Source organism: Actinomycetota bacterium, assembly GCA_014360645.1.
GTDB lineage: Bacteria > Actinomycetota > Geothermincolia > Geothermincolales > RBG-13-55-18 > Solincola_B.
In genome coordinates this window covers 57,672-172,085 of the sequence record JACIXD010000005.1, presented here as the reverse complement: position 1 = coordinate 172,085, position 114,414 = coordinate 57,672, and the positions used below count along the sequence as shown (strand labels likewise).

Sequence of the window (114,414 nt, the reverse complement as noted above, 5' to 3'; positions counted from 1 at the left end):
CGAGGTGTCCTGGTAGATCACGGTATAGTTGAGTCCGGCGTCGCCGAGGATGCGCTTGGCGTCCGCCTCCTTCTCTCCCCGCACGTCGGGAACGCTGACCGTGGAAGGCCCGGTGCTCACCACGATGGTCACCGTGCTCCCCTCCAGCACCTTCTGGTTCGCCAGGGGGCTCTGCCTGATCACCCGGCCCTCGTCCACCTCGGAGCTGGATTCCTCGCTCACCGATACTAGGAAACCGGCCTTCTTGAGGGTCTCCTCGGCGTCCGCCTGCTTCATGCCCACCACGTCGGGGACGGCCACCTTCTTCTGCTCCACCCCGATCTCCAGCCTCACCGTGGTGCCGGGGGAGACGAGCTTTCCGGCGGCCGGGCTCTGGGAGAGCACCCTGTTGACCTCCTCCTCGTCCTCCACGGGGGTGCTCTTTATCTCGATCACCAGGATGCCCATCTTCTTCAGGATGTCCTCCGCCGCATCGCGGGACATACCCTCGAGTTCGGGCATACGCAGCTCGCGCGTCACGGTGAGGCTGACCTTCTCGCCCTTTGCCAGCAGGGTGCCCCACTCCGGGTCCTGCGAGACCACCAGGCCGGCCTCCTCCGACTCGTCCTCGATGTACTTGTCCTTGACCTCTCCCACCTTCAGTCCCAGGCTCTCCAGGGTGCCGGTGGCCTTCTCCAACGACATCCCCTGCAAGTTGGGGACCTCCACCTTGCCGCCTCCCCCTCCCAGCACCAGCGCCAGGACGATCCCCGTGACCGCCAGCGCCGCCACCACCGCCGCCGCCACCGCCCATGGCCACCTGCTCCCGCCGCCTCCCGAGGCCGGCACAAGGGCGGCCGTGGCCGTGCGTCCCGGGAGCACAGGGGTGGCGGATACTGGCATGCCCTCGAGGAAACGCAGCAGGTCGGCCTTCATCTCCTGCGCGGTCTGGTAGCGATTGGCGGGGTTCTTGGCCATGGCCTTCATCACCACGGCCTCGAGGGTGGCGGGGATCTCGGGGTCGATCACCGAGGGTGGTATGGGGTCCTCGCGCACCTGCCGGTAGGTGACGGTCACGGGGTTGGGGTCGTCGAAGGGCACCCTGCCCGTCAGCATCTCGTAGAGCACCACGCCCAGGGAGTAGATGTCCGACCTCCCGTCCACCGCCAGCCCCTGTGCCTGCTCGGGAGAGATGTACTGCGGGGTGCCCATGACCATGCCCGTCTGGGTCATGCCTCCCCCGTCGCCCTCGCGGGCGATCCCGAAATCCATCACCTTGACCTGGCCGAGGTTGGTGATGAAGACGTTGTGCGGCTTGATGTCGCGGTGCACGAGGTTGTGGCGGTGGGCGAACTGCAGGGCGGCGCTTATCTCCGCCGCCACCTCCGCCGCGCGCTCGGGGAGCAGCCGGCCCTCGGTGCGCAGTATCTCCTTGAGGTCGCGACCCTCCACGTATTCCATGACGATGTAGTAGAGCTCGCCTTCGCCGCCCCAATCGTAGATGTTCACGATGTTGGGGTGGTTGAGGTTGGCCGCCGCCTGGGCCTCGTGGCGGAACCTCTGGATAAAGGAGGGGTCGGCCGCGTACTGCGGGTGCAGGACCTTCACCGCCACCTCCCTGCCCAGCAGCAGGTCGTCGGCGAGGAAGACGTCGGCCATGCCTCCGCTGCCAATCTTTTCCTTGATACGATAGCGCTGGTTGAAGACCTTTCCCAGCATCCTCTGCTCTTACCTCCGAGAGACCTCTATGACCTCCGGGCTCGGGCACTCCCGCTCGCGCCCTTCCCGGGTTCTTTTTCCCATACCTTCAAGATCATTTTTCCATGCGCCGGGCCGCTTGTCCTTCAGCCCCTGCCCCGCCCGCGACGCCTTACCGTACGCGACCGTTGTCCCGCGCCTTCCTCCCGCGCCGCGGCCCCGCGCCCGCCGCCACTACTTTCCCCCGGGGACGGATCCCCGTGGACATCCTCCGAACATTATTTGAGGGCGGCGCCTGGAGGCCGGTTCCCCGGCAAGCGCGCCTCAGACGCCGGAAGCCTTCCTGTTCACCACCAGGTTGACCGCCGCCCCGCTGGACAGCCTGGACCCGTAGGGGGGATCCGTCTCCACCACGCGGTTTTCGCTGTATCCCTGTACCTCGCGGTAGATCACCTCGCCCACGCGGAAACCGCGGCTCTCCAGCACCAGCCGCGCGTCCTCCAGGGTGAGCCCGACGAGGTTGGGCACGGTGAGGGGGCCTAGGCTCTCCAGCACCTTGACCACCGTCTTCCTCTTCACCATGACCCCGCCCTTGGGGTCCTGGGATATCACATACCCAGCCCTGACGCCGGCGTCGTACTCCCTTGCCACCACCAGCAAGCCCAGGTCGCGCTCCGCCGCCAGCTTCCGGGCTTCCTCCACGCTCACGTTCACCAGGTTGGGCACCTCGACCTTGCTCCCGGTGATGGCGATGGAGAGTATCCACACCAGGAAGAAGATGGCCGCCACGGCCAGCATGGCGGCCCCCAGCCATACCTGCCAGCGCTTCAGGCGGGGCAGGGATATGGCGGGGGCGGGCCTCGCCACCTCCTCGCCCCTTCCGGCCACCCCCGCTTCCGGGCGCGGCTCCGGCATCATGGGCACCTCCTCCCGCAGGGTGGAGACCGCTTCCATGACCAGCTCATCGGAGGAAGGGAAGCCCGCGCCCGCGACGCTGTCCAGGCAGAGCTGCACCAGGCGGCGCAGGCGGGGCGGGACCTCGTCGCCCCACTTCAGCCTGCCCTCCCTGATGTCCGCCACCGCCTCCGCCGCGCCCCTGCCGGTGAGGCTGCGGTAGAGGAGGTAGCCGAGGTCGCTCAGGTCGCGCCTGGGGTCCCGATAGAACGGATGGGGGCTGGCAGCGCCTCCCAGCACCACGGGAAAGCCGGGGTCGGACACCCTCGCCCTGCGCCCCGGGTAGATGAACACATGCCTCTCGTCCAGGGAACCGTGGACAATGCCCTGCCCGTGGAGGTAGGCCAGTATCCTGCCCATCTCCACCGCGAAATAGAGGGCTCCCACCGGCTTCATCCTCTTCCCCGCCGCCAGCAGTTCGTGTAGGGTCTTCTCCTCCACCATCTCCGTCACTGCATAGGGGCGGCTATCCTCGATGCCGTAATCCAGCACCGGGATGACGCCGGGGTGGCTGAGGCGGGTGGCGCGGTGGGCCGCGGAGCGGAAGGAGTCGCAGAAATCCCGGTCGGAGAGCAGGTGGGGGAGGGGCAACTTCACCGCCACCTCCCTTTCCTCCAGGATGTCGAAGGCCCTGAAGACCTCCACCGTCCGGCCCACGGCCACCCTCTCGTCCAGGCGGTAACGTCTCCTCAGGACCCGACCCTTCCAGTCCATCAAGCGATCCATGCCTCCTCCGTCAGGAAAAGCCCGCAAACCCCAGGGCCATTATAATGCAGGGGCCGAGCGGGGCGCCAAGAAGACGCGCCCCCGGCGCGGCCGCCGCGCCGCCGCTCCCCCCGCCGTTTTCCAGAAGAGGAGCGCGGGACGGGAGGACGATGTCCCGCGAGGCAGGACCGGGGATGATCTCATTCTCGTCGAGAGCGCCTCGGGAGTCCGGCGCCCGCCCTACTTCAAGGCAGCGGCCATGACCTCGCGCGCCACCGGCGCGGCCACCGCGCCCCCGCTCCCCCCGCTGTTCTCCAGCAGCACCGCCACCACCACCGTGGGGTTCTCCGCCGGGGCGATACCCAGGAACCAGGTATGAGGCGGCTTGCCCTCCACCTCCGCCGTGCCCGTCTTACCGGCCACCGTCACCCCTTCGATGGCGGCCTCTGCACCCGTACCCGACCTCACCACGCTCACCATCATCTCCAGTACCTCGGAGGCCGTCTGGGAAGAGATGGGCGACCGCCACTCGCGCACCTCGTAACGCTCCAGGATCTCGTCGGAGCGCCGCACTTCCTTCATGAGGTGCGGGCGCATGATCCTCCCCCGGTTGGCCACGGCACATCCCACCAGACACAGCTGCAGCGGGGTGAGGAGGATCTCCCCCTGGCCGGCGCCGCTCCAGGCCAGTTCCACCTGGTCCATGTCGCCGGCCCGGGGGATGGAGGAGGGGACGACCCCCGGGTAGTCGAGGGGGATCTCCCCGTTGATCCCGAAGCGCTCCGCGTATTCCACCAGCCTGCCCGCGCCCATGCCCAGCGCCAGCTGAGCGAAATAGGTGTTGATGGAACGGGCCATGGCTGTTTCCATATCCTGGGTACCGAAAGAGGTAGGGGGGTCGCCGTAGTTGGTGACCCGCGATCCCCCCACCGGCAGCACCCCAGGACAGTCGTAGGTGGTGCCGGGGGGGAAACCGCTCTCGATCCCCGCGCAGGCTGTGACCACCTTGAAGCTGGAGCCCGGCACGAAGAGACCCATGGTGGCGCGGTTGAGCAGGGGGCTGTTGGGGTCCTGGTTGTACGAGCGCATGGCCCCGTCCGCCACGGATTCGCCTCCGGCGTCACGCTCCCGGCTCACCAGCGCGTTGGGGTCGAAGTCGGGCCACGAGCACATGGCCAGCACCGCCCCCGTCTTGGGGTCCACGGCCACCACCGCTCCCTTGCGCCGCCCCAGGGCCTGCGCCGCCGCGGCCTGTACCTCGGAATCCACCGTTATCACGAGGTCGTTTCCCCGCTCGAGGTCGGAGGTCATCTCCTCCGTCCACCCCCGTGACGGCCGGTAGCCCAGGAGATAGTCGTTGTACCAGGCCTCCAGCCCGGTCCTGCCGAACTGGGGGCTGTCATAGCCCAGAAGATGGCAGAAGAGGCTTCCCCCGGGATAGGAGCGCCTGTATTCCAGCGGCCCGTCGGTCTTCACGCTCTCCGCCACCACCAACCCGTCGGAGGTCACCACCCTGCCGCGGGCGATGCCGTATTCCCGCATGATGCGCCGCGTGTTGGCGGGATTTTCCTCCAGACGCCCCTGCCCGAACACCTGCAGCCAGCTCAGGTTGACCACCAGCGCCGCCGCCAAGGCCATGAAGAGCACGGCCAGCCTCCTGATGCTATCCCGCGACGCCCTCACCCCCAACATCCACAGTGCCCGTGCCTGCGCCAGAGGGACCTGCTCCGGCCCCCCTCTCCCGCCTCGCGCTCCGCCCCTCTCCGCCGGTTCGCTTTCCCGCCTCCCGCGGCGCTCCCGATATGCACAGCAGCAGCCCGAGGATCAGGAAGTTGCTCACCAGGGAGCTCCCTCCGTAGCTGACGAAGGGCAGGGTGATGCCCGTGAGGGGCACCAGCCTCGTATCCCCGCCCATGATGATGAAGGCCTGCAGGAAGACGATGGTGGTCAGCCCCACCGCCAGCAGCTTCCCGAAATCGTCCTCGCACCTGAGCGCAAGGCTCAACCCCCTCCCGGCGAAAAGCAGGAAGAGGATCACCACCGCCGCCGCTCCCAGCAGGCCGAGCTCCTCGCCCACGGCGGCGAAGGCGAAGTCCGTCTCCACGAAGGGGATGATGTCGGGGCGCCCGCGCGCCAGGCCGGTCCCCGAGAGGCCCCCCTCCGCGAAGGCGAACAGGGACTGTGCGATCTGGTAGCTCTCGTCGTTCACCGTCTCCGGGTTCAAGGGATCCAGCCACGAGTCCACCCTCGCCCGCACGTGGGAGAAGGCGAAGGAGGTGGCCACCGCGCCGGCCAGGAAGAGCAGCAGCCCCACCACCACGAAGGAAGCGCGGGAGGTGGCCGCGTAGAGCACCGCCAGAAAGATGCCGAAAAAGAGGAGGGAGGAACCCAGGTCCCTCTGGAAGATGAGGAGCAGCAGCGAAAGGGCCCACATGGTGAGCAGGGGCCCCAGGTCGCGCGGTCGCGGCAGGTTGACGCCGAGAAACCTCCGCCCTGCGCCCACGATGAGTTCCCTGCGCTCCGCCAGGTAGGCCGCGAAGAACACCGCCAGCAGGACCTTGGCCAGCTCAGAGGGCTGGAAGCGCAGGGGGCCGAAGACCAGCCAGAGCCTCGCCCCGTTCACCTCGCGCCCTATGAACACGGTGGAGAGGAGCAGCGCCAGGCCGATGACCGCCAGGGTATAGCGGTAGCGTTCCAGGACGCGGTGATCCTTCAGGGCCGCCGCCAGGACCGCCATGCCCGCGAGCCCGATCCCCAGCCAGATCACCTGCAGCCGCGCCATGTGGGGGTTCAGCCGCAGCAAGATGACCACGCCCAGCGAGGAGAGCGCCGCGGCCAGGGGAAAGAGCACGGGGTCGGCCGCCGGCCGGAAGAAACGCAGAGCCAGGTGGGCGAGGAGGAACATCCCCGCCAGCAGCAGCGGGTAGAGGGCACCCGATGCCACCACCCGCCCCTCCCGGGCGAGATCCATGGACACCCAACCCAGGAAGGGAACGGCCGCGGCCACCGCGAGAAGGGAGGCTTCCTTCCAGCGCGGGCTCATGCCCTGGCCCTCCAGCGCCCGAAGATGCCCCGGCGGCCCTCCTCCGCTCCCCCCACCTCGTCACCGAGTTCGGCGAGCACCACGGTGATGTTGTCCGGCCCCCCCCGCCGGTTGGCCGCGTCGACCAGGGCACGGCAGCAGAGGGACAGGTCCTCCTCTCCGGACAGCAGGACCTCGATCTCGCCGTCCTCCAGGCAGGCGGTAAGACCGTCGCTGCACAGGAGCAGGCGGTCGCCGGGACGGGCCTCCACCTCGTCCAAGTCCGCCTCGGTTCCCCCTCTGATGCCCAGCGCACGCAGGATGATGTTCCTCTGGGGATGCGTGCGCGCCTCGCGCCGCGAGATGCGGCCCTCGCGCACCATGCGCTCCACCAGGGAGTGGTCCCTGGTCATGAGGCGCAGCTCGCCATCCCTCCAGATATAGGCGCGGCTGTCCCCCACGTGACCCAGGAAAACCCCGCCCTCCACCAGCACGGCGGTGAAGGTCGTCCCCATGCCCGCGAGCTCAGGGTTCCCTCCCGCCATCTCCAGCACGGCCCGGTCGGCCGCGGCGATACCTTCGCGCAGCCGCCTCAGAGGCGGCAGGCGCCGGTTCGCCTCCTCGAAGGCGAGGAAGCTCCGTATGGCCACCGCGCTGGCCACCTCGCCGCCCTGGTGTCCCCCCATACCGTCCGCGACGATGAACAGCCGCCCGTCGGCATGGTAGCTGTCCTCGTTGTTCTCCCTCACCCTGCCGGTGTCCGTGAGGGCGGCGTATCGCAACTCCTACCTCCTGAACTCGAGCACCGTGCGCCCCACCCTTATACGGTCGCCGTACCGCAACCCGATGGGATAGTTGATGCGCCGTCCGTTGACGTAGGTTCCATTGGTGCTGCCGAGGTCCTCGACGAAATACCCCTCCCCGGTACGATAGACCCGGGCGTGCTGGTTGGACGCGAACTCGTCCTCCACGCAGACGGCGCATTCAGGCGCGCGCCCGATGACCGTCTCCTCCCGCACCTCCCAGTTGCCCTGCCTGCGGAAAGGCGTTTCTCCCACCAGCACCAGTCTGGCCCGGCGCCCCGTCTTCCTGGGCCTTGCGGCCGCCCGCACCGCGTCCTTCGCCGGTGCCGGCTTGAGCTCGCGGTAGATCAGCCTGGCCACCAGGGCGAGGAAGGCATAGAGCAGCCCCAGGAAGACGTATCTCAAGGTCACATAGACGATCTCCGGCACGCCCGCTCCTTCCCTTCACCTCGCGCCCGGCAAGCGCCCCACCGGCGGCGAGGCGGCGTGGCGCGGTTCTCTCCCGTCATCCTCCCTATCCGTCGGCGACGAGGTCGAAGCGCATCTCCGTCCCTCCCACCGTCAACACGTCCCCTTCCTCCAGCAGCCTCTCCGCCACGCGGCGCCCTCCCACCAGGGTACCGTTGGTGCTCCCCAGGTCCCGCACGACGTATCCTTCCGGGATGCGCTCTATCTCGGCGTGGAAACGGGAAGCGCGCGGATCGGGCAGCCGGAGGTCGTTGCCCTCCGCCCGCCCCACGCGTATCTTTTCCGCCTTCAGGAAAAAGCGCAGTCCGGCCTGCTCCCCGCTCAGCACCGTGAGGACCCCCAGCCGTCCTTCTTCGTATTCCGGGGGCCGGTAAGCCGCGGGGCTCGCGGCCCGCCGCTCCCCCCTCCCTTCCTCCAGCCGGGAGGATACGGTGAACTCCCCCTCGCGCAGCGAGGCGTCGGCGACGAGGTCCACGCGCGGGCGGGTGACGAGATGGTAGGCGCGCTCGTTGGCATAGGAGATGAGAAGGGTCTCCAACTCCCCCCTCACCTCCTCCAGGGCTCCCGCCAGGCGTTCGTGGTCCGCCGGGCTCAGGCTCACCTGGAAGCGGTTGGGAGCAAGGGTCTCGCTGACCCCGATCGCCCTGCCGTCATCCATCTCCCGCGCCAGGCGTCGGGCTATCTCCAGGGGGTGCACCCCGCCCTTGAAGGCCCGCGTGAAGGGGCCCTCGAACGCTTTCTCCAGACGTTTCTCGAAACGGCGCAGGACTCCCACCGTCATCAACCCCCATCGCTGTGAGGACGAGGCCAGACGCCCGCGACGGCCTTTATTTCCCCGCTATCGCATCCTCGACATCGGCGATGCGGGTCGGGAACCTCGCCGCCTCCAGTCCCGCCAGGGCGTATGAAAGCACGAAAAGGATGGCGGCGCGCCCGAGATCACCGCTGAAGAGATAGTAGAACAGCCCCAGCACGGAGGACATGCTGGTCCCCACCCCGGTGAGCCCGAAGACGCCCTCCGCGTAGGACCACCCCTTCTCCCTCTCGCCGATATAAGGAAATAGTTTCCATAAGCGCCCGTACAGGTAAAGGGAGAAGAAAGCCCAGGCCGACAGCCCTCCCGCCGCCAGGCATCCCGCCGCCAGGTTGAGGGTCGCCGCGGCCGCACCCGTCCTCTCCACCGCCCAGGGCGTGAGGTGCAGCACGGCGCAGAAGGCGAAGAGCACGGCGGGTATCCCCAGGGCGATGAGACAGAAACGCCCGAAGACCTTTTTCCCTTCCGCGCTCAGGACCATCGCAGCGGGCTCCTTCCACTGGCGGGGCGGTTCCCCTCCCATGCCTGCGATTATATCAGCCGCGTGCGGGCCGGCGAAGCCGCCTTAAAAAGGCCTCTCCAGCTGCCGATAACCTTACTGGCCTCCTACGGGAGGCGCGACGGGATCGGTGCCGCCGCCCGTGTGCGTGCGCCGGCGGGATGGATATATACTGGAAGCAGAGGGGAAGCGGCGCCGAAGGGATTGCGGTCCTGTCCTAGAAGTAATATTGGAAGCGACCTTGAACAGATGGCTGGGAGGTGGCCATAATGGAGTGTCCGTTCCACGCGGGTAACAATGCCATCACCACCTGCGTACAATGTGAGACGCCCATCTGCCCGCTCTGCGCGTCGGAGACCAACCAGATACACCTTTGCCTGAACTGCTACCGTAGCAAGGTGGAGGAGCTCTCCGCAGGGTTGGGAAGCGCCTCCCTGCGCCTGGCCAAGGAGCGGCAGAAAGCGGAGGCCAGGGTGTCCCTGAGAAAGAAGAGACGGGGAAAGGAGGAGCCGCCGCCGGCACCGGTGGCGAGGCCGGCCTTCGAAATGGGGGCGGCGGAGTCGCTGTGGGAGAAAGAGGAGGCGGCAACCTTCGGTCCCGGCGAGGGGGTCACGACCGCGGCTACGGAAGCCCGGCCGTCCCCCGCGGCAGCCCCCGCTCCTCATCCGGAATTCGCCCCGCCTCCTGTACCGCCGGCCCCTCCGGGCGAGGCGCCACCGGAGGCCTTCATCCCCGCGGCACCGGTGGAAGCCCCCCTGAGCAAGAAGGAGCTGGCGCGCCTGCAGAAGGAGGAGGCCAAGCGCAGGCGCGAGGAGGAGAAGGCGGCCCGGAAAGCGGCCAAGGCGGCACCGGCGGAGGAGGCGGCTCCCCTGGCGGAGGCCCCCCTGAGCAAGAAGGAGCTGGCGCGCCTGCAGAAGGAGGAGGCCAAGCGCAGGCGCGAGGAGGAGAAGGCGGCCCGGAAAGCGGCCAAGGCGGCACCGGCGGAGGAGGCGGCTCCCCTGGCGGAGGCCCCCCTGAGCAAGAAGGAGCTGGCGCGCCTGCAGAAGGAGGAGGCCAAGCGCAGGCGCGAGGAGGAGAAGGCGGCCCGGAAAGCGGCCAAGGCGGCACCGGCGGAGGCGGTCCCTCCCTCCATGCCCGAGCCGGCCCCGTTCTTCGAGGAGCGCCCCGAGCCCGGGGTCAAGGCCGCACCGCAGGCGGGGGCACCGGCGGAGGCGGTCCCTCCCTCCATGCCCGAGCCGGCCCCGTTCTTCGAGGAGCGCCCCGAGCCCGGGGTCCAGGCCGCACCGCAGGCGGCGGCACCGGCACAGCCCTTCGCCCAGGAAGGACCGGCTTTCCGCCCAGAGCCCGTCAAGCCCGTTCCCCCCCTGGAGATACCTCCCCTGGACCTGCCCACCGAATCGCCCCCGGGCGGCGTAAAGATACCCAGGCTGGAGGACCGCCTGGAGCCGTTGCCCCCCCTGGAGCCCGGAGAGCCCGGGATGCCCCCGGACCTCGAGCCCCCGGAGGGATTCTTCGACTAGCGGCGCGGCGCCGGGCGGAGTGCCGCCACGCGGTAGGCGTTCTGCCCGGGATGAATCGCCCTTCACCGGGGCCGCCCCCGTGCGCATGCAACGTTGACAGAAAAGAAAAGGGGACGGCAAACCGGTCAGCCTCCCGGGGACAAGATCCTGCGCGTGCTCGGACGGTTACGCCTCCCGCACCCCTCAGGGCAATCTCCGCCGCGTCCTGGCTCGCCAGCGCTCCAGCTGCGAGGACCACGGGCTGTATCGCCCGCCTCCGGGCTCGGCCTCCCGCAGGGAGGCCAGGAAACCCTCCGGAGTGGTAAATTCCTCCATCTCGGTGTACACCGCGCCCACATGGGCGGCTATATGGGCGTCGCTCCCTCCCGTGACCGGGAAGCAGTGCTCCGCGGCGAAGCGGCGTGCGGCGGAGTTGGCGAGCCACCAGCGCGGCTTGCCGTTCATGCCCTCAAGGGCGTCTATCTCGCCCCGCATCTCCAGGAGGCGGCGGGCGGTCATCCGCTTCAGCTTCACCAGGTCGAAGGGATGGGGGATGACCACCACCCCTCCCTGACGGTGTATCCTGTGCATGGTCTCCTCGGCGGAGAGCCCGGACGGGACGTCCTCGCGCAGGAAGAGGCCGATTATCTCCCCCTCCGCGCTCCGGATCTCCGACCCCGGGATGATCAGCAGGTCGGGCAGCGCGGCGGCGAACTCCAGGCCCCCACGCAGCGAATCGTGGTCGGTCACCGCCGCCCCCGCCAGCCCCCGCTCGCGGCACGCCGCCCGCAAGCCATCCGGGTCGATGGTGCCGTCGAAGGAATAAACGGTGTGCACGTGGAGGTCAAGCTTTATCCTCATCTCGCACCTCAGCGGTACTGCGGCGGGATGGAGCACGCGCTCTCCAGGGAGTAGACCAGCTCGCGCGTGGCCTCCCGGTCCACGAAGTACACGCTCGCGCCCCCCGCGGCGCCGTTGCGGCCGGGCAGCAGGCCTCCCTGCACGTCCACCACGGGGAAGGCCGCGAACTCCCGTGCCAGGCGTATGACCTCGTCGCGGGTGAGGTCGGTCTCCAGGCGCTCCAGGGCCACGGAGAGGAACCACGCCGCCCCCGGGCTGCCGGCAAGATCCTTGCCCTTGTAAAGGGCCTGGGTTATCAGCCGTTGCTGCTGGCGCGCGCGCTCCAGATCCCCCTCCGGATAATCCCTTGACCTGGCCATGATCAGGGCGTGCTCGCCGTCCAGCAGCTGGCTCCCGGCGGGTATGATGCCCAGCTTGGGGTCCATTATCGGCTTCTCCAGGGTGACGCGGACCCCCCCGAAGAGGTCCACAAGCCAGGCGAACTCGTCGAAGTCCATGACCACGTAGTTGCGGATCTCCAAGCCCGTGAGCAGCTCAACCGTCTCCACCGCCAGTTCGGGGCCGCCAAGGGGATAGGCCTCGTTTATCTTCCTGGTGCCGTGCCCCGGCACGGGGACGTAGCTGTCGCGGGGGATGGAGAGGAGGCACGCCCTGCCCTTGGACTCGTCCACGTGCGCCACCATCATCACGTCGCTGCGCTCGTTGCCCTGCTGCGGCCGTCCTGCGCCGTGGTCCAGGCCCAGGATGAGGACGTTGAAGGGGGAGGGGGAGACGGGCTCGGCGGGCGGAAGCAGGGGTGGAGCCTCGACCCCGGGAAAGGACCCGGCCTCGACCGCCGCCTCCGGCGAGGCGTTGAACCAGCCCCAGGGATCGATGAGCAGCACGGCACATACCGCCGCGGCCGCCAAGGCGGTCCCCAGCATCGCCGCGCCCAGCCATCTTCCGAAACGCCTGTCCCTGCTCACCGCCTCCCGCCCTGCCGTCATCACTTTCCGTCCCGCCTATACTTCTTCTCAAGCCGGCGCCGTTTTCCTCCCGCCGGAGCCCGCGGGGCTGAGACCTACCGCAGGGCTGCCGGCGTCCGCGCGGCACGTGTTCTCAAGCCCGCGGCTTCCGTGCCCTCCCGGAGCCCCGGCCCGCCCCGAGCGCCGCCCGCAGCGAGGCGCGGGAGGTCTACGCCGCCCCCGCAGCGTGTATAATGACTCCAGCCCCGCGGGAGGGGCGGTGACGCCGGGAGGTACGCTTGCACTGGCTCCTCGACCTGGATTATACCGTCTTCACCTGGATAAACGGGCTGGCGGGAAGGAACAGCCTGCTGGACTCGTCCATGCAGGCCTTCTGCAACGACCACCTGGTGCCCTTCACCCTGGGCTTCCTGGTGCTGGTCATGGCCCTGCACGGGCGCGGGCGGCGCCATGACCGCGATAACCTCGCCGCGGTGGTGCGCGTGTTCGTGGCCATCGCCGTCTCCTCGGCCCTCCTCCAGCTCGCCATCACCCTGGTTCACCGACCGCGTCCCTTCGTCGACCATCCGGTGAACCTCCTCTTCTACCGTCCCACGGACTGGTCTTTTCCCAGCAACCCCGCCACCGCTTGCTTCACCTTCTTCTTCTCCGCCTGGTTCTCGGACCACCGCTTCGGGTGGTGGTTCCTGCCCCCCGCGCTGCTCATGTCCTTCGCGCGCGTCTTCTGCGGCGTGCACTACCCCGGGGACGTGCTCGCGGGCATCCTCCTCGCCGCCGCCAGCGCCTGGACAGTCCACCGCCTGGATTTTCTAAGCCGCCCCTTCGTGGCCCTGGTGAACGGGGCGGAGAGCATCTTCCGCTCCGCCGCGAGCATGAGGAGATGAGGCAGGGCATGCCGTTCCCGTTCCGCCGCAGCCAGCCCCCCCGCGCCTCCCGGGAGGCGCCGCCGCGCGGCCGACCCGGCGACCGCCGCTCATGCAAACACGCCGGCACGCATAGAGGCAAGCGTCCTCGCTTCGTGATGCGGCGTGGGGACAGGGTCAAATCCCCCTGAGGAAGAGGTGGAACATGCAGGAGGTGTTTTACGAGGACATCCTGGAGACCTTCCTCTTCTGTTTCCTCGTCTCCCTGGGCATCATCCAGATCGCGGCGGCGCGCAGGGGTTGGCACGGCCTCAGCCTCTACGGAGGCCGGGTGCGCGCCAACCTCAACCATGCCCTGGGTGCGGCGCTGATCATCTTCGGCTACGCATGGTATTTCAGCGATCCGCTCCACCGGAACGTGCGCAACATAGAAGCGCTGATGAGCCTGGTCTGCCTGGCGCTGGGCGTCGTCGCGGCGGCGGCGGCCACCGCACTTATCGCCTCCCTGGCCGAAGCGCTACGCCGCCTCGCGAGGAGAGGCCGCCGAGAGGGGAAGGGCCTGTCAACGGAGGTGTTTGAGTTCCCCGAGGGAAAGGCGGTGCTCACGGGGAGCTGGGGGGATAATGGGAAGAATCTGGTAGTAATGGTTGAACCTGGCATGGAAGGAGAAAAGCTGCTGCGGGCGCTCCGCGCCTCCCTCCCCGCGCGGGGAGGCATCCTCTCCCTCCACCCCCGCTCCGGGCTGGGGGAAGGGACCGCGGAGAAATGGGCGGGCGAGGAGGAGATGATGGCCATGCTGTCCCGCCTCGAGACGGAACGGGGCCTGGAGGTGAGGGGCGAGAGCTTCCTCGCGCTGGGCTGGTGCGCCAACGCCGCCCTGCGCCTGCGCCGCCGCCTGGAGGAGGCCCGGGAGCCGCGCGCCCTCCTCGCCGTGGCCCCGGTGGCCCCCTACGGGGAGAGCGACCTCGGCGGCGACGCCCTGCTCTCCAACACCCCCCTGGACATCCTCTCCTTCCTGTACCGCAACCGCCCCTGGGATCCCCGTGCCGTGCGCAGGGCGTTGACCGCCTGGGCGCCCGTCTTCCTCGCCAGTGCGGCCCTGGCCACCGCGGTCACCGTGGCCTTCGACGTGCGCTGGAAGTTCATCTCCGGCCCCGTGGCCGGCTTCCTCCTCTCCCTGTGGGTGACCTATTTCCTGCTCGCGCGCGGGCGAGGCGGGCGTACCTCCTCCGAGGCGCTGCTGGCCTACCGCGCGCGCGTGCCCGAATGCGATGAGGGACCGCCCCCCACCAGGGTCATCCTGACCCAGGAGGAGGTCGCCGGAGCCCTGGGTAGCCGTCTCTTCGGCGGCGTCCGGGAACTGGAGCCGTGGCGGGAGGTGCTGCGCGGCAAGTTCCTGCTGAATGCGGGAACCGCGTCACGGCTCGCGGCTCTAATATGGGGTGAGGCGGAGGGGGATGCGGGAGGGCCGTGCCCGCAGGGTCTGCCTGCCCCCTGGAGGGGAGGGAAGGGCTCTCCGGAGGCCGAAGGATAGGGAAAGCCGGGGCCGCCGGTCCGCGCGGCCGGAGGGAGGCATGGAAGCCATGGAAGACAGAGCCAGCCATATGCCGGTGCTGGTCCTCAAGCTCGCGGTTTTCCTCGCCCTCGCTTTCGTGGGGGCGTTCTTCCTCGTACAGGTCTCCCTGGGCGCGCGCGGCTCTGAGGAACGCGGCGTCCCTGAAGCGGGGCCGGAATACGCCCTAGGCTCGAAGGCCTGCCGCGTCCTCAAGGATGCCCTGGAAGGCCTGGCGGCGCTGAGGCCCTACCGGCTCCTCCCCGCCTGGGAGCTGCCCGTGGAGGGGATGACCTTCATGGCCGAGGAGGGGGGCCGCCTCTACCTCGCGTCCGCCCGAGGCCGGGTCATGGGGGTGGAGGCCGCCACGGGAGCCACCGCCTGGAGCCTGGACCTGGGTGTCCCGGTGTCGGCCCCTCCCAACGCGCAGTCCGGGGTGTTGTACGTGGGAGCCTCCAACCATGTCCTCTACGCCTTGGACTCCAGGAGCGGTGCCCTGCTTTGGTATTTCGCCGCCCAGGGGGAGATACTCGCCCGTCCGGTGGTGAGCGACGGCATGGTCCTGGTCACCGCCGACAACGACTCCGTCTACGACCTCCAGCACCGCGTATATGCCCTTGACGCGCGCAACGGCTCCCTTCTCTGGGTGCACGACTCCGAGAGCTGGACTCCCTCTGCCCCCGCCGTGGGGGCGCAGGCCATCTACCTGGGGGGCTACGGACGGGAGGTCTATGCCCTGGACCGGACGACGGGCAGGGAGCTGTGGTCGTTCAAGGCCTCCAACATCGTCTTCTCCTCCCCGTTCCTCGCCGCCGGCGAGGTGATCTTCGCCAGCATCGACGGGCGCGTCTACGCCCTCCGCGAGGGAAACGGGGAGCTGGCCTGGTCGCTGAAGCTCCCGGGGTTCGTCTGGTTGGCGCCGGCGGGCGACGGCGTCTTCTTCGCCTGCTCGCGGGGCGACACCCTCACGGCCGTCTCCGCTGAGGAGGGGAAAGAGCTCTGGAGCTTCCGCGGCCGCGAGCTCCTGCCGGGGTCGGTCTTTAACCTGGAAGGCCTGGTCTGTGCCTTCAGTCGGCGGGGCCTGGGATACCTCGTGGAGGGAGGGGAGCTGCGCGGAGTGCTGGTCCTCCCCGCGGGCCTCGCCTCCACGCCCCTCCTCGCGCACGGTCGCGTCTACGCCTCCTCCCCCGACGGCCTGGTGCGAGCTCTTCCCCTGCCCGACCTGGGAGGAGAGCGGGCCGTACGCCGCGCTGAGAAAGGGGGGTGAGCCTTGCCCGCCCCGCCGACACGTGCGCTGCTGCGGGAGAGGTGGGCGGACTCCCTCACTTCGGAAGTGGGATACCTGGGCATGGTCTTCTCGACGGTGGCCCTCTACGCCGCCGTGGCCCTGGTCTCCCTGGCCCCCGACGGCACCATCGGGAAACTCTCCCCCATCCAGGAAGCGGTGCAGCGAAACCACTACCTGCGCGAGCTGCTGGACCTGTTGGGTATCAGCCGGGCCACCCACTTCCAGCTTGCGGTGACGGGCATGCTCCTGCTCTGCATGCTCCTGGCGACCTACGCCTGGGCGGTGCTCATCTTCCGGCGTCGCGGCGGCAAAGGCCTCTTCTCCATCCTGGCCCTCACCGTCTTCCTCTGCCTCCTCCTCACCTTCATCCCGCCGCTGGTGAGCAAAGACGTCTTTTCCAATATCTTCTACGGCAAGATCGCCGCCCACTATCACGACAACCCCTACGTCATCACCCCCCAGCGCTTCAGCGGCGACCAGCTCATGGCCTACGTCAGTCTGAACTGGAAGAACACCGCCATCGTCTACGGCCCGCTGCACACCATCTTCAGCACCCTTCTCAGCCGGGTGGCGGGCACGGGTATCACCGCCGGCATCTTCGCCTTCAAGGGGGCTATGGCCGTCTTCCACCTCGCCAACGTGGTCATCCTCTGGTTTATTCTGGGAAGGCTGGCGCCGCGTCGGCAGCGTTTCGGGACCATGCTCTACGCCTGGAACCCCATCGCCCTGGCCATCGGGGTGGGAGGAGGCCACAACGACGTGATGATGATGACCTTGGTGTTGCTGGGGGTGCTCTTCCTGCTCGGTGGAAGGCACTGGGCGGGGTTCGTCTTCATCTGCCTCTCGGTGCTGGTCAAGTACATCACCGTGCTGCTGGTGATCGCCCTCCTCATTCACCTGGCCACGAGATGGCGGGGGTGGGCGGAGAAAATCCGGGGGCTGGCCCTCCATCTGGCGGTCTTCTTCCTCTTGTGCGCGCTCTTCTTCCTGCCCTACTGGGTCGGTTTCCGCACCTTCAGCTCCACCCTGCGCAACCTGCAGCTGAACAATTTTTCCAGCGTGGGAGGACTGCTCGCCCAAGCATTCTCCTCTCTGTCCCACCACCTTTTGCGCATCCCCACGGGCGCCGCGGATACCCTGGGGAGCGTGGCGAGCAAGCTGCTGCTCCTGCCTCTCTTCCTCGCCGCGCTGTGGTACGCGCCGCGCCGCGCCGGCGCCCGGGAGGACCTTCCGGAATGCTTCTTCCTGGTGATCCTGGCCTACCTCGTAACCACCAGCTACTACATGCCCTGGTACTTCATCTGGTTGCTGCCCTTCATCGCCATGCGCCCCTGGGACCGCCTCTCGCGCTGGAGCCTGGCGCTGGGCACCGCCACCATCCCCCTGGGCACGGACATCCGCCCTTACTGAGAGGCGGCGATCACCCGCGGCCCGAGACCATGACCCCTTCGACGGCCACGGTTGGCGCTCCCAGGCTGCCCTCGAAGGGCAGGAAGCGCAAGTCCTCGCCCACCGCCACCGTGTGGGCCAGGAACTCCAGCGCCTTCCCGGCCAAGGTGATCTCGCGCAGGGGCTGCTGCGGGCTGCCTCTTTTTACCAGCAGACCCACCGCTCCCAAGGATATCTCTCCCGAGACGGGGTTGGCGCCCGCGTGCGCTCCCACCACCTGCAGTACCAGCACCCCCTCTCCGACCTCGCGCATGATCTCCTCCCTGCCCCCCCTGCCGGGTTGGAGGAAGAGGTTGCTTGCCCCCACCCTCGGCCGGTCGCGGAAGCTCCCCCGGCTGGCGTTGCCGGTGCTCTCGGTCCCGGCGCGCGAGGCGGTGTAGGTGTTGTGGAGGTATCCTTTGAGCACACCTCCCGAGATGAGCTCCTTGCGCCGCGAGGGCACTCCCTCGTCGTCGAAGGGAGCGGTGGAGGGGGCGCCCGGGAGCAGGCCGTCGTCGATCACCGTGACCCCGGCATCGGCCACCGCCTCCCCCAGCTTTCCGGCGAGGAAGGAGCGCCCCTTGAGCACCGCCTCGGCGGAGAGGGCGGCGGCCAGCATACCCAGGAACTCCGCCGCCACGAAGCTGTCGAGGATGACCGTGGTGCGCCGCGAGGGCATGCTGCTCGACCCCAGCAGGCAAACCGCGCGCTCCGCCGCCTCCTCCGCCACCCGGGAAAGGTCGAGGTCGGAGGGCTTCACCCCCACGTCGAAGGAGAAGCCGGTCTGGTATTCGTCTCCCTCCCTGGCCATGGAGTAGACGTAACAGTAGCAGTCCGAGGAGCGGTAACGACCCTCTACGCCCGCCGTGCTGGCCACCGCCACCTCCGCCACCCCGTCCGCGTACACCGCCGTCTCCACCTGGGCGACGCGGCGGTCGGCGGCCAAGGTGAGCCTCTCCAGCTCCAGGGCCATCTCCACCTTGCGCGCGGAGTCCGTCTCCTCCACCTCGGGGTGATGGATGCCCAGGTCCTCCCGCGTGTAGGCCGCCGGGCCCGGAAGCAGGTTATGCTCGTCGGGGGTGCCGTAGAGAGAGTTGGCCACCGCCTCCTCGACTGCCCTTTTCACCTCCTCCCATCCCAGGCCGGTGCAGTAGGAATAGCCGAGGCGCCCTCCGCGCAGCGCGCGCACCCCCACTCCCCGGCTGTGAGAATAGCGCAGGCCTTCCACCTCTCCGCCGAAGGCCTTGACGGTGAGGCCGCGGTGTTCCTGCGCGAATACCTCCAGCTCCACCCCCGCGCCCGCCAGAGCACGTCCGCGCTCCACCCACTCCCGCGCCAGGTCCAGCAGTCCTTCCCCGCGCTCCACCTACATCACCTCCGTGGTCCCGCCCACCACCATCTCCCGCACCCGCAGGGTGGGCTGGCCGGTACATACCGGCACCGCCTGGCCCTCCTTGCCACACATGCCGGTGTCAAAATCCAGGTCGTCGGCGACGGCATCGATGTCCAGGAGCACCCGAGGCCCGTTGCCGATGAGGGTGGCGCCCTTGACCGGCTCGGCCACCTCACCGCCGCGTATCATATACCCTTCGGTGACGGCGAAGATGAAGTCCCCCGTGACCGGGTTCACCTCGCCGCCTCCCAGTTTGAGGGCGTACAGCCCCAGCGGGGTGTCGGCGATGATCTCCTCCCGCTTCGCCGTCCCCCTCTCGATATAGGTGTTGGTCATGCGGGGGATGGGTATGAAGCGGTAGGACTGGCGCCTCCCGTTGCCCGTGGGAGGGAGGCCGTCGCGCAGGGAGCGCCTGCGGTCGTTGATGAAGTTGCGCAGCACCCCCTCCTCGATGAGAGGGGTGCGCTCCGCCCTGGAGCCCTCGTCGTCGTAGCAAAAGGACCCCCAGCGGTTGACAAGGGTGGCGTCGTCATAGGCGCTGACCAGGGGGGAGGCCACCCTTTCCCCCAGCTTCCCCGCGAAGACCGATGCCTGTTTGAAGACGGCATCCGCCTCCAGGCTATGCCCGCATGCCTCGTGGAAGAGCACCCCCCCGGTGCCGTTGGCGATGACCACCGCCATGGGGCCGGAGGGAGCGGGGCGCGCCTCCAGCATGGTCAGGGCCTGCAGGGCGGCGGCCCGGCCCGCCTCCTCGGGCGGGAAGGTTCGGAAGAGCTCGTAGCCGCCCAGCATGCCCGGCGTCTCGTGCCCCGTCTGGATCTCGCCGTCCCTGGCCGCCACCACCTGCACCACCAGACGCACGCGCACCCGGAGGTCGCTCGCCATCTCGCCCAGGGAATTGGCCACGAACACCTCCTGCCTGCTGTCTGCGAGCATCACCACCACCTGGGCCACATAGGGTCCGGCCTCGCGCGCTGCCTGGTCCGCCCGGCGCAGCAGCTCTATCTTCTCCGCGCGCGGGAACTCGTCTATGTCCAGCTCCACGGGGTGCTCCATGAGCACGGGCAGGCGTGCGAGGGGTTTTTCCAGGCTCACCGCCGAATCGCCGCCTCCCCGCGAGGCGGCGGCCGCTACCCCCGCCGTCTCCAGCAGCGAGGCCTCGCCGATATCGTTGGTGTAGGCGTAGGCCACCGACTCCCCGCGCATGACGCGCACGCCGGCCCCGGCCTCACTCCCGGAGGAGCTGTCCTCCACCTTCTCCTCCTCCATGCGCAGGGCGCAGCCGTGCCTCCTCTCCACGAAGAGCTCGGCGAAATCCCCTCCCAGGGACAGGGCTTTACCGAGAACCCGGCGCGCCGTATCCTCGTCGATCATTCCCTTTCACCTCCGTCGCCACTGCGGCCATGGGACCGGACGGGCCCACGCCAGGTGCTCTTTTCCAGCCTCAAACACTTTAAACAAATATAAGCTTCGCGGGGGCGGGAGACCATGGCCCGGCCGGGAAAGGCCGGGCGCGTCGCCCCGCGGGCCACAGGGCGGTTCAGCCCTCCGGCGCCGAGCCCAGGGGGATCTCGAAGGTGAAGGCGGCTCCGCCCTCCGGCCTGTTCTCCGCCCAGATCCTCCCGCCGTGGGCTTCCACCAGTTGGCGGCATATGAAGAGTCCCAGCCCCACCCCCGCGTAGGGCCTGCTGGTGCCGGCGTCCGCCTGGAAGAAGCGGTCGAAGATGCGCTTCAGGTGCGCCGGGTCGATGCCCTCGCCCTCGTCCTCCACCCTCACGCGGACCCTGTCCCCGAGGGCCGCGCCCGTGACCTTGATGCGACCCCGCCCCCCCGTGAACTTCACCGCGTTGGAGAGGAGGTTGGCGAACACCTGCTGCATCCTCCTCGCGTCGGCCCTCACGGAGGGAAAGCCCTCCCCGAAGCTCACCTCCGCCGGCTGGCCGCTGACCGCGGCGACGCTCTCCTCAACCGCCTTGCGGGCCAGAGACTCCAGGTCCACCTCCTCGAGCTGCAGGGCGAACCTCCCCGTCTCCAGCAGGGAGATGTCCAGTAGGTCCTCGACCAGCGAGGACAGGAAGCGCGTGCGCTCCATGATCACCCGCAGGCACTGCATCTCCTCCTCGTAGGTCAGGCTCTCGTAGTAACGGTAGATGGTCTGGGCATATCCCCCTATGAGGGCCAGCGGCTGCTTGAGCTCGTGGGTGACGGTGGAGATGAAGTTGGACTTCATCTCATCCAGGCTCCTCAGCTCGAGGTTGGCCTTCTCCAGCTCCGCCACGTACGCCTGCAGCTCCAGGTAGAGGAGGGCGTTCTCCAGGGCGATCCCCACCTCGTCCGCCATGGCCCGCACCGTGTCCCGCGCCTCCTCGGGCAGGGGCGAGCGCCGCAAGCTAACCAGGCATACCAGGCCCAGAACGCGCGTGGGTGAACACAGGGGCACCACGGCCACGGAGCCGCCGGGGGCGAGGCGTACCAGCTCCTCGTCCCCGGCTTCCCCGGCCGTGTCCCAGAACACCGCCTCCCGGCGCACGGCGATCTTCCCCATCAAGCCCTCACCAGGGACGATGCTCTCGGGCAGGAGATCCGCGTTTCCCGAGGGGCAGCGGTGGTAGAGAAGCCTCCATCCCTCCTCTCCCGCCAGGTAGCACCAGCCCTGGTCGTAAGAGGTGAATTCGAGCAGCGTATGCAGGGCCTTCTGCAGGATCTCGTCGGGGTTGGAGGTCCGCCGCAGGGAGCTGATCACCTCGCTGAGGGCGCGCAGCTCCCCGGTGCTCTCGCGCACCTTCCGCTCCATCAACTCGTGAGAGCTGCGTACCGCCTCGGCCATGCGGTTGAAGCTGTCGGCCAGGGCCCTCAGCTCCTCCGCCCCCTCGGGCTCGATGCGCTGCTCCAGGTCGCCCAGGGCCAGCCTCTCCGCCCCACGTTTCAGCGCCACCAGGGGTTCCGTCACCCGGCGCGAGAGGAACAGGGAGGCCGCGAGGGCCACGGCCGCCATCCCGATCACGATGAGCGCGACGCTCGCGCGCAGCTCACCCAGGCGCGAATAGGCCTGCGCCGCGTCCTCCTCCACCACCAGGCCCCACCCCAGGTCGTCTATCCACGTGTAATGCCCCACCACCTTTCGCCCCTCGTAGTTGAGGTACTCGGCCACGCCGCTCTCCCCCGACGCCGCCCTGCGCACCCCCTCGGTGTCCAGGGCCTCCCCGAGTATCTCCAGGCCCGCTTCCTCCTCCGCCAGGGGAGGAAGGGTGATGAGCTGACCGCTGGAGTTCACGAAATAGGCCTCGCCCGACACCCCCACGCGAAGTGAGCCCATTATGCCGCTCACCCCCTCGGGGGTTATGTCCCCGGCAAGGATCGCCGCCACCCTGCCCTCCAGGACGATGGGCGCTGCCACGGTCATCACCCTCTCCTGCGCCGGCGGCTCGCCGACCAGGCGGAAGGGGATGACCAGCGTCTCCCCCGCCTCCAGGCCCTGCAGTTCCTCCACCCTTCCCGGCCGGTACTGGGGATCGGAGCTGGCGACGAGGTAGCCGTTGGGCAGGAAGACGTTCAGCCTCCTGATGCCGGGCAGCTTGATACCCGCTTCCGCCAGGTCCCTTTCCGCTTCCTGGAAAGTGGGGTTGGAGCGGTACAGGATCTCGACCGCGTTTGCGATCATGGCCATCTGCCGCTCTAGGGTAGGAACCCATACCTCCTCGGCCACCAGCTCTATGTCGTGGGAGATGTTGGCGATGTTCTCGTACACCTGCTCCTTGAGGGAATTGCGCGCGATGCGGTAGGAGGCGGCGCCGACCAGCACTCCCGCCGCCGTGCCGGCAAGGAGGATGACCAGAAACAGGCGGCCGCGCATGCCGGCGAAGAAATCACGCAGCGCTCTCATCCTCTCTCCCCGCGATCGCGCGCCGAACCGATCAAGCCTGTCTTCAAGCCTATTATAGGGGTCTTTCGCCTTAAAGGAACGCCCGGGACAGCCGGGCAAGGTCCGCGAAGGATCCACCGCAAGGCCCGCTGCACCCGGAGCCGATCTTCCCGTTCCAAAAGACGTCCGGATAGAAGAAAAGCGGCTTTCGTTCACGGTTATCTCCGCGATACCCGGAGCCTGCCTCCCCGCCCAAGATACCCCGCCGCGAGGTCTGTAAGGCTATGCCGGGGATGGGCAGACCTGCCGGATCTCCTATAATGGTCGTATGTGGATGCAGTCGGGCTCGGGCCCCGCGGGGCCGGTCTCGTCTTTCCAGGAGGTGAGCGGTGGCCGAGCTCAGGGTGGGGACCTCGGGGTGGCACTACCCACACTGGAAAGGCGTTTTCTACCCGGAAGGGCTGCGCGGCGGGGAATGGCTGCCCTTCTACGCCTCACGCTTCGACACCGTGGAGATCAACAACTCCTTCTACCGCCTTCCCGGGCGCGAGGTCTTTTCCTCCTGGGCGCGTGTCGCTCCGCCCGGCTTCCTCTTCGCCGTCAAGGCCAGCCGCTACATCACGCATATGAAGAAGCTCAGGGAGGCCGAGGACGCCCTCGCCGTCTTCCTGGAAAACTCTTCCGCTCTGGGAGATAAGCTGGGTCCCATACTCTTCCAGCTCCCGCCGCGCTGGAAAAGGGACGCCGCGCGCCTCGCCGGCTTCACCGCCATGCTGCCCCCAGAGCACCGCTACGCCTTCGAGTTCCGCGAGGCCTCATGGCTGCACGAGGAGACCTACCGGGTGCTGGAGGAGAGGGGCATCGCCCTCTGTATCGCGGACTCGCCCTCCTTCCCCCGCTCGCGGCGCGTCACCGCTCCCTTCGCCTTCCTGCGCTTCCACGGAGGAACGGTGCTCTACGGCTCCAGGTACTCGCGTCAGGAGCTGCGGGGGTGGGCGTCCTTCGCGCGTTCGCTCCTCGAGCGCGGCATCGACGTCTATGCCTACTTCAACAACGACGCCCACGGATACGCGCTCGAGGATGCCGCCCTCTTCCGCGAGCTGGCGGGCGGCGAGCCGCCGAGGCCATGAGCTGAATGTGAGCCGGAATGCGACGGGCCGGCCGGGGAACCGAGATCGAGATCGAGAAAGGCCGGGGCATGTTTTCACGGTGCAGGTGGAAGGTTCCCGGTATCTGAAGCCCGGCCCCGCCCTTATCCGACGCCCCGCCGACACGCCGACGCCGCCCCAGGCGGCGGCCCGGCCGCGCCCCGCAGATCCGCCCGCAACCTCAGGCCTTCTTCGCGAGCCTGCGGCCCAGATCCTCCAGGCGCCGGATGTCTTCCTCCTTGATGTCCGGCCCTTTCCAGAGGCTCAGAGGAGCCCCCGCCTTGACCGCCACGCCGCGCAGCACCTTCGCCTTCCTCCTGCGCAGCAGGCGCCCGATCCGCCTCACCGTGGCCTTGCCGCGGAATCCGGCATAGGCGGAGAAGGCGGTGGCGGTCTTGCCCTTGAGCGCCTTCTCGTCCAGCTTCTTGAGGAACCTCTTCACCACCCGCGCCGGTTTCGCTCCGCGGGTGGGGCTGCCGACCGCGATCACCGTGTAGTCCGCCAGCTCCTCGGGCCGCGCCTCGCTGACGCGCTTGACCGTCGCCTTCACCCTGCGTGATTCCAGGCCGCGGGCCACGGCCTCCGCGGCGTCCGCCGTATGCCCGGTCTTGCTGTGGTAGAGCACCAGGGCGCTCTTCCTCTTCCCCAGCATGGCTACCTCCTTCCCGCGCGCGGGGCGTCCGCACGCCCCCGACTACGACTGCAGCCCATATCCCCCTCCTTCTCCCCGCTATATTACCCCCCATACCCCGGCCGCAAACCGGGCCGCCGGCCCCGTGTTCCGGGCGGAAGGGCGGCCGGGGGTCAGTCCTCCCCTCCTCCCAGGGGGAGCGAGAAGGCCATCACCGTGCCGTAGCCGTCCTCGTCCTCGATCCACACCTCGCCGGCGTGCGCCTCCACGAAGGTACGCACGATGTACAGGCCCAGGCCCAGGCCGCGTTCCATGCCCTCCGCCTTGCTCTGGGTGAACTTCTCGAAGAGGCGGTCGCGTTTCTCCGGCGGTACCCCCGGCCCCCTGTCCTTCACCTTCACCACCGCTGCGCCGTCCCGCACCTCGCAGGTGACGGTCACCGTGGCGTCGCCGGGGCTGAAGCGGAAGGCGTTGTCGAGGAGGTTGATCACCACCTGCTTGACCTTGTCCCAGTCCGCCTCCATCTCCAGGGAGCGAAGGGTAGTCGCCAGCTCCATGGGGTGCGCGCCGGGGGCCATGGCCATCTCCCTGGTAACCTCTCCCAGCACCGCCACCAGGTCCCCTTTCTGGCGGTGGAGGAAAAGGCGGTCTGAGTCGATGCGGCTCATGCCCAGCACGTTCTCCACCATGCGGTTGAGGCGGTTGCACTCCCGCAGCACGTGGTCTATGCATTCCAGCTTGCGCTCCTCGGACATCTTCTCCCAGTGATCCTTGAGGGCGGCGGCGTAGCTGTAGATGACGGTGAGGGGGGAGCGCAGCTCGTGCCCCACCACCCCCACCAGCTCCGTTTTCAGGGTATCCAACTCGCGCAGCCGGCGGTTGGCCTCCTCCAACAGGAGGTTCCTCTCCTGCAGCTCCCGCTCCATCTTCCGGGCTCCGGTGACGTCGCGCGCTATCACCAGCGCCACCCCCTCCTCGCCTCGCAGCCGCGTGGCGGTGACCTGGAGGATGAGCGGCCTGCCGTCCGGACGCCTGAGCGAGACCTCGAAATAGCGTATCTTCTCCCCCGCCATGCCCCGGGCCACCGCGTCGGCCACCCGCGCCTGGTCCTCGGGGGTGAGGAAGCGCTGGTAACCCCTGCCGAGCAGCTCCCTGACCCTGAAACCCTCTATCTCCTCTCTCTCGGTGGAGACGGCCAGGATATTGCCCCCGCGGTCCAGGGTGAGGAGGATGTCGAAGCTGGTCTCGGTGAGGCGACGGAAGGCGGCCTCGGCGTCCTCGAGCCTCCGCTCCCTGAGGCCGAGTTCCTCCAGGGCCTTCAGGTGTTCCTTCCGCTCCCGCAGGAAGCCGGCAAAAACGATATCGTACCCGAAGAACAGCTCGAAGGCCAGCATGCCGTAGGTCTGGCTTCGGAAGTCGGGTTTCGAGAGGACGATGAGGAGCAGTTGCAGCCATGCTCCCAGGGCGAGGGACAGGGCGCCCAGGAAGGCCCACGCCAGTTCCTTCCTCCGTTCCCGCATGAAAAAGCGCAGGACCATCCCCAGCCCGCAGGCGATCACCCCGGTGAAGAACGCCCCGTAGAGGACCTGCCAGGTCCGGGAACGGGTGAGCCATCCGGCGAACCCGGCGCCGATGAAAAGAGCCATGGGCGGGTAGGCGGCGGCCCACAGGAAACGCGGCTCATCCCTGTCATGGAAGAGATAGGAGACGATGAAATGGAAGGAGAGGGCGATGGCGAGGGCTCCGGAGCTCCATCCCATGGCGTCCACCCAGAAAGCGGTGGAGAGGGCGGGGTCGGCGAACTCGAAGGCCTTCCAGGTCGCCAGGCTCAGGCAGAGCAGTCCGAAGAGCCGCGCGCGCCGGTCCCGCCATCCTCCGGCGAGCGCCATGAGGCCCAGCAACGCCGAGCCCACCACGGCGACTATCTCCACCAGGCCGCCGACATCGAGCCTGATTTCCACGGGCGCCCCCTCACGGCCGAACTGCTCCCGCGCCCGCCCCACCCGGGGAGGCGCGTCCCCCTATACGTAGCCCTGCCCGCACGTCCCCGCCATCCGCCCCACCATGACGCGCTGCCGGGTTTCCGCAACGGCCATCCGCCCCGCCCCGGCCGCGCCTTCCCGCGCCCGGGGCGAGACGATCAACCCGGCCCCCATGACCTCGCCAGCGGCTTCCCCTGGCTGACGTCCACCCCCGGCCTACGCCATCAATACTATCGAAAAAGATGCTCGCGGTTAAGCCGCTTGACCGGCCTACGATCCATCAACACGAAAACGATCCGTCGCCTCAAGATTTGAATCTTCTCGAGGCGGGGCGCTCAAAATCCCCTCTAATTTATGTTGTGGCAGGGAAGCTGGATTTTGAGGGTCTGCCGTTGCCCGTGCTATATGCTGCCCATAGCAGACAGCGAATGGCCACCTTTTGCTTGGACCAGGCGGGCTGGGATCTCCGGATGGCGCAGGCGAGCTCCATAATCTTCCAGGAGACGGGCGATGCCCTCCTCCTCTCAGGTACTGGAGATGTCCACCATGTTTTAGAACCTGGACAATTAGGGACTTGGCAGCTAGGGCAGGGAGGCCGAGGCCGGAGGAACCCGTTCTCTCGAGGTGAGTCGTCGATGGAAGCTGGGCAAGTCCATCTCTCTGATGTGGACCTTGATGTGGACCTTTCGTCGAAGCAAAGGGGGCGCCTGCCCGCAGACCTTGCGGGCCATGCCGGAGACGGGAGCTGCCCCCGGACCGGTTCGCCGTCCGCCGGTGCCGGGGGCATGCACCATATAGCCATACGCTTTTTCGCTCAGCCGAAATCCTTGAGGACGAAGTCCCCGGCCACCATCCCGGAACCTATGGTGGGGGCCACCCCGCCCCCCAGATGGGTGGAGGCGCCGGTGAGATAGAGCCCCTTCAAGACCCGCGAGCGCGCGGAGGGGCGGAAGGCGGCGGTGCAGGTGATGTCGCTCTGCAGGCCGTATACCGCGCCGCGGGGGTGGAGGAGCATGCGTTCGAAGTCCTTAGGGGTGTTCACCTTGGCCACCTGGATGTGGTCGCGCAACCGCAGGTTGAAGTTCTTCTCCAGCAGGCCGAGCATGGTGTCCAGGTATCTCTCCCGGTCGCGATCCCAATCCCCGTCAGCGAGCTCGTAGGGAGCGAAGGACACCAGGTTCAGGCAGTGGTGCCCCTCGGGCGCCAGGGAGGGATCGGCATGGGAGGGCCAGGAGATGAGCATGAACCCGCCGTCGGGCACGCGCTTGTTTGCGTAGTCCTCGAACCAGATGCGGTTCATCTCGTCCAGGGTGGCATAACAGAAGGAATGGTGAGCGTCGAGGTCGGGCATGGCGTCCAGCCCCAGCATGATCATGGGAGCGGGGATGGAGACCTCGTAGCTCTTTATGGCCCGCTTCGCCCATGCCGGCAGCTTCTCCTCGCCCACCAGCTCCAGATAAAGGGTCTTGGCGTTGATGTTGGACACCACCACGTTCGACCTGATCTGGGTGCCGTCGGCGAGCTCCACCCCGCAGGCGCGCCGCCCGTCGGTGAGCACCCGGTCCACGCGGGAGTTGAAGCGTATCTCGCCGCCGAACTGCCGGAAGGCGTCGGCGATGCCCTGGGGGATGCCGATCATGCCTCCGCGTGGATAGAAGATGCCCTCGTGTTCGGAGTAGGCCAGGAAGGCCACATAACCGGGGCACAGGGCGGGAGGCAGTCCCACAAAATAGGACTGCAGGCTCATTGAGGCCCGCACGGTGTCGTTCTTGAAGAACTTGCACAGCACGCTCTCGAAGTTGAGCACCATGTACTTGAGGTACTTGGCCAGCTTGGGGTTGGCTACGGCCACCCTCAACATGTCCTTCATGGTGCCCATGGACTCGGACATCACCTTTCCGAAGGCGAAGTTGATGGCCTCGGACCCCACCTCAGCGAAGCGGTCCCAGGAGCGGGCATCCTCGGGCGAGAAGCCGGCTATGACCTCGCGCGTGCCCTCCACGCTCACCGGGTAGGTGAAGCGCCTCCCGTCGGCTGTGAAGAAGCCGTAGATGGGGTCGATGGGTATGAAGTCGATGAAGTCCTCGGTCTTCCTTCCCAGTTTATGGAACAGGTCGTCGATGACCCATTTCAACTCCACGATGCTCGCTCCGATGTCAAAGCGATATCCCTGGTGGTCGAAGGAGGAACAGCAACCGCCTACCTGCCCCGTGTTCTCCAGCACCAGGACCTTGAAGCCGTTGCGCGCCAGTACCGAGGCGCAGGAAAGTCCTCCCAGCCCCGCACCGATTACCACGGCATCGTAATCCATCGCTATCTCCTTTCCTTTATCCGAGTGCCGCGCCCGCGGCTCCCACCCGTACCGGCGCACGGCGGCTTCCCGGCGGCAAGAACCCCTCTATCCTCCCGACCGATCCCCCGAAAGCCGCGATCCTTCCCCTCCCCGCGCGCATGCGTGGAGAGGGGAGGTGCCGACCCGGCAGACGGAAAGATCTCCCCCGCCTCAGGGGCCGGGGTGGGACCCTGCCCGTCCCGGAGGCCTCGCGGTCACGGCCCCTTTCTGCTCGCAACACGGTACCGGACATCAGATGAAATACCTGTAGGGCAGGTACGGCACCTGCTTCCCGATGTGCACGAGGTATCGCCGGGTGCTTTCGTCCGCGGCGAAATAAGCGGCCGCCATCCCCAGCAGGCCGGCCACCATCAAGGCCTTCTTCAGGTTCTTCATCCCGCATACCTCCTGTGTCTACCGGCGCTGAACACTTTCTCTCTTCAGGCGCCCCGTCTCATCCCCGGTCCTGGAGTATGTACCCCGAGGTGATGATGCCCGAGGCGATGGTGGTGGGCACCCCGCCTCCCAGGTGGGTGGAGCTCCCGGTCAGGTAGAGCCCCTCGATGACCCGCGAGCGGGCGTGGGGCCGGAAGAGGGCCAGCGAGGTCATGTCCGAGAAAAGCCCGTAGATGGACCCCTGCGGCGAGAGCAGTCGCCGCTCGAAATCGAGGGGCGTGGATATCTCCATGTAGGTGATGTGATCGCGGATACCCGGGAGCACCACCCGCTCCAGGCTCTTCAAGGCCTCCTCCCGGTACCAGCCCTTGATGCGGTCCCAGTTGTCGCCCAAGGGCGCGTATGGAGCGGGCGCGTTGCAGAGGAAGTTGAGGATATGGTGTCCCTCCGGTGCCAGGGAGGGGTCCGCCTCCGTGGGCCAGCAGATGAGGCTCATGGCGGTGCTGGGAATGAGGTCCTTGGTGTAATAGTCGTTCCATACCCGGTTCATGGCCTCTATGGACCCGGTGACCACTGTGTGGTGCGCCTCCAGGTCAGGCTTGGTATCCAGGCCCACGTAGATCATGGGACAGGGCATGGAATGACGGTAGCTGGAGATGGCCTTCACCGCCCAGCGCGGCAGGTTCTCCGGCCCCACCATCTTCAGGTAGGCCACCTTGGCGTTGACGTTGGAGACCACCAGGTCCGAGGTGATCTCGCTGCCGTCCTCCAACAGCACACCGCGCGCCCGGCGGCCGTCCAGGAGGATCTTCTCCACCTTGCAGCCCGTGCGCACCTCCAGGCCGTGCTCCTCGCCGGCGCGGGTGATGCCCTCGGGGATGGAGATCATGCCTCCCCGGGGATAGTAGATGCCCAGGTGCTCGGTGAGGGCGATAAAGCCGAAGATGCCGGAACCGATCTCCGGCGGCGCCCCCGCGAAATAGGACTGGAAGGCCACCGAGGACTGGATCACCGGGTTGCGGTAATACTTGCGGGTCACCGCCTGGTGGGTGCGCATGAGCAGGGGCAGGAACCGCAGGGCTTCGGGGTTCTTGATCACCATGCGCATGGCCTCCCCCACGGTCTTCATGGGCGATAGCATCATGGCATCCATCATGCGGTCGATCATCTCGAAGCCCAGGCTGGCAAATCTCTTCCAGCCCTCCACGTCCTCGGGGGCGATGGACTCGATCACCCGGGTGGTCTCGTCGATGTCGGTGGGATAGGAGAACCTCCTGCCGTCCTCGGTGATGAAGGAGTAGATGGGGTCGCAGGGCAGGAGCTCGATGTAGTCCTCCCTGCGCCTGCCCATGAGCTCGAAGAACCTCTCCATGGGGTGCAGGATCTCCACGATGGAGGCCCCCACGTCGAAGCGGTAACCCTGGCTCTCGTAGGTGGAGCAGCAGCCCCCGATGATGTCGGACTGCTCCAGCACCAGGGTGCGGAAGCCGTTCTTCGCGAGCAGGGAAGCCGTGGTCAGCCCTCCCAAGCCCGCTCCTATCACGATGGCGTCGTAGTCCGGCATGGCGACCCCCTTCATACGGTTAGCTATTATGACTGATGGGTCTTATTATACTATCGGATAATGTGGTTTGTACAGTATCCGCCGGTGCAAAGGTGCGAACGGGAATTCTGATCGTCGTCGGCCGGAATTCTTATTGTCGCTGATCGATCGTGCGCTTCAGCAACTCCGCGAGGTCTCCATGCCGCTCGGGGGCGCGGCGCCGCGCGCAGAGGCCGTGCTTAATAGAAGCGTGGGGAATATTACCATGTCCTGGCGGCATCCAGGAAACGCGTCAGTGCGCGTACAGGCCATGCTGCAGGAAGTCCATGAGGTTGATGAAGAAGGAGAGGACGTCGAACTCCTCGTCCACCACGTAGAGATTGGCCACCACCTCGGCGATGCCCATGAGGGCATAGGCCACGGCTGCGGGGTCCACGGGGCGGAACGTCCCCTCGGCGATGCCTTTCTCGATATCGCGCCCCAGGAAATCCGCCACCCGGGCGAAGGCCTCCCGCGCCTTCTCCCTCAGCCTCTCGTTGCCCCCCAGGGCCTCCGATATCACCCCCATGAACATGAACTGCAGGTCGCGGTACTTGGAGATGAAGGTCAGCCCCTCGAGGCCCATCCTGGTGAGGGCGTCCTGGGATTCCCCCGCCGCCGCCTCCGCCTCCGCCAGCAGGGTCTCGAGGGTGCGCTCCATGGTGGCGACGAAGATGTCCTCCTTGCCTTGAAAATACTGGTAACAGGTGCCCTTGCTGATCCCCGCTTCCTTCGCGATGTCGTCCACGGTGGCGTTATGGTAACCGCGGACAGAGAAGACCCTGAAGGCGGCGTCGAGGATCTCCTGCGTGCGCCGCTCCTCCCCGCTCATGGCCGCCAGCCGTTCCTCGTCCTCCAGCTCGTGGGTTTCCTTGCTGCGCACCCGCTTCCGGAACTCCTTCCAGTCCTCCACTCCCCGGAAGGGATAGCGGTCGAGGATGCTCTTCATGCTCCTGACGGACAGCCCCTCCGCACGCATGGTCTTGATCACCAGAAGACGGCGCAGGAACTCCTGGTCGTAGAAGACCACGTTCGGCTTCACCTTCCTGGGCGCGGGGAGCAGGCCCTTGGACATGTAGAACTTGATGGTGCTGACGGGAAGGCCCGCCGCCTGGGAGAGCTGCTTCATCTTCATAAGACCGGGGGCCGCTTTTTCGTCCAACTCAGCGCATCCCTCCTCTTGGCGGACCTGCTTACTCTGATATTAATTATCATGAAACGTCGATAGGAGCACAAGCCGGCCCGCGCCCGCGGGCCCGCACCCGTCCTCCCTGTCATCCCCGGGTGCTAGAATCCCTCCTGCCGGGACACATGGCGCGGGGAGCCCGGGTCGTCTGCGGAGCGGGAAGGCGGGGAGCGGCCTGCCGCAGGCTCTTCGGTGGCGGCGGGCGGGGCGGCGGGCACGTGAACGAGAGGTGCGGCTTTGGATTGGGAGAGCGATTTCTGCGTGCTGGAGGTCGTGACCACCGGCCCCGACGCCGAGAGCGCCCTGCCCCTTGAGCTCGCGGCGCTGCGCGTGCGTTCCTGGCGTGAGCGCGACAGCTTCCAGGCGCTGGTGGACCCCGGCTCGCCGGTGCCCGCGGGTCTCCTGGAAAGGAACGGCAGGTCGGCGGAGGACTATCTCCATGGCGTCCCTCTTCCGGACGCCCTGGAGCGGTTGCGCGCCTTCCTGGGGGACAACCCCGTCATCGCCCACGGCGCCGTGGAGATGGAGGAGCCGCTGCTGGCGCGACTGGGATACCTTCCCGCGGGGGAGATCTTGGACGTCCTGGAGCCGGCCTGGCTCGCCGTCCCCTACCTCCGGGACCATTCCCTCAAATCCCTCTCCGCCTCCCTCCTGGGCGAAAGTCTCTCCTGGAGGGCCCTGGAGGACGCGCGCCTCCTCTTCCGCATCCTCCGCCGACTGAGGGAGGTCTGGGGGGAGACGCCCCACCGCGTCCGCTCCGCCGTGCTTGGTGCCCTGCAGGAGGCCTCCTCTCCATGGCGCGGCTTCTTTCCGGGCAGGCCCGGCCGCGCACGCTTCCCCGACCTCACCGAGGCCATGGACTGCACGGGCAGGAGGGAGGCGGAGGACGCCGGTCCCGGGGGTCTCCGCCGCGGCGCCCGCGCATCCCCCTCCTCCCGCGCTTCCTCCCGCCCGGGAAACACCCCACTCGCCGGCCTTGACGCGGCCTCCCTTCTCTCCGCATCGGGGCCGCTGGCGGCGCTGAGGGACGACCACGAGATCCGCCCCCAGCAAGCGGAGATGGCCGCCGCCGTCGAGGTCGCTCTGGAAGATTCCGCCTTCCTGGTAGTGGAGGCGGGCACGGGGGTGGGGAAATCCATCGCCTACCTGCTCCCCGGCATCCTGCACGCGCGGCGCGGAGGAGGCGCCCTGGTGGTCTCCACCTATACCCGCAGCCTCCAGGAGCAGCTCTTCCACCGCGACCTGCCGCTGCTCTCGCGCGCCCTGGGGGCGGTGGACTATGCCCTACTCAAGGGGCGCGGGAACTACTTATGCCTGCGCAAGTGGGCGGAGTGGTGCGCGTATCTCTCGCGCGGCGAGGCGGTGCTCCGATTCGGCGACTTCGTCCCCGCTCTCTCCTATGCGTTCCTCGCTTCCTGGCTTACCCGCACCCCCGCGGGCGACCTGGAGGAGATCTCCCTGGGGCTGCGCGACCGCCTGGGGGAACTGGTCAGGGAACTGACCTCCACTCCCGAGGACTGCCTGCGCCCCCGCTGCGACTTCGCCTCCCGCTGCTGGGTGGAGCGAGCGCGAACCCGTGCGGCCGCCAGCGAGGTGGTGGTGGTCAACCACGCCCTCCTGCTCACCCAGGCGGGCTCCGCGAACCCGGTGCTCCCCGACATCCGCGTCCTGGTGGTGGACGAGGCGCACCACCTGGAGGACGTGGCCACCGAGGCCTTCAGCCTCACCTTTTCCCTGGAAGACACCGACAGATTGCTGGAGGACCTTGCTGGGAGCAGGGGGGTGCTCTCCAGGTGGGAAGGCCTGGCTTGGGACAGGCGCGGGAGGGCGATGATAGCCGAGGCCCGGGAGGCGGCAGAGAGGGCAGGCGCGGAGGTAGAGGAGCTCTTGCTCGGGGCGCTGGACACCTTCCTGCCCGCCGCGCGGGAGGAGAGGCGGCGCCTGGACGAGGGCACCGCACGCCTCCCCGCCTGGGAAAAGGCCCGCGAGAGGGGGATGTCCCTCTCCGCGACACTGCGCCGGCTCTCGCGGCTTGCGGCGGAGCTGGCGGCGGGGGCGTCCTCCCTGGAGAGCAGGGAGGACGAGGAGGGGGCGAGATCTCTGCGACGGGGAGAGGTGCTGGCGGAGGGCCTCGGCGAGGCCGCCGAGGCCCTGGAGGTCTTCATGTGCGACCCCGACGAGAACGGCTTTCGCCGCCACCTGCGGTGGATGGAACGACCGCAGGCGCGCGCCCGGCGCTCGCATCCCCCTTTCCGACTGCGCAGCGCGCCGGTGGACGTGGGCTCCGATCTGGCTGCCCTGCTCTTCGGGGGACTGGATGCTTGCGTGCTCACCTCCGCCTCCCTGCGCGTACCCGGCCCCAGGGAGGGGTTTTCCTTCTTCCTGCGCCGCACCGGCCTGGAGCTAGTGGAGGAGGGCGGCAAGGAGCTGCGCCTCCTCGCCCTGGACTCCCCCTTCGACTACTCGCGCCAGGTGCGGCTTTTCGCCGTCAGCGACCTGCCGGAGCCCGCGGCGGGGGGAAATGCCTTCCGCGACTACATGCGGAGCGTGGGCGAGGTGGTGGAGGAGGCGGCCGCGGCCAGCGGGGGCAAGGCGCTGGTGCTCCTCACCTCCCACCAGCAGGTGGAGCTACTCCATCGGGAGCTCCGCCCCCGCCTGGAGAAGCGCGGCATTTGCTGCCTGCGCCAGGACCGGAGCACGCCCAATTCCCTGCTCCTGGAGCGCTTCCGCGATGACCGCGACTCCGTGCTCCTGGCGACGGAGGCCTTCTGGGAGGGGATCGACGTGCCGGGCGAGTCCCTCTCCGCCGTGATCATGGTAAAACTTCCCTTCCGCCACCCCGAAGAGCCGGTGGTGGCGGGGCGGGTGGAACACTACGACCGCGCCGGCATGGGGGGATGGAACTCCTATTACGTGCCCCTGGCCGTTACCCTCTTCCGCCAGGGGGTGGGCAGGCTGATCCGGCGTTCCACCGACCGGGGGGTGATCGTGGTGCTCGACCCCCGTTTCCTCAAACGCTCGTATGGCGGCCTCTTCCGCCGGGCGCTGCCCGGGGGCATGCGCGTGGAGGAGATCACGCGCGACCGCCTGGGCCACGCGGTGCGAAAGTGTTTCACGGAATGAGCGGGCGTCCCCGAAACGGGCGCGGAGCGCAGGCCCGCGCCTCCTCCGCTCCGCCGGAATGCGCACGCCCGGGCTATCCGCGTCAGACCCTCAGGCCACGGTCTTCGGCTCCCTTTCCTCGCCCTCCTCGCTTCCTGCCGCGCCGGCGAAGAGGTCTCCGAAACGGCGGCGCAGCTCCAGTTTGCGCACCTTCAGGGTCATGCCGTAGGGCATCTCCTCCGGGGCGATGATGCGCACCGCCCGGGGGCACTTATATCCCGCGATGTGCTCGCGGCACCACGCCAGTATCTCCTCCTCCGTCGCTCTCTCGCCCGGCTTCAGGGTCACCACCGCGATGGGCACCTGCTTTTTCAGGGGATGCGGCACCCCCACCACCGCGGCGTCGGCCAGCGAGGGATGCCCCAGGACCTCTTTCTCCACCTCCACGGAGAAGACGGAGTAGCCGCCGCACTTGATGACGTCCTTGGCGCGGTCCACGAAATAGAGGCGCCCCAGGCGGTCCTTCTTTCCCATGTCCCCGGTACGCAGCCAGCCGTCGCGGATAAGCTCCGCCGTCGCCTCGGGGTTGCCCCAGTATCCCCTGGTAACCCCGGGGCCGGACACCGCCACCTCCCCCACCTCGCCCGGGGGCAACTCCCTGCCCTCCTCGTCCAGGATGCGCACGCGTACCGGCCACACTGGCCACCCCACGCAGCCCGGGGGGAAGCGTAAGCCCATGATGGCGATCTTGAGGGTGGCTACCCCCGCTAGCTCCACCATGCCGTAAACCTCGGCGAAGAAGGCCCGGGCGCGCAGGGGACCGAGCCGGAAAAGGGTTCCCTTGTCGCGGAAGGCCTCGACGTATTCCTCAGGCATGGCATCCGCCGCGCTGCCCAGCATCTTCAGGCTGGAGAGGTCGTATTTATCGATGCCCTCCGCCAGCATCATGGCATACATGGCGGGCACGCCCACGAAGAGGTCGGCCTTCTCCCGCTCCATGGCCTCCAGCACCTCGCGGGGCGAAAAATGGCGCATGAAGTAGGCCTGCAGCCCCACGCAGCACCCTATGATGTAACAGCCGAACCCCATGACGTGGGCCGCCGGAAGGCAGAACACGCCCTTGAAGCCGGGCCCCACCGGAAGCACGGCGGCGGCGATCTTCTGGGCGGTGAGCAGGCTGCGCGAGGTCATCACCGCCCCTTTGGGGAAACCCGTGGTGCCCGAGGTGTAGAAGATGGCCACCGGCTGGTCGGGGTCCAGGCGCGAAGCCCCGCCCCCGGAGGCGGCGGACATGGCCTCATCGAGCGACAAGAACCCCTCCGGACAATCGTCCGCCGGTCCCGCGGCGACCCAGCGCGCGATCCCGTGCAGCGCCCCCTTGTCCCCCACATTGGCCTCGAAGACCTCCCGGTCCAGGATAAGGGTCTCCGCGCCGCAGTTTCCGAGGATGTAATCCATCTCCCTGGCCTTGAGCATGTAGTTCATGGGCACCGCTATGGCCCCGGCGCGGGCGATGGCGAACACCAGCAGGGGCAGGTCGACGTTGTTGGAGGTGTTCACCCCCACCCTTTCCCCGGGCTTTACTCCCAGGTCTCGCAGGGCGGAGGCGGCCCGGTCCACGAAACGCGCCGCGTCGGCGAAGGACAACTCCCCCAGGCTGAAGTCCCGGTAGCGCAAAGGCTCGTGCAGCCTGCAGATCGTCTTCTCCCCGCGCAGCTCCGCCATGCGGTCGTGGAAGTTCGCCAAGGTGAGGTCCCTGGCCAGGGCGAGCTTGTATTTGTCCGGAAACAGCCTCATCGATCTTCCCTCCCCTGAATGAACACAGACGCAGCGTTAGTACGGATTCATATTCGCACCGGCATTCCGCTCTGTCAACGACGCAAGCCCCGCCGCGTTTATCGCGCGCCCCCCATGTGATATATTTCCCATAAGGAACCGACATGCTATCGAGGGCATGACCGGCCCCGTCGCCCGGGGTCCGCGGGAGGTTTCAGGCACATGGCCAAGCGGAGCAAGTCCGAGATGACCCGCAGCAGGATCGTAGACGCCGCCCACGACGTCTTCTTGGAGAAGGGCTACCACCGCACCAAGGTGGTGGACATCATCGAACGCGCGGGGTGCGGACACGGCACCTTCTACGACTACTTCAAGAGCAAGGACGACGTGCTCATGGCCATCCTCGAGGATTTCATCCGCGAGCTGGCGCGGCTGGGGGAGTCATCGCGCGTGCTCATGCAGCGCATCGCCTTCGACGACTATGACGCCATCCGCATCCTCCTGCGGGGCATCAACGAGGTCTTCGACCGCCACGGCGACCTCAACAACGTCTATATAGAGGCCGCGCTGGAGACCCCCATGTTCGGCGAGGTGTTCAACGATTTCCACAATGTCTTCACCGGCATCCTCGAGGACAAGATCAGGGAGATGCAGCAGGCGGGGAAGTGCGCGGGGCTTGACGCGCGCATCGCGGCCCAGATACTGGTGACCCTCGTGGGGTTCACCGCCTACAGCCGCCAGAGCGGCTTCATCGATGGGAGCGCGGACGAGGTCTCCGAGAATTTGGGTCTGCTGGTCTTCCGCGCCCTCAATTACTAGCCAGCCTGAATGGAATATTATGCCAGCGAATGCGCGGGTAAGACCGTCACCCGGTCTCCGCCGCGGAGCATGGAGATCCATACCGTCTCCTCGGAGACCTTCTTCCAGGAGCCGCCCTCCCTGCGCAGGAGGTAACGTATGCCCGCGCCGGTGAGCGGGCCGTAGAGGGAGCTTATCTCCACCACCGCCTCGCCCTTTTTCTCGTCCAGCTCCATGACCGTGACGGTGTGCTGGCTGTAGGTCCAGGAAGTGCTGCCGTCCCTGTGCCGCGCCCCGAGGTCCTTGTACTCCTCGAGGGTGATCTCCACCAGCCCGGAGCCCTCCCACTTCCAGAAGCGCAGACCCAGCTGTTCTATGGAGACGTCCCCGATGCCCGTGGACCTCCTGGTCCAGGCCACCACGAAGCTGGAATCGCGTTCCCTGGGGACGAGGATCTCCTGGATGGCGAACATCGCCGCTCCTTCCTCGCCTTCCTTCTCCCCCCCGCTCCCGCAGCCTGGCGCGAGGAGCGCCGGGGTTGCGGCCAACAGGAGGACGGCGAAGACAACGCAAATCCTTCTCATGCCCAGATTATATAGGATGCCCGGGGAAAGGCGGCCATGTCCCGTCGCCGGCGGCGCAAGGCCGCTCGATAACCGCTCAACCGCTTGAAAAGGCTCATCATCTTCCGGGTGGCGCCCAGATGTTTTTCGAAGACCTCCTCCCGGGCGACGCAGGATATGGAACAAGCGTTATCTCCAAAAATCATGATGGTATCCATGACCTTGTATCCGTAGTACTGCTCGCCCAGACATGAGAAGACGATCTGGGCGGCCGGGACCCCGGCCGGCATCGCCGAAGTCACCTCCTATGGCCAGTTTTGGTCTTCCAGTTCCCGGACCTGAGAGGCTATCCGGTAACCCAGGGTATATGCCACAACGGAGAGGTTTCGGTGGAGAAGGTCGCCTTTGCCCCGCTCTCGGCTCCGGACGGTACGGCCTCCACAAAACCCTTGGAGTACTCGTTGACGGCCCATCCCTCCGGGTATAGTCGAAGGCTATGCCGATCTGCGCGCTCTCATGGCTCCTCATGCCCTTTCCGATGTCCCTGTCGCACCCGCCTTGGCTACCGCCCTTGACGTAGCCGGCCAGAAAATCCTCCTGGTCCTCGAAGCTCTCCATGTCGATGTGCCACTTCCCGCCGACCCGCACAAGCTTCTGGGTATCCGCAACGGCGTCCTCCAGATCCACCTCGACCTTTTTGCCGTCCTCGCCGCGGTAACTTGCCTTGCCCTTTTTCAGGGAGACCTCGCCCTTGTCGCCGTCCATCTCCTGCGTGAGCTCGAGGTCATGATCCTCAGATCCTCCGGGAGGTCCCCGAGGAAAAAGATTAGTCCGTTAGTTCAGGAAGGGATGGTGCCGGCGCCGCCCGTATCGGATATACTCTATCTGGCTGGCCCTTGGTCTTCCGGCATGGCAGAAAGACGGCGATGGATGTCAAACCCCCCGTCGATGTGAGGTACGCGATCTTCCGCGGCATCGCGCGCAAGACCTTCACCGCGTGCATCATCTCCGACGAAGACGGGGTCCTGGCGGGCAGCGGCGCCGCCGCCGAGGAGGCCGAGAGGCTGGGGATCATCCTGGAGAGCATCGCCGGGGAGGGCACGCGGGTGCGCGCGGGCGAGGTCCTGGCCAGGCTGCGGGGGACCCCGGAACAGATGGCCCGGGCCGAGGAGGTCCTGATCGGGCTGATGGCCAAGCCCTCGGGCATCGCCACCGCCACGCGCGAGTTCGTGGAGAGGGCGGGGAAGAAGCCGCGGATCGTGTGCGGAGCCTGGAAAAAGATGCCACCAGAGATCAAGGACGCCGTCCGCGGGGCCGTCGCGGCCGGCGGCGGCTCCTTCCGCATATCCCCCCGCCCCTTCGTCTACCTGGACAAGAACTACGTGGAGATGCTCGGGGGCATCCGGGGTTGCCTGGAGGCCGTGGCGGAGATGAACGGGTGCGAGAAGGTGGTACAGCTCAAGGGGAGGCACGGGGACGTCGCCGAGGAGGCATGCGAGGCCGCCTCCCGTGGGGCGTCCATCGTCTTCATAGACACGGGGCGCAAGGAGGATATCGCCCGGGTGTCCGCGGCCCTCTCCGGCCGCGGCCTGCGGGAAAGGGTGAAGATCGCTTTCGCGGGGAACATCGGGATCGAGGACCTGAAGGAGTTGAAGTCCATGGACGTGGACATCCTGGATATCGGGCGGGCCATCGTCGATGCCCCGCTTCTGGACATGCGCATGGAGGTCATGACCGCGGAGTCGGACGCTCGAGAATGAGCCGGAGGAGCTGATGATGCTTTTCAAGACGGTCCTTCGCTGCACCTACCTGCTGCTCAAGGCGGCCTTTATGGCCGCGGCGCTCGTGAACCCGGACTTCAGGCGGCGCCTAGCGGAGAGAGACCTCTCCTTCGCCGTGCGTTCCGGCAAGGGCCCCGCGGTGGGCTTTTTCCGGCTGGAGGGAGGCCGGCTCACCTATGGCGGCGAAGCCGGGGGCTTGGCCGATTTCTCGGCCACTTGGAACGGTTGGGGAGACGCCGACACCCTGGGCAAGAAGCTGCGCCTCAACGCCATGGATTTCATGAACCGGGGGTTGATGACCTTCGCGGGCGACCTCTCCGCCATGGACTATCTCCTCGTTCTCCTGGGCGAGGCGGCCGGCAGCTTCAGGAAGAAAAAGCCCGCGCGGCTCAAAAGGGCCGAGCTGCGAAAGGAGCCGCCATGATCGTGCGGGAGTTCGTCGCCGACGTCGACCATGCCCTCTGCAGGACATGCCGGAAATGCGAGGAGATCTGCCCCGCCGGGGCCATCGCCCTGGCGCGGGAGGAAAAGAGGATGGCCGTCGACGCCAGGCGGTGCATCGACTGCCAGCGCTGCATGGATGCCTGTCCCGAAAACGCCATCGCCATGCTCCCTCGCCGCTGGGATAACGCCCTCTCGGTGGAGGTGGCCGGCCTCGACCGGGACAGGATCCTGGAGATATGCCGCAAGGTGGGGCTGGCCCCGGGGGAGGCCATCTGCGCCTGCACCTTCGTCACCGCCCAGGAGCTGGCCGGGGCGGTGCTGAAAGGGGCGAAGACCCCGGAGGACGTCTGCGCCATGACCGGCGTCAGGAGGGGATGCGGCATCTACTGCCTGGTGAACATATTCAAGATACTGGAAGCCGGCGGCGTGCGGCCGGAGGAAAGGGCCGGGAGCCACCTCTACCACCATCCCCTGAGCCCGCTGGACATCCCCGAGGACAGGTTGCGGGAGATCGACGCCGAGTTCCCCCAGTACCGCCTGCTCGAGGACGTGAGGATGATAAGGGAAGCTCGCGGGATATGTGACGAAAGGGGGGCATGACGGTGATGTACCCGCCCGCCATAGAGCCGGCGCCCTTGATGGAATCGGTCTACCAGTCCCCGCCCCGCAGGCGCGCCGCCGCCCACCCGGGCTTCGTCTCCCTCGCGGTCTCCTCGCTCTTTCCCGAGATGTCGGAGGCCATCTACTGCTACGGGGAAGACTGTTCCGCCGTGCGCGGCAGCACCCTTAAGGCACTCGAGGACATCGACATGGGGATGATCAGGCCGGGCGACAGGGTGCACCTGCTCGCTTCCGAGCACGGTTTCAGCATCCTGGGCGGCTGGCCTTACCGGGAGATGCTCGGAGCGATCAGGGACGCCATCCGGGAGAGGACCGGCTGCGAGGACATCCGCCTCGGCGTGGCGGCATACCGGGGCTTCAGGGAGACGGAGGAGGTGGTCGCCGCCTTCCGCCTCGACGAGCTCTTCGAGGGCAGGCTCTTCGAGTTCGGCCCCTACGATGAAGGGGTCGCCATCGAGACCGAGATAGGCACGCTCTACGGCATCAAGAAGGCCTACGACGCGGACTGGTTCGTCCATTCCTACTACGACGACCCCAGGGAGATGTATTTCCACCGCTTCCTGGGAAGGAGCTTCAAGGCCTTCATCATGTCCTACGCGCGCCTGGAATCGCGCTCCGCCTACCATTTCTCCTACAAGAACCGCAGCTGCAATTTTTTGCCAGTGGCCATCTACAGGTCCCCCTTCATCCGCGAGAGGTACGCCTTCAGCTGCTTCATGCGCATGTCCCCCGCGGGGATCCTGGCCATCGACGCCGACAACGACCTCTTCGCCCTGGACCGGCGGGTCACCAGGGGCCACCTGGAGAGGTACGGAAAGATGCAACAGCTCTTCGAGTCCATCGAGGAGTGTATCGCGGTGATCGACGGAGGGAGGTGGGGGTACTACGTGCACGCGGGCGGCGTGACCTTCGGCGTGCTCATGTTCTCCAACTGCCGCGGCCGCAGCATCATGGACCTGGATTCGCCGTCGGCGCTGATGATGATCGACGAGGTCCCCTTCGAGGAACGGGCCGATCTGGCCACCCGTATGCTCAGCGACGGCATAAACCCCGCGCTCAAGGTGGTGGTCTTCAACCAGCAGTGGGGAGGCATACCCTTCCTGAACCTCTTCTCCAAGCCCATCTACGTGGTGGGCCGGGACCAGCTGGAGTACCTCAAGCTGGACCGGGCCAACCCGCTGTTCAAGGACCTCGGCAACCTCGGGCTGATAAGAGCGGTGCGCGATTTCCCCACCGCCATGCGCAAGGCGAAACGGGCCGCGCACACCGACAAGGTGCTGATATTCGACGGCAGTTTCGGCCACCTCAACCTCAGCCCTTCCTTGGCCGACGAGCTGGTCGAGAAAGCCCCCGGGGTGAGCAGGAGGGTCGAGGAGGAGCTGCTGCCGAAATGGCTCAAGCAGAGGGGGCTGGAGTGAGGCGGAGGCCATGGGCGACTATGTCCTGCTGAGGAAGACCGAGCTGCGCATCGACGACATCCACCTGAGCCATGCCAACCTCACGGCCATCGCGGAGACCGCGGCGGACGTCCTGGGGCTCGAGCGCGGGGAGGTGCTCGTGGCCGACTACCGCGACGGGACGCTGGTGCTGGATCTCCACGGCGGCCGCGTCGATGCCCGCGCCGTGGTGGGGCGGGAGAGGGACCTCATCGAGGGCCTTGGAAGCCTGCCGGGCGTCAGGGTGACGGAGAGGACGGCCGTCTCCTCGCGCGGGATGCTGGGGTGGATAGGCCTGGAAAGGGAGCGGGCGCTCGAAGCGCTCGAGCGGGGAGAGAGGATGGCGGGCGAGATCCTCCGCAACGTCGCCAGGCGGGCGATCGTCTTCTCCACCGGCGCCGAGGTGGAAAGGCGGGAGATCGAGGACACCAACGCCCCCGCCATAATGAGACATCTGGCCGATGAGGGATTCAGGGTGGAGCAGGGAGGCATCCTCGAGGACGACAGGGTGGCCATCGCCGCGAGGATACGGGAAGCGGCCGAGATCGGCGGTTACGGCCTGATCGTCACCACGGGAGGGGTGGGCGCGGAGGACAAGGACCAGACCGTGGAAGCGGTGATGGAAGTGGACCGGGACGCCGCAGCCCCCTACGTCTGCCATTACGAGGTGGGGACGGGCAGGCACGTGAAAGACGGGGTGAGGATAGCGGTGGGCGAGTACAACGGCGCCATGATCGTCGCCCTGCCCGGCCCCAACGACGAGGTCATGGCGAGCCTCGAGCCGCTGGCGCGGGGCCTGAAGGCGGGGGCGGACAAGGCGGTCCTGGCGGAAGCGATAGCGGAAAGGCTGAGGTCGGTCCTGCGGGAAAGATCCGACCCCCCGCCCTCTTCACACCGGCACTGAGCCCCGCCCTCCCGGGGGAGAGCCTCGCGAACCTTACGGCCAGGGGGGCAAAGCCCGCCAGGGGACATCGCCCCGCTTGTATTCCTTGCAGGTAGCGCGGAGAGGCCGCTTTCATCGGGCTGCGGCCCTTGCGGTTAAACCCCACCGCCTCATATTCCGAAGCCTGTACATAGTCGTCCGGTTTTCGGCGCGCGGCGCTGAAGACGGCGGTGAGACGGAAAAGCGACCATCGAATATGGAGGAGATGCGAGATGAAGAAGGTCAGAGTCTGCCCGGAATGCGGGGTGCCGAAGCAGGTGGCCAAGGAAAACCGCTGGCAGGACAACGGGTCCATCCTCACCTTCGAGGCAAACGGCGAAACCGCCCGGGAGCGGAGCGCTTTTTACGAGGTGGCGGGGCTGAACGGCCTGTTCGCGAACATCGAGGCCTCGATCGGCAAGTCCATCTTCCGCATCATCATGGAGGCGAGGCGCAAGGACACCCTCGGAATCCTGCAGGAATATCTGTCCGGGATAAAGGGGGTCCTGGCTCGCTCCGTGGCGGCCCGCATGGTCTACAACGGCGTGGCTACCCTGGGGGCTACCTTCGGACTCGGCCGTTTCGAGGTCCGGGACATCAAGCGTGGAGAGTATTTCACCGTCCTGTGCAGAAACGTGTACAGCCTCCCCCTCCTCGCCGGCGACCTCGCGGCCGCCTTCAACGCCGTCGAAGGCCTGCCGGCCAGCGTCGATTTCAAGGAAGCGGGAGACAGCCTTCTCTGCACCATCAGCAGGGGGGAGGAAGCTGATACGGCCCTATCCTCGCGGCTGGAGCCGGTGTTCGTCGCTCCCAAGCCCGGGTCTATCCGCTTCGACAGGTGCGGGAGGTGCGGGACTCCCCTGTTCATGAAAGAAGTCGTCTTCGACCACGAGGAGGGCGTTATAACGGACAGCAGGACCGGGAGGCGCATGACCTTCCTCAGCACCAGCAACCTGGAGGCGATCTTCAGGGAGTTCGAGCTCGAGTTGGGCGAGGAGATCATACCGATGATCCTGGAAGCCCAGAAGGACTGCGCGAAGAGCATCCTGCAAAGGGAGGAGCTGGCATCCGAGTCCGACGTCAGGGACTTCCTTGCCGTGAGAGGCTTGGGCGAGCTCGCCGGCTACGACCTCGGCGAGCGCCGGCTCGAGGCCAAGGTGGAGAACGCTTATCCGCATCTCATGGTCGTCGGCCTGCTGCACGGCATGTTCGAGATCCTCACCGGCCGCGAAGGGAAGTCGAGCTTCGTCAGGGAAGAGGATGGCAGCCTCGCGGTGACGGTCGAGGCCGCGTAGCGCGTCCGAGCTCTCACTCGCCGGCCCTTCCGCGCCCCTTGCCGCCGCCGGGACTATGGAGAGGCACCGTCCCGGCCCCGCGGATGCTTACGCCGCGAAGCTATGACAGACCCCGCATCATGCGGTAAGGTAGATCCGGCCGGCATGGGGAGTGCCGGTATGTCCGCAAGCGAGAACGGAAGTGGCATGAAGGCTCTGGTCACCGGCGCCACCGGCTTTATCGGCTCCATGGTGGTGAGAGAACTCCTGAACCAGGGCGCGGATGTGCGCGTGACGGTTAGAAGGGACAGCGACACGCGGAACATCGACGGCCTGGACGTGGAGAGGGTGTACGGCGACACCCGCGACAGGGAGTCCATGCGGGCCGCGCTGAAGGGCTGCGATGCCCTCTACCACGCCGCCGCCTATTTCGCGCATTGGTCTCCCAACAAGGACCTCTTCTACAAGATAAACGTCGAGGGCACGAAGAACGTCCTGGAGGAGGCCCTGGCCCAGGGGCTGGAGAAGGTCGTCTACACCAGCACCTCCAACACCATAGGCTCCCACGGGGCCGGCAACTATGTGAACGAGGAGGCCGAGTTCAACGGCTGGGAGGCGGGGGACCATTACGCCATCTCCAAGTACCTGGCGGAGCTGGAGGCCAAGAAGATATGCGACCGGGGCCTTCCCCTGGTGATCGTGAACCCCACCTTGGTCATCGGGGTGAGGGACGTCAAGCCCACGCCTTCCGGCGCCCTCATCGTCGACATCGCCAACCGGGACATGCCGGGGTACATCGACGGGGCGATAAACGTCATCGACGTCGAGGACGTGGCGCGCGGGCACCTGCTGGCGGCTGAACGGGGAAGGATCGGAGAGAGGTACATCCTGGGGAACGAGAACCTGATGGTGGGGGAGTTCTTCAGGCTGGTCGCGGAGGTCGCCGGGGTCAGGCCGCCCAGGCTCAAGCTCCCCTACGGGATCGCGCTTTCGCTGGGCTACCTCTTCGAGGCCTACGCGCGCATGGCCAGGAAGCAACCCCTCGTCTCCGTGTCCCAGGTGCGCCTGGGGAAGATGGGCGAGCATTTCGACAACTCCAAGGCGGTCAACGAACTGGGCCTGCCGCTGACCCCGATCAGGACGACGGTCGAGAAGGCGGTCGACTGGTTCAGGGAAAACGGCTACATCAAAGTGCGCGCTTGAGAGCCCCGGAGGTCACGGGCTCCAGGGCGCGATCCCTCGTAAGACTCGTTGCCCTTGTCCTCGGGGTTTTCCTCCAAAAAGATCTCTCTTTCCTCTGCCATGAGCCTCTGCATGATGGCCTTCTCCCTCTGCATGGCCTCTTCCCTTAACCGTGCGGCCATTTCCCTTGAGGACCGTTCGCCAGGTTTGCTCACAGCTTTCCTCCTTTCTTGAATTGACCCTCAGGAGGAAGGCGACCTGGCGGAGCGGGATGGACCACACATCCCTCATATGGGCAGGGGGCGGCGACGCCGCCCCCTGTTTACGCCGCGGTGGTCTATGGCGTTCGCCTATACGTCGCTCAGCTTGCCCGCCAGGTAATCGTCGTAGGCGGATAGGTCTAGGTAGCCGTGGCCGGAGAAGTTGAAGAATATGCACTTGGACTCCCCGCTCTCCCGGCACTTCACCGCCTCGTCGATGGCCGCCTTCACGGCGTGGGAGGTCTCGGGGGCGGGGACGAACCCCTCGGTGCGCGCGAAGGTCACCGCGGCCTCGAACACCTCCACCTGGTGGTAGGCCCGCGCCTCCACAAGGCCTTCCTTCACCAGCAGGCTCACGATGGGCGAGTCGCCGTGGTACCTGAGTCCTCCGGCGTGGGAGGCCGGGGGCACGAAATCGTGGCCCAAGGTGTACATGAGCAGCAGGGGAGTCATCTCCGCGATGTCCCCGAAATCGTATTCGAAGCGGCCCCCGGTGAGGGTGGGACAGGAGGTGGGTTCCACGGCGATGATGCGGATGTCGCTGCCATCCACCTTCTCCTTCACGAAGGGAAGAGCGGTGCCGCCGAAGTTCGAACCTCCTCCCACGCAACCGATGACCATGTCCGGGTAGTCGTCGATGACCTCGAAGGCCTTTTTGGCCTCCAGGCCGATCACCGTCTGGTGAAGGAGCACGTGGTTGAGCACGCTCCCCAGGCTGTACTTCACGTCGTCTCCCTGCACCGCCAGCTCGATGGCCTCGGAGATGGCGATGCCGAGGCTTCCCGGGGTGTCGGGATCCCTTTCCAGTATCTTCCTTCCTGTCACCGTCATCTCGCTGGGGCTTGGCTGCACCTTCGCTCCCCAGGTCTCCATGAGCACGCGCCGGTACGGCTTCTGCTGGAAGCTGGAGCGCACCATGAACACCTGCAGCTCCAGGCCGAAGTAATTGCAGCCCATGGAGAGGGCGCTCCCCCACTGTCCGGCTCCCGTCTCCGTGGTGAGCTTGCGCACGCCCTCCTTCTTGTTGTAGTAGGCCTGGGCAACGGCGGTGTTGGGCTTGTGGCTCCCCGCCGGGCTCTCCCCCTCGTTCTTGAAATAGATGCGCGCCGGGGTCTGCAGGTACTTCTCCAACCTGGTCGCCCGCACCAGGGATGTGGGCCTCCAGATCTTGTATATCTCGCGCACCTCCGCGGGGATCTCTATGTAGCGCTCCCCGCTCACCTCCTGCTCGATGAGCCCCATGGGAAAGAGGGGCGCCAGGTCATCGGGTCCCACCGGCTGCCGGGTCGCCGGATGCAGCGGCGGCTCCAGGGGTTTGGGGAGGTCCGGCAGCACGTTGTACCACGCCTCCGGGATATGCTCTTCGGAAAGTTTTACCACCTTCGTCTTCTCGCTCATCTCCTCTCCTCCTGATCCTCTTTTCCGGTCCTCGCGCTTTTACTGAAAGAAAATCGGCCACGGAGTCCTTGTCTCCGTGGCCTCTGATGCCTGCCCTAGCTTACCAGACGCGGGGTGGGCAAACACCGCCACGGCGGGTCCGCCACCACCAGGGAAAACCTCCCATCAACTGTCCGGAAATCCGTTTCATCTCTTTTCCCCTTGCGCGACGTTCTCTCCCGCGGAAGGCCGCGCTCGTAAATTATCCTTTCACGCCCTCCCGCTTGTCAAGCTACTGTGCTGGTTCACTACATCGTGGACACATACACCCCTATCCTTGCATTCCTCCATCCACCGGGCCGGGAGCTCCATAAGGGCGAAATATCCCGGGCTCCGGTAATGTGTTGGTTCACCGCCTCGCGGACGCCCGCAACCTGTCTTCGCCTCTACCACTTCCCCCCGGCCCTGACCCTTCTTGACCTAGGTGGGGCAGAACCGCGCGAATCATGCCGGCGCCAGCATCCTCTCCACCGCCCGCAGGGCCCTTACCCTGATCTCCTCCGGCACACGGACCTGGGGCGTAAGAGTCTCCAGCGCCCTGAGCACTTTAGTCAAGGTGGTGAGCTTCATGTTGGGGCACACGGGCTCGCGGGCGGGCGGGTAGAACCTCTTGCCGGGAACCGCCTTGGTCAGGGGATGGATCATGCCCGCCTCGGTAGCCAGTATGAACACCTCGGCCGGCGAGGCGGCGGCGGCGTCCACCATGCCGGAGGTACTGCGGATGTGATGGGCAAGCGCCAGCACCTCCCGCGTGCACTCGGGGTGGGCGATGACCTCGGCGCGGGGATGCTCCTCCAGGGCCTTGAGCACATGCTCGGCCTGGATGCCCTGGTGCACGTGGCAGAACCCGTCCCAGGGGATGATCCTCTTCTCGGGCACCCGGTCCGCCACGTAGGCGGCGAGGTTGCGGTCCGGGACAAAGATGACCTCTTCCGCCTCCACGCTGCGTACCACCTCCACGGCGTTGGAGGAGGTGCAGCAGCAGTCGCTCTCCGCCTTCACCGCCGCGGTGGTGTTGACGTAGGAGACCACCGCCGCCCCGGGATGCTCTTCCCGCGCCTTCCTCACCTGCGCGGCCCCGGCCATGTCCGCCATGGGGCAGCCGGCCTCCATATCCGGCAGGAGCACTACCTTTTCGGGGGAGAGGATGGAGGCGGTCTCGGCCATGAAGTGCACCCCGCAGAAGACGATGACCTCGGCGTCGGTGGAGGCCGCCTGGCGGGCCAGCCCCAGGGAGTCGCCCACGAAATCGGCGATGTCCTGCACCTCGGGCCTTTGGTAGTTATGGGCCAGGATGATCGCGCGGCGCTCCTCCTTCGCCCGCAGGATCATCTCCGCCAGGGCGTCCTCGCCTACGAGGAGCTCATCCACGCCGTTCATGTCCGCCCGCTCTCGTGGTCCTCGATCTCGCCCACGTTGCGCGGGTTGGTGAAGTGCTCCATGACCGTTTCGCTGTACATCGCCATATCCTATTTCCTTTCTTGTGCGCTGCCCACGGCCGACCGGCCTGCGGAGGACCGCTCCTTGCGCACCCCCCTCTCGATGTCCACCAGGTCGGCCAGGGACCTCTTGGCCAGGGTCTCCCTGATGGTCTCCGTCAGCTCCTTCCAGATGACGTAGGTCGCGCAGGCGTCGACCCTGGCGCAATAGCCTGGGTCCTCCGTGCAGTCGACCATGGCGAGATCGCCCATGCTCGCCTCCACGATCTCCAGCAGGTTTATCTCCGACGCATCCCGCGCCAGCATGTAGCCGCCCCGGGCGCCGCGGGCGCTGCGCACCAGGCGGGCCTGCCGCAGCGGGATGAGCACCTGCTCCAGGTATTTCACCGGCAGGCCCTGGCGGGAGGCGATGTCCCGCATGAGCACCGGGCCCTCCGCGGCGTGCAGGGCCAGGTCGAGCATGGCGCGCATGCCGTACCTCGCCTTGGTGGGCAGGCGCATGTCAGCTCCCCATCACCTTTCCGCCCTCCCCGCCCCGGCTTTGCACATTATGACCCTTCTTTCCTTTCCGCCTTCTTTATCAGCGGCTCGAAGAGCCAGGTGGAGAGGTAGCGCTCTCCGCAGGAAGGGATCACCACCACCACGAGCTTCCCCTCGTTTTCCTCCCGCGAGGCCACCTGGACCGCCGCCCAGGTCGCGGCCCCGGAGGAGATGCCGGCGAGTATCCCTTCTTCCCGGGCCAGCCTCCGCGCGGTCTCGCCGGCGTCCTCCTCGGAGACGGTGATGACCTCGTCGATGAGGTCCGTTCTCAGGATGTCGGGGACGAACCCGGCGCCGATGCCCTGGATGCGGTGCGGTCCCGGCTCTCCCCCGGAGAGTACCGGCGATGCCTCCGGCTCCACGGCCACGGCGAGGAAGGAGGGCTTCTTCTCCTTGATGGCCTCGGCCACCCCGGTGATGGTGCCCCCGGTGCCCACCCCCGCCACCAGGATGTCCACCCGCCCGTCGGTGTCCTCCCAGATCTCGCGCGCGGTGGTCTCACGGTGCACGGCGGGGTTGGCCGGGTTGCGGAACTGCTGGGGCATGAACCCCCCGGGGGTGATGGCGAGGATCTCCTCGGCCTTCTCTATCGCCCCCTTCATCCCCTGCGTCCCCGGGGTGAGCACCAGCTCCGCTCCTAGCACGGACAGGAGCTTGCGCCGCTCCAGGCTCATGGTGTCGGGCATGGTGAGGATGAGGCGGTAGCCCCTGGCCGCGCAGACGAAGGCCAGGGCGATGCCGGTGTTGCCGCTGGTGGGCTCGATGATCACGCTGTCCTCGCCGATGAGCCCCCTCCTCTCGGCGTCCTCGATCATGCTCACCCCGATGCGGTCCTTGACGCTGGAGAGGGGATTGAAGAACTCGAGCTTGGCGTATACCTCAGCCCGGCACCCCGCGGTGACGCGGTTGAGCCTCACCAGGGGGGTGTTTCCCACCGTCTGAGTGATGTCGTCGTACAGCCTCATCTCTACCGCCTTTCCGCCTATCCTTCTCTTATCCTCCATCCCCTCTTGCCGTCCCTCTTCGCCAACCCTTTCCTCCCCCATCGCTCCATGCCTTTTGCCATCCCCCTACCCCCGGTTCCACTCTCCCGCTTCTCTTCGGATCCCGCGCCCCCGGCCTCCCCGAGTCTCGAAAACCGGCGGCTGGCCTCAAGGCTATTAACACTACTTTCCCTATCATAAAAGTAGAGATATATAAGTCAAGATGCCCGCCGGAGATTCCCGCCCGTCCGGGAGCGAAGGGAGCGCTTGTTGAACGCGCCGCGCCGGGACCCGAAGGCCGACTGGCAGCGTTCCCGCCGCCCACAGCATCCCGGAATATCGCTTACCCGACCGGGCGTGTATGCCGCGTGACCCTAGGCCCCGGCCTTGTAATAGCCGTACCTGACCACCGAGTCCAGCATGGCCTTTACGTTCTCCGGCCGCGCGTTGGGGGGTATCTCGCAGCCGGCCCCCATGATGTAGCCTCCTCCCCTGCCCACCTCCTCGATGAGGCGGTGGCAGTACTCGTCCACCTCGGCGGGCGAGCCCAGGGTGAGCAGGTCGGGGGGCACGTCTCCCATGATGCATATACGGTCCCCGATGACCCGCTTGGCCAGGAAGATATCCGTGGGGCCGTCGAACTGGACGACGACGTTTCCGGCCGGGAGCTCCCTGAGGGTCTCCAAGTTCATGTCCCAGTTGCCGTCGCAGTGCAGGATGGGGGTGATGCCGGCGGCCACGAGCTTATCCACCAGCGACTTCAGGGAGGGGAAGGAGAGCTTGCGGAAGGTCTCGGGGGAGATGAAATCCGTCGAGGAGCGGTGTACGAATATCTCCACCCGCCTGATGCCCATCAACAGGCTGGCCAACCTGCAGACCAGGAAATATCCTTCGGTGAGGGCATCGACGGGACGCGGTCGGGGACCTGGAGGTTGATGGCCGCCTGCAACCTCTCCTCCGCGGTCATGGTATCCCCGGGATGGAGCAGCTTGGTTATCTTCATCACAAGGCCCTCCTCCTGTCGTCCACGCAGCTCGATTCTCTTCGCCTCATCGACCCAGGTACTGACCGGCGAGCTTCACCGCATCCGTGGGGTCCTTTCCGTAGGCGTCCGCCCCGCAGTATTCGAGCACCTTCTCGTTCACCGGGCCGCCCCCGATGATGATCTTGAGCCTGTCGCGCAGCCCCGCCTCGGCCAAGGCCTCGACGATGTCCTTCATGGCATCAAAGGCCAGGGTGAGCAGGCCGGACATGGCCACCATGCCCGCGCCGGTGCTGGAAGCCTTGTCCACAAACGCCTGCGGGGCCACGTCCACTCCCAGGTCATGCACCTCGAAGCCGTTGCATCGGAGCATAGGTAGTACTCCCGGCACTCGTACCGCCTTCCCACGACCTCGAATCCGGCGCGGCACAACTCGATGATGAGCAGGGGATCTGCGCCGGCGGAGAGCAAGGCCTCAACGCAGGAGACAACCCCCTCTTCATCCAGGTCTCCCATGGCCTTGATCAGTCTCTCTTTCATGTCCAATCCGCATCACCTCAGAGTAGCCGGCTCGAAGACTCGAAGCTGAACCTGTCCCCACGGTATATCAACCACCCCCACACCACCCTCCGGTCGTTGGCCGCGAAGATAAGCTGCTCCAAGCAAAAGGCGGGCGCTCCCTCCCCGCTCTCCAGGAGCTTGGCCTCGCGGGCCGAGAGGACGGTGGCGGACAGCTTGAGGTCCGCCCTCACCGGGGCCATGTCCGGATTTCCCGCGAAAAGCTCCTGCATCGATCCGTGTCCCAGCTCCGACTCGAGCAGCGGCTGGGAGCGGTCGAGCAGGACGTACTTGCGGTCGAGCACCAGCGGCTCGTCCCCTCCCTCGAGGATCCTCTCCAGGTAGATGACCTTCTCCCCCTTCTTTATCCCCAGCCTGGAGGCCGCGGTCTTTCCCGCACGCACCACGCGCACCCCCAGGAGCCTCACCTCGCTGGACAGCCCCTGCATGCGCATCTCGTCATGGAGGTCGGGGATGAGGAAGAGCCCTCCCTCGATGCGGGGCCTGCTGACAAAGGTACCCCTGCCTTTTTCCCTGCGCACCACCCCCTTCTCCACCAGGAGTTCGATGGCCCTGCGCGCGGTCATGCGGCTCACGCCGTATCCCTCGCTCAACTCGTTCTCGGAGGGAACGCGGTCGCCGGGGCGCAGGTTGCCGCTCATCACCTCCCGGTGGAGCATCTGCGCGAGCTGGAAATATGCCGGGGTGAAGGAATCCGTCTCTATCTCGAACCGTCTCACCGAAACGCTCCCGAGTCCCAGTCGTACCTCGGAATCTTGTATATACAAGCATACAAGCTTTCCTGCTGCGTGACAAGGGTGGCGCCGGTAGGCGGGGGAAGCGCTCGCGGAAGCATGCGCACCCGCGCTGCTCCCGACTGCGAGCGAGGGAGGCGGGCGGCGTCCCAACCTCGCCCTACGAGCCCCTGTGGTCGGGACTATGCCCACCTGACCATCGCCCGTTGACCCCCACGACATCCCTGCCTCGCCCGGCGAGGACCCGTAATAGGGTACCGCCGGGAAGATCGCACGGGGCCGGAGATGTTATACTCGGCGCAGAAAAGGGAGGCGGCAAGCCGTGAAACTGATCATCGTCTCGGGTTTCCTGGGTTCCGGCAAGACCACCTTCCTCCTAGGCCTGGCGAAGAGGCTCGCGGGGGAGGACGGTCTCGACTTCGTCATCCTCGAGAACGAGGCGGGAGAGGTGAGCATCGACGGCTCCTACCTGGTGGGGCAAGGCTTGCGTGTGAGGGAGCTCTTCTCGGGCTGCGTGTGCTGCCAGCTGGCGGGCGATCTGGTGGTGAGCATGCGCGAGATCAAGGCCGACCTCGACCCCGCCGGCGTCATCCTGGAGGCTTCGGGCCTGGCCCGGGTGGAGAGCATCCTGGACACCCTTGGTAAGTATTACCGTGAACTGGAGGCGCCTCTGGTGATATCCCTGGCCGACCTGGAGAGGAGCGAGCTTTACCTGGAGGTTCCCATGCCCTTCGTGATCAACCAGCTCAAGCACGCCGACATCGTGTTGTTGAACAAGGCCGACCGCGGAGATACAGGCCTTCTCGAGGCCACGGAGAACAGGCTGCGGGAGATCAACCCCCGCGCCGAGGTGGTAAGGGTCTCGGCCCTCGACGGCACCAACCTGGACGTGGCGGCGGAAAGAGTGCGTGCATGGATGCTGAGGACTTCGTGAGCGTATCCGTGCGCGTGGAGGCCTTCCCCGCCGCGCAGGCCTCACTCCGGGCGGCGATGCAGAGATTTATCGATAGCCTGCGGGAGGCCCTGCGCAGGAGGGGGGGCGTCCGGGTCGGCCACATCAAGGGCATGGTCGAGGACGGCGAGTCCCCTCCCCTTTTCTTCAGCCTCACCTCCCTCGACGCGGAAGCGGGCTTGAAGGGCGGTCCCCTGAAGGAGGGCGCCTGGGTCGTCCTGAGCGTGACCGCGATCGTGGCGGGCATCGACCGGGACGAGCTGTCCCGGCTGCTCCGGGTCTGCCTGGGAGGACACTTCTTGCCCGCACCCGGGGAGCGCCGCGCATCCCCGTGACGCAGCGAGCCCGCCGCGCCCCCCGCCCCGCTGCCCGACCTTTCCCGTGGCCGGGATCCGGCGTCAGCCTTCGGCATGGCCGCCGCGGGGGAACGCCGCATCCCCCCGCGACCTCACCTCGCGCTTGAGCCTGTTCGCCTCCAGGTGGGCACGGCGCTGCGGCTCGGGAAGCCGGAAGCCCCGCGTGCAGGAGAGGGCCATCTTCATGCACGAGGCCAGGTCCAGGAGATGCCCGACGGAGACGTAGAGGGGTTTCACGCCGCGCCGCGTGCGCAGCACCGCCCCCACCGTCTCCCCCTGGTACCGCAGCGGCGACCAGTCGCCCACCTCCGGCCCCGGCTCCTCCGCCTCCCCCAGCAGCCGCGACTTGGCGCACCCGATGGTGGGCAGGGAGGCGAGCACCCCCAGGTGCGAGGCCAGCCCGAACCTCCGGGGGTGGGCCAACCCCTGCCCGTCCACGAACACCAGGTCGGGTGGCGATGAGAGGCCTTCAAGGGCCGGCAGCAGGGCGGGGAGCTCGCGGAAGGAGAGCAGCCCGGGGACGTAGGGGAAGGATACCTCCCGCGCCGCGGAGGAGACCTCCAGCAGCTCGAGGTCGGGGTAGCTCATCAGCACCGCCACCCCCAGGGCCACCTTCTTCTCGCGCAGGTATGAGAGGTCCGTTCCCGCCACCCGCGTCACGCGCGAGGGATCCAGTGGAGGGCCTTCGCGCACCTCGCGCCGCATCCTCTCCTGTATCTCCCTGGCCTCGGACACGGAGACGTCGAGGGCGTGGGGGCGTGGGATGATCATGGCTCCTCCCGGACTTGCCGTGTGCCGCGCTCCCGGTACGCGCGGGGACGTGAGGGTTCCCAGCGGGCGGTCCGGCCCGCCCGGTCTCGCGGCATCACTCCCCGTGGCGGGGATTCTTGCGTACCACCTTGATGGCGTTGGTGACCGCCACCGTGATGTCCGCCTTGAACTGGCTCTCCAACTCGTTCACCTTGGTGTAGACGTATCCTTTGTCCGTCACCACGTACTTGGGAGGCAGGTGGTTCAGGGCGAGGGCCTTTATGTCCATCCTGCAGCGCTCGCACTTGCAGATGTCGTCGCGACGCTCCAGTATCTCCTCCATGGTCCCGTCAACCGCTTCTTCCATGTAGTTCCTGAACAGCAAGTCGGCACCTCCTCTCAGCCCTTGCGCAGGTCTATTCTACCCTATCCGGGCTCCCCGCCATAGGGATCCGCGGGGCTGTCGCCAGTTCGCGCCCCTGGTGCTATAATATGTACTTGTGCTCGACGCGACTCCTGCTCCCGGAACCGACCGGGGGCCATGAGACCGGAGGAGGTGAAGATGCGCGAATACGAGCTGATGTACATCGCCCGGCCCAACCTTGAGCCGGAGCAGTACGAGTCCCTGCAGGAGAGGGTCAGCGGCCTCATCTCGCGCGACGGCGGGGAGATGACGGGGCTGGACGTGTGGGGAAGGCGGAAGCTGGGCTATCCCATCAAGCACGAGACCGAAGGGCACTACGTGGTGCTCACCTTCAAGGGCGGCAACGAGCTCGTGCAGGAGCTGGACCGCGTCCTCTCCATCACCGACGAGATCATGCGGTTCAAGATCTTCCGCATCGACGAGCGGAAGTGACCCCCGGCCCTCCCGCGCCGGTTTGTCATCGCCCCCCCTTACAATCAAGGCGATGGGAAACGGCGTCGGGAAGAGCCAGAGGAGGATATCATGGCTGGTCTGAACAGTGTGGTCCTGATAGGGAACCTTACCCGCGACCCCGAGCTGAGGTACACCCCCAGCGGACTGCCGGTGGCCACCTTGCGTTTGGCCGTGAACCGCAATTTCGCCAACCAGCAGGGCGTGGTGGAGACCGACTATTTCAACGTCATCGTGTGGCGCAGCCAGGCGGAGAAGTGCGCGGAATACCTCAGCAAGGGCCGCCAGGTGGCGGTGACCGGCCGGCTGCAGAGCCGGAGCTGGGAGGGAAGCGACGGACAGAAGAGGTCCACGGTGGAGATCGTGGCGGACCGCGTCGTCTTCCTGGGGAGCCGCGACCGCAGGGAGAGCGACGTCGACGATCTGGTAGAGGTGAACCTGGTGGACGACGACCTGTCCGCCGACCTGGAGGCTCGCGTCGAGGACGAGGTGGTTTACTAGACGGGGGCGCGAGGCCCCCGGAGGATAGAGCGAGAAAAGCGGAGGAGAGATGAGCCCGAACCAGAGCAAGAGATCCGGGGGCAAGGAAAAACGCTCGCGTGAAGGATACGCCCGCAAGCCCCGCAAGAAGGTATGCTACTTCTGCTCGGAGAAGATCGACCACATCGACTACAAAGACGTTCCGCTCCTCAAGAAGTACCTCTCCGAGAAGGGGAAGATACGGCCGCGGCGCGTGACGGGGAACTGCGCCCAGCACCAGGTACGGTTGGCGCTGGCCATAAAGAGCGCGCGGGAGATGGCGCTCATCCCCTATACTTCCAGGCAGGGCGAGATAAAGTAAAGACGGCGGCAATGTAACCGCCGCGGGGTCATTCCTTTTTGATATACTGGGGTGGCCCGCCTTGGAGACGACAAGGAGAACGCGTTGAAGGTTATCCTGGTAACCAACGTCGAGGGCCTAGGCGCCCGCGGCGAGATCGTGGAGGTAAAGGACGGCTACGCCAACAACTACCTCATCCCGAGGGGGTTCGCCGTGCGCTCCACCAAAGGCAAGGCCAAGGAGGCGGCCCAGCTCGCCAGGGAGAAGATGGCCAAGGCCGACCGCGAGTTGAAACGCGCGGAGGACGCCGCGCAGCTCATCTCCGGCCGTACCTTCGAGATCGCCGCCAAGGTGGGGGAGGAAGGCAAGCTCTTCGGGACCATCACCGCCAAGGACATCGCCAACCTCCTCGAGGAGGAGATCAACGTGAAGGTGGACCGCAAGAAGGTCCACCTGGATGAACACATAAAGACGGCGGGGTTTCACGAGGCGCGTATCAAGCTGCACCCCCAGGTCGAGGCCATCGTGCACATCAAGGTAATCCCGGGATGATCTCCCCGTCGGCCCGTCCCGGATGTTCTCCGGGCGGCGGGGGAGGCCTCGCGGAGCGCCTGACACGGAGGGTTGGGGCATCATGAGCAACGTCATCCAGGCCGTTGACCGCCACGACAACCTCCCTCCGCACAGCCTGGAGGCCGAGCAGTCGGTGCTGGGCTCCATGCTCCTATCGCACGACGCCGTAGCCGAGGTCTCGGAGCTGTTGAGCCCGGAGGACTTCTACAAGGAATCCCACGGGCTCATCTTCCGGGCCGCCCTCTCCCTCTTCGCCTCCGGGGAGCCGGTGGACCCGGTGACGGTGGCGGAATCGCTGCGCGCACAGGGCAACCTGGAGAAGGTGGGTGACCGTTCCTACCTACTCAACCTGGTCTCCGCCGTACCCACGCCGGCCAACGCCCGCTACTATGCCGAGGTGGTCTCCAGGCTGGCCACCTACCGCCGCCTCATCGCCGCTGCGGGCCGCGTGGCCGCGGTCGGCTACCGCGCTCCAGAGGAGCTCGCGGAGGCGCTCGACGAGGCCGAGGACGCCATCTTCAGCGTGGGCATGCGTGAACGCAGGGAGAGCGTCAGGCCGATGAAGGAACTCATGGAGGAGACCTGGGAGGAGTTCGAGGAGATCGCGGACGGCCGGGTTCCCACTGGCATGCTCACCGGGTTCTCCAGGCTGGACGAGCTGACCCAGGGGCTTCATCCCTCCGATCTGGTGATCATCGCCGCCCGGCCCTCCATGGGCAAGACCTCGCTGGCGTTGAACATCGTGGACCACGTGGCCGTGAAGCAGCGGGTGCCGGTGGCCATCTTCAGCCTGGAGATGAGCGCCAAGGAGGTCACCAAGAGGATGCTCTGCTCCCGAGCCCGCGTGAACAGCCAGAAGCTGAAGTCCAGCTTCAAGGACGATGACGTGTGGCAGCGGCTCTCGGAGGCGGCGGGGGAGCTGACCTCGGCCTCTATCTTCATCGATGACAACGCCGACATCGGCATCCTGGAGCTGCGCTCCAAGGTGAGGCGCCTCAAGGCCCAGCACGACATCGGCCTGGTGGTGGTGGACTATATACAGCTCATGGGCTCGGACCGCCGCCACGAGAACCGCGTGCAGGAGATCGCCGCCATCTCCCGCGGGCTCAAGATCCTGGGCCGTGACTTCAACCTCCCGGTGATCGCGGTCTCCCAGCTCTCCCGGGAGCCGGAGAAGCACAACCGCCCTCCCATCCTCTCGGACTTGCGCGAATCCGGGGCTATAGAGCAGGACGCCGATCTCATCATCTTCATCCACCGCCAGGACCAGTACGACCGGGACAACGACGAGCTGAAGGGGAAGGCGAGCATCAACCTGGCCAAGCACCGCAACGGCCCCACCGGCTCCTTCGAGCTCGCCTTCATCTCCCAGTATGCCCTCTTCAAGGACATCAGCCGCCGCGAGCCCGACCGCTGAGTCGTCGCTCCGACCCGGCTTTTACGGTGCATGCCCGAGCTTGCTGCGGGATTTTCTTCCGGTACGGCATGGGGAAGGGCGTGCCGATGCGGGCCTGCCGCGTTTCGCGCAAGCAGCCGTTTGGCATGCGCTTCATGGCTGCATCGGGCTTCCAGGCCGCCACCGCTGAGCACCCCTCGTCGCAAGCAGGCCGTTCCGGCCTTCTTCTTCAGCCCAGTTTTTCCCGCAGCAGCTCCATGTCCAGGGGGATGAGGCCGCCTTCCTCGAGCACCAGCTCCAGCGCTCCGTTGGGACAGTTCTCCACGCACAGCTCGCAGCCGTAGCATCTCTCGGGGCGGTAAACGCGCCTTCCATCCACCATCTCCACCGCCCCGAAATTGCATGCCTTCACGCACTCGCCGCACAGCTTGCACTTGCCGGGGTCGTGGCGGGCGGTATAGCCCGACGGCGCGTACATGGATATCTCCTCCGCGCCCTTGATGCGCTGCGCCAGCGCGGTGGCGCGCATGGATACGCAGCACCTGGGGCAGCAGTTGCAGATCGCCCCCATGCTGCCTCCCGTGGCCACCTTGAAGAAGGCCTGGTTGATATGCCCGCTGCGGCGGTGCCGGTCGATGATCTCCAGGGCTTCCTCCCTGGTGATGCGGCGCACGTGGTGCCTCTGGCAGTGCTCCATCCAGAAATCCACCACCGGCCTGCCCACCGCTATGCAGGAGGCCAGGGGCTGGCAGGGGTCCTTGAGCTCCTTCTTGCAGGGGCAGTCCATGACCGCCAGGTGCGTGGGCTCGCGCAGCACGATCTTGTTGGCGTACTTGAAGGGAACGATCCTCCCCGTGGTGTCCGGGCCCAGCATCACCGTCTCCTCCAGGTCGAGGATCTTGGTCACGTCGGAGCGCGAGAGCACCTTGGCGTGGTAGCGGTCGAAGATGAACTTGGGTATGTATTTGGTGGCCTCGAAGCGCGAGAAGAGAGCGACGATGGCCTTGGTGGCATAGAGCGCCACCCTCACGTAGATGTCGTAGAAAAGAAAATAGATGTAGTAATGGATTGCTCGGTCCACCCGCCACCCGTGCAGGCGAAATACCTTTTTCGTGGATTCCTTGACCATCTCACCCCTCCCCTGTCTTATGCACCCGACCTGCTCTCCGGACCTCGGAACGGGCGAGGAAGGCGCGCCGCGGCGAAACGCCCGCCCGGCCTGTCCCCTCATGTTTCCCGCTCGCGACTCAAGGCTTGAGTATAATAGCAGAGCGTAGAATAATTTATGACCGTAGTCAATTTTTCTCGCCGCGGGAACTCGGCACCGCGGCGAGAACCGGCGGGGGTGCCCTGAGCGCCACGCCGGCCTCGGCCGGCTCCATGGGTCGCAAGGGGAGAGGATAGGAGAGAGGCAAAGTGGTGACGGCAAGGGGGAAGACCTCGCGCAGGGAAGCGAAAAAACGGGAGCGGCGGCGGGCGGCGCTCGAGGCCGCGGAGCTGCTCTTCTCCGAGAAGGGCTTCCGGAACACCACCATGCAGGAGATCGCCGAACGGGCCGGGATCTCCAAGGGCGGAGTCTACCTTTACTTCAAGAGCAAGGAGGAGCTCTACCTATCGGTGTGCTTGTCGGCCCTCACCGGGTATGGAGACCGGCTCACCAAGGCCTTCAACGAGGCCAGAGGGTTAGAGGGCAGGATAAAGGCGGTCTTTTTGGCCTACGTGGAGCACGCCCTGGAGCAGCCCGCGCTGTTCATGGTGCTGCGCGATACCTTCATCGAACAGGTGCGCCGCAACCTCTCCCGGGACTCCATAGAGCAGATAGAGAACTACATCCGGCAGTGGCTGGAGAACGGCGCCTCCCTGGTGCGGGAGGGCATCGACTCCGGCGCCTTCTCTCCGCGCCTCGACCCTTACGGGTTCAGCCTCATGTGCTGGAGGCTGGCAACCAGCCTGGTGGAGCTGGCGCTCCTCGACGACCTCCTGCTCCTCGAGCCGTCGCGCATCACCGATATCTGCGAGTCCGCCATAGACCTCATCATCCGCGGGGCGAGGACGGGCGGGGCTGCCAGCACGGCGAAAAAGACCAGGCCGCGCCGGGACCGGGGCTGAGAGAACAAGCCGTCTCGCCCTCCGTTTCATGCCCGTGGCCCCATCTCCGCGGCTTTCGCGGAAAAGCCCGTCTTTGCGCATATCCGGGCCGTGACGCCCGCCTCCGAGCGGTATCCGCCCGCGTCGAAACGGGCCTCAAAAAGGATATTCACCGGCAGGTATAATATGGTAACCATTTCTCGACTTCCTGACCGACTGTCTTACAAGTCAAACAACAACGCCCGGTAATGTATTGACAAATAATGACCCCGGTCATAATATTTCCCCATGGCGGTCTCTTGCTCGATCATCGCACTCCAGGCCGGGCCCCGGCCGGGTGCTGGATAGGGTCGGGCACGTGCCGGGCTTCGTGCAAGGGAGGGGTTTCCGGGCATAATCCTCGCAGACCAGAGACGCACCCCGAGAACACGGCCGCTCATCCGTCAAGCAGGCAATCGAGCAGAGGGAGGTATGGATGAGGAACATCGACGATTTCACCCGCCCGCTGGAATACATCTCGCCCATGGACGGCCTGCTGGGCTCCATCTTCCGGGAATGGGTGGAGAAGGAGGTCATCCCCTACCGCAGGCAGTTCGACGAGGACTACCGCGACCACCAGCTCATCCACCCACCCTTCAAGAAGCTCCTGGGCGAATACGGCCTGCAGCGCATGATCTTCCCCGAGGACCTGGGGGGATGGGGGATGGGGAGGTCTAACTACATGTGCGTGGCCGCCTTCCGCATGTTCGAGGAGATAGCGCGCGCGGACTCTGGGATGGCCCTGGCCTTCGGCGCCCTTTTCTGGCCTTTCCTCTTCATCGCCCTGGAGCCCCACGAGAACCGGCGCCTGCTGGAGGAGTTCGCGCCCATGTTCTGCGAGACCACCGAGCCGGTGTTCGCCGCCCTGTGCATGACCGAGCCCCAGGGGGGATCGGATATCGAGAACGTGGAGATCGTCAAAGGCACCACCATCCAGACCACGGCGGTGCGGGACGGCGACGAGTGGGTCATCAACGGGCACAAGCTCTGGCCGTCCAACACCGGTGGCCTGGCAAAGCTCATGGCCGTGGTCTGCACCACCAATCCCGGCTCCGACGACCCCCGCGACATCGCGGTGATCTTCGTCAAGGACGACACACCGGGGGTCACCCAGGGGCCGCCGTACGAGAAGGCGGGCATGGCGGCGGACATGAACTCGGACATCTGGTTCGAGAACGTGCGCGTCCCTCTCTGGTACCGCGCAATCGGCCCGGGAGACGACGCCAAGTATTTCGGGGAGGTCATGGCCACGGGGAACATGGGGATCATCGCCTGGATATCCGGCGCCATGATGAACATCTACGAGCGCCTGGTGGATTACGTGAACCGCAAGCGCTACCGCGGCAAGCCCCTCAAGGAGGACGACGGGGTGGCGGGACTGCTGGCGGACTTCGCTGCCAACATCGAGAACATCCGCATCGTGGGCTACCAGTGCGCGCGCATGTGCGACCGCCACGACCTCTACGGCCCCCTGTGGCACCCGGGGCTGGTGGCCAAGATGCGCGCCCAGCGCTACCTGGCCATGGACCGATTCATCGACGTGACCGGCAGGGTGATGAACCTCATGGAGGCCTACGGGACGGACCGCGACTGGGATGTGGAGAAACACTGGAGGGACCTCAAGATCCTCCAGCTCGTGGAGGGTTCCAAGCAGCTCTGCCAGATCGAGGTGGCCCGCTGGTTCTACGAATGCGAGACCCTCTAGGGAGCGCCGCGGGCAAGGGGTCCTGAGGAAAGAGAGCGGGGGGAGAAGATGAACGGTTCGGAGATCATTCCCTTTCCGAGAAACAGGCTCGACAAGGCCGACCTCGACCTGGCCTCGACCCTGCAGGCCATGGTGGAGAAGGAGATCGTGGACAAGCGCCTGGAGCTCAAGGAGGACTTCGAGCGGCTGCTGGCGCCTTCCCTGGCCAAGATCATGCTGGACATAGGCCTGCAGAAGATGTTCTGGCCCGAAGAGCACGGCGGCGAGGGCCACAACAGCCCCTCCGCCGCCTACACCGTGGCCGCCGCCCTGGAGCAGGTGGGTTGGGCGGATACCGGCCTCGCCTTCCTGGCCGCCCACAGCCTCGCCCTGCAGGCGGCTATGGCGCTGGAGGGCGCCCGCAACGAGGAGGCCTGCGCCGCCTTCGCGCCGCGCTTCTGCTCCGGCGAAAGGCCCCTCGTCGTCTCCTTCATCCTGCCCGCCTTCGCGGAGGAGGAGGGCACGCCGGAGTGGAGGGGCAAGGGCTTCCAGGCGGCGGCCAAAAAGACAGGCGACACCTGGAGGGTCAGGGGCAGCATGATCAGGCCTACCTGCTCGGCCTTGGACGCGGACCTCTTCGGCGCCTGGTGCGCGGTGGAGGGCGAGGAAGCGGCTTTTATCCTCATCCCTGGAGACACGCCGGGGATAAGGCGCGGCCCCGAGCTCAAGAAGACGGGGCTGGCGGCGAGCCGCAACGCGGACCTGGTGTCCCTGGAGGTCACGGTTCCGGAAGCGCACTGCATATGGCGCGGAGACCAGGGGACCTTCCGCCTCCTCTCCTGGTATTACCTGGGAGTGGCTGCCGCCGCCTCGGGGGCGCTCCTGGCCAACTACGAGATCATCCGGGAGTGGGGGGATAACCGCGTGATCAAGGGCAAGGACCACATCTTCAAAGACAACCCTCTCACCGCGGCCCTCATGGGCGAGATCGCCAAGGAGACCGGCGTGGTGAGGCTGCTCGCCTACGAACTCGCGGGCATGCTGGCGGAGCCCGACGCGTACGGCGGCGACGGCTCGCAGGCGCTGTACACCACCGCTCTCATGCTCGCCCACCAGGCATGCGCCTCGGCGGAATACACCATCAACCGCACCATGGAGCTCATGGCCTCAGCGGGCTATGCCAAGGAATGGCAACTGGAACGTTACTGGCGGGACGTGAAGACGCTGCAGTGCCATCTCGGCGCCTACGAGCTGGCCAAGCACGACTTCGCGCGCTGGTTCTACCGTACCGTCACCCTGTAGGGCGAGGGGCGGATGGAAGAACGCCGAGCGGCAGGAACGGAACGGCGCGGAAGGCTGCGCGGCGAGGCGCAGCACCGGGACGGACAAATACTGGGTAATACGGATACGGGGAGGCGGGCTGGAGGCACGCGATGCCGCCCGGGGGAAGGTACCTGGAGCACGCGATAACGGTTCCCCGCTTCCACCGAGACCTTGAGATGTGAGGTGATGAGGATGAAGACCGGTACCGAGACCGTTGCCGCCGTGGAGACCAAGGGCCTCCTGGATGCGGCGGACCGTATCCTCCGCGAACTGATCCGCACCCCCAGGTTCAAGGAGACCGTGATCATACTGCTCAACTCCATCGACCCGCCCTCGGCAAGGAGGTTGGTGCGCACCCTTTTCTGGCAGGATCCGGGGCTCCTGCTCTCCATCATGGGCAGCCTCCCCGCCCTCATCAACGTCGTAAGCGAGGCCCTGGCGGAGGTGGCCTGCCAGATGAAGACCATGCCTCCGCCCCTGCTGCAGGATTTCCTCGATCGGGTGGTGGCGGGTATCGACGGGCAGTCGGCGGGAGAGGCCGTCGGCGGGCTGGTGTCCTCGGCCCTCTCGCTGGGGGTCTCCGAGGAAGGGAGTGGTCTCAGGCGAAGCCTCGCCGCGGTGGGGTCCGACTTCGGCCGCGCCTATGCCGAGGCGGCGGGCGGCGCGGCGCTGAGCGAGCGCCTCGGGGCCTGGATGGCGGGGGCGGCGGAACGTGCCCAAGACCCGGAGTCCGCCTTCCACGGCTTCGTACAGGCGGCGGCCCGGGCGGTGAGGGAGAACCCTTCCTTCGTGGAAAACGTGCTCAGGCCCATCCTGGAGCCGGTGCTGGGGACACCGGCGAAAAGCAAGGCGTCAGCCGGCGGATCCTCCGTGAAAAAAGCCGGCGGCAAGGAGTAAGGGGGTGAACGGGATGCAGGATCCGGCGCCGGTCGGACTGGGGGAGCGCCTGTTGAGGGAGATCATCGCCACCCCGGCTCTCAAGGAGATCATCCTCCTGCAGATGAAAGACATCAAGGCGGAGACCGCACCGGGACTTGTGAAGACCCTGCTGTGGGGAGACCCCGGCATCTCCATGAGCCTCTTCGGTGCCCTTCCCGACATGCTGAACTGGCTGCTGGAGCTGCTCCTCGAGGTGGGACGTCAGCTCAACGGGCTCCCGGAGCCGCTGCTCAAGGACATCCTGGGGCAGGTGGGGGGCGGCATCGACGGGGAGCGGCTGAAACAGCTTCCGGAGGTATACGGGCGGCTCGCGAAGCGGCTGGCCATCGGTGATGAAGCGGCCCCGGAGGAGGTCCGCGCCGCCGTCGTGGACGCCGTCAACGGCATCCTGGGCCGCCTGGAGGCCTTCACCGCCGGCCTGGAGGAGAGGCGGGATATAGTGGCGCGCGACCTCGCCGCCATATGGAAGGAACTGGATACGGCGGCGCTGGCGAGGTCGCTCCGGCACCTTGGCGCGGTGGCGGCCGCCGCCGCGCGTCCCGAAGGTGCCAAAAAACGCGCGGAAGCGGCGCGGAAGGTGCTCCCGCTGGCAGGGGCGGCCGCCGCTCTCCTGGTAGTACGAGCCGCTGTGAAAAGGGTGCGTGGATAAAAAGGTTTTGCGGCTGGAGAGTCCCGACTGCAAGCCGTGAAGCCGACGCGACGCGAGCCGTGGAACCGTGAGCGGACCGGAAAGGGGGTCGGGCATGGCGGACGATGATAACCGTCTCAAGAGCGAGAAGAGCCGGCTGAGGTTCATGTATGCGTACAACACGGCGATGTGTTTCAGCGCCGGCCCCCCCATGGTACTGGCGCCGGATCTCGTCCGCAAGCTCCTGAAGTGGCCGCACGAGGACCCGGTGATGATGGGCATTTACGGCTCCATCGTCACCTCGGTGGGGGTGCTCTCCGCGGCAGCCCTGCGCGACGAGGAGAAATGCGAGAGATACCTGCCGGTGCTCTACACCCAGATCATGTACAAGACGCTCACCTGTCTGCTCATAGCGCGCAGGCTGTTGCGCAGGGAGGCGTCCTCCTGGGGAATGCATTTCATCCTCTGGTTCTTCGTGCTCTATATCGCGCTTCTCGCGCGCGCCGTCCCGTGGAAGGGAGAGAAAGAGGCGGCGGCGGGATAAGTAGAGCCGGGGAGCTTACCGCGGAGCCGACCTGGCGTCCCCGCGGGGGCGGGGGCGGCACGGCTCGCGGCAGGCAGGCCGCGTCCTGCGGGAAAGTCTTGGCGGCGAGGTGAGGGGGATGGCTGTGAAAGAGCGAGGTGCGCCCCTGACGGGGGGCGGGGGCGGCACGGCTCGCGGCAGGCAGGCCGCGTCCTGCGGGAAAGTCTTGGCGGCGAGGTGAGGGGGATGGCTGTGAAAGAGCGAGGTGCGCCCCTGACGGGGGGCGGGGGCGGCACGGCTCGCGGCAGGCAGGCCGCGTCCTGCGGGAAAGTCTTGGCGGCGAGGTGAGGGGGATGGCTGTGAAAGAGCGAGGTGCGCCCCTGACGGGGGAAGAGTTGAGAGTCGCGGCGGCACGACTGGTGGAGGGGCTCAGGGCGGGCGATCCCGCCGAGCTGGCGAACGCCCTTTTCCGCGACGACGGCGAGTTCGCGGCGGCGGTGCTGGAGGCCCTACCGCGCCTGGTGAGCACGGCCGCCCAGGCGGTGAGGGCCTTCGCGGAAGCGCTGGAGAGCCTGCCGGCGGAGAAGAGCGCCGAGCTCATGGCCTCGGCCCACGCCCGCATAGACGGCGCGGAGATATCCCGGGCCGTGAATGCCCTTTCCCGCCTCATAATCCGCATGCACGAGGAACAGCCCGATCTGCTGCCAGAGACCAGGGCGGAGACTTTGTCCGAGTTCATGCAGGCCACGGACTTCGGCAAGCTCCGCAAGGCCGTCACTTACAAGGCCGGCGAGAGGTTGAACCTGCTGCGCCGGGAGGTGGAGATCCTGGGAGACAACCCCATGGCCCTCATCAACATCTTCAGCGTGGTCGCTCCCGTGGTGAACGACGCGTTGCCGGTGCTCGTGAAGCTCTTCGAGATCCTAGCACTCCCCGCGGAGGCGGTGACCTACGCCCTTTTCAAGATCCTGCAGGACATCGCGTGGAAGGATGTCGCCGCCATCATCAACGGCGCCACCGCCTTCATCGTCAACATCCACCGCGGCAGCCTCATCCTGGGAGACGGGAGCCTCTATACCCGGGGGCCGTTCCAGCGCATCGGCTCGGACCTGGTCCCCGCCCTCGACGGACAGGTGCTCGCAGAGGCCATCGCCGCCCTGGGGGAGGAGGCAGAGGCCTTCGCCGGCGCGCTGGCGGGCAAGGTCCTGGAGAACGAGGGCCTGGCCTTGCCGCTGTTCGAGTCCATGGTCGCGGTGGCCAATTCGTTCTTTCTCTTCGCCTCCTCGGTCTTGGAGAAGGCCAACGCGCTGCCGCGCGAGGCCCTGGGGAGGATGGCCGCCAGCCTGGCCGAGGACCTGGAGGTCGGAGAGCTGGGAAGGGCGGTGACCAGCCTCGTGGACTTTAATCGCAAGATGATAGCGGAGAACCCCGGGCTGGTCGCGGCCCTGTCTCGCAAGACCCTCTCCGCCCTGGGTATGGAGGTGAGCCCCGAGGCCGCGGCGAGGGGGTTCAACCGCGCGCTTGCCGCCTACAACCACTGGGCCGGCGCTCACCCCGACCTGCTGGCGGAAAGGACGGACGCCTTCCTTGCGGGCCTGGACACGCATGAGCTGGAAATGGCTGCCAGGTCGGCGTCAGGCCAAGTAGCGCAGGCCCTCTCGCGCCATCCGGAGGTGCTGAAAGCCTTGTTCAAGACGGCCCTCTCGCTCGTTTGCGGCAGCGCCAGAGGATACCTCAGAGGCCTGCGGGGCCGCGTGAAGGCACGGAGGGGGTGAAGGGCATGGATACGGCGACCGCCCTGGGAAGGGAGACTGAGATATACAACGACTACGTCAAGGAATGGAAGGCCGCGGGAGGCAAGGTGGTGGGGTATTCCTGCGTAGCCACCCCGGTGGAGATCGTCGAGGCGGCGGGCCTCCTCCCCTACCGCATCAAGGCCCTGGGCAACGCGGAGACCGAACTGGCCGACGGGGAGATGTCCCTCTTCAACTGCTCCTTCTGCCGCGCCTGCCTGCAGCTCTGTCTGGACGGCACCTACGATTTTCTCGACGGGCTCATCGAGACCAACGGCTGCGACCACCTGCGGGCCATGTTCGAGAACTGGCAGCACCGAAAAAAGCTCGACGCTTTCTACTACCTCAAAGTGCCCCACTTCTTCCGCGACGACTCCCTGGCCTATTTCGAGGAGCAGCTGGGAGAGCTCAAGGGGCTGCTGGAGGAGAAGTTCTCCTCTCGCGTGACCGACGAGGCCCTGGATGAGGCCATACGCGGCTGGGAGACGGTGAGGGAGAGGTGGCGAGATCTCTCCGCTCTGCGCGAGCAGGACAGGCCCGCGGTGAGCGGGAGCGAGGCCTTGGCCCTGGAGGTGAAGGGCTCTTCCATGTTGAGCAGGGATTTCGCCGCCCTTCTCCAGCGGTTCATGGAGGAGAGGAAAGGGGCTCCGGGGGCCAGGCCGGCGGCCCGGCTGATGCTCTGCGGCCCCGCCAGCGACGAGGTGGAGTGGTTCGAGGAGATCGAGCGCCTGGGGGCGGTGGTGGTGGCCGACGCCCTCTGCTTCGGCGCGCGCGCCTTCTCTCGCAGCGTGCCGGAGGAGGGGCCGCCCCTGCGCCGCCTGGCCGAGACCTACCTCTCCAGCATCTTCTGCCCCCGCATGTACAAGGAGTACCCGCGGCGCCGGGAGCTCATCCTGGAGACGGCCCGCCGCGCCAGGGTGGACGGGGTCATCTACCTCTACAACAAGTTCTGCGACCTGCACGGCGTGGACTCCGTGCTGGTGCGCCGGGACCTGGAGGAGGCCGGCATACCGGTGTTGGTCCTGGAGAAGGAGTACAGCGCCAGGGCGGACATCGGGAGGGTGAAGACGCGCGTGCAGGCCTTCATGGAGAGGATAGGGGGTGCGGCGTGATGGAAAAGGGATTCGTCATGCGCGAGGGGGAGAACGGCTTCGAGCGCGCCATGGGCATCCTGGAGATGATCTACAAGCTCCCCGACAACCTGAGCGAGGAGGACGTGGAGGCCATGAAGAACTTCGTCTTCCCGGAGCTTCAGCACACCGTCATCGGGCTGCTGGAGCTTCCCGCCGACCGGGAGCTGGAGCTGTTCTTCTTCCGCCTCCTGCTGGGCGTGTTCAAGGAGGCGCAGCGGGCCCAGGAGGAAGGCAAGAAGCTGGTCTTCATCCCCTTCACCTTCCCCCCCGAGATCTTCTACGCCTTCGACAACATCTTCCCCCTGTGCACCGAGATCGTGGGCGGCCTGATCACCAACATCTGCTACGGCCAGGGGGAGCGCTTCTGGGACTTCGCCATGGGCCTGGGCCTGCCCGACTCCCTGTGCTCCGCCAACACCATCGGCACCATGCCCCTGTTCATGGGGCCGGGCATCAGGCCCGACGCCATCGTCTACAACTCCGCCGGCAGCTGCAACCCCAACGCCAAGATCCACGCCTTCGCCTCCGACTACCTGGGCATCCCCCAGTTCGTGCTGGAGAAGCCGGTGGACGAGTCGGCGCGGGGCCGCGAGCTATACCGCGGATACATGAAGAGGTTCATCCGGGAGCTGGAGGAATGGTCCGGCTCGGAGATGAGGGAGGAGCGTCTGCGCGAGGTCCTGGAGAAGTCCTACCAGGCGGTGAGGCTCTACCACGAATACTGGGAGCTCAAGAAGGCCAGGCCCTGCCCGGTCCCCAACATCTTCAGCATGACCCTGCTGGTGCTGCGCAGCCAGCTCTGGGGGCGCCAGGAGGCCGTGGACGTGCTGCAGAAGATGGTGGACATATCCAAGGAGAGGCTGCGCAAGGGCGAGTACACGGCGGGAGAGGAGCTGGCCCGGATATATATCACCTACATCTACTGGCTCTTCGACTTCTCCGGTTACTTCACCTGGCTGGAGAAGCAGGGCATCAGCATCCTTGGGGACATCCTGGCCATCCACTTCTTCCCGGAGATGGATTTTTCTACCAAGGAAAGCATGCTCGAAGGCCTGGCGGACATCGCCTTCGACTATCCCATGACCAGGCAGATGGGAGGGGAGTCCATCTCCCTCCGCTGGCTGGACGACGTCGCCTGGGCCGCCCAGGACCTGGGGGCGGATGCCTGCGTCTTCGGAGGCGTGCACGCCTGCAAACACACCCTGGGTACGGCGGCCTTCTTCCGGCGGGAGATGATGAAGAGACTGGGGCTGCCCACCCTCATGCTCACCGGGGACGTCTTCGACAAGCGGCACACTCCCATGGAGATCTTCCAGGAAGAGGTGAAGACCTTCGTGGAGCAGGTGGTGGCGAGAAAAAGGGCTCAGGCCAGGCGCAAGAAGGCCGGGCCGTCGGGGGATGCGGCGGCGGAGAGCGGCTGAGAAGGGGAGGCCATCCCGACGGCACGGATGCCGGATTGCGTGCCCGCAGGACCGCGTGCGCGAGATGAGGGGGCGGGGTGAAGGAATCGACGCGGCGGCTGTTCCGCGCGAACGGCTGGAGGGTGGACCGGGCCGTCCACGGCTACGTCTACTACCGCTGGATCGACTACTACATCAAGACCCTCATGGCCATCGCCCGCAGGTACATCCGCGTCTTCCCCCGCGGGCGCTTCATCTTCGACTTCTTCTTCAACCGCTACCACTGCAAGGTGCTCACCCCGGAGCAGGCCGCCAAGCTCTTAACCCTGGACCGCGACATCACCGTGGACCCCGAGTTGAGCGCGCGCGTGGTTCCCTTTCCCCACGCCCACCGCATCATCCTGGAGCAGCCGCAGCACATCGTGGCCATGGACTGCGCCTGCCGCATCGAGCGCTCCCTCTGCGCCGGGTGCGGCACTTGCGCGCAGGCCTGTCCCTTCGCGGCCGTCTCCCTAGACGGGGAAGGCAGGGCGGTGGTGGCCTTCGAGCTGTGCATGGGGTGCGGCCTCTGCGCGGACCGCTGCGAGGAGGGAGCTCCCGGCTTGGTCCAGGACAAGCGCAAGGGCATCCCCCTGGACATAGACGAGCTGGTCTGAGGGGCCGGGTTTTCAGTCTTCCGTCCCGCGCGGGACCTCGCATCCGGAACCGCGCCTTGGGGGGCACGGCCTTCGCCCCGCGCTCGTAAGCCCTCACCGCCTCCTTTTTCCGGCAGGCACCTTATCCCCTTGACATACTCACCCTCGAGCCCGCGCTTTAAACCCCATGCCCGCCCTCAGGCCCTTCGTCTCCGCCTCCCGGTCATGGGCACGTCCCTCTTTCGCGCTCCTGGGTATCCGGCCATCGGTTCAGGGGACCTCTCTGACCCGCAGGTTGAGCTCGTCCGCGCAGCGCACCAGCGAGGCCACGGTGGGGAATTCCTCCCCCACCATGTAGTACTCCTCCGACCAGGGGGTCAGGCGCAGCTCCTCCATCTCCTCCGGGGTCCTCTCCGCCGCCAGGCGCTCGAAGAGCTCGGTGCCGCGGAAGACCACCAGGGGGAAGAAGGCGGCGTCCTTGATGCCCTCCCTCCGCAGCGTCTCCAGGGTCTCCTCCAGGCTGTCGCGCCCCTCCCCGGGGAGGCCTACGATGAAGCTGAGTATGGCCCTCATCCCGAGACGCCTCGCTTCCCTGGCCGCCCGCAGCACCTCCTCGCGGCCGCCCCGTTTCCTCACCGTACGGCGCAACACGTCATGGTTGAAGCTCTCCGCTCCCATGCCCACGGTGGCGAAGTTGCATTCGGCCATGGCGCGCAGCACCTCGGGGGTGAGGGATTCCACGCGCGTCTGGGCGTTATAGGCATAGGGGATGTCCCGCAACATGCCCAGCAGCTCGAACAGCCAATCGCGGTCGGTCACGAAGCTGGCGTCCCCGAAATAGAAGAGCCGGCTTTCGTCTGGGTAATTATCCCAACACCATTCCACCACCCGGCGTACGTACTCCGTGCCATGGCGTGCGGTCTTCCTTCCCCAGAGCACGGGGTCGAGACAGAAAGTGCAGGCTCCGTAGCACCCCCTGGCGGTGAGCATCCCGTTTCCGGGTATGTAGTCTTCGTAGGTCCGGAGCTCGTTCAGGATGCGGTGGCGCAGGGCGATCCTGAACTCCTCCGCCACCGTGTACATGTGGGGAAAGCGGTCGATGTCCTTCTCTCTCTCCCGCGGGGGATTGTGATATATCCTGCCGCCGCCCTTCCAGCTCAGGCCCCGCACGCGCGAAAACTCCCTCTCCCCGCGGGCGAGGGCCGAGAGCAGCTCCAGGGTGATCCACTCTCCTGTCCTCCCGACAAGACCAGGCGGTTTTCACGGCGTGAAGAGGGCGATCTTCCGGATGTTCCAGATGCTCGCGTTTGCCCTCCGCTACGGGGGGAAATAGAATGTATTGGTACCGCGAGGCCATCGGCAGTGCGTGACAGGAGGAAGCCTTGAGAGGTTATCTGGGCGTGGATGTTGGTTCGGTGAGCACCAACCTGGTGTTCCTGGAGGAGAGCGGCGAGGTCGCGGCCTCCGTGTACCTGCGCACCAAGGGTCAGCCCATCAGCGCCGTGCAGGAAGGCCTGCGTCAGCTGGGTGCCCAGCTCCCGGCCGGCGTGGAGGTGCTGGGGGCGGGGACCACCGGAAGCGCCCGCCACCTCAGCGGGGTGATCGTGGGAGCGGACATCGTGAAGAACGAGATCACCGCCCACGCCGTGGCCGCCCTGCACGTGGTGCCCGACGTTCGCACGGTGCTGGAAATCGGCGGGCAGGACTCCAAGATCATCATCCTCCAGGACGGCATCGTGGTCGATTTCGCCATGAACACGGTGTGCGCGGCGGGAACCGGCTCTTTCCTGGACCACCAGGCGGCGCGCCTCAACATCCCCATCGAGGAGTTCGGCGCCTACGCCCTGCGTGCGGAGACGGGAGTGCAGATCGCGGGGCGCTGCTCGGTGTTCGCGGAGTCGGACATGATCCACAAGCAGCAGGTGGGCCACCCGGTAGACAGCATCATCCTCGGGCTCTGCGAGGCCCTGGTGCGCAACTTCCTAAACAACCTGGCCAAGGGCAAGAGTGTGGAGGCGCCGGTGGTCTTCCAGGGCGGGGTGGCCGCCAACGTGGGCATGAAGAGGGCTTTCGAGGAGGCCCTGGGCATGGAGGTGGTGGTGCCCGAGCACTTCGCGGTGATGGGGGCCATCGGGGCCGCCCTGCTGGCCCGCGACCTCAACCCCACAGCCACCTGCTTCAAAGGGTTCCGGGTCACGGAGATCGAGTACCGCACCTCCAGCTTCAACTGCAAGGGCTGCTCCAACAACTGCGAAATCGTGAAGATCATGGTGGAGGGAGACGTGCTGGCGCGCTGGGGCGGGCGCTGCGGCAAGTGGGAGCTGGACCTTCCGGGAGCCCGGACTGCGGGCGCCGCCGCGAGATAGGCGTCGCCTTCCGCCGCCTTCCCTAAAATCCGTCCTGGTCCCGCCGGACGCTGTGGCCACCCCCGCCATGGCCGCGCTTAACCGCGCCCACCCAGGTCTTATGGATGCAGGCCCCGGACGCTCAGGGCTCTCGGCCCGCGACCTCGCGCAGGATGACCTGGTGGTCCATGAGGTCGACCCGGCTTATCCTCGCCGAGGCGAAAGCGGGGTGGGGCCGGCGGCGATGCCCCCGGTATCCTGCAGGCCCCGGACGCTCAGGGCTCTCGGCCCGCGACCTCGCGCAGGATGACCTGGTGGTCCATGAGGTCGACCCGGCTTATCCTCGCCGAGGCGAAAGCGGGGTGGGGCCGGCGGCGATGCCCCCGGTATCCTGCAGGCCCCGGACGCTCAGGGCTCTCGGCCCGCGACCTCGCGCAGGATGACCTGGTGGTCCATGAGGTCGACCCGGCTTATCCTCGCCGAGACCAGCTTCTGCTCTCCGAACACGTCCACCAGGAGGAGCTTACCCTCCTCGGGCCTCATCTCCACCACGTCATCCATCACTTTTTCCAGCTTGCCTTCCCGGTCAAAGAAGACCGCGGCCTCACACATCGCCGCCTCCTTCCTTCATGCACATCTCCCTCACCATCTCCACCGCCTCCTCTATGAGTTTGGGCAGTGGCGTCTCGCTCGTCCCCATGACCTCAATGCGAGGATTGGTGAGGGGGAGCAAGATCTTGCGGCCGGGCGCCGAGGAGATGGCCGTGGCCATCTCCGGCGTCAGCTCTCCCATCATGGCATTGGGCATGATTATGGAAAGGCTTCCCATGATCACGTCCGCCTCGTTAATGCACACCCGTACCGCGTTCTCGCCCGTGGCGCCGCGGTTAGCCCTCGCCTTCATCATGTTACCGGTGGCGATGGCGTTCGCCCCCAGGGCGATGATCTCCGTGTCCTCAGGGAGATGTTTCCTCAGGCCCAGGATGATCTGGTGCCCGATGGAGCCCCCCATCCCGTCCACCACCGCTATCTTCATCTGCGAGACCCCTTTGTCCGGATCGCGCGGCTCAGAGCCAGGCCTGGAACTCTTCCTCGAAGGCCTTCTTGGGACGGGCTCCCACGATCTTCTTCGCGGGCTCCCCCTTCTGGAAGAGGATCATCGTCGGAATGGACTGGATCTCATACCTGCGCGCCACCTGCATGGACTCGTCCACGTTGAGCTTGCAGACCTTGATCTTGCCTTCCCATTCCGCCGCCGCTTCCTCTATCACCGGACCCATCATCTGGCAGGGTCCGCACCAGGGCGCCCAGAAATCCACCAGGGTGGGAAGATCGCTCTTGAGGACCTCCTGCTCGAAGTTGCCGTCGTTGAGCTCTATCACCTTGCCCGCCAACTCTCTCACCTCGCTTTCGTCCTGGATTATGCCCCGCCCTCCGCCGCTACAGGGAGTATTTTACACCATCGCGCCACGGCGCCTCCTAATCCGGATCATGCCGCGCCCCGCCCTCCCCAGACCGCGGACGCGTTCTCCCTCTTTCTCGTGCTATATATAGGCCGTCCCCTTCAGGTTCTCCACGTGAAACTGCGCCCGCAGCGCCGCCCGCACGCCGTCTCCCACCGCCGCCGCCACCTGCCACACGGCGCCGGAGCGCACGTCTCCGGCCGCGAAGACTCCCGGGATGCTGGTCTGCAAGTCGGCGTCGGTCCTGATGAAGCCCCTCTCGTCCAGCTCCACCGTTCCCCTCACTTCCTCGGTGTTGGGGATGTTCCCCACGTAAAGGAAGACGCCGTCTACCTCCAGCTCGGTATCCGGACCTCCCTCCACGTCCGCGAGCACCAGGCCGGTGACGCGTTCCCGGCCCTTGATCTCCTTTACCGTTTTCTTCCAAGCAAACTCCATCTTGGGATCGGAGAGAGCGCGCTCCTCCAGCACCCCCCCGGCGCGCAGGCGGTCGCGGCGGTGCACGATGATCACCTTGCGCGCGAAGCGAGTGAGGAACAGCGCTTCCTCCACCGCCGAGTTTCCGCCTCCCACCACCGCCACCACCCTGTCCTTGAAGAAGGCCCCATCGCAGGTGGCGCAGTAGGATACGCCACGGCCGTGGAGCTCCTCCTCTCCCGGAACCCCCAGCTTGGCGGGCCTCATCCCCATGGCCAGGATCACCGCGTGGGCGGACAGCTCCTCCTCGGCGGTGCGCACCTTCTTCACCTCGCCGCCGTCCTCCAGCCCTTCCAGGGGGTTGAACGAACTGATGCGCAGCCCGAAGCCCTCCGCCTGGCGGCGCATGCGCTCCACGAGCTCGAAGCCGGATATCCCCTCCGGGAAACCGGGGTAGTTCTCTATCCTCTCCGTGAGCGCCGGTGCCCCTCCCGGCGCCTGCTTTTCCACCAGCAGCACATCCATGCGAGCGCGGGCGAGGTACAACCCCGCTGTGAGCCCCGCGGGGCCTCCTCCCACCACCACCACGTCAACTGCTTCCCCGGCCATCTTCACCTCCATCCGTACCAGGCGAGTCAGCACCTCTTGTGGAGGAGCCGAGCGCCATCCCGCACGGCGCTCAGCGCAGCGCCGCTCCGCCTGCTTTCTGATAAAGATATCATGATACCGCTTCCTCGATCATAAACGCCCCCTACGGGACGCACCCTTTCCCGACCGGGAGATGATCGTGGTCGCGGCAACGATCAGGGGTTAAGCCCGGCGCTGCCCTCTCAGAGCAGCAGCGACCCGATGGCCTCCTCGAGGTCCTTGAGGGTGCGGCACACCCGCGCCTCCCTGCAGTAGGGCAGGTATTCCCCCATCACGCTGTCCCCGGTATCCCAGAATGGTCGGGTCTCGGGGTTGAGCCAGATGATGCCCTTGGCCCGGTCGCGGATGCGCTCCAGATAGCGCAGGCCGGGATCGTTGTAGTTGTTACGGGCGTCCCCTATGACCAGGATATAGGTGCGGTAGCCCACATCCTGCAGGTGGCGCTCGCAGAAGAGGCGGAACACCTCACCGAAGTCGCTGCGGGCGTTATAGGTGATGCCGGCCTCGGTGAGAGCGCGCCGTACCCCCTTGAGGATGTCCTCGTCGCGGAAGAACTCCGTCACCTCCCCCAGGTCGTCCACGAAGACGAAGCTGCGCACCTTGGCCAGGCAGTCCTGGATGGTGTACACGAACTGCAGCATGAACTGGCTCACCCTGGCCACCGACGAGGAGATGTCGCACAGCACCATGAGCTCCGCCTTCTCCACGCGCCTGCGCCTCAGTCGCAGCTCGAAGGGCACCCCTCCGTGCTGCATGTTGCGGCGCAGGGTGGCCTTGATGTCCACCTTCCCCCTCTTGGTGCGCTTCTCGCGCAGGTTTATGCGGTTGCGCAGCTTGCGCGCCAGCACATCCACCGCCTTGCGCATCTGCTGCAATTCGTACTCGTCAAGACCGGCCAGGGGGCGGCCCATGAGCCTCTCAAGGCGCTCCGTGCCCGGAGCCCGCTCGGCGTTGCGCGCCTGTTCCCTCTCCACGTAGCGCCGCACCTGCTTGCGGAGGGCGTCGCGGTTCGCCTCGAAGGCTTCCTCCAGACGCTGCAGGTCTTCCTCGGACCACCCCTCCTCGCGCAGATGTTCCAGCAGCTCGTGAAGCTGATCTTCCATGTCCTGCCAATCCATGGCCTCGAAGATCCGTCGTGTATACATGCCCACCTGCATGCGCGTGGCCAGCTGGGCCGTCCCCACCTCCCCCGCGGCCATGCGGATGAAGGACTCCCATTCCCCGCCCCTGCCCGTGAGCACCAGCTGCAGCATGGGGTTGAGTTCGCGCCCCTGCCCGAAGGCCCGCATGGCCTCCTCCAGGCGCTCCTGCAGGTCCTCCTCCAGGCTCTCGGCATCCCCGGCGCTCTCCAGCCCGTAGAAATAGAGGGGGAAGAGCTCATCGAAGATGGGGGCGTCACGCTGGCGCTTCACCGTGGCCGCCTTCAGTGCCGCCTTGAAGGTCTCGGGGTCACCCAGGCCCACCGCCGCCATGGCCCCCAGGGCATCGATGCTCTCGGCGGTGGAGACGGAGACCCCGCGGCCCCGCAGGGCGTTGACGAACTCCACTACCCTTTCTTCCAATCCTTCCTCCGATCCCCTAGGCCGTCCTCTCGTAAATGCCGGGAGACGGCCTATCCTGCGCAAACCCCGGCGGTGGAGACGGAGACCCCGCGGCCCCGCAGGGCGTTGACGAACTCCACTACCCTTTCTTCCAATCCTTCCTCCGATCCCGGAAGGATCCCCCCGCGGGGCGGACGGAAGACCGCCTGCGCTCCAGGCCCCGTTTCCCGGGCTCCCGCATCCGCGCCGGCGTGCCGGGAATCACCTCGGGCGTCTCTTGCGAGGATCCCTGTCCTTGTCCGCCGCAGCAAGGCGGCGCCGTCCGCCACCGAAGCGACCTCTCCGCTCAGGCCGCTCCGCTCGCGAGCTGACGCAGGTTTTCCTTTGCCTTCTGGATGTCCTTCTCGTACTTGAGGACGATGTTCAGGGTGTCCCGGATGAGGTCCTGGTCCAGGGAATCGGCGTTGAGGACCACCAGGGCGCGCGCCCAGTCCAGGGTCTCGCTGATGCCGGGGGTCTTCTTTATATCCAGCTTGCGCAGGCGTTGCACCACCTCCACCACCTGGGAGGCCAGGCTCTCGCTTATCCCCGGCACCTTCAGGCGCACGATCTCCAGTTCCTGCTCCCGGTCGGGGAAATCGATGTAGAGGTGCAGGCAGCGCCTCTTGAGGGCGTCGCTGAGTTCGCGCGCGTTGTTGCTGGTGAGCACGACCATGGGTATATGGCGGGCGCTTATGGTCCCCAGCTCCGGGATGCTCACCTGGAAATCGGAGAGCATCTCCAGCAGGAAAGCCTCGAACTCCGGGTCCGATTTGTCTACCTCGTCTATGAGCAGGAGCGCCGGCTCCTCGCTGGTTATGGCCCGCAGCAGCGGCCGGGGCACGATGAACTTCCTCGAGAAGAACACCTCGTCCTGGCGGGCGACTCGCTCCACCGCCTCGGCGAGGTTCCGGGCCCCCGCCAGCTCCTCCGCCAGCACGTCCTTGAGGATCTGGGTGTAGAGGAGCTGCTTGGAATACTCCCACTCGTAGAGGGATTTCGCCTCATCCAGCCCCTCGTAACACTGCAGGCGGATGAACTCGCGCCCCAGGGCAGCAGCGGTGACCTTCCCCAGGTCCGTCTTGCCCACCCCCGCCGGGCCCTCCACCAGGATGGGCTTGCCCAGCTTCTCCGCCAGGAAAACCGCGGTGGCGATCTCCTTGCTGCAGATGTACTTCTGCTCCGCCAGCCTCTGTCTTACCTCGTCTACAGCCGCGAACATCTACCTCATCCCTTCCCCGCCCCCCGCGCGGCTCCCGGCCGTTCCGGGGCGGCACCGCCTTCCTCTCTCCCCATCTATATCGTCTTTCCGGTGAGTTCTCCGTACAGCCTCTCCCCGATGCGCAGGCCCCGGGCGATGAAATCCGGCCCGTAGAGGCGCCCCGTGGGGGTGCGGAAGGTCTCGCTGATCCTCGCTATCCCTCGCATGCTGGTCTCGAAGTGTTCGAGGAGGAGGGCGAGGGGTATGCGGTGGGGCGCCGCCATCATCCACACCGTCTCCGTAAAGTTGTCGGGGCCCCAGCGGAACTTGTCCGCGTCGTAGAGGGCGTCCGAGAGTATCTGCAGGGAGGCGTCCTCCAGGGGCGTGGCGGGCTTGAAGGCCTCGTGGTTGCGGATGGCCTGCACGATCGCCGTGCGCTCTCCCGCCGCCAGGTCGAAACCGCCCAGAATCCTCTCCGCCTCCTCCGCCCCCCGCTGGGCGTGTTCCGGCTGTTCGCGCCTGATGTCGTGCAGCACTCCCGCCAAATGGGCCAGGAGAACGGCTCTGTTGATGCGCTCCTCCCCCGCCCCCCTGTCCATGTCTATGAGCACCAGCGCCCCCGCGTCCACCGCTACCTTACGCACGTGGGACAGGCCGTGCCCCAGGATGTCGCCCCTGTCCTCCACGATGGCGAGGGCCGCGCCCACCAGGGGATCTTGCCCGAAGCTCTCCCGGGACCTCTCCACTTCCTCGCGCCTCTCGGCATAGAACAGCGGCGGCCCCAGTTCCGCGGCGATGCGCAGGGAGAGCCTCTGGGCCTCTAGATATTCTCCGTCCAGCAATCCGGCCTCCGCTTCCAGCTCCGTTCCCGCCGTCAACGGCGGCATCTCAATTCTAACCCAACCCGGCGGCGGGCGCCTCCGGGGGAAGGCGGGGCACGGTGCCACCCTGAACCTTTCGCGCCTCTTGGAGATCCTGGGGGTCATGGCGGGCAGGACGCAAGGGGAAGAACGGCAGGGCTGACCGGCGGGCGAGGGCCTTGGCGGCGTCCCTCTCGCCGTGTCTTCCCGTTCCCGGTTTCCGGATCAACCGGCCCGCTGCGCCTTATTCGCGGCCTCCTCCACGGCCTCCTCCGGCATCCTCGCCGCCCTCCTCCTCCAGACACCGAGGGGCACGGCGAGAAAGGCGGCGTTGGCGGCCGTCACCCAGAGGGTCACCGCTGCCGCCGCTACCGGGCCCCATCCCGCGGCCAGCGCCCACAGGGAAATCCCTACCGCGATCGCGGCCATCCCTCCGGCGGCAACGGACACCCTGCGGCGCATGCGCTCGAGCCGGGAGGCCGCCTCCACCGGATATAGCAGGGCCTGGGGAGGCTCGGTTCTTCGCTTCAGGTAGCGCGAGAGGATGACCAGAAAAGAGCTGTCCGGTATGCTCCCGGCCAGGGAGGCGGTGGCCCCCACCAGGGTCACGTTGACCACCGAGACCATACCGAGGATCATCACCCAGGCCAGCAACGTTCCTCCCTCAACACCGCCACGCGGCAAGACCACCTGACTAGCATAATTTACCATAATCCGCCATGGGATCACCCCCTACTCTACTACCTCGAGGGCTGGTTTTCAAAAGCGCGTCGTCGGACACGCGAAGAAGAGGGGGCGTCCGCTGCCGCGCCCTTGTCGCGGAATGCCGGGGGCGCAATGTTTCATCTTCACCTGACTCGAGGGCGTGTCCTCTCGCCGACGACCGGTGCGCCGTTGTCTCGGCGGGCGCTCTTCGGCCTGACGATGAGGGCGTCCGCTGCCACGCCCTTGTCGAGGAATGCCGGGGGCGCAATGTTTGGCCTTTGCCCAGCCCTGAGGAACGGCGTGTCTCCGATGACCTATGCGCCGTTGTCTCGGCGGGCGCTCTTCGGCCTTAACTGATCATGCGGCCGCTTTTTCTTCCCGGCAAACCGCGCGTGCCCGAAAAGAGGGTTGGTGCGGTCCCACGGGTTTTCAGCCGTGAACCCCGGCGCTGCGCCGGTCTCGGAATGGAGGGGACGGGGGAGGCGTGGGGCGTTCCCGCCGTGTTGCCCTCCCCCGCCCGCTGTCATAAAGTTGACCTGGTGACCGCGGATGCTGGATTACTATCTCTCGGTCCTGAAAAGGAGGCGGCCGGCCCGCCACTGGCTGGCCTCCCGCGTGCCCGCGGGAGCGGATGACCTCGAGGGAAGGCCCGCGGAGGAGCTGTGGTCGCTGCACGCGTCGGCCATGGAGAACTTCCGCGACCTGTCCGCGAGCGGGGAAGAGCCCCCCGCCGCAGACGGTCCTTCCCTCCTGGAGCTGAAGGCCCTGCTGGCCCGACGCATGTTGTCTTCCTGCCACATGTGCGAACGCCGCTGTGGGGCGGACCGCGCCGCCGGGGAGCGCGGCTACTGCGGTGTCGGCGCCGAGTCCCGCGTCGCTTCCATGTTTCTCCATTTCGGAGAAGAGCCGGAGCTCGTCCCCTCTCACACCATCTTCTTCTCGGGATGCACCTTCCGGTGCGTCTATTGCCAGAACTGGGACATCGCCATGGACGCTCGCACCGGCAGCCCCGCCGACCCCGACCTCCTGGCCCGCGGCCTGCGGGAGGGCCTTCGCCAGGGGTCGCGCAATGCCAACTTCGTGGGAGGCAACCCCGACCCCCATCTCCACACCATCCTGGACACCATCGTCCGCCTGGGGGAGGAGGGAAAGTTCCTGCCCATGGTGTGGAACTCGAACATGTACACCTCCCGTGAGGCCATGCTCCTCCTCGAGGGGGCGGTGGACATCTACCTCGCCGATTTCCGCTACGGAAACGACGCCTGCGCCGCCCGCTACTCCGATGTGGAAGGCTACTTCGAGGTGGTGAGCCGCAACTTCCTCCTCGCCCACCGCCAGGGGGAGGTGATGCTCAGGCAGCTCCTGCTCCCCGGGCACCTGGAATGCTGCACGGCGAGGATCATGGCCTGGGTGGCCGAGAACATCCCCGGCACCTACTTCAACCTCATGTTCCAGTACCGTCCGGAATACCGCGCCGCCCTCTTCCCGGAGCTGGACCGCAGGCTCACGGGGGAGGAGAGGCGCGGAGCCCTGGAGCTGGCGCGCCGCCTGGGCATCGCCCTCGGCTAGGTGCACCGGGTGCCCGGACCCCCGAGGACGGGGCCGGCCGGGGTTCCCGCGAGCGGTTCAACCTTTTCCGCTTACGGGCCCGGGGGCTTGGGGTATGCCGGCTCCGGGCGGACCCGGCCCTTATCCCGCATGGGGCCGTGGGAAGGGCGGGCATCACTGCCGCGAGCCCGACCGGCAAGGTCTTCCCTGCGTATGCCCTAGGTCGGGCGTGTGGGGTGCAGCCGGGCGATCCGGCTGACGCGGGCGGAATATCCCGGCGTGGTTCAGGGCTTTTCCCCGCTCCTCACCGTGAGCACCGGGTACGGTATCTCTATGCCCGCCTCCTGCAGAGCGCGCTTCACCGCCGCGATGGCCCTTGACCTCACCTCCAGGATGCTCACGCACTCCGGATCCACCCAGAAATAGGCCCTCAGCGCCACGGAACTCTCGGCCAGCGCCTCCGCCACCACCAGCGGCGCGGGATCCGGAAGGGCTTCCTCCAGGCCCGCCAGGGCTTCGGACGCCACGGAGAGGGCACAGGCGATATCCTCCGGGTAGGCGATGCTCACCGCGAAGTCCAGCCGCCTCCTGCGGTTGCGGTTGTTGTTGATCACCGCCGTGCGGAAGATGTTCGCGTTGGGCACGAACACCTGGCGCCCGTCGTAGGTGCGGATAAGGGTGTCCCTGACCCTCACATCCTCCACCGTTCCCTCGACCTCGCCGAAGCGCACCACGTCCCCCACCACGAAAGGCCTCTGCAGGATGAGGATGATGCCGGCGAGGAAGTTCTCCACCACGTCCTTGAGGGCGAAGCCTATGCCCACGCTGACCAGGCCGAGGGATGCCACCAGGGCGCCGGCGTTGACCCCCATCACCCCCAGGCCCACCAGGCCGCCGACGATCACCGTGGCTATGAACCCCAGGCGAGACACCAGCCTCGCCGCGTGCTCCGAGGCCTTCACGCGCCGCAGGGAACGCGCGATGAAAAAGCGCACCCCCCGCGCCAGCAGATAGAAGACGAGGAATATCACCAGTCCCGTCACCAGGGAGGGGAGCCTGGTGACGAAACCTTCCCAGAGGTCGCGCAGGGCGTCCAGGAGCAGGTTGGCGACCATCATCTCAAGGCTTGTTCACCTCCGTGCCCTGTTTCTCGACATCCTGCGAGGCGCCGTTTTCCGCGGCTTTCCCCGCGTTCTCGACGACCTCGGGTTTGGGGTAGAGTTCACGCAGCCAGCTCACCATGCCCTCGGGCAGGTTGTCCTCTATCCACTTGCGGTCGGGGTAGGCGTCGCGCACGTAAGCCCACACCGTGTCCCCCTTGCCCACCTCCTCCTGCAGAACGTTTCTCAAGCCGTCCTGAGCACGCAGAAAGTCGGTGTTCTTCTCCCGCATCATGGCTTCCGTGGTGCGCACCATGATGAACACCTCTTCCGCGCCCTCCACCGCCCTCGCCACCGTGAAGGACCTGCGGTATCCGGGCAAGAGCACCGCCAAAAGGATGATGGCCAGGGTGATCAGGGTCACCACGTTCACCACGATGGCCGCCACCAGGCTTACCTTGCGGCGCGCCTTCTCCACCCTGGTATCCGGCGGACGAGGCGTTCGCCTGGGAACCTCTTCCATCTCCGCCGGTCCCGCGGCGGCCTCTCTCTCTTCGTTCTCCCGCTGCCTGTCCAAGGACATCACCTCCGTCCCAAAAGACTTCTCCGCCCGTGCCTCTTTCCCCTGCCGCCGCGGGGCCCGCATGGAACCTCCCGCCCGCGCTCGACGTCGTTTACCAATGGGTTCTTCTCCGTAAAGTGTGAGCGAATACGCGACAAAGTCAAGGAGGGACCGTGGCGATCTTCTCCGGTGTCGGCGGGCCCGGGGGACGCCCCTCTCGTCGGGACCGAAGGCCGAAGGCGCCTGCCGTTGCCGTTGGGGAAAGGGGCCCGTTCTCGAGGCGGTGCCTGGGTCCCGTGTGGACCATGATGCCGCCCCCCGGAGGCGTTCGGGCAGACACGGGGGGCGGAGGCCTCCCTTCCATATACTCCCGCGGCGCCGTCCGCGCCGGCGCGGCATCGCCCCCTCGGGATACGGTCTCCGACGTTGACGGCGCCGCCCGCCTTCGCCCACACTGTTCTCACGGCCATACCATCCGTGACCGGATGACCGCCGACCGTGGGCGGCAAGCAGGCCGCCCCGAACGAATTCAGAGGTGATGAATATGACCGATGACCAAGGCATCCCCCCGGCGGCACCTCCGCTGCCTCAGATACCGCCCGAGCCGCCCCTTGCGCCACCCCCGCGCTCCCGGGGCGTAGGCTGGAGGACGGTCGCTCTGGCAGCAGTGGCGGCGGTGGCCGCCGCGGCGGCCACGGTGTTCGCGCTCCCACTCTTTTTCGGCGCCAACCCCGTGGACGTGCTGGGGAACAAGGGGAAGGGGAGCGTGCAGGAAGTGAAGACGGTGGAGGAGCGCGTGGTGAAGGCGGGACAGGAGGCGGTGGTGGAGGTGGCCGCCAGGGTCCTCCCCTCGGTGGTGAACATCGAGGTGCAGTACGGCATCCTCGGCAAGGGTATAGGTTCCGGGTTTATCTACCGTTCCGACGGCTATATCATCACTAATAACCATGTGGTGGAGAACGCCTCCAACATCAAGGTCTCCCTGCGCGACGGGTCCGTCCACGACGCCAAGGTAGTGGGGACCGACCCGGAGACGGATATCGCGGTGATCCGTATCGACGAGTCCGACCTGCCCCCCGTCACCCTGGGTACCTCTTCGGACCTCGTCCCCGGGGAGCTGGCGGTGGCCGTGGGCAGCCCGGAGGGGTTCGAGGGCAGCGTGACCAGCGGCATCATCAGCGCCCTCAACCGCAACATCTACGTCCCCGACGCCGCCCCCCTCCTGGACGTCATCCAGACCGACGCCGCCATCAACCCCGGCAACTCCGGCGGCCCCCTCTGCAACAGCGTGGGAGAGGTCATCGGCATCAACACCGCCATCTACTCCCAGAGCGGGGGCTACGACGGCCTCGGCTTCGCCATCGCCATCGACAACGCCAAGCCGGTCATCGAGCAGCTCATAGAGAATGGGGTCGCCGTGCATCCCTGGCTGGGGTTCAACGGCAGCACCCTCGACCCCGAGACCGCCAGGAGCTACGACCTCCCGGTGGAGAAGGGGGCCATCGTGCGCAGGGTGATCTCCGGGACACCGGCGGAGAAGGCAGGGCTGCAGGCCGGGGACATCATCGTGGCCATCGACGGCTCCCCCGTGGATTCCATGGACCAGGTGATGCTGGAGATACGCAGGCGCAAGGTGGGCGACTCCGTCGCCATCACCTATTACCGCGGCAAGGAGAAGCGGGAGACCACGGCGGTGCTGGAGGAAAAGCCCTCTCGCGCCTTTTAGCGACCTTCCCGGCCCTTTCCCCGGGGCCGTGGCCTCGCTCCGTGTATGGGCTCCGGCTTGCGGGGCCCTTCCTCGCTCCCGGCCTGGGGCCACGACCTCCGTTTCGTGTACAATTAACCCCCGGAGGTCGCGGGGTGCACCGGATAGCGCCTCCCGCCCACCGGCGGCGGAGAGACGGGAGGAAGACGTGATCGCCAGGGAACTGCGCGGGCTTATAGTCGGGGCCATAGAGGAAGCGAGGTCGCGGGGCGAGATCTCCACGCCGGAGACGCCGGATTTCGTCCTCGAGCGCCCCCGCCACAAGGCCCACGGGGACTGGGCCACCAACGCGGCCCTGGTCCTCGCCGGCGCCGAGGGACGCAGGCCGCGGGAGGTGGCCGAGGTGCTGGCGCGCCTGCTGAGCGAGAGGGCCTGCCCTCCCGCCGGCGCCGTGCTGCGCGGGGTCGAGGTCGCGGGTCCCGGCTTCATCAACCTCGCCCTCGACCGCGACCGCGTGCTCTCCGAGTTGGCGCGGGTCGCCGGCGAGGGGGAAGCCTACGGCCGCTGGGACTTCGGCGCAGGCGCGCGCATGAACGTAGAGTTCGTGTCCGCCAATCCCGTGGGCCCTCTGCACGTGGGACACGGCCGCTGGGCGGCCCTGGGCGACGCCCTGTGCAACCTACTGGAGGCGGTCGGCTTCCAGGTGGACCGCGAGTTCTATCTCAACGATTTCGGCACCCAAATGGAGGTCTTCGCCGCCTCCGTGGAGGCGCGCTATCTCGAGCTGGTGGGCCGGCCCTGCGAGTTCCCCGCCGAGGGCTACCAGGGCTCCTACGTGGTGGACATCGCCAGGCAGATAATGGAAGAGGACGGCGGGCGGCTCGCGGACGCGCCTCCGGGGGAACGGCGCGAGGAGCTGGGGGAGCGTGCCTACGGCATCGCCCTGCAGCATATCCGGAGGAGTATGGACGCTTTCGGGGTGCACTTCGATATCTGGTTCAGCGAGCGGGAGCTGCAGCGCGGCGGGGCGGTACGCGAGGTGGTCGCGGGGCTGCTGGAGCGGGGGCTCGCCTACGAGCGCGACGGGGCGGTATGGATGGCCACCTCCCGCTTCGGGGACGACAAGGACCGGGTGCTGGTGCGCAGCAACGGCGCGCCCACCTATTTCGCCGCCGATATCGCCTACCACCTCAACAAGATGGAGCGCGGCTACGACCGGCTCATCAACATCTGGGGGGCGGACCACCACGGATACGTGCGCCGCATGCAGGCAGCCATGGAAGCCAGCGGATACCCGGATCGCCTGGAGGTCATCCTCGGCCAGCTGGTGAACCTCAAGCGCGGAGGTGAACCCGTGCGCATGTCCAAGCGCACAGGGGAGATGGTGACCTTCGACGAGCTGCTGGAAGAAGTTGGCAGGGATGCCGCCCGCTATCTCTTCTTAACCCGCAGCCAGGACACCGCCCTGGACTTCGATATCCAGCTCGCGGTGGAGCAGAGCATGGAGAACCCGGTCTATTACGTGCAGTACGCCCACGCGCGCATCTGCAGCATCCTGCGCTACGGCGAGGGGCGCGGGGTAGAGCTCTCCGGGGACATACCCGGACTGGAGGTCCTGCGCCTGCTGGATTCCGAGGAAGAGTGGGACCTGGCCATGAAGCTCTTCGAGTTCGAGGAGCTGGTCCGCGATGCTGCCCTGGCGCGGGCGCCGCACCGCCTCACCCGCTACCTGGAGGAGCTGGCGGCCGCCTTCCATGTCTTCTACAACCGTCACCGCGTGATCGGAGACGATGCCGACCTCACCTCCGCCCGCCTATTCCTCTGCCGCTGCGTGCTGCAGGTGCTGCGGAACGGGCTGGCGCTGCTGGGCGTCTCCGCGCCGGAGCGCATGTAGGCACGCGGGTAGCGGTGCTCGCCGCCCCTTATCTCCTCCCGGACCCCACCCCGGCGGCGCCTCCGGCCCGCGGCGGGACCGCGCGCCGGGGCGTCAGCCCTGCAGGCGGTCCAGCACCCACGACACCGCTCTGTCCATGGCCGCCGCATGCAGCCTCAGTTTGTGGCCGCCGCCCTCCACGATGAAGAGCTCCTTGGGTTCGCGCGCGGCCTCGTAGAGGCGGTACGCCTCCTCCACGGGCACCATGTCGTCGGCGTCCCCGTGCACGATGAGCAGGGGGGTCGGCGACACCTCGCCAATCACCGCTGCGGGGCTGTAAGCGAGCATCTCCCGGTAGTATGCCTCCTCGCTGGCCGGGAAGGCGGGGTCGCGGATGATGCCTATCTCCCGCGCGCGGGCGATGAAGGCCGCCATGCCCTCCCGGGGTAGGAGGCGCGAGAAATCAGCGGGGGACGAGATGGCCGCCACCCCCGCGAGTCCCCCGCGGCGGGCGGCGCAGATGATGCTCACCGCCCCCCCGCCGCTGAAGCCCACCAGGGCCATGCGCTCCGGGTCGCATCCCCGGAAAGGTCCTCGCGCCTCGCCCGCCTCGTCGAGCAGAGCCTCCAGGTCAAGGGCCCAGCCTCCGAGGGAGAAGTCGCCGCCGGAGATGCCTGTCCCCCGGAAATTGAAATACGCCGCCGCGCAACCCTCGGAGGCGAACCTGGCCGCCAGGGCGGGATATCCCGGGTCTCCCGACACCGGCTCCCCGCTGGGTATGCCGTGGCAGAGCACGACGAGCGGCCAGCCGCCCCCCTCCGGGACCAACACCGTCCCCCGCAACGTCACGCCCTCCACCTCGAGCACCAGTTCCCTCTCGCGCATCTTCTCCTCCCGTGCCTCCGCCTAGACGCCGCTCCCTCTGCCGCCGCGAACCCCCGCCCCGGCGGCTCTTCCCAATGTGAATATGTTAGGCCACGCGGGGGACGGCGGCGACCAGCCTTTTCCCCTCTCCTGCGTGTCCGTCCCCGCGGGTCCGGTGAGGCCGGGCCGTCGATGCAGGGCGAAGGGCGAGGCTCCCGACCCCCTTGCCCCGTCCGCCGGCCTCGTGAACGACTCACCTGCCTCTTCGTTTCGCCGCCGCAGGCGGCGACCCTCTCATGGGGAGGTTTATCTCCTTCCCACCGCGGGTATATAGGCGTGGGGGTAATGCGCCGGGCCGCGGTTGGGGACAGGCCGGAATCTCCCGGGTCGAAGGCCGGCGGGGCCCGGGAGGAAGAGATGGCACCCGATGGGTGCCCTTTTCTTTCCCTCCCCATCTACCGGTCGCTCGCGCCTTGCACCCATGACCACGCAGCGGTGCGAATCGGCTTTTTTCTTCTGTCCCCGCGGACGACTCGCCTCAGCCGGTGAAATAGCGTGCCCTTCTGGCAAGGTAAAGGACCAGGGGCATGAGGTCCGCCCCCCTCAGCTGCCCCATGCCGCCCCCCGCCGCCGCCACCTCATCGAAACGTTCCAGGGCGTCTCTCCTCACCGTGACCCCGTGGAAGAGGGCGGGGACTGCGTCACCGCCGTGGATCACCCTGCCGTCACGGGTGGTGGGGGTGGAATGGTCGGCGGTGATCACCGCGAGGATCCCGGGGTCATCCCACAACCGCCCCGCCGCCAGGGCGCGGTCCATGGCCTCGATCACCTCCGCCTTCGCGGCGGGATCGCCGCGGTGCGCCGCCTCATCGGCGTGCTTGGTGTGCACGAAGACGAACTCCCGGTCGTCTCGCAGCAGTTCCTCCGCCGCAGCCAGCTTCGCCCCCAGGTCCGCCTCGGGTTCTGGCGCTCCCTTCCTCACCACCCTCATGGAAAGGGCCTCGCACATGCCCGCGAAACAGGGCGTTGAGACCACCCCCGCCGCCCTCAGGCCGTGCCGCTCCTCGAAGGCCTCCACCTCCCGTGCGCGCGAAGGCCACTTCTCGATGACCCCGAGCGCGCAGCTGCACGGGTCTCTCCATGCGGCGGCGATCTCCTCCGCCCTGCCCGCGTACTCCCTCAGCAGGGCCAGAGTCCATGCCGTCTCCTCGTCCTCCTCCCAGCCGGGCGCGGCGCGCATCTCCTCCACCGGGAAGGCGTGGATGAAGGGGTCGGTGGGCATCACGCGGGAGGACCCTCCCCTAACCACCGCCAGGAATTCGATGCCCCCCATGTAGAACACCTCAAGCCCCTCGGGGGCGGCGCCGCACAGCTCGTCCGCCAGGGCCTCGCAGGCCTCGGCAAGGGAGGATTCCTCGCCGTCTATCACGTAAGTGCCGCCCTTGCGCCTCTCCACCCGCACCAGGTTGAACATGTAGAGGGCATCGCCCGTCGCGAACGGGAGCCCCGCCGCCAGGGCATGGAAATAAGCGCGCCCCGGGAACTCCTCCGGCTTGTAGCCGAACATCGCCCAGTGCGCCACCTCGCTGGAGGGGCAGATGCCCGGCCGCAGGGGGTACATGAGGGCGCTGCAGCCCTCGCTCGCCAGGCGGTCCAGGCAGGGGGTCTCGGCGGCCTGCAGCGGCGTCCTCCAACCAAGCTCTGGGTGGGAGATGTCCGCCAGCCCGTCCAGCACCAACAACAGCGCCTTCATGCCCCGACCTCCTTCCGCGGGCTTCTCTCCGCCCGCAGCCGCGCGGCGGATGCCGCAGCCGGGCGGGCGCGATCAACCACCGGACGGTGCTACCTCGGCGGACCTTCCATACCGGCCGGACGCGCGCCGGCGACCCCGCCGGTTCTATGTAAATATATGGATATTCCTCGCTCTCCTGTTCCGCCTTTCCACTGTCGCAGCCGCCCCGCCTCACCCGCGCAGGACCTCCCTCACCGCCTCCTCGTAGTCCGCAGTCCCGCCCTCCTTGAGTTCATCGAGGATGCGCAGGGTGACCGGAACCAGGTATTCCTCGAGATATGCCCGGAGGGCGGCTGGATCGAGGTCCGCGCTCCCGTCCATGCGCCGGTAGTTGCCGGCCATGACGCATTCGGGCTGTTCTTCCCCCTCGCGCCAGTCGCCGGCCAGCGAGACGATGGCCTCCTCATCGTCCAGGCGCAGCAGGGGAAGCTCCAGCTCTACGCCGCACGTCCCCAGGACGCGCCGGTATGCCTCCACCGCCTCACCGGTCTGGTTGACTTTCACCCTGCCGCCGTGCCTCAGCCTCTCCCCTGCCACCAGGCGCGCCGCCCCCGTGCTCCAGGCGGCGGGAACGCGGCAGGCGTGCAGGTACATGTGGCATCCAACGCAGATGTGCCAGGGACCGTAGCGCCTCGCGAGCACGGTGTTGGGCCGGCCCACCACCGCACGCCACCACAGGGGCGAGCCCACCACCGCCGCCTCCAAGACCTCCACACCGAAGGGAGCGAGCGCCCGGCGCATCCTCTCCTCGGCACGCGCCAGGGAGGACATCTCGCCGAACTCCGTGCCGGTATAGGCTATCACCGGGAGTATCCTGTGCAGCCGCCCCTCGCGCGCCAGCGCCGCTGCCGCCGCCACGCTGTCCCTGCCGGCCAGCTCCACCAGCGCCCCTTCCGCGCCCAGGCGCGGTCCGCCTGGGGGTAAGGCCAGCCTCTCCCGCTGAAAGAACGGGGAGGCGTATGCGTCCTCCGCCACCGTGCTCCTCCTCGGCGCCCTCCCTTTCCTCTCAACACGCATTTTACCCCAGATGACGGGGCTCCTGTCCCTTCCGGACCCGGGAAACCCCGGACCTGCTTCCCCCCGCGACATGACGGGCGTCGTTGTCTGTTAACATGCGGCGCAATATGCTCGATATATAGAGTTGTGAGTCGTTGTCTCGCGGAGCGGGAGGGGCGATGACGTTCAGCGGCGAGGAAGAAGGCCTGGTGGCGCGTGCCGCCGCGCTGGCGGAGAACATCCGCCGGGTGATACTGGGCAAGGATGCACAGGTGGACCTGGCGGTTATCGCCCTGCTCAGCGGAGGCCACCTGCTGATCGAGGACGTCCCGGGGGTGGGCAAGACCATGCTCGCCCGCTCCCTGGCGCTCTCCGTCTCCGGCACCTACCGCCGCATACAGTTCACGCCCGACCTCCTGCCCTCGGATATAACGGGGACCGCGGTGTTCAACCAGAAGACTTCGGAGTTCGAGTTCCGCCCCGGCCCCATCTTCGCCAACGTGGTGCTGGCGGACGAGATAAACCGCGCCACCCCGCGCACGCAGTCCAGCCTCCTCGAGGCCATGGACGAGGGCCAGGTCACGGCGGACGGGGTCGCCTACCCGCTGCCCCGCCCCTTTTTCGTCATCGCCACCCAGAACCCGGTCGAATACCATGGCACCTACCCCCTCCCCGAGGGCCAGCTCGACCGCTTCTGCATGAGCCTGACTCTGGGCTATCCCACGGAGGAGACGGAGCGCGCGGTGGTGGCCGGCCAGCTGGAGGAGCACCCGGTGTCCGGCCTGCGCCCGGTACTGCAGGCGGAGGAGCTCCCCCGCCTCCAGCGCGCCGCGCGCTCCGTGCGCGTGGACCCGGACGTCCTCTCATATGCCGTCAGCCTGGTGCGCGCCACGCGCGAGGACGGCGGCTTGGTCCTCGGGGCCAGCCCGCGGGGCTCCGTCTTCCTGATGCGGGCTGCACAGGCCCGCGCTTTCCTCTCCGGCAGGGATTTCGTCGTCCCCGACGACGTCAAGGCGCTGGCGATGCCGGTGCTCGCGCACCGCGTCATCCCCGCTTCCCGTTCCCTGGGCCCCGAGGACGCGCGAGAGTTGGTCCTCCGCCTCGTGGAGCGCATCCCGGTCCCCGTGGTCTAGGAGGTCGCCTTGTTCTTCTCCCGCTCCCTGCTGGTGATGGCCCTCTCCCTCACCATGGTGCTCATCGGGGTCAACTCCCAGTCGGGCTGGATGTTCTGGCTGGCGGGGCTTCTCCTCGCCGCCCTCCTGGTCTCCTGGGCGGCGTCGGCGCTGCAGGTGAGGAACCTCTCCCTGCAGCGCGCCCACCTTTCGGAGGTGGTGGAGGGCTCTCTGCTGGGGGTGACCCTCGAGGTGCGTAACCGCGGCCGCCTCTCCCGCCACCTTCTGGAGGTCATCGACGAGGATCCCCGCGCCGGGCACCCCAGGCGCAAGCCGAGGCTGCGCGCGCCGGGCAAGTCCCTGGCGGAATACCTGCGCGACCCCTCTCCTCCGCGCGGCCCTTCCCCCTCCGAGTCCGGCGGTAGGGCTGCTTTCCTGGTGCCGCGCATCGGGGGTGGCGAGACGGTTACCATAACCTACCAGCGGGGGGGACTGCGGCGCGGCATCTACCGGGACTGGCCTGCCTATTTCTATTCCGAGGGCATAATCGGCCTGTCGCGGCATGCGGCAAGGGCTCGGGTGTCTTCGTGTCTTACCGTGCTGCCCGGCTACGTGGAGCTGGGGAGCCTCCCCCTCGTGGACTCCTTCCTCTACCCCCAGAGGACCCTGCAGGAGGTTTCCAGCAAGGGCGGCGGCTCCGAGTTCTACGGGGTGCGGGAATACCGCGCCGGCGATCCCCTGCGCCACGTGCACTGGAGGACCACGGCGCGCCGCGGTGAGCTGGTGGTGCGGGAGTTCGAGCACGAGACGGGAGCTCCCCTGCTCATCCTGGTGGACAACCGGGCAGAGGGCGGGCCGGAAGCCGCCGGCGAGGTCCTTGATTCCTCAGCTCGCCTCGCCGCCAGCGTGGCGCGCTACGCCCTCCATGCCGGGCATCCCGTGGCCATGGCCGCCGCCCGCGACGGCTCCCTTGACACCCTGCGGGTGAGGACCTTTCCGGAAGCCCTGCGCTGGCTCGCGGCCCTCACGCCCCAGGGGGCCGCGGGACTCGCGGACCAGGCTAGGCTGCTGGGACGCGAGCTCACCCCCGGATGTTTCCTCTGCTGCGTCACCCCCGCGGCGGACCTGGACCGCGAGGGCCTGGCGCATGTCCTCCCCCCCATGTGCCGCGTGTCGCTGGTGCTCATAGATGCCGGCTCGCATGCCGCCGACGGCAGAAACCGCCTCCCCCGTCCTTCGCCGCTCCAGCTCCTGGAGGCGTTGAGCCGCCGTCCTTTCGCCGGCCTCCACAGCGTGTCCTTTTACCGGAAAGGTGAGGATATAAGGAAATGCCTGGAAGAGCCCTTGATTATCTTCGCAGACTCAATGCCCCCCGCGAGGTAGAGGACTCCCTTCCGCTCCGCATAGCGGTATGGGCGGCGGTGTGCATCTCCCTCGTGGCCCTGTCCCAGCAGGGGGTGACTTCGCCGCGGGTATCGGTTTTCTCCATCACTCTCCTCACCCTGGGATATGTTTCCAGCTGGTGGAGGCGCTACCGGCCGAACATCCCGGTCAAGCTGGTGATCATGGGCCTGACCCTGGCAGCCCTGGTCTCCTTTCTTCGCCAGGTCTATCTCCAGCCGTACGACCCCCGTATCCCCCTCGCGGAGCTGTTCGTGTGGGTGCAGGTGCTGCACAGCTTCGACCTGCCGCGCGCCAAGGACCTGTTGCTGTCCCTGGTGAGCTCGCTCATCCTCATGGCCCTGGCCGGCTCCTACGCCCTCTCCGCCTCCTACGGCCTGGTGGTCCTGGCCTGGCTCTCGGCGGCCCTCCCCGCTTTGTACTTCATCCAGCATTCGCGCCTTTGCCTCCTCTCCTCCCGGCCCCAGCGTGCCGCCGTCCGTCCTCCCACCCTCAAGGGCATGCTGGCCATGCTCTCGGCCCTGACCGCCGCCATTGCCCTGGCCGGCCTGGCGGTGGGGGCTTTCATGCCCCGCGTCAACGCCAGCTACCTGCGCTCGCTGCCCTTCTCCCTGCGCCGCGCGGCTCCCTCCTCCGGCTCCTACGCCTTCTCCAACCCCGGCTATCCTGGGCTTCCCTTCAGGCCGCCCGAAAACCCCGTGCAGGTGAACCCCGAGGCCTATTTCGGCTTCAGTCCCTACCTGGACCTGCGCGTCCGGGGCAGGCTGGCCGACGGCCTGGTGATGAAGGTGCGCTCCACGGAACCGGCGTACTGGAGAGGCATGTCCTTCGTCTCCTACAACGGCTATTCCTGGCTGGCAGCCGAGGAGGAGCCCGAACGCCTGCGGACCCCCGAGCAGCCCTTCGAGATAGAATATCCCCCGGCGGAAGCGCATCTGGGCTCCCGTTCCGTCATCCAGACCTTCTACGTGGAGCGCGAGCAGCCCAGCGTGGTCTTCGCCGCCTTCCGGCCCGCCACGGTGTATTTCCCCGCCGACTTCATCTACCGCGACGCCTCGGGGCTCAAGAGCCCCTTCGAGCTCGACCAGGGGCTGGTGTACAGCGTGATCTCCAGTTACAACGCACCCGGCGACCGCCTGGCCGCCTCCACCCCTGAGGTGGCGGAGGGCGCCTCTCTCCCCTACCTGGAGCTGCCGCCCCTCCCGGAGCGCGTGGTCGAGCTGGCGCGGGAGATCGTGCCCGCCGGGGCCGGGCCCTTCCAGCGCGCTCTGGCCATAGAGGACTACCTGCGGGAGAACTATCGCTACTCCTTGGACGTTCCGCCGCTCCCCCGGGGCAGGGATGCCGTGGACCACTTCCTCTTCGACGCCGGGGCGGGTTATTGCGAGCACTTCGCCAGCGCCTACGCGGTGCTCTGCCGCCTCGCGGGCATCCCCGCTCGCGTGGTCACCGGATATTCCACCGGGGAATACAATCCTTTCACGGGGCTCTACGAGGTGCGCCTGCGCGACGCCCATGCCTGGGTGGAGATCTACCTCGAGGGCATCGGCTGGGTCACGCGAGAGCCCACCCCGAGCTTCTCCCTTCCCGATCCCGGCGAGGGCTCGGGCGGGCTCTGGGTCTTCGGCGAGTTCTTTTCCTGGGTGGGACGCAGCCTTTCCGCCCTTTTCCCTCCCGCCCTGCGGTCCGCGGCAAAGGGCTTTTTCTCCGCCCTGGTCTCCGGGGCATCGGCACTCGCGTCGGGCTTCCTTTACTCGGTGAGGGAGGCCCCGTGGGCTCCCCTGATCCTCGCCCTGCTGCTCTCCGCCCTCCCCTGTGCCGGGATGGCGCGCCGGAGAAAGCGCTCCGCGACCCGTTTCCTGCGCGGCGGCGCCGACGGCATCGAGGCCATGCGGGGCTTTCTCCAGCGCGTGGAAGGGCTGGGCATCTCGCGATCGCCGAGCCAGACGGCGGAGGAGTTCGCCGCCGCGCTGCGGGAGCTGGCGCCGGGGCTGGACATCGCCCGCGAGACGGAGCTCTTCGAGCGCGTCAGATACGGCGCCGATCCCCTGGACGAGGAGGAGCTGCGCCTGCTTCGCAAGGGACTCGATGCCGCCGCGCGGATCCTGGAGTCGAGGTCGGGGCGGGTGAGCCACGGTCTGCGGCGCCTCCGTTCACGCGGGGCGGGGGATGGGCGGGCGCGCGCATAGGCCACGGATACCACCGCGCCCGCCGGGGGGTCAGCGGGGGACCTCCTCCTCCAGGTTCAGCTCCATCTCCTGGCTCATTGACCTGGGCGCGTATAGGGGACGCTTGAAGAGGTTCTTCATGTCCGTCCACGGAGAATCGGAATCGCCCGCCCGGCTCACGATCTCCCGGAAGCTGTTGATCTTGGCGTCGAGGTTGTCGACGTGGTGTAGCACCACCGCCTCCAGGGTCTTGGGTCGCTTGGGAGATCCCCATTCCAGCTCGCCGTGATGGCTGAGGACGGCGTGCCGCAGCCGCATGGCGAGATCGGGAGGAAACCCGGGTATCCCGGCCATGCGTTCCCGGATCATCTCGTCCGAGAGCATGAGGTGTCCCAGGAAGCGGCCGGCGTCGGTGTAGTCGATGGCGCGCTCGAAGTCCAGCTCCTCTATCTTGCCGATGTCGTGGAGGGTGGCCGCGGACACCAGCAGGTCGCGGTCCACATCGGGGTAGAGGTCGCAGAGCAGGCGGCAGATGCGCACCGTGGTCGCGGTGTGTTCGAGCAGCCCGCCCAGATATGGATGATGGTAGTTCTTGGCAGCAGGCGCGGCGGTGAACCTGCGCATGAACGACGCGTCGTTGAGGAAAGCGAGCAGCAGTGCCCGCAGGTGAGGCTCTCGCACCTCCTCCGCGGCCGCCCGCAGCTCTCCCTCCAGGGCCGCGCGGTCGGTCTCCACCACGCGCAGGAAATCCGCCGTGTCCACCTCGTCATCGCTGCACCGGCGAAGGGAGTCCACCACCACCTGCAGCTGGTCGCGGTATTTCTCCACCCGGCCGCTCACCGCCACGTAGTCCTTCTCGGAGAAGGCGTCCTTGTAACGGTTGACGCCGTCCCACATCCTGGCCTCTATGCGCCCGCTCTTGTCGACCAGTTCCAGGGCCAGGTACGGCGCCCCCGCCCGCGTCTTGCGTACCTCCTTGCGCGTGACCACAAAGGCGCTCCTCACCTCGTCCCCCGGCTCAAGGTCCTTGATGAGCTGTTTAGACAACCCTTCCTCCCGTTCGTCTCGCCCTTCTCTCCCTTATCTATTCTTCTTTTCCCCCGCCGCTTTTCCTCCGGGACCCGGCCTCTCCGGCCCCTGCCGCCGGGGGCCAGGCCGCGCATCGCCTAAGCCCGCGTCCGGGAGAGAGACATTACCCTTCGGCTCGATACTACCCCGCAGCGACGACAAATGGTGGCAGAAGGAAAAGCCCGGGTGCCTTGCGGCCCCCGGGCCCTGATCGCTGGTGGGCCTAACTGGATTTGAACCAGTGACCTCACGCTTATCAGGCGTGCGCTCTAACCGACTGAGCTATAGGCCCTCGCAGAAAAGAATTATAGCCCCAAGCTTGCCCGGGCACAAGAAACCGAGCCGGTTCTCTGCATCGTGGACACATACACCATATCCTTGCTGCCTTCGAACCATTCTGCCGTAGACTCCGCGGGGGCGTGGTATCAGAGGCCCTGGTGAGGTCCCGCGTAATTGTAGATGTGATTTATGCCGGTTCTCTGCATCGCGGACGCATGGGCTCCACCCCCGCTTTACTCCATTAGCGGGGCCAGCAACTCCCCGGGGGCGAGATGCCCCCTGCCATGGTGTGGTCTCGCGCGATCTTACCGGTGATGCCGTCCGTCGACCATCTCGCTCGGCTCCTCGGCTGCATATCCCTAGAGGAAGGTCCGAAGCCCTGGCCCGGAAAGCCTGGCTCTCTCCCCACGTCTTTTCACACCAAGGAGTTCTTCCCGGATCAGCCGGGGCGGGGGGGTGGTGGGCGGCGAGTCCACCCCCCTGACGGCCGGGCCGCGGCGCCTGCGGGTCCCGGCGCCGCAATGTCGGAGACGGCCTCCTTATGCACACATTCAACAATATGTTGTGGAAATTAAGCCTCTACAACCCCATATGTTGTATGCCTCGTGACAATCGGGCGGGGTTTTTCTCCGGCGTCCATCTCCACAGCGCTGGGAGGCGGGCCTCGGTATCAGCCCGTTCTTTCCCTGTGTCCCGGCAGAGGTCGCAATCGAAAAAACTGATAGCCGCCGAGGCGGGCTTTAGTCTTTGCCCTTTCGTTCCCGGCATCCGCTGCCGGCTCCTCCCGCGTTACAGGGACCCAGGGGCTCGGGCTTCCATCCGCTCCCCTTCCGTGCGCTTCGTCCCCGGAGATGTGGGTTCCGGGGGATGATGGCGCGCGGTCGTGCGCCTGGACGCCTCAACCCCGGGGGCGCGGGTTCAATCCCTCGGGGAGCTGGAAGTTGGCCGGGGATACCTCTCCCACGCGCCGGTATTCCCACCGTATCTCCTTCAAAACCCTGCCGCCCTGCTCCGCCCTCCAGAAATCGGGCAGGCCCTCGGGTCCGCCGGCGCCCGCCCGGATAGACCTGCCGTCGGAGGTGTCCATGCGGAACTCCAGGCCGTCCCAGAACTGTTCGAGGTCGAAGTAGGCCTTCATGGTGATGTCCGGCATGAACCCCGCGCGGTAGAGGGCGTCCTCGCGGCTTATGGGCTCGTAGGTCCTCTGCGCCAGCCTTATCAGCCAGCCCTCCTCCGTCTCCCGGTTATAGATGATCACCTGGTTGTTCTCCTCCGCCACGATGCGGAAGGAGCCGCGGTCGAAGACTCCCACCCCCCGCGTCTTCCCGTCCTCCAGTGTTTTGACCTGGTAGCGACCCTCGTAGGTGCTGCGCATGGACCTCTCGCGCGGAGACAGCGCCTCCCCGCCGCCCCCGCAGCCCGCGACCAGGCCGAGCGCCAGCGCCGCCGCTGCCGCCAGCGCCCCGGTCGCCGCGCGCCTTCCCGCGCCTCTCAACCCTTCATCACCGCCACCGGCCGCGTGCGGGCCACCCTGCGCGAGAGCCCCGCTCCTTCGCATATCTCCACCACCTCGCGCACGTCCTTGTAGGCCTCCGGCGCCTCCTCGGCCAGGCCTGCCGGGTGCCCGGCGCGCACCATTATCCCGCTCTCCTCCAGCCGGCGTCTAAGCTCTTCCCCCCTCACCTTCTTTTTCGCCGCCTTGCGGCTCAGCTGTCTTCCGGCGCCGTGGCAGGTGGAGCCGAAGCTCTTACGCAGCGCCTCCTCCGTGCCCACCAGCACATAGGAGTGACTGCCCATGTCCCCGGGGATTATCACCGGCTGTCCGGTGCGGGAATACCTCTCCGCCACCTCGGGCCGGCTCGCCGGGAAAGCGCGAGTGGCCCCCTTGCGGTGCACCAGCAACCGCCTCTTACTTCCCTCCACCTCGTGCTCCTCGATCTTCGCAAGGTTGTGCGATACGTCGTAGAGCACCTCCATTCCCAGCGACCGCGCGCCTGCCCCAAAGGCACGTTCGAAGCATTCGCGGACCCAGTGGGTGATGGCCTCGCGGTTGCACATGGCGAAGTTTGCCGCGCAGGCCATGGCCGCCAGGTAGTCACTTCCCTCGCGGGAATCCACGGGGGCGCAGACCAGCTGTCGGTCCGGCAGGCGGTAGCCGTACCGGGCGAGCGAGGAACCCATGAGCTGGATGTAGTCGGTGCAGATCTGATGACCCATCCCGCGGGATCCCGAGTGCACCATCACCACCACCTGATCGGGGAAGAGACCGAGTCGCTCCGCGAGAGGATAGACCTCATCCACGACCTGTATTTCCAAAAAATGGTTTCCAGCTCCCAGGGTGCCCACCTGATCCCGCCCGCGCGCATAGGCCTTTTCGCTCACCCGCGAGGGATCCGCCCCGGGGTAGCATCCCTCTTCCTCCATGGCCTCCAGGTCTTCCTCCCAGCCTATGCCGCGGGCCACCAGCTCCCTGGCCCCCTTCGCCATCATGCGCTCCATCTCCCTGCGCTCGATGCGCAGCCTCCCCTTCGTCCCCAACCCTTTGGGGACCCCCGCCTCCAGCAGGTCGAGCACCTCTTGCATCTTCCCCGCCGCCTCGCGGTAGGAGAGCGTGGTCTTGATCAGTCGTACCCCGCAGGAGATGTCGTAGCCCACGCCACCTGGGGAGACCACTCCCTCTTCCGCGTCCGTCGCCGCCACGCCCCCGATGGGAAACCCGTACCCCCAATGGATGTCCGGCATGGCCAGGGAGGCCCTCACGATGCCCGGCAGGCAGGCCACGTTGGCCACCTGCTGGAGCGCGTTGTCCGCGTCCGCTTTCTCCAGCAGGGCGCGGTCCGCGAAGACGATCCCGGGGACGCGCATGCCCTCCTGGGCTTCGCGCGGGATCTCCCAGGTAAATTCATCCAATTCCTTCAGGTATTCGAGAAATGCCATCTTCTCCGCCCCTTCGTCAGGTCGCCTCGCCGCGGCGCTCTCACACGTCGAAGATCACCTGCGCCACCCAAACCCCGTTCTCCTCCCTCAGCTCCAGCCCGTGGTAGGTGGGGGCCTTCACCTCTATCCTGAGGTCGTGCCTTTCGGGGTCCAGGGGCTCCCCCCACCCCCACCCCGCGACTTTCCCTTCCCCCGGCTCAACGTCCTCGAACCGCGCGAAGGCGAAGCCCTCCGCTTCCACCCTGAACAGTATCTCGGAAAGCCAGGCCACCAGGAGCGCCTCGGGGTCTTCCGCCTCCGCTTCTATCCTCACCCTTCTCTCGTGCCGCACCTTCCCCGGGTCCAGCATGAGGGACATCATGCCCAGGGCACAGTTCCCGAACGCCTCGCCCAGGCTGCCTCCCCGGGCGCGTATGCCCACGTCCGAGGTGTGTTCCACCAGCTCGAAGGGTCTCATGGTTCCCCCGTTCGCGGCGCCACCGCGCGTGCCTGGCCTCGCTCTCGACGGTGCTCGTGCCTGCCCGCGAGCCTTCCGCGCGTCCCTGCTCGAGGGCGATCACGGAGGCTCAGGAGCGCTTGCTTCGCCTCCCTTACTCGAGCTCTCCCGCCGCTTCCCCGGGCTCCGCTCCCTCGACCTCTTCCTCGCCGTCCTCGGGCAACCCTTCGCGGGTGGCGAGCTGGGCTATGGAGGCGACCCGGTCGCTCTCCGAAAGCCTCATCACCCTCACGCCCTGGGTGGCGCGCCCCTGGCGCGAGATGTCCTCCACCGCCACCCGGATCACCACCCCGTCCACCGAGATGGCCATCAGCTCCTGGTTCTCCTTCACCACGCGGGCTCCCACCAGCAGCCCCTTCCCCCCCGCGAAGGAGATGGTGCGGACCCCCTTCCCTCCCCGTCGGTGACGGGGATACTTCGATACGGCGGTCCTCTTGCCGTAGCCGAGCTCGGTGATGACGAAGAGGTCCGCGTCCTCGGCCGCGATGCCCATAGCGATGACCTCGTCGTCGCCCACCAGGGTCATGCCCTTGACGCCTCGCGTGTCCCTCCCCATGGGCCGGCAATCCGACTCCGGGAACCTGATGGCTTGCCCGTTGCGAGTGACCATCACCAGGTCGCTCTTGCCGTCGGTCAGCCTGGTGTCTATGACCTCGTCGTCCTCTAACAGGCTGATGGCTATGATGCCGTCCTTTCGCGGGGTGTCATATAGTTTGAAGGGCGTCTTTTTCACCATACCCTTCCTGGTGGCCATCACCAGGTAGGCGCCCTCGGGGTAATCCCGGGTTGCGATGACCGAGCATATCTTCTCCCCCGAGGAGAGGGGCAACAGGTTCACCAAGGCCTGACCGCGGGCCGCCCTTGATCCCTCGGGGAGCTCGTACACCTTGAGGCGGTAGGCCTTGCCGCGGTTGGAGAAGAAGTGGATGTAGTGGTGGGTGGAGGAGACGAAGAGGTGCTCCACGAAATCGCCCTCCTTGAGGTTCATGCCCACCACCCCGCGCCCCCCCCTCCTCTGGATGCGGTAGGTGTTGATGGGCAGCCTCTTCACGTAACCGGAGTGGGTGATGGTCACCACCACCTCCTCGTCCGCGATGAGGTCCTCCACCTCCAGGTCCTCGTAGTCGGGGACGATCTCCGTTCTCCTGGGATCCGCGAAGCGCTTCTTGATGGCCTCCAGCTCCTCCACGATGATGGCCCGCAACTTGCTCTCGTCCGCGAGGATCTCCTTGAGGCGGGCGATCTCTTTCTTGAGCTCTTTGTGCTCTTCCTTCACCTTTTCCCTCTCCAGCCCCGTCAGCCGCTGCAGCCTCATGTCCAGGATGGCCTGGGCCTGCTCCTCGCTGAGCTTGAACTTCTTCATCAGGCCGTCCTTGGCGTTCTGCACGGTGCGGGAGGCGCGGATGAGCGCGATCACCTCGTCGAGGTGGGAGAGGGCGATGAGCAGCCCCTCGAGGATATGGGCCCTCTTTTCCGCCTTGTCCAGATCGAAGCGCGTGCGCCTGGTGACCACCTCTATCTGGTGGGCGACGTACTGCGAGAGCAGCTCCTTCAGGCCCATGAGGCGTGGAACGCCTCCCACCAGGGCGATCATGATGATGCCGAAGGACTCCTGGAGCTGCGTGTGCTTGTAAAGCTGGTTGAGGACCACCTGGGGGACGCTCTCCTTGCGCAGCTCCACCACCAGCCGCATGCCCGCGCGGTCGCTCTCATCGCGCAGGTCGGACACGCCCACCAGTTTCTTCTCGCGCACCAGCTCCGCGATGCGCTCCGTGAGCCTGGCCTTGTTCACCTGGTAGGGTATCTCGGTGATGACGATGCTCGATTTTCCGGACTTGCTCTGCTCGACGTGGGCCTTCCCCCTCACCCTTATCACGCCGCGCCCCGTCTCATAGGCGCTCTTCAGTCCCTCCAGCCCCATCACCATACCCCCGGTGGGAAAATCGGGGCCCTTCACCAGCTTCATGAGCTCGGCGGTCTCCACCTCCGGGTCTTTGATCACCGCGATGGCGGCGTCGATTATCTCTCCCAGGTTGTGGGGGGGTATGTTGGTGGACATGCCCACCGCGATGCCCGACGAGCCGTTGGCGAGCAGGTTGGGGAAACGAGACGGCAGCACCGAGGGTTCCTGAAGGGACTCGTCGTAGTTGGGGACGAAGTCCACCGTCTCTTTCTCGATGTCGCGCAACATCTCCAGGCTTATGGGCGAGAGCCTGGCCTCGGTGTAGCGCATGGCCGCGGGGCTGTCCCCGTCCACCGAGCCGAAGTTGCCGTGTCCGTCCACCAGCTCGTAGCGGGAGGAGAAGTCCTGCGCCATGCGTACCAGCGTCTCGTAGATGGCGGCGTCCCCGTGAGGGTGATATTTCCCCATCACGTCTCCCACCACCCTGGCCGATTTGCGGTGCGGGCGGTTGGGGAGCAGGCCCTGCTCGTACATGCCGTAGAGGATCCTGCGGTGCACCGGCTTCAGCCCGTCCCTGACGTCCGGTAGCGCCCTGCCCACGATCACGCTCATGGCGTAATCGATGTAGGAACGCCGCATCTCCTCGTCGATCTCCACCGGTTTAACTTTTCCGGCAAGGGCCTGTACCATTTTTCCTCTCCTTGTGTCGCCGCCGAACGCAGCCGTTTCCGACTAGATGTCCAGGAAGCGCACGTTGGTGGCGTGCTTCTGGATGAACTGGCGCCTGGCCTCGACGTCGTCTCCCATGAGGGTGTTGAATATCTCGTCGGCCACCAGGGCGTCCTCGAGGGTCACCTGCAGCAGGACGCGTTTCTCCGGGTTCATGGTCGTCTCCCAGAGCTGCTCGGCGTTCATCTCGCCGAGGCCTTTGTAGCGCTGGATCTCGTATTTCCTGCCCCCGAAACGTTTGGTGAGCTCCTCGAGCTCCGCGTCGTTGTAGGCGTAGTAGTCTTTCTTGTCCACGCTCAGGCGGTAGAGGGGCGGCTGCGCGATGTACACGTAGCCCGCCTCTATCATCTCCTGCATGTACCGGAAGAAGAAGGTGAGGATGAGGGTCCGGATGTGGGCTCCGTCCACGTCGGCGTCGGTCATGATGATCGCCTTGTGGTAACGCGCCTTGGAAAGGTCGAACTCCTCCCCGATGCCCGTTCCCGCCGCGGAGACGATGGCCTGTATCTCGCTGTTGTTGAGGATCTTGTGCAGCCTGGCCTTCTCCACGTTCAGTATCTTCCCTTTGAGGGGCAGGATGGCCTGGAACCGCCTGTCTCTCGCCTGCTTCGCGGAGCCTCCCGCGGAGTCTCCCTCCACGAGGTATATCTCGCACAGGGAGGGGTCTTTCATGGTGCAGTCTGCCAGCTTCCCGGGCAGGGAGGTGCTCTCGAGGAGGCTCTTGCGGCGCGTCAGTTCTCGCGCGTGCCTCGCCGCCAGCCTGGCCTTGGAGGCCCCCAGGATCTTGTTGACGATGGCGCGGGCGTCGCTCGGGTTCTCCTCCAGCCATTCCGCCAACCTGGCGTTGACGGTGCTCTCCACGAATCCCTTGATCTCGGTGTTTCCCAGCTTGGTCTTGGTCTGTCCCTCGAACTGCGGCTCCCTAAGCCTCACGTTGACGATCGCCGCCAGGCCCTCACGCACGTCCTCGCCGATGGGGTTCTCGTCCTTTTCTTTGAGCAAGCCTTTGCGCCTCGCGTAATCGTTCACCACTCGCGTCAGCGCCGCCTTGAAGCCGGCCAGGTGAGTCCCGCCCTCGTGGGTGTTGATGTTGTTCGCGAAGGTGTAGATGTTCTCCGTGTATCCCTTGTTGTACTGCATGCATATCTCCACCTGCGCGTTTTCCTGTTCCGCGCTCATGTAGATGGGTTTGGCGTGCAGGGGATCCTTGTTGGCGTTCACATGCTTGATGAAGTCGACGATCCCGCCATCGTAGCGGAAGACCAGCTCCTCCGGGGGGTCCTTTCTCTCGTCCCTCATCTCTATCCTCAACCCGCGGTTGAGGAATGCCGTCTCCCGCATCCTCTGGGCGATGAGGTCGAAGTCGAACTCGATCGTCTCGAAGATCTCGGGGTCGGGAGCGAAGCTGATTATGGTTCCCGTGCGGTCGGTCTTGCCCACCACCTCCAGCTTGGTGACCGGGGCTCCTCCTTCGTACCTCTGCTGATAGACCTTGCCGTCCCTTCCTATCTCCAGCACCAGCCACTTGGATAGGGCGTTCACCACCGACACCCCTACTCCGTGCAGACCCCCGGAGACGCGGTATACCTTACCCCCGAACTTTCCCCCCGCGTGAAGGGTGGTGAGCACCACCTCCGCGGCAGGTCTGTTCTGCTTCTTCATGATGCCGACGGGTATGCCTCGGCCGTCGTCCACCACGGTCACCGAGTTGTCGGGGTGTATGGTGATCCAGATGTTCTTACAGAAGCCGGCGAGACACTCGTCGATGCTGTTGTCCACCACCTCGTACACCAGGTGATGCAGCCCCCTCGGCCCGGTGGTGCCTATATACATGCTGGGGCGCTTCTTTACCGCCTCCAGGCCTTCCAATACAGCTATAGAGCTCTCGTCGTATACCTCTGCTCCTTTGGTTGCTCCCGTCATCTATCCTCCATCTTTACGCCGTATGTTCTCCGCCTTCCGCCGCTTTAGTCCTGCGCTTTTCCTATGATCAAATTATAGCATCCGCCCACTGCGGCCGTGTTCCTCTATCTCAATTTCTGCGTCTCTCGTGTCGGATGTACACTTTCGCGCGTCTGCTCCCGCTGGGGTGTGGTGATGTGGGGTTTTTTCTCGGCTTATATTAATCTCTACTTAAGGTTTATCTTTTTTGTTTTTACCCTTTTTATCGTCATGTTCGATATCTCTCCCGCAGCCTTTTTTATCTTTTCCTCCAGGTAGTGAAGGTCCTGGGCGGTCGCGTGCGAGTCCGCCCCCACATAAAGCGTCCCTTCTTCCAGGCGATACGGCACGGTCCTTCTCCCCAATCTCTCGCCCGCTATCCTTTCCCACCCCTTTCTTATCCTCAAGAGCGCCGATAGTTCCGGGGTCCCCTCCTCCTCCAAGAGATCCTCCATCAACTCTTCTATCCCTTTTATCTCCCTCATCGTCCTCCCCGGATCCGATCTTTTTAAGCCGCCCCTACACGCTTATCTTTTTTCGGGATGATCGAGGAAGATCTTTTCCGCCCCTGCCAGCTCCTCGATGTCCTCCGTATGGGTCAGAAATACCTGCCTCCATTCTTTTAACTCCTCCACGACCAGGCGCCGATTTTCCCTGTCCAGCTCCGACAGCGCGTCGTCCACCAGCAGTATTATCTCCCTCCCCGACCTGTTCTTGATCGTCCTTGCCAAGGCTATCTTCCACATCAGGGCGATCAACTTTTGTTCCCCCTGAGAACATTCCCTCCTTGCGTTTCTCCCTCCCAACTCGAAGACGATCTCGTCGCGATGCGGCCCTATGAGGGTCATACCCCTGCCGATCTCCGTGTTCTCCAGCCGCTCTACCTTCTTTGTCAGTTTTTCCGGTTCATCTATTCCCTCCCACATATTGGAATAATATCTCAGTTTTATTTCCCCCATCCCCCAGCTGTCCGCCATGCGCGCCATTTCCGCCCCCAGCTCCCCCAACCCTTCCGCGCGCTCCCGCACTACCGCCGTCCCCCACCTCAAGAGCAAGGGGCTCCAGCTTCTCAGCAGCTCTCTATCCCCCAGCCCTTTTTTTGCCGCCCTTATCGCTTCGTTCCTCTGCCTCAGCACCCTATGATATTCCCTGAGGGTGACACGATACCCCTTCTTGATCTCCGAAAGCGCCTCGTCTAGCTGTCTGCGCCTCGCCTCCGGCCCCCCTTTTATCATCCAGAGGTCATCGGGTTGGAACGATACCGCCCCGTACCCCTCCAGCGAGCCGCTCTCCCTCTTTTCCCCTCCCCCCTTTATTTCCAGCCCCTTTTCCATGTATACCGCCCCGCGCGCTCTTATGCGCAGGCGTGCAGAGTCCGCGCCCCTTTTCACCATCTCCTTCACGTCTGAGCCCCGCATCGGTTTTCCTTGCAGTGAAAAATAAAGGGCTTCGAGAAGATTGGTCTTCCCTCGCCCGTTGTTACCGATGATCGCGTTTATTCCCTCGCGAAATACGAATTCCGCGAGTTCATAATTCCTGAAGCCCGCGATCTCTATCCCTTCGATCACTTTCTACATTCTTATCGGCATTATCACGTAGGTGAACTCCCTCCCATCCTTCTCCTTTACGACCCCGGGTTTTAAGGGCTCGTTCAGGCCCAGGACCACTTTTTCCCCCTCCAGCGACTGTATCCCGTCCTCGAGGAAGGTGGTATTGAAAGCTATATTTATCTCTTCTCCTGTGTGTACCGTCTCCACTTCCTCTTTTCCCTCTCCCACCTCTCTCGATTCTCCCTCCAACAACATCACTCCCTCTTTTGCGGTTATCTTTACCGTGCTGCTGATGAGGGATATCCTCTTCAGGGCGTCAAGGAGCCCTTTCTTGTCCGCCTCTATACTGATGTTCGTTTCTTCAGGGATGAACTGACCGTATTTGGGGAACTTTCCTTCTATAAGCCTTATCATGTGTGTGATGCCGTCCACATCGAACCGTAGCTGTCCTCTGTTCTCGTCCCTCCATATGTTGAGGCTGCCCTCTCTTCCTGCCGCCCTGGCCAGGTTGACGAGCGAGGCTGCGGGGATAATATAATCCCCTTCCTCCCTCACCTTAAAACCGCCCCTGAGGACCTCTATCGCTAGCCGGTAACTGTCGGTGCTTACGAGCCTCACCTCTCCCTCCGCCACTTCCATATAAACTCCCATGAGGGTGGGTCTCTTCTCGTCCTTTGATGCAGCCCTGCTCACCTTACTCACCGCTCTGAATATTTCTCCCGCCTGCATCTCTTCCAGCACCGGAATATCCACCTCCGGTCGCGCCGGAAAATCTTCCACCGGCATAACGTACAGCCTTACGGTGCTTTTCTCGCCCTGCACCTTCAGCTCGTTTGCCGTGCACTCCATGGCCAATCTCTCATCCCCCGAGCCCCTCAGGTATTCAAGAAAGGTCTTCATGTTTACCACGCAAGCGCCCGTCTCCTCCACGTTCGCCTCGCACCCAGTGACGGTATATGACTCCAGGTCGGTCGCGCTCAACTCCATAGCTCCGTCGCTGCAGTCTATCTTCACGCCGGACAGAATGGGCATTATCCCTTTTCCGCTCGCCGAGTATTGAACCCTCTGCATCGCTTCCAGTATGTCGCTTCTCAACACGTGGACCTTCATGTTATCGACACCTCCTCTTACAACTATCCTATAAATATACCTTCATAGGATTAATAGTATCTCCTGTTGATGATGAGCATATATACCGCAGTCGCTGGTAGATGGCGCAACCAAAAAGACAAAAGCTGTCGACAGGCTGTTGAAAAGAAGATGCTTTAAGGATGGACAATAAACAGGGGATGAGCGGACGAAAAGAAAAGAGCGGTTTATCCACAGCGGTTGCATGAAAAGATAACAATTTGTACTACCCCTGTTTTATACGGTTGGTCAGCTTCTGCACGGCATCGTAGATATCCCGCTTCTCCTCCATGAGTTTTTTGATCTTCTCGACGGAATGGATGGTGGTGGAGTGGTGCCTGCCGCCAAAAGCGCTGCTGATGGCGGGGAGGGAGGCATCCGTCAACTCACGGCACAGGTACATACATATCTGTCTGGCGGTAACCAACTGGCGAGAACGGTTTGGGCTGGTCAACTGGGCAAGGGAGATGTTGAAGAAGTCCGCCGTTGTTTTCATGATATGTTCGATGGTGATGTTGCGCTGTTCCTCGGCGGGGAGGATGTCTCGCAGAACTTCCTTTGCGAGATCTAGACTGAGCGGCTCCTTAGTGAGATTGGAGTAGGCGACCACCCGGATAAGAGCGCCTTCCAGTTCGCGTATGTTGGACACGAACTTAGAGGCGATGAAATCTATGACCTCGTCCGGCACATCCTTCTTATCGAGAGCGGACTTCTTGCGCAGGATGGCGATGCGGGTCTCGAGCTCCGGGGGTTGGATATCGGTGGTGAGGCCCCACTTGAAGCGGGATACAAGCCGGTCCTGCAGACCTCCGATCTCTTCTGGCGGACGGTCGCTGCTCAAAACGATCTGTTTGTTGTTGTTGTACAGCTCGTTGAAGGTGTGGAAGAACTCCTCGAGAGTCCTCTCTTTGTTGGCGAGGAACTGTATGTCGTCGATGAGCAGCATGTCTATGGAGCGGTACCTTTTCTGAAAAGCGGAGGTCTTACCGGAGGAAAGCGCATTGATGAAATCGTTGAGGAACTGTTCGGAACTCCGATAGAGGACCCTGAAGTCGGGATACAGACGCTTGGTGTAGTGGCCGATAGAATGAAGAAGGTGCGTCTTCCCCAGCCCCACCCCTCCGTAGATATAGAGGGGATTATAACAAGTGGGATTCTCCGACACAGAGAGCGCGGCGGCGTGGGCGAAGCGGTTGCTGGATCCGATGACGAAGGTCTCAAAGGTGAACCTCGGGTTTAGGTCATCGCTTACCCCAAGACCGTCCTGCTCCGCGAGGATGTTTACGTCGAGGTAGACAGGATCCCGGCCCTTTTTCCTGCGATCCTTTAGTAGGACTTTAACCTCGCTGACGCCGGGGAACACCTCCGAGGCCACTTGCTGCAGGAGGCCCAGATACCTCTTGTCCACCCACTCTTTAGTAAAGGTGTTGTTGGTGTAGACCAGTAGGACCGAGCCCTCGACCTTGTCCATGTGCAGATTCTTAAACCACATGGAGGAGGAATCGGGGACCTGTTCCTGTAATCTTGTCAGGCATTTTTGCCATAAAAGGTCGGCCTTCTGCACCATCGGATCATCCCCCGGGTGGGTATTCGGCTGCGACACAGGGCAATTCTATTACAGCGAGAGAAGCCTCTGCAAGTAGGATTTACCGGCGTTGGAAAGGAATCTTTTACCATTTTTTGTCACGCCGACGAGTCCCATCTCCTGGAGCTTCACCAGGTCGCGGTGGGCGGTTCCCAGACTTATGTTGAGCTCGGAGGAGATGAGAGATGGTCCGAGTTGGTCTCCCTCCGAGAGCAGGAAAAGGATGTTGTTCTGGCGCTGCGAGAGCGACACCTCTTCACGGGTGGCGGGATTGATTGTCGGGGTGGGGGAAAGGATAAGCCGGGCGAAGGTTCCTTTGCCGGGAAGGGAGTCCAGGAGAAGGTCGCCGCCGAGGGAACGCAGCTCTTCGAGAGCGAGGTTGAGTCCGATCCCCACCCCCCGTATCACTTGGCGGAGGCGCTCGTCGGCGGTGGTGAACCCCAACTCAAAGGCGATGTCGGTGCGTTCCATGCCCGGACCGGTGTCGCAGATGGAGATGGAGGAGTAGAGGGGGTCAAGGACAACTGAGGCGGTACAGGGGACGGCGTGAACGAGGTTCTCCATCACTTCCCGCAGGGCCGTTGCGGGAAAGGGGGACTGCGCCGCCTCCAGCTCCTTTTTCAACAAATCGGAGACGCGTCCTGTTAGGGAGAAGAAATCGCTCTCCACGACCTCAACGACCTCGAACCCCCCATCACCATCGGGAACGGCAACGCGGGTGGGAGGAGGAGAGAAGCGGGGAGGCTTGTTCGCGTCCCGCCCGCTGGCCTTACCGGAGGCCATTTTCCACTCCTTTCAGGCCGTACGTAAAAAACCAGCGAAGGAAGATGGAAAACTCTAAAAAGGCGAAAAAGACAGCGCCGTTATTCACAGCCATGATGCGAGCGAGGGGCGGGAATACGTGGAACAACGGCTGCTCCAACAAAAGGACTGACCTCCTTGAAAATGGCCTTCTAGCAGGCAAAAAGCTGATTATCCACAGAATAATCCACAGTTGTTGAAAACCAGAGAACGATACAGGCGCCTGCGCTCACACGGCCTATTATATCAACCGGACTGAATGGGGACCACACCGTCAACGAATTGAACGATGGAGCAGAGGTGGAGGAGGATGAAAAGAGCGGAAAGATATCCGGAAACGAGGAGGTGGCGGGAGAAATACCGGAAGAAGGGGTAAATGCGCCGCCGGACTCGGGAGAAAGAGCCGTATGAGAAGAGGAGGCAGCAAACGGTGGATGGGGAACCCCCCACACTATAACCGGAGGATTCTTTGGCCCCCCGGCGTTTCCCTCGAGAAATCAATGCGGCGCAAGCGATGGGTTGTGGGATCGGAAAAACTGTATCCAGGCAGGAAAAGACCTCGGGCAGGCGGAGCCCGTCCGCGAACAGCCCGTTTCTTGACACCCCCAAGGGCCGCGGATATAATCTTTATGCTTTATCTGGAGGTAAGTTATGAAAAGGACCTATCAGCCAAATACCAGAAAAAGGAAAAAGAACCACGGCTTCAGGAAGCGCATGAGCACCCGGGCCGGAAGGGCGATAATAAAGAGGCGTCGGCTCAAAGGAAGGAAGAGGTTGACCGCCTGAGAGCACATGGAGAGCCTCAGGAAGAGCCGTGATTTCCGGAAGGTCATCGAGGGTGGTAATAAGGCAGTATTGGAAACGATTACCATATTTACTCTGCCCAACCGCGAGGGGAAGATCCGCCTGGGAGTGTCGGTATCCCGCAAATCCGGCGGGAGCGTGAAGCGCAACAGGATAAAGAGAAGGATAAAGGAAGCGGTAAGAAAAAACTCGCACCGTCTACCCCAGAGCGTCGACATGGTCGTCATGACGAGAAAGGGCGCCGGGGAGGCATCTTTTCATGAGCTGGAAAGGGATATCTGCAGCTTGTGTGGGGATAAGGAAGAGGGACGATGAGGACGATGAGATCGGCGCTGAAAAGGCCGATATGCACTGCCATAAGGGCGTACCAGGTCGTGATATCGAGCTGGATGCCGCCAAGGTGCAGGTTTTACCCGAGCTGCTCCCAATATGCCTTGCAGGCGGTTGAGAGGTTCGGTCCAGCAAGGGGTATGTGGCTGGGAATCAAGAGGCTCTCCAGGTGCCACCCATGGAACGAGGGCGGATATGATCCGCTGCCGGAGAAGTAGTAGAAGATGAACATCTGGTCCTCGATCTGGAACGGCATTGTGGGAGGGCTCAACTTCCTCCTCCAGGCATTCTACCAACTGACCGGGAACTACGGGGTCGCCATCATCCTGCTGACCCTGCTGGTAAAACTGGTGCTCCTTCCCCTCACCATAAAGCAGACGCGGTCCATGATCGCCATGCAGAAGATACAGCCGGAGATAAGGAAGCTGCAGGAAAAATACAAAGACGATCGGGAGAGGCTCTCGCAGGAGATGATGAAGTTCTACAAGGAGAACAAGGTCAATCCCCTGGGAGGTTGTCTGCCCCTGCTGCTCCAGCTCCCGGTGTTCTTCGCGCTGTTCACGGTGCTGAGAAAATACCTCTTGACTCCCCCGACGTTGATAGCGGGAAACACCTACGCTGTGATGAAGGGCCTGCCCCAGTTTGCGGCCGGTCTTCCGGGTGCATACGCATCCCTGCCGGTGATTAAATCGTCCGGGTTCCTGTGGGTGAAAAACCTTGCGGACTCTACAAGGATCGCCGACCCCACGTTTATCCTGATCATCCTGCTGGCGCTATCTACCTGGTACTCCCAGAAGCAGGTGATGACGGATCCCAGGCAGAAGAACATGATGATAATAATGCCCCTGCTCACCGCCTTCATAGGGTGGAGCCTGCCCGCGGGCGTGGTGCTGTACTGGTTGACCACCAACATACTGCAGATTGCGCAGCAATATGGCATGGAGTACTACGACAAAAAGCGCCCCAAAGAAGAGCCTAAGGTCGCGGTGACGCGGAAACCGGAAGCCGAGAAGGGCAAGGCAAAACCTCAGGAGGCCACGGGTAAGCCGGCGCAGAAGCCGGCCCAAAAAGGCGCAAGATCGTCGCTGGCCACCTCCGCTCAGCCATCCAGGCAGAAGGCGAAGGGGCCGGGGAGCCAGCAGAAGAGCAAGCCGGTGGACAAGAAAAAGGAAACGCCGCCAAAAAGTGCCCCCACGGGAAGCGGAGGACAAAAAAGAAAGCCCAAGAGCCCACCGCCGCAGTCGCGGCGAAAGAATGCGGGTGGCCAGGGGAAAGGCGGCACGCGCAAGAGATAAGGGGAGGACAGGACAATGGAAGCCGCTGAGAGGCCTTATACCCCCAAGAGCATCGTGGTGGACATCGTAAACCTCATGAACCTGAGGACCAGGGTAACGAGCTGGGAAGATGACGAGGAGATTCACGTCGACGTTTGGGGAGACAACCTGGGAATCCTCATTGGGAGGGGGGGCGCGACCCTGCAGGCCCTGCAGGATATCGTGACCACCATCATCAGGCGAAATGGGCGCGAAACGCGCAGAATCATCATCGACGTGGAAAGATACCGGGAGAGAAGAAGGCAAAAACTCCGGGAATATGCCCAGAAGATGGCGGAAAAGGCCCTGACGACGAGAAAGCCGGTAAGGCTGGAGCCAATGCCGCCGCGCGAAAGAAAGATCGTGCACGACGCGCTCAAGGACGTCGGGGGAGTGGAGAGCAAGAGCGAGGGGGAAGAGCCCGAGCGCAGGATCGTCATCACCCCGGCCTGAGGCGAAGTGTCACGGGGTAATCCACGCACCGGGAACCGCGCCAGGCAGTCACGAAAAGGAAAAAAGAAAAACCGCGACACCGAGGCGATTTATGGGCGTGGCAGCGGGCAAAACATCCAAGATCGAAAACGGGAAGCAGGAACACCGCAAAGGCTCAACCCAAGCTTAAGGTAGAGAAACCGCCATAAGAACTCGAGCGGGCGATATCGGCAAGAAACGAACACTAAGAATTCGGCAAACGCCACGCCATGACCGGGAAATCCAGCCCTACTGCCTACAAACGGCACACCTCGGAGCCCGGGCTCGCTATTCGAGGCCAACGCAGCAAAAGAGACTAGAGAGGGCGGTTTTTGATAAGCGATTACGACGGCAGCGTCTTGCCGCCCGGGACCATGCGAAGAATTGTGGAGTAAGGGGACAGCAACGGTGACGCACCTAGCGACCCGGAAGTCTGGAGCAGTACGCGCTGGACAAAAACAACCACGCCGGCCCAGTAGCGCCGATTCCCACAAGAGCGGCGCACCCGCTCCAAAGCGACGTCAGGGGGATGACGGGAGTGGCAAACAGGGGCGGGAGGGAAGGAGTTCATAGAATATATGGTAGATGCGGCGGGCAAACCCACAGAAGGGCTTATTGCGGAAAAAGCAGCGTAAAGGGGAAGGGACAACCACGGGGACGATCACGGAAACCCATATGGCTGTGTTGAGCAGGAGTCCAGGCGAGGAAAAAATCCCGATAACACAAAAAGAGGAAGCAAGAGAAGGCGGACAGAGAGAGAAGGGGGCGGGAAAAAGAGGTGCCAGGAAAACGTTTCACGTGAAACAACGACCTCCGCAGGGAAGCAACGCCGGCGGGGCAATTAGCCGCCGTACGACGGGGGCAAACCGCGAGATCACGCATAAACGTTTCACGTGAAACAACGACCTCCGCAGGGAAGCAACGCCGGCGGGGCAATTAGCCGCCGTACGACGGGGGCAAACCGCGAGATCACGCATAAACGTTTCACGTGAAACAACGACCTCCGCAGGGAAGCAACGCCGGCGGGGCAATTAGCCGCCGTACGACGGGGGCAAACCGCGAGATCACGCATAAACGTTTCACGTGAAACACCTTGCCGGAAACGAGGTCCTTGCCTATTATGTGAATGGTATGTTGGACACCATCGGGCTAAACGCGTCATCGCCCCCCGTCGCCGGACCGCGGGGATGCGGCGCTAAACAGAATACCTCCTTTACGAGTATCCTTTTGGAGAGGATTGCCTGCGATACGATAGAAAATATTGTTTGGGAGGCATGACGGCAGCCGGTTATTTTCGCGGAGGCCACGAGGAAGCATCATGGACGAAACGAACGAAGCCCCTCTCTCCTCGCAGTTGAAAGATGCGCTGCAAAAGACCTGTACAAGGATGGGGGTTTTTCTGGAGGAAGAAAGGGCAGCAGCGCTCTGCGTGTATATTGACGAACTCGCGAGGTGGAACCGGGCGTACAACCTGGTAGGAAGAAGGGTGGGAACCCAGGGGATGATCGATCTTTGCGTGGATGCCATCACCCCCCTCTGTATAAAGGGGCTTTTCGGGGAGGAAAAGGAGGTCCTTGACATCGGTTGCGGCGCCGGCATGCCCGGCATACCGCTATACATCCTCGCAGGACCCTTTCCCCTCACCCTGGTGGAGCCACAGAGAAAAAAGGTGACCTTCTTGCGTCACATACGAAGGAAAATGGGACTGGAAGGCATAAGCATATATCCGGGAAGAGTCGAGGCCATGGCTCGCGATGACGATCATCTGAACGCCTATGAGACGGCGATGGCAAGGGCGGTCACCGACCCCCTCCGCCTTGCCAGGATGGCCGAGCCCCTCCTCTGCGAAGGAGGCCAGCTGGTGCTCTTTGCGGGGGAGAAAGATGCCGGAGAGATCAGGAGATACGGCGCTTCTCTCGAGGCGAAGGGCTTAAGGGTCCAGGCGACGAGATCGACGAAAAGGCTTACATCGAGGGACTGCTACCTCGTGCAGTTGGTTAAAACCAGGCCCCATGGTATGCGCGAGGCGCGTTCTCCGGGAAGGTGAGCTAGAAGATCGCGAGGTGATGG

Annotated in this window: 106 protein-coding genes and 1 tRNA gene (1 of these 107 cut by a window edge); 45 read left to right on the top strand and 62 right to left on the bottom strand. The window is 65.8% G+C overall.

All coding sequences use genetic code 11. From position 1 onward, the window contains the following. The 8 genes from pknB to H5T74_06120 form a co-directional block, all read right to left on the bottom strand. Positions 1–1,698, bottom strand: the 5' portion of a protein-coding gene (gene pknB, locus H5T74_06155) for a Stk1 family PASTA domain-containing Ser/Thr kinase (protein ID MBC7229958.1). The gene continues 102 nt to the left of window position 1, outside the view; the window shows 1,698 of its 1,800 coding nt (coding positions 1–1,698); its start codon is at positions 1,696–1,698; the stop codon falls past the left edge of the window. A gap of 303 nt (positions 1,699–2,001) precedes the next feature. Next, the gene (locus H5T74_06150; GenBank protein MBC7229957.1) at positions 2,002–3,345 is read right to left on the bottom strand and encodes a PASTA domain-containing protein; all 1,344 of its coding nucleotides are present in this window, start codon (positions 3,343–3,345) and stop codon (positions 2,002–2,004) included. A 231-nt stretch (positions 3,346–3,576) separates the two neighbouring features. Next, positions 3,577–5,028, bottom strand: coding sequence for a hypothetical protein (locus H5T74_06145; protein ID MBC7229956.1), 1,452 nt, complete (start codon positions 5,026–5,028; stop codon positions 3,577–3,579). Then, positions 5,000–6,379, bottom strand: a complete 1,380-nt coding sequence (locus H5T74_06140) for an FtsW/RodA/SpoVE family cell cycle protein (protein MBC7229955.1) — start codon at positions 6,377–6,379, stop codon at positions 5,000–5,002. The genes H5T74_06145 and H5T74_06140 overlap by 29 nt, the downstream gene beginning before the upstream one ends. Further along, the gene (locus H5T74_06135; protein ID MBC7229954.1) at positions 6,376–7,140 is read right to left on the bottom strand and encodes a Stp1/IreP family PP2C-type Ser/Thr phosphatase; all 765 of its coding nucleotides are present in this window, start codon (positions 7,138–7,140) and stop codon (positions 6,376–6,378) included. The genes H5T74_06140 and H5T74_06135 overlap by 4 nt, the downstream gene beginning before the upstream one ends. 3 nt (positions 7,141–7,143) lie before the next feature. Then, positions 7,144–7,590, bottom strand: a complete 447-nt coding sequence (locus H5T74_06130) for an FHA domain-containing protein (GenBank protein MBC7229953.1) — start codon at positions 7,588–7,590, stop codon at positions 7,144–7,146. A gap of 85 nt (positions 7,591–7,675) precedes the next feature. Continuing rightward, positions 7,676–8,410 (bottom strand): DUF3662 and FHA domain-containing protein, encoded by a 735-nt coding sequence (locus H5T74_06125; GenBank protein ID MBC7229952.1) that lies wholly within the window; start codon positions 8,408–8,410, stop codon positions 7,676–7,678. Between the two features lie 46 nt (positions 8,411–8,456). Continuing rightward, a complete protein-coding gene (locus H5T74_06120) occupies positions 8,457–8,924 on the bottom strand; it encodes a hypothetical protein (protein ID MBC7229951.1) in 468 nt (155 codons plus the stop codon). Between the two features lie 287 nt (positions 8,925–9,211). On the opposite strand from H5T74_06120, the gene H5T74_06115 reads away from it, so the two are divergent. Then, positions 9,212–10,462 carry a B-box zinc finger protein gene (locus tag H5T74_06115; GenBank protein MBC7229950.1) on the top strand — a complete coding sequence of 417 codons (1,251 nt, stop codon included), beginning with the start codon at positions 9,212–9,214 and terminating at the stop codon, positions 10,460–10,462. A 183-nt stretch (positions 10,463–10,645) separates the two neighbouring features. Here H5T74_06115 and H5T74_06110 read toward each other — a convergent pair whose 3' ends face one another. Further along, on the bottom strand, positions 10,646–11,302 hold the full coding sequence (locus H5T74_06110; GenBank protein ID MBC7229949.1) for a PHP domain-containing protein: 657 nt from the start codon (positions 11,300–11,302) through the stop codon (positions 10,646–10,648). A gap of 8 nt (positions 11,303–11,310) precedes the next feature. Continuing rightward, entirely contained in the window at positions 11,311–12,288 is a 978-nt protein-coding gene (locus H5T74_06105; GenBank protein MBC7229948.1) for an LCP family protein, read from the bottom strand. A gap of 257 nt (positions 12,289–12,545) precedes the next feature. Between H5T74_06105 and H5T74_06100 the strand changes: the two genes are divergently transcribed. From H5T74_06100 to H5T74_06085, 4 genes are all read left to right on the top strand, one after another. Next, positions 12,546–13,151 (top strand): phosphatase PAP2 family protein, encoded by a 606-nt coding sequence (locus tag H5T74_06100; GenBank protein MBC7229947.1) that lies wholly within the window; start codon positions 12,546–12,548, stop codon positions 13,149–13,151. Between the two features lie 184 nt (positions 13,152–13,335). Next, positions 13,336–14,664: a hypothetical protein gene (locus tag H5T74_06095; protein MBC7229946.1), complete on the top strand. Its 1,329-nt coding sequence runs from the start codon at positions 13,336–13,338 to the stop codon at positions 14,662–14,664. 49 nt (positions 14,665–14,713) lie between these two features. Next, on the top strand, positions 14,714–15,949 hold the full coding sequence (locus tag H5T74_06090) for a PQQ-binding-like beta-propeller repeat protein (protein MBC7229945.1): 1,236 nt from the start codon (positions 14,714–14,716) through the stop codon (positions 15,947–15,949). 3 nt (positions 15,950–15,952) lie between these two features. Continuing rightward, complete coding sequence (locus H5T74_06085) at positions 15,953–17,380, top strand: DUF2029 domain-containing protein (GenBank protein MBC7229944.1); 1,428 nt, start codon at positions 15,953–15,955, stop codon at positions 17,378–17,380. A 10-nt stretch (positions 17,381–17,390) separates the two neighbouring features. Here the strand turns inward: H5T74_06085 and H5T74_06080 are convergent, their stop codons facing one another. The 3 genes from H5T74_06080 to H5T74_06070 all read right to left on the bottom strand — a co-directional run bounded on the left by H5T74_06080 (position 17,391) and on the right by H5T74_06070 (position 22,674). Then, positions 17,391–18,764 carry a TldD/PmbA family protein gene (locus H5T74_06080; GenBank protein ID MBC7229943.1) on the bottom strand — a complete coding sequence of 458 codons (1,374 nt, stop codon included), beginning with the start codon at positions 18,762–18,764 and terminating at the stop codon, positions 17,391–17,393. Next, positions 18,765–20,165 carry a TldD/PmbA family protein gene (locus H5T74_06075; protein MBC7229942.1) on the bottom strand — a complete coding sequence of 467 codons (1,401 nt, stop codon included), beginning with the start codon at positions 20,163–20,165 and terminating at the stop codon, positions 18,765–18,767. Between the two features lie 166 nt (positions 20,166–20,331). After that, entirely contained in the window at positions 20,332–22,674 is a 2,343-nt protein-coding gene (locus H5T74_06070; GenBank protein MBC7229941.1) for a GAF domain-containing protein, read from the bottom strand. Positions 22,675–23,042: 368 nt separating this feature from the next. Between H5T74_06070 and H5T74_06065 the strand changes: the two genes are divergently transcribed. Continuing rightward, a complete protein-coding gene (locus tag H5T74_06065; protein MBC7229940.1) occupies positions 23,043–23,783 on the top strand; it encodes a DUF72 domain-containing protein in 741 nt (246 codons plus the stop codon). Positions 23,784–23,982: 199 nt separating this feature from the next. On the opposite strand, the gene H5T74_06060 is transcribed toward H5T74_06065, so the two are convergent. From H5T74_06060 to H5T74_06035, 6 genes are all read right to left on the bottom strand, one after another. Continuing rightward, positions 23,983–24,453: a flavodoxin domain-containing protein gene (locus H5T74_06060; GenBank protein ID MBC7229939.1), complete on the bottom strand. Its 471-nt coding sequence runs from the start codon at positions 24,451–24,453 to the stop codon at positions 23,983–23,985. A gap of 152 nt (positions 24,454–24,605) precedes the next feature. After that, positions 24,606–26,393 (bottom strand): PAS domain S-box protein, encoded by a 1,788-nt coding sequence (locus H5T74_06055; GenBank protein ID MBC7229938.1) that lies wholly within the window; start codon positions 26,391–26,393, stop codon positions 24,606–24,608. 835 nt (positions 26,394–27,228) lie between these two features. Continuing rightward, positions 27,229–28,725: an NAD(P)/FAD-dependent oxidoreductase gene (locus tag H5T74_06050; GenBank protein ID MBC7229937.1), complete on the bottom strand. Its 1,497-nt coding sequence runs from the start codon at positions 28,723–28,725 to the stop codon at positions 27,229–27,231. A gap of 273 nt (positions 28,726–28,998) precedes the next feature. Next, a complete protein-coding gene (locus H5T74_06045) occupies positions 28,999–29,142 on the bottom strand; it encodes a hypothetical protein (GenBank protein ID MBC7229936.1) in 144 nt (47 codons plus the stop codon). Positions 29,143–29,200: 58 nt separating this feature from the next. Next, positions 29,201–30,706 (bottom strand): NAD(P)/FAD-dependent oxidoreductase, encoded by a 1,506-nt coding sequence (locus H5T74_06040; protein MBC7229935.1) that lies wholly within the window; start codon positions 30,704–30,706, stop codon positions 29,201–29,203. A gap of 271 nt (positions 30,707–30,977) precedes the next feature. After that, entirely contained in the window at positions 30,978–31,886 is a 909-nt protein-coding gene (locus H5T74_06035; protein MBC7229934.1) for a TetR family transcriptional regulator, read from the bottom strand. A gap of 261 nt (positions 31,887–32,147) precedes the next feature. Here H5T74_06035 and H5T74_06030 point away from each other — a divergent pair, with 261 nt between their 5' ends. Beyond that, a complete protein-coding gene (locus H5T74_06030; GenBank protein MBC7229933.1) occupies positions 32,148–35,033 on the top strand; it encodes a hypothetical protein in 2,886 nt (961 codons plus the stop codon). Between the two features lie 90 nt (positions 35,034–35,123). Here the strand turns inward: H5T74_06030 and H5T74_06025 are convergent, their stop codons facing one another. After that, positions 35,124–36,809, bottom strand: coding sequence for an AMP-binding protein (locus tag H5T74_06025; GenBank protein ID MBC7229932.1), 1,686 nt, complete (start codon positions 36,807–36,809; stop codon positions 35,124–35,126). Positions 36,810–37,010: 201 nt separating this feature from the next. Here H5T74_06025 and H5T74_06020 point away from each other — a divergent pair, with 201 nt between their 5' ends. Continuing rightward, positions 37,011–37,607: a TetR/AcrR family transcriptional regulator gene (locus H5T74_06020; GenBank protein MBC7229931.1), complete on the top strand. Its 597-nt coding sequence runs from the start codon at positions 37,011–37,013 to the stop codon at positions 37,605–37,607. 17 nt (positions 37,608–37,624) lie between these two features. Here the strand turns inward: H5T74_06020 and H5T74_06015 are convergent, their stop codons facing one another. Together H5T74_06015 and H5T74_06010 are read right to left on the bottom strand one after the other, a co-directional pair. Beyond that, positions 37,625–38,059 (bottom strand): hypothetical protein, encoded by a 435-nt coding sequence (locus tag H5T74_06015; protein MBC7229930.1) that lies wholly within the window; start codon positions 38,057–38,059, stop codon positions 37,625–37,627. Between the two features lie 279 nt (positions 38,060–38,338). Then, positions 38,339–38,914, bottom strand: coding sequence for a hypothetical protein (locus H5T74_06010; protein MBC7229929.1), 576 nt, complete (start codon positions 38,912–38,914; stop codon positions 38,339–38,341). A gap of 161 nt (positions 38,915–39,075) precedes the next feature. Between H5T74_06010 and H5T74_06005 the strand changes: the two genes are divergently transcribed. The 7 genes from H5T74_06005 to H5T74_05975 all read left to right on the top strand — a co-directional run bounded on the left by H5T74_06005 (position 39,076) and on the right by H5T74_05975 (position 45,830). Then, positions 39,076–39,909, top strand: a complete 834-nt coding sequence (locus tag H5T74_06005) for a nicotinate-nucleotide pyrophosphorylase (protein ID MBC7229928.1) — start codon at positions 39,076–39,078, stop codon at positions 39,907–39,909. A 13-nt stretch (positions 39,910–39,922) separates the two neighbouring features. Beyond that, positions 39,923–40,354 (top strand): hypothetical protein, encoded by a 432-nt coding sequence (locus H5T74_06000; GenBank protein MBC7229927.1) that lies wholly within the window; start codon positions 39,923–39,925, stop codon positions 40,352–40,354. Next, positions 40,351–40,974, top strand: coding sequence for a 4Fe-4S binding protein (locus tag H5T74_05995; GenBank protein MBC7229926.1), 624 nt, complete (start codon positions 40,351–40,353; stop codon positions 40,972–40,974). The genes H5T74_06000 and H5T74_05995 overlap by 4 nt, the downstream gene beginning before the upstream one ends. Beyond that, positions 40,971–42,413 carry a hypothetical protein gene (locus H5T74_05990; GenBank protein ID MBC7229925.1) on the top strand — a complete coding sequence of 481 codons (1,443 nt, stop codon included), beginning with the start codon at positions 40,971–40,973 and terminating at the stop codon, positions 42,411–42,413. The genes H5T74_05995 and H5T74_05990 overlap by 4 nt, the downstream gene beginning before the upstream one ends. Before the next feature lie 10 nt (positions 42,414–42,423). Continuing rightward, positions 42,424–43,335: a competence/damage-inducible protein A gene (locus tag H5T74_05985; protein ID MBC7229924.1), complete on the top strand. Its 912-nt coding sequence runs from the start codon at positions 42,424–42,426 to the stop codon at positions 43,333–43,335. A 251-nt stretch (positions 43,336–43,586) separates the two neighbouring features. Then, positions 43,587–44,648, top strand: a complete 1,062-nt coding sequence (locus tag H5T74_05980; GenBank protein ID MBC7229923.1) for a hypothetical protein — start codon at positions 43,587–43,589, stop codon at positions 44,646–44,648. 186 nt (positions 44,649–44,834) lie between these two features. Continuing rightward, entirely contained in the window at positions 44,835–45,830 is a 996-nt protein-coding gene (locus tag H5T74_05975; GenBank protein MBC7229922.1) for an NAD-dependent epimerase/dehydratase family protein, read from the top strand. On the opposite strand, the gene H5T74_05970 is transcribed toward H5T74_05975, so the two are convergent. The 11 genes from H5T74_05970 to H5T74_05920 form a co-directional block, all read right to left on the bottom strand. Continuing rightward, positions 45,809–45,964, bottom strand: coding sequence for a hypothetical protein (locus tag H5T74_05970; protein ID MBC7229921.1), 156 nt, complete (start codon positions 45,962–45,964; stop codon positions 45,809–45,811). The genes H5T74_05975 and H5T74_05970 overlap by 22 nt on opposite strands. A 195-nt stretch (positions 45,965–46,159) precedes the next feature. Beyond that, positions 46,160–47,467: a TrpB-like pyridoxal phosphate-dependent enzyme gene (locus H5T74_05965; protein ID MBC7229920.1), complete on the bottom strand. Its 1,308-nt coding sequence runs from the start codon at positions 47,465–47,467 to the stop codon at positions 46,160–46,162. A gap of 483 nt (positions 47,468–47,950) precedes the next feature. Then, on the bottom strand, positions 47,951–48,886 hold the full coding sequence (gene nadA, locus H5T74_05960) for a quinolinate synthase NadA (GenBank protein MBC7229919.1): 936 nt from the start codon (positions 48,884–48,886) through the stop codon (positions 47,951–47,953). After that, positions 48,883–48,972 carry an iron-sulfur cluster assembly scaffold protein gene (locus H5T74_05955; protein ID MBC7229918.1) on the bottom strand — a complete coding sequence of 30 codons (90 nt, stop codon included), beginning with the start codon at positions 48,970–48,972 and terminating at the stop codon, positions 48,883–48,885. Before H5T74_05955 ends, nadA begins: the two co-directional genes overlap by 4 nt. Before the next feature lie 3 nt (positions 48,973–48,975). Next, positions 48,976–49,446, bottom strand: coding sequence for an Rrf2 family transcriptional regulator (locus H5T74_05950; protein ID MBC7229917.1), 471 nt, complete (start codon positions 49,444–49,446; stop codon positions 48,976–48,978). 47 nt (positions 49,447–49,493) lie between these two features. Beyond that, complete coding sequence (gene cysK, locus H5T74_05945) at positions 49,494–50,450, bottom strand: cysteine synthase A (GenBank protein MBC7229916.1); 957 nt, start codon at positions 50,448–50,450, stop codon at positions 49,494–49,496. 392 nt (positions 50,451–50,842) lie between these two features. Then, entirely contained in the window at positions 50,843–51,325 is a 483-nt protein-coding gene (locus H5T74_05940; protein MBC7229915.1) for a hypothetical protein, read from the bottom strand. Continuing rightward, positions 51,322–51,471: a hypothetical protein gene (locus H5T74_05935; protein MBC7229914.1), complete on the bottom strand. Its 150-nt coding sequence runs from the start codon at positions 51,469–51,471 to the stop codon at positions 51,322–51,324. The genes H5T74_05940 and H5T74_05935 overlap by 4 nt, the downstream gene beginning before the upstream one ends. Positions 51,472–51,517: 46 nt before the next feature. After that, positions 51,518–51,760: a cobalamin B12-binding domain-containing protein gene (locus H5T74_05930; GenBank protein ID MBC7229913.1), complete on the bottom strand. Its 243-nt coding sequence runs from the start codon at positions 51,758–51,760 to the stop codon at positions 51,518–51,520. Next, the gene (locus H5T74_05925) at positions 51,685–51,996 is read right to left on the bottom strand and encodes a B12-binding domain-containing protein (protein MBC7229912.1); all 312 of its coding nucleotides are present in this window, start codon (positions 51,994–51,996) and stop codon (positions 51,685–51,687) included. Before H5T74_05925 ends, H5T74_05930 begins: the two co-directional genes overlap by 76 nt. An 11-nt stretch (positions 51,997–52,007) precedes the next feature. Further along, positions 52,008–52,748, bottom strand: coding sequence for a GntR family transcriptional regulator (locus H5T74_05920; protein ID MBC7229911.1), 741 nt, complete (start codon positions 52,746–52,748; stop codon positions 52,008–52,010). A 337-nt stretch (positions 52,749–53,085) separates the two neighbouring features. Here H5T74_05920 and H5T74_05915 point away from each other — a divergent pair, with 337 nt between their 5' ends. Next, positions 53,086–53,697, top strand: coding sequence for a cobalamin biosynthesis protein P47K (locus tag H5T74_05915; protein ID MBC7229910.1), 612 nt, complete (start codon positions 53,086–53,088; stop codon positions 53,695–53,697). After that, positions 53,676–54,050, top strand: coding sequence for a hypothetical protein (locus H5T74_05910; GenBank protein ID MBC7229909.1), 375 nt, complete (start codon positions 53,676–53,678; stop codon positions 54,048–54,050). Before H5T74_05915 ends, H5T74_05910 begins: the two co-directional genes overlap by 22 nt. A gap of 63 nt (positions 54,051–54,113) precedes the next feature. Here the strand turns inward: H5T74_05910 and nfi are convergent, their stop codons facing one another. Then, positions 54,114–54,842, bottom strand: coding sequence for a deoxyribonuclease V (gene nfi, locus H5T74_05905; protein MBC7229908.1), 729 nt, complete (start codon positions 54,840–54,842; stop codon positions 54,114–54,116). Positions 54,843–54,936: 94 nt separating this feature from the next. Next, on the bottom strand, positions 54,937–55,206 hold the full coding sequence (locus H5T74_05900; protein ID MBC7229907.1) for a late competence development ComFB family protein: 270 nt from the start codon (positions 55,204–55,206) through the stop codon (positions 54,937–54,939). 177 nt (positions 55,207–55,383) lie between these two features. On the opposite strand from H5T74_05900, the gene rpsF reads away from it, so the two are divergent. From rpsF to dnaB, 5 genes are all read left to right on the top strand, one after another. Beyond that, complete coding sequence (rpsF, locus tag H5T74_05895) at positions 55,384–55,677, top strand: 30S ribosomal protein S6 (GenBank protein MBC7229906.1); 294 nt, start codon at positions 55,384–55,386, stop codon at positions 55,675–55,677. 90 nt (positions 55,678–55,767) lie between these two features. Then, positions 55,768–56,196 carry a single-stranded DNA-binding protein gene (ssb, locus tag H5T74_05890; protein MBC7229905.1) on the top strand — a complete coding sequence of 143 codons (429 nt, stop codon included), beginning with the start codon at positions 55,768–55,770 and terminating at the stop codon, positions 56,194–56,196. A gap of 49 nt (positions 56,197–56,245) precedes the next feature. Further along, entirely contained in the window at positions 56,246–56,536 is a 291-nt protein-coding gene (locus H5T74_05885; GenBank protein ID MBC7229904.1) for a 30S ribosomal protein S18, read from the top strand. A gap of 84 nt (positions 56,537–56,620) precedes the next feature. Beyond that, entirely contained in the window at positions 56,621–57,067 is a 447-nt protein-coding gene (locus tag H5T74_05880) for a 50S ribosomal protein L9 (protein MBC7229903.1), read from the top strand. A gap of 82 nt (positions 57,068–57,149) precedes the next feature. After that, the gene (gene dnaB, locus H5T74_05875) at positions 57,150–58,505 is read left to right on the top strand and encodes a replicative DNA helicase (protein ID MBC7229902.1); all 1,356 of its coding nucleotides are present in this window, start codon (positions 57,150–57,152) and stop codon (positions 58,503–58,505) included. Between the two features lie 208 nt (positions 58,506–58,713). Here the strand turns inward: dnaB and H5T74_05870 are convergent, their stop codons facing one another. Beyond that, a complete protein-coding gene (locus H5T74_05870) occupies positions 58,714–59,613 on the bottom strand; it encodes a 4Fe-4S binding protein (protein MBC7229901.1) in 900 nt (299 codons plus the stop codon). Positions 59,614–59,903: 290 nt separating this feature from the next. Here H5T74_05870 and H5T74_05865 point away from each other — a divergent pair, with 290 nt between their 5' ends. From H5T74_05865 to H5T74_05820, 10 genes are all read left to right on the top strand, one after another. Beyond that, positions 59,904–60,593: a helix-turn-helix transcriptional regulator gene (locus tag H5T74_05865; GenBank protein ID MBC7229900.1), complete on the top strand. Its 690-nt coding sequence runs from the start codon at positions 59,904–59,906 to the stop codon at positions 60,591–60,593. A gap of 454 nt (positions 60,594–61,047) precedes the next feature. Continuing rightward, positions 61,048–62,316: an acyl-CoA/acyl-ACP dehydrogenase gene (locus tag H5T74_05860; protein MBC7229899.1), complete on the top strand. Its 1,269-nt coding sequence runs from the start codon at positions 61,048–61,050 to the stop codon at positions 62,314–62,316. 48 nt (positions 62,317–62,364) lie between these two features. Continuing rightward, positions 62,365–63,597 (top strand): acyl-CoA/acyl-ACP dehydrogenase, encoded by a 1,233-nt coding sequence (locus H5T74_05855; protein MBC7229898.1) that lies wholly within the window; start codon positions 62,365–62,367, stop codon positions 63,595–63,597. Positions 63,598–63,804: 207 nt separating this feature from the next. Further along, a complete protein-coding gene (locus tag H5T74_05850; GenBank protein MBC7229897.1) occupies positions 63,805–64,515 on the top strand; it encodes a hypothetical protein in 711 nt (236 codons plus the stop codon). A 4-nt stretch (positions 64,516–64,519) separates the two neighbouring features. Continuing rightward, complete coding sequence (locus H5T74_05845) at positions 64,520–65,206, top strand: hypothetical protein (protein MBC7229896.1); 687 nt, start codon at positions 64,520–64,522, stop codon at positions 65,204–65,206. A gap of 94 nt (positions 65,207–65,300) precedes the next feature. Beyond that, positions 65,301–65,729, top strand: coding sequence for a hypothetical protein (locus H5T74_05840; protein ID MBC7229895.1), 429 nt, complete (start codon positions 65,301–65,303; stop codon positions 65,727–65,729). A gap of 332 nt (positions 65,730–66,061) precedes the next feature. After that, a complete protein-coding gene (locus H5T74_05835) occupies positions 66,062–67,483 on the top strand; it encodes a hypothetical protein (GenBank protein ID MBC7229894.1) in 1,422 nt (473 codons plus the stop codon). A 5-nt stretch (positions 67,484–67,488) separates the two neighbouring features. After that, the gene (locus H5T74_05830) at positions 67,489–68,613 is read left to right on the top strand and encodes a 2-hydroxyacyl-CoA dehydratase (protein MBC7229893.1); all 1,125 of its coding nucleotides are present in this window, start codon (positions 67,489–67,491) and stop codon (positions 68,611–68,613) included. Then, a complete protein-coding gene (locus H5T74_05825) occupies positions 68,613–70,055 on the top strand; it encodes a 2-hydroxyacyl-CoA dehydratase (GenBank protein MBC7229892.1) in 1,443 nt (480 codons plus the stop codon). Before H5T74_05830 ends, H5T74_05825 begins: the two co-directional genes overlap by 1 nt. Before the next feature lie 77 nt (positions 70,056–70,132). After that, on the top strand, positions 70,133–70,690 hold the full coding sequence (locus H5T74_05820; GenBank protein ID MBC7229891.1) for a 4Fe-4S binding protein: 558 nt from the start codon (positions 70,133–70,135) through the stop codon (positions 70,688–70,690). A 249-nt stretch (positions 70,691–70,939) separates the two neighbouring features. On the opposite strand, the gene H5T74_05815 is transcribed toward H5T74_05820, so the two are convergent. Beyond that, the gene (locus H5T74_05815) at positions 70,940–71,839 is read right to left on the bottom strand and encodes a radical SAM protein (GenBank protein MBC7229890.1); all 900 of its coding nucleotides are present in this window, start codon (positions 71,837–71,839) and stop codon (positions 70,940–70,942) included. Between the two features lie 212 nt (positions 71,840–72,051). Between H5T74_05815 and H5T74_05810 the strand changes: the two genes are divergently transcribed. Further along, positions 72,052–73,035 (top strand): 2-hydroxyglutaryl-CoA dehydratase, encoded by a 984-nt coding sequence (locus H5T74_05810; protein ID MBC7229889.1) that lies wholly within the window; start codon positions 72,052–72,054, stop codon positions 73,033–73,035. A 387-nt stretch (positions 73,036–73,422) separates the two neighbouring features. Here the strand turns inward: H5T74_05810 and H5T74_05805 are convergent, their stop codons facing one another. From H5T74_05805 to H5T74_05770, 8 genes are all read right to left on the bottom strand, one after another. Next, the gene (locus H5T74_05805) at positions 73,423–73,626 is read right to left on the bottom strand and encodes a CooT family nickel-binding protein (GenBank protein ID MBC7229888.1); all 204 of its coding nucleotides are present in this window, start codon (positions 73,624–73,626) and stop codon (positions 73,423–73,425) included. Further along, on the bottom strand, positions 73,619–74,050 hold the full coding sequence (locus H5T74_05800) for a DUF3842 family protein (protein MBC7229887.1): 432 nt from the start codon (positions 74,048–74,050) through the stop codon (positions 73,619–73,621). Before H5T74_05800 ends, H5T74_05805 begins: the two co-directional genes overlap by 8 nt. 31 nt (positions 74,051–74,081) lie before the next feature. Further along, positions 74,082–74,408: a thioredoxin gene (gene trxA, locus H5T74_05795; GenBank protein ID MBC7229886.1), complete on the bottom strand. Its 327-nt coding sequence runs from the start codon at positions 74,406–74,408 to the stop codon at positions 74,082–74,084. 150 nt (positions 74,409–74,558) lie between these two features. Then, positions 74,559–75,503 (bottom strand): thioredoxin-disulfide reductase, encoded by a 945-nt coding sequence (trxB, locus tag H5T74_05790; protein MBC7229885.1) that lies wholly within the window; start codon positions 75,501–75,503, stop codon positions 74,559–74,561. A 221-nt stretch (positions 75,504–75,724) separates the two neighbouring features. Continuing rightward, entirely contained in the window at positions 75,725–77,104 is a 1,380-nt protein-coding gene (locus H5T74_05785; GenBank protein MBC7229884.1) for a VWA domain-containing protein, read from the bottom strand. A gap of 325 nt (positions 77,105–77,429) precedes the next feature. Beyond that, the gene (locus H5T74_05780; protein MBC7229883.1) at positions 77,430–78,344 is read right to left on the bottom strand and encodes a MoxR family ATPase; all 915 of its coding nucleotides are present in this window, start codon (positions 78,342–78,344) and stop codon (positions 77,430–77,432) included. A 74-nt stretch (positions 78,345–78,418) separates the two neighbouring features. After that, positions 78,419–79,201 carry a hypothetical protein gene (locus H5T74_05775; protein MBC7229882.1) on the bottom strand — a complete coding sequence of 261 codons (783 nt, stop codon included), beginning with the start codon at positions 79,199–79,201 and terminating at the stop codon, positions 78,419–78,421. A 207-nt stretch (positions 79,202–79,408) separates the two neighbouring features. Beyond that, positions 79,409–79,837, bottom strand: coding sequence for a hypothetical protein (locus H5T74_05770; protein MBC7229881.1), 429 nt, complete (start codon positions 79,835–79,837; stop codon positions 79,409–79,411). Between the two features lie 603 nt (positions 79,838–80,440). On the opposite strand from H5T74_05770, the gene H5T74_05765 reads away from it, so the two are divergent. Then, entirely contained in the window at positions 80,441–81,457 is a 1,017-nt protein-coding gene (locus H5T74_05765) for a radical SAM protein (GenBank protein ID MBC7229880.1), read from the top strand. Between the two features lie 263 nt (positions 81,458–81,720). Here H5T74_05765 and H5T74_05760 read toward each other — a convergent pair whose 3' ends face one another. Both H5T74_05760 and H5T74_05755 read right to left on the bottom strand, forming a co-directional pair. Next, on the bottom strand, positions 81,721–82,554 hold the full coding sequence (locus tag H5T74_05760) for a mechanosensitive ion channel (GenBank protein MBC7229879.1): 834 nt from the start codon (positions 82,552–82,554) through the stop codon (positions 81,721–81,723). Position 82,555: 1 nt separating this feature from the next. Continuing rightward, a complete protein-coding gene (locus tag H5T74_05755; protein ID MBC7229878.1) occupies positions 82,556–83,119 on the bottom strand; it encodes a hypothetical protein in 564 nt (187 codons plus the stop codon). Positions 83,120–83,642: 523 nt separating this feature from the next. Here H5T74_05755 and H5T74_05750 point away from each other — a divergent pair. Beyond that, complete coding sequence (locus tag H5T74_05750; protein MBC7229877.1) at positions 83,643–84,824, top strand: trypsin-like peptidase domain-containing protein; 1,182 nt, start codon at positions 83,643–83,645, stop codon at positions 84,822–84,824. Positions 84,825–85,011: 187 nt separating this feature from the next. Further along, the gene (locus H5T74_05745) at positions 85,012–86,697 is read left to right on the top strand and encodes an arginine--tRNA ligase (protein MBC7229876.1); all 1,686 of its coding nucleotides are present in this window, start codon (positions 85,012–85,014) and stop codon (positions 86,695–86,697) included. A 93-nt stretch (positions 86,698–86,790) separates the two neighbouring features. Here the strand turns inward: H5T74_05745 and H5T74_05740 are convergent, their stop codons facing one another. From H5T74_05740 to H5T74_05730, 3 genes are all read right to left on the bottom strand, one after another. Beyond that, on the bottom strand, positions 86,791–87,561 hold the full coding sequence (locus tag H5T74_05740) for an alpha/beta fold hydrolase (protein MBC7229875.1): 771 nt from the start codon (positions 87,559–87,561) through the stop codon (positions 86,791–86,793). A 517-nt stretch (positions 87,562–88,078) separates the two neighbouring features. Continuing rightward, positions 88,079–89,293 carry a hypothetical protein gene (locus H5T74_05735; protein ID MBC7229874.1) on the bottom strand — a complete coding sequence of 405 codons (1,215 nt, stop codon included), beginning with the start codon at positions 89,291–89,293 and terminating at the stop codon, positions 88,079–88,081. 210 nt (positions 89,294–89,503) lie between these two features. Beyond that, positions 89,504–90,307 carry a hypothetical protein gene (locus H5T74_05730; protein MBC7229873.1) on the bottom strand — a complete coding sequence of 268 codons (804 nt, stop codon included), beginning with the start codon at positions 90,305–90,307 and terminating at the stop codon, positions 89,504–89,506. A gap of 200 nt (positions 90,308–90,507) precedes the next feature. Between H5T74_05730 and H5T74_05725 the strand changes: the two genes are divergently transcribed. Genes H5T74_05725 through H5T74_05715 form a run of 3 tightly spaced genes read left to right on the top strand, consistent with a single transcriptional unit; the run spans position 90,508 to position 95,030 of the window. Then, the gene (locus H5T74_05725; GenBank protein ID MBC7229872.1) at positions 90,508–91,461 is read left to right on the top strand and encodes a MoxR family ATPase; all 954 of its coding nucleotides are present in this window, start codon (positions 90,508–90,510) and stop codon (positions 91,459–91,461) included. Positions 91,462–91,470: 9 nt separating this feature from the next. Further along, entirely contained in the window at positions 91,471–92,823 is a 1,353-nt protein-coding gene (locus tag H5T74_05720) for a DUF58 domain-containing protein (GenBank protein ID MBC7229871.1), read from the top strand. Then, positions 92,769–95,030: a transglutaminase domain-containing protein gene (locus tag H5T74_05715; protein ID MBC7229870.1), complete on the top strand. Its 2,262-nt coding sequence runs from the start codon at positions 92,769–92,771 to the stop codon at positions 95,028–95,030. Before H5T74_05720 ends, H5T74_05715 begins: the two co-directional genes overlap by 55 nt. A gap of 30 nt (positions 95,031–95,060) precedes the next feature. Here the strand turns inward: H5T74_05715 and H5T74_05710 are convergent, their stop codons facing one another. From H5T74_05710 to H5T74_05655, 12 genes are all read right to left on the bottom strand, one after another. Further along, the gene (locus H5T74_05710) at positions 95,061–96,056 is read right to left on the bottom strand and encodes an HD domain-containing protein (protein MBC7229869.1); all 996 of its coding nucleotides are present in this window, start codon (positions 96,054–96,056) and stop codon (positions 95,061–95,063) included. Between the two features lie 236 nt (positions 96,057–96,292). Next, positions 96,293–96,369 (bottom strand) — tRNA-Ile (locus tag H5T74_05705). A gap of 885 nt (positions 96,370–97,254) precedes the next feature. Then, positions 97,255–97,851 carry a hypothetical protein gene (locus tag H5T74_05700; protein ID MBC7229868.1) on the bottom strand — a complete coding sequence of 199 codons (597 nt, stop codon included), beginning with the start codon at positions 97,849–97,851 and terminating at the stop codon, positions 97,255–97,257. Then, the gene (locus H5T74_05695; GenBank protein MBC7229867.1) at positions 97,848–99,293 is read right to left on the bottom strand and encodes an RtcB family protein; all 1,446 of its coding nucleotides are present in this window, start codon (positions 99,291–99,293) and stop codon (positions 97,848–97,850) included. Before H5T74_05695 ends, H5T74_05700 begins: the two co-directional genes overlap by 4 nt. A 40-nt stretch (positions 99,294–99,333) precedes the next feature. Further along, entirely contained in the window at positions 99,334–99,750 is a 417-nt protein-coding gene (locus tag H5T74_05690) for an archease (protein ID MBC7229866.1), read from the bottom strand. A gap of 133 nt (positions 99,751–99,883) precedes the next feature. Continuing rightward, a complete protein-coding gene (gene gyrA / locus H5T74_05685) occupies positions 99,884–102,382 on the bottom strand; it encodes a DNA gyrase subunit A (protein MBC7229865.1) in 2,499 nt (832 codons plus the stop codon). Positions 102,383–102,424: 42 nt separating this feature from the next. Beyond that, positions 102,425–104,344 carry a DNA topoisomerase (ATP-hydrolyzing) subunit B gene (gene gyrB / locus H5T74_05680; protein MBC7229864.1) on the bottom strand — a complete coding sequence of 640 codons (1,920 nt, stop codon included), beginning with the start codon at positions 104,342–104,344 and terminating at the stop codon, positions 102,425–102,427. 206 nt (positions 104,345–104,550) lie between these two features. Next, positions 104,551–104,847 carry a DUF721 domain-containing protein gene (locus H5T74_05675; GenBank protein MBC7229863.1) on the bottom strand — a complete coding sequence of 99 codons (297 nt, stop codon included), beginning with the start codon at positions 104,845–104,847 and terminating at the stop codon, positions 104,551–104,553. 42 nt (positions 104,848–104,889) lie between these two features. Continuing rightward, the gene (gene recF / locus H5T74_05670) at positions 104,890–105,930 is read right to left on the bottom strand and encodes a DNA replication and repair protein RecF (protein ID MBC7229862.1); all 1,041 of its coding nucleotides are present in this window, start codon (positions 105,928–105,930) and stop codon (positions 104,890–104,892) included. Between the two features lie 3 nt (positions 105,931–105,933). Continuing rightward, positions 105,934–107,022 carry a DNA polymerase III subunit beta gene (dnaN, locus tag H5T74_05665; GenBank protein MBC7229861.1) on the bottom strand — a complete coding sequence of 363 codons (1,089 nt, stop codon included), beginning with the start codon at positions 107,020–107,022 and terminating at the stop codon, positions 105,934–105,936. Between the two features lie 244 nt (positions 107,023–107,266). Further along, positions 107,267–108,607 carry a chromosomal replication initiator protein DnaA gene (dnaA, locus tag H5T74_05660; protein MBC7229860.1) on the bottom strand — a complete coding sequence of 447 codons (1,341 nt, stop codon included), beginning with the start codon at positions 108,605–108,607 and terminating at the stop codon, positions 107,267–107,269. Positions 108,608–108,655: 48 nt separating this feature from the next. Then, a complete protein-coding gene (locus H5T74_05655; protein ID MBC7229859.1) occupies positions 108,656–109,408 on the bottom strand; it encodes an HTH domain-containing protein in 753 nt (250 codons plus the stop codon). A 669-nt stretch (positions 109,409–110,077) separates the two neighbouring features. Here H5T74_05655 and rpmH point away from each other — a divergent pair. The 6 genes from rpmH to rsmG all read left to right on the top strand — a co-directional run bounded on the left by rpmH (position 110,078) and on the right by rsmG (position 114,391). Continuing rightward, positions 110,078–110,212, top strand: a complete 135-nt coding sequence (gene rpmH, locus H5T74_05650; GenBank protein MBC7229858.1) for a 50S ribosomal protein L34 — start codon at positions 110,078–110,080, stop codon at positions 110,210–110,212. Between the two features lie 6 nt (positions 110,213–110,218). After that, complete coding sequence (gene rnpA, locus H5T74_05645; GenBank protein MBC7229857.1) at positions 110,219–110,545, top strand: ribonuclease P protein component; 327 nt, start codon at positions 110,219–110,221, stop codon at positions 110,543–110,545. A 5-nt stretch (positions 110,546–110,550) separates the two neighbouring features. Next, the gene (gene yidD / locus H5T74_05640; protein MBC7229856.1) at positions 110,551–110,778 is read left to right on the top strand and encodes a membrane protein insertion efficiency factor YidD; all 228 of its coding nucleotides are present in this window, start codon (positions 110,551–110,553) and stop codon (positions 110,776–110,778) included. A gap of 6 nt (positions 110,779–110,784) precedes the next feature. After that, a complete protein-coding gene (gene yidC / locus H5T74_05635; protein ID MBC7229855.1) occupies positions 110,785–111,855 on the top strand; it encodes a membrane protein insertase YidC in 1,071 nt (356 codons plus the stop codon). A 15-nt stretch (positions 111,856–111,870) separates the two neighbouring features. Beyond that, the gene (locus H5T74_05630; GenBank protein MBC7229854.1) at positions 111,871–112,326 is read left to right on the top strand and encodes a KH domain-containing protein; all 456 of its coding nucleotides are present in this window, start codon (positions 111,871–111,873) and stop codon (positions 112,324–112,326) included. 1,336 nt (positions 112,327–113,662) lie between these two features. Then, positions 113,663–114,391, top strand: coding sequence for a 16S rRNA (guanine(527)-N(7))-methyltransferase RsmG (gene rsmG, locus H5T74_05625; protein ID MBC7229853.1), 729 nt, complete (start codon positions 113,663–113,665; stop codon positions 114,389–114,391). Positions 114,392–114,414 lie beyond the last annotated feature (23 nt).

Excerpts from the sequence above, each read along its gene's own strand:
- H5T74_06125 (MBC7229952.1), bottom strand. The coding sequence starts at position 8,410 with ATGACGGTGGGAGTCCTGCGCCGTTTCGAGAAACGTCTGGAGAAAGCG.
- nadA (MBC7229919.1), bottom strand. The coding sequence starts at position 48,886 with ATGAACGGCGTGGATGAGCTCCTCGTAGGCGAGGACGCCCTGGCGGAG.
- H5T74_06075 (MBC7229942.1), bottom strand. The coding sequence starts at position 20,165 with ATGATCGACGAGGATACGGCGCGCCGGGTTCTCGGTAAAGCCCTGTCC.
- H5T74_06105 (MBC7229948.1), bottom strand. The coding sequence starts at position 12,288 with ATGACGGCAGGGCGGGAGGCGGTGAGCAGGGACAGGCGTTTCGGAAGA.
- H5T74_05655 (MBC7229859.1), bottom strand. The coding sequence starts at position 109,408 with ATGGCCTCCGGTAAGGCCAGCGGGCGGGACGCGAACAAGCCTCCCCGC.
- gyrA (MBC7229865.1), bottom strand. The coding sequence starts at position 102,382 with ATGGTACAGGCCCTTGCCGGAAAAGTTAAACCGGTGGAGATCGACGAG.
- H5T74_05735 (MBC7229874.1), bottom strand. The coding sequence starts at position 89,293 with ATGAAGGCGCTGTTGTTGGTGCTGGACGGGCTGGCGGACATCTCCCAC.
- rpsF (MBC7229906.1), top strand. The coding sequence starts at position 55,384 with ATGCGCGAATACGAGCTGATGTACATCGCCCGGCCCAACCTTGAGCCG.
- H5T74_05835 (MBC7229894.1), top strand. The coding sequence starts at position 66,062 with ATGGCTGTGAAAGAGCGAGGTGCGCCCCTGACGGGGGAAGAGTTGAGA.
- H5T74_05870 (MBC7229901.1), bottom strand. The coding sequence starts at position 59,613 with ATGGTCAAGGAATCCACGAAAAAGGTATTTCGCCTGCACGGGTGGCGG.
- H5T74_05965 (MBC7229920.1), bottom strand. The coding sequence starts at position 47,467 with ATGAGCGAGAAGACGAAGGTGGTAAAACTTTCCGAAGAGCATATCCCG.
- H5T74_06070 (MBC7229941.1), bottom strand. The coding sequence starts at position 22,674 with ATGAGAGCGCTGCGTGATTTCTTCGCCGGCATGCGCGGCCGCCTGTTT.
- gyrB (MBC7229864.1), bottom strand. The coding sequence starts at position 104,344 with ATGACGGGAGCAACCAAAGGAGCAGAGGTATACGACGAGAGCTCTATA.
- H5T74_05995 (MBC7229926.1), top strand. The coding sequence starts at position 40,351 with ATGATCGTGCGGGAGTTCGTCGCCGACGTCGACCATGCCCTCTGCAGG.
- H5T74_05935 (MBC7229914.1), bottom strand. The coding sequence starts at position 51,471 with ATGAAGATAACCAAGCTGCTCCATCCCGGGGATACCATGACCGCGGAG.
- H5T74_06140 (MBC7229955.1), bottom strand. The coding sequence starts at position 6,379 with ATGAGCCCGCGCTGGAAGGAAGCCTCCCTTCTCGCGGTGGCCGCGGCC.
- H5T74_05970 (MBC7229921.1), bottom strand. The coding sequence starts at position 45,964 with ATGCAGAGGGAGAAGGCCATCATGCAGAGGCTCATGGCAGAGGAAAGA.
- H5T74_06010 (MBC7229929.1), bottom strand. The coding sequence starts at position 38,914 with ATGGACGGCGACAAGGGCGAGGTCTCCCTGAAAAAGGGCAAGGCAAGT.
- H5T74_05850 (MBC7229897.1), top strand. The coding sequence starts at position 63,805 with ATGAGGATGAAGACCGGTACCGAGACCGTTGCCGCCGTGGAGACCAAG.
- H5T74_06045 (MBC7229936.1), bottom strand. The coding sequence starts at position 29,142 with ATGAAGAACCTGAAGAAGGCCTTGATGGTGGCCGGCCTGCTGGGGATG.
- H5T74_05985 (MBC7229924.1), top strand. The coding sequence starts at position 42,424 with ATGGGCGACTATGTCCTGCTGAGGAAGACCGAGCTGCGCATCGACGAC.
- dnaA (MBC7229860.1), bottom strand. The coding sequence starts at position 108,607 with ATGGTGCAGAAGGCCGACCTTTTATGGCAAAAATGCCTGACAAGATTA.
- H5T74_05725 (MBC7229872.1), top strand. The coding sequence starts at position 90,508 with ATGACGTTCAGCGGCGAGGAAGAAGGCCTGGTGGCGCGTGCCGCCGCG.
- H5T74_05630 (MBC7229854.1), top strand. The coding sequence starts at position 111,871 with ATGGAAGCCGCTGAGAGGCCTTATACCCCCAAGAGCATCGTGGTGGAC.
- H5T74_06115 (MBC7229950.1), top strand. The coding sequence starts at position 9,212 with ATGGAGTGTCCGTTCCACGCGGGTAACAATGCCATCACCACCTGCGTA.
- H5T74_05855 (MBC7229898.1), top strand. The coding sequence starts at position 62,365 with ATGAACGGTTCGGAGATCATTCCCTTTCCGAGAAACAGGCTCGACAAG.
- H5T74_06050 (MBC7229937.1), bottom strand. The coding sequence starts at position 28,725 with ATGGATTACGATGCCGTGGTAATCGGTGCGGGGCTGGGAGGACTTTCC.
- H5T74_06095 (MBC7229946.1), top strand. The coding sequence starts at position 13,336 with ATGCAGGAGGTGTTTTACGAGGACATCCTGGAGACCTTCCTCTTCTGT.
- H5T74_05740 (MBC7229875.1), bottom strand. The coding sequence starts at position 87,561 with ATGCGCGAGAGGGAACTGGTGCTCGAGGTGGAGGGCGTGACGTTGCGG.
- H5T74_06020 (MBC7229931.1), top strand. The coding sequence starts at position 37,011 with ATGGCCAAGCGGAGCAAGTCCGAGATGACCCGCAGCAGGATCGTAGAC.
- H5T74_05675 (MBC7229863.1), bottom strand. The coding sequence starts at position 104,847 with ATGAGGGAGATAAAAGGGATAGAAGAGTTGATGGAGGATCTCTTGGAG.
- ssb (MBC7229905.1), top strand. The coding sequence starts at position 55,768 with ATGGCTGGTCTGAACAGTGTGGTCCTGATAGGGAACCTTACCCGCGAC.
- H5T74_06120 (MBC7229951.1), bottom strand. The coding sequence starts at position 8,924 with ATGGTCCTGAGCGCGGAAGGGAAAAAGGTCTTCGGGCGTTTCTGTCTC.
- H5T74_06005 (MBC7229928.1), top strand. The coding sequence starts at position 39,076 with ATGGATGTCAAACCCCCCGTCGATGTGAGGTACGCGATCTTCCGCGGC.
- H5T74_05840 (MBC7229895.1), top strand. The coding sequence starts at position 65,301 with ATGGCGGACGATGATAACCGTCTCAAGAGCGAGAAGAGCCGGCTGAGG.
- H5T74_05910 (MBC7229909.1), top strand. The coding sequence starts at position 53,676 with ATGGATGCTGAGGACTTCGTGAGCGTATCCGTGCGCGTGGAGGCCTTC.
- rpmH (MBC7229858.1), top strand. The coding sequence starts at position 110,078 with ATGAAAAGGACCTATCAGCCAAATACCAGAAAAAGGAAAAAGAACCAC.
- H5T74_06090 (MBC7229945.1), top strand. The coding sequence starts at position 14,714 with ATGGAAGACAGAGCCAGCCATATGCCGGTGCTGGTCCTCAAGCTCGCG.
- H5T74_05715 (MBC7229870.1), top strand. The coding sequence starts at position 92,769 with ATGCCTGGAAGAGCCCTTGATTATCTTCGCAGACTCAATGCCCCCCGC.
- rsmG (MBC7229853.1), top strand. The coding sequence starts at position 113,663 with ATGGACGAAACGAACGAAGCCCCTCTCTCCTCGCAGTTGAAAGATGCG.
- H5T74_05980 (MBC7229923.1), top strand. The coding sequence starts at position 43,587 with ATGAAGAAGGTCAGAGTCTGCCCGGAATGCGGGGTGCCGAAGCAGGTG.
- H5T74_05830 (MBC7229893.1), top strand. The coding sequence starts at position 67,489 with ATGGATACGGCGACCGCCCTGGGAAGGGAGACTGAGATATACAACGAC.
- H5T74_06150 (MBC7229957.1), bottom strand. The coding sequence starts at position 3,345 with ATGGACTGGAAGGGTCGGGTCCTGAGGAGACGTTACCGCCTGGACGAG.
- rnpA (MBC7229857.1), top strand. The coding sequence starts at position 110,219 with ATGGAGAGCCTCAGGAAGAGCCGTGATTTCCGGAAGGTCATCGAGGGT.
- H5T74_06145 (MBC7229956.1), bottom strand. The coding sequence starts at position 5,028 with ATGTTGGGGGTGAGGGCGTCGCGGGATAGCATCAGGAGGCTGGCCGTG.
- trxB (MBC7229885.1), bottom strand. The coding sequence starts at position 75,503 with ATGGCCGGGGAAGCAGTTGACGTGGTGGTGGTGGGAGGAGGCCCCGCG.
- H5T74_05990 (MBC7229925.1), top strand. The coding sequence starts at position 40,971 with ATGACGGTGATGTACCCGCCCGCCATAGAGCCGGCGCCCTTGATGGAA.
- H5T74_05755 (MBC7229878.1), bottom strand. The coding sequence starts at position 83,119 with ATGTCCTTGGACAGGCAGCGGGAGAACGAAGAGAGAGAGGCCGCCGCG.
- H5T74_05750 (MBC7229877.1), top strand. The coding sequence starts at position 83,643 with ATGACCGATGACCAAGGCATCCCCCCGGCGGCACCTCCGCTGCCTCAG.
- H5T74_05885 (MBC7229904.1), top strand. The coding sequence starts at position 56,246 with ATGAGCCCGAACCAGAGCAAGAGATCCGGGGGCAAGGAAAAACGCTCG.
- H5T74_06040 (MBC7229935.1), bottom strand. The coding sequence starts at position 30,706 with ATGCCGGACTACGACGCCATCGTGATAGGAGCGGGCTTGGGAGGGCTG.
- H5T74_05690 (MBC7229866.1), bottom strand. The coding sequence starts at position 99,750 with ATGAGACCCTTCGAGCTGGTGGAACACACCTCGGACGTGGGCATACGC.
- H5T74_05975 (MBC7229922.1), top strand. The coding sequence starts at position 44,835 with ATGAAGGCTCTGGTCACCGGCGCCACCGGCTTTATCGGCTCCATGGTG.
- H5T74_05950 (MBC7229917.1), bottom strand. The coding sequence starts at position 49,446 with ATGCGCCTGCCCACCAAGGCGAGGTACGGCATGCGCGCCATGCTCGAC.
- H5T74_06060 (MBC7229939.1), bottom strand. The coding sequence starts at position 24,453 with ATGCTGGGGAAGAGGAAGAGCGCCCTGGTGCTCTACCACAGCAAGACC.
- H5T74_06000 (MBC7229927.1), top strand. The coding sequence starts at position 39,923 with ATGATGCTTTTCAAGACGGTCCTTCGCTGCACCTACCTGCTGCTCAAG.
- H5T74_05800 (MBC7229887.1), bottom strand. The coding sequence starts at position 74,050 with ATGAAGATAGCGGTGGTGGACGGGATGGGGGGCTCCATCGGGCACCAG.
- dnaB (MBC7229902.1), top strand. The coding sequence starts at position 57,150 with ATGAGCAACGTCATCCAGGCCGTTGACCGCCACGACAACCTCCCTCCG.
- H5T74_05860 (MBC7229899.1), top strand. The coding sequence starts at position 61,048 with ATGAGGAACATCGACGATTTCACCCGCCCGCTGGAATACATCTCGCCC.
- nfi (MBC7229908.1), bottom strand. The coding sequence starts at position 54,842 with ATGATCATCCCACGCCCCCACGCCCTCGACGTCTCCGTGTCCGAGGCC.
- yidC (MBC7229855.1), top strand. The coding sequence starts at position 110,785 with ATGAACATCTGGTCCTCGATCTGGAACGGCATTGTGGGAGGGCTCAAC.
- H5T74_05760 (MBC7229879.1), bottom strand. The coding sequence starts at position 82,554 with ATGATGGTCGCCAACCTGCTCCTGGACGCCCTGCGCGACCTCTGGGAA.
- H5T74_05825 (MBC7229892.1), top strand. The coding sequence starts at position 68,613 with ATGGAAAAGGGATTCGTCATGCGCGAGGGGGAGAACGGCTTCGAGCGC.
- H5T74_05955 (MBC7229918.1), bottom strand. The coding sequence starts at position 48,972 with ATGGCGATGTACAGCGAAACGGTCATGGAGCACTTCACCAACCCGCGC.
- dnaN (MBC7229861.1), bottom strand. The coding sequence starts at position 107,022 with ATGAAGGTCCACGTGTTGAGAAGCGACATACTGGAAGCGATGCAGAGG.
- H5T74_06015 (MBC7229930.1), bottom strand. The coding sequence starts at position 38,059 with ATGTTCGCCATCCAGGAGATCCTCGTCCCCAGGGAACGCGATTCCAGC.
- H5T74_06110 (MBC7229949.1), bottom strand. The coding sequence starts at position 11,302 with ATGAGGATAAAGCTTGACCTCCACGTGCACACCGTTTATTCCTTCGAC.
- H5T74_06025 (MBC7229932.1), bottom strand. The coding sequence starts at position 36,809 with ATGAGGCTGTTTCCGGACAAATACAAGCTCGCCCTGGCCAGGGACCTC.
- H5T74_05780 (MBC7229883.1), bottom strand. The coding sequence starts at position 78,344 with ATGTTCGCGGCTGTAGACGAGGTAAGACAGAGGCTGGCGGAGCAGAAG.
- yidD (MBC7229856.1), top strand. The coding sequence starts at position 110,551 with ATGAGATCGGCGCTGAAAAGGCCGATATGCACTGCCATAAGGGCGTAC.
- cysK (MBC7229916.1), bottom strand. The coding sequence starts at position 50,450 with ATGAGGCTGTACGACGACATCACTCAGACGGTGGGAAACACCCCCCTG.
- H5T74_05695 (MBC7229867.1), bottom strand. The coding sequence starts at position 99,293 with ATGGCATTTCTCGAATACCTGAAGGAATTGGATGAATTTACCTGGGAG.
- H5T74_05805 (MBC7229888.1), bottom strand. The coding sequence starts at position 73,626 with ATGTGTGAGGCCGCGGTCTTCTTTGACCGGGAAGGCAAGCTGGAAAAA.